This is a genomic window from Pantoea sp. Cr_R13 (genome assembly GCF_029222565.1).
GTDB classification, from domain to species: Bacteria; Pseudomonadota; Gammaproteobacteria; order Enterobacterales; family Enterobacteriaceae; genus Pantoea; species Pantoea eucalypti.
Map to the genome: position 1 here is coordinate 1 of NZ_JARHXL010000003.1, position 115,343 is coordinate 115,343.

A 115,343-nucleotide genomic window follows, 5' to 3' on the forward strand; every position below is an offset into this window, starting at 1 on the left:
ACCATGAATAGTGATGTATTCATAAGTCACTGGAGAAGATCCTTTGAAGAAGTATTTTTCCTACAAACCAATCTTCAGTATTCTCCGCGAGACAGAAGCCGGTGTTTTGGCCCGGGAGCTCTGCCACAGGCTGTATACCGGAAGTCTCATCAGCTGCTAACCGTACTCAGGATTTCGGTCAACACACCATCAATATGTAGCCTGCATAAATTTATAAGGCAGAAGGTATTATAATCAGGGGTTAAAACTATTTTTTAAAATATACGAATATTTTTTAAGGTGATTTTGTTCATTTTTATTCAGGAGCTGGCTGTAAAAATAACATATTCTTTTCATGCTGTATGATTTTCAATTCTTTGTTGCTGGTCATTTTTCTCTGTGTAATCTGATTATACATGCTCGAAAGCTGTTCTTCAGTGAGTGATGCGCCAACCTTTATTTAACATTAATTTAAAGTTGGTTCATTTTTGATTGTGTCTTTGTTTAAGGTTCTTGAAATTAAAGGTGGTGCCAGGAAAAAAATTTAGTTACATTAGTTTCGCATTAACGAGATGATGAATAAAATTACATAATATGGATCCGGCTGGTAATAATGATTTTTTTTGGGTGGATGGCTGGTTTTTTATTAGGGCGTTTAAAGGAAGGTAATAAGCAGGTGATTTCTTTAATCATTCCTTTTATTCTTGCTCGCAGTGTGAGATTGCTTCGCTTAATACGATAGGTGAAGATTTGGACGTTAACATGCTTTTTCAGGGCGAAGTGAGCTATTAAAGTTATCTGTTTAATTTTATCCTCTGGCTTGCAGGCATAATAAATGTCAGAGAACTAATACATGCTGGGACACCCACTGCAGTGGAACCAAATGTCCTCTTCAGGAATCTGATCATGTTAATAAACCAGAGCAAAGTGACAGCGAGGATTATGAACGTCAACACTGAGTATGGGTAAAATTCAAAAACGAGGTTAATACGCCGAATTCAACTTGTTTGAGACGTCACCAAATTTCATTGTCTTTTCTATGGGGGCGGTTTTTAGCTTGCTACCGATTTTGCTGATGAACTGAGCGGATTTTTTAAATATTAAAAAATCTAATTTTCTCTTGAGATCTTAATGTCTGTGAGTTTAATTCATGTCAGAAACCCAAAGTAAACTGGGCAAGGCCCGGCCGCCACGCGTGCATATTACCTATGACGTTGAGATTGGTGGCGCGGAAACCCAGAAAGAGTTGCCCCTGGTTATTGGTGTGATGGGCGAATTTTCGGATGAAAAAAAGCCCCTTCGTGAGCGACGCTTTGTTCAGATTGATAAAGACAATTTTAATGAAGTGATGCAGGGCATGAAGCCTGAAATCGAAATGCTGGTTGATAATGAATTGAATAATGACGATGGAAAGCTGGCGGTCGCACTGCGTTTCAATTCTATTGAAGATTTCGCTCCTGAAAATATAGCTCTACAGGTAGAGCCTCTGAAAAAACTGCTTGAGCTGCGGGAGCAACTGAGTGATTTACGCAACCGTACAGCCAGTAATGATCGCCTGAAAGAACAACTGGCGGAACTGCTGGCCAATCAGCCTTCAGAAACGAAAGTTGATAATGTGGGAGAAAAGGCAGAATGAGTACTGAGGAAATGCAGGCTGCAGTCGCAGAGGCGGTCAGTGCCGATTACCTTGATCAGATAATTGACAATACCCAGGCTATCAGGCGTGAGTCTGATCGCAGCAAGCTAAGGTCTCAGCTTGACAGTTTCCTCAGTGAGGTGGCAACAGGCGCTGTCGTTGTAAGTAATGACCTGGTGGGTAGCATTGAGGAACGCATCACAGTCATTGATGCCCTTCTTTCGGCGCAGGTCAGCAAAATCATGCAGGCGCCAGCGTTTCAGAAAATGGAATCTTCGTGGCGGGGTTTGCAGAAGCTGGTTCAGAGCAGCGTTACAGAAAACACGAAGGTCCGGGTGTTGAATTGTACCAAAAAAGAGCTGATCCGCGATTTTAAATCCGCCTCTGATTTTGACCAGTCAGTCCTGTTCAAAAGCGTCTATGAGAGCGAATACGGCACTTTTGGTGGAGAGCCGTACTCCGCATTTGTGGGCGATTTTGAATTCGACGCCATGCCGGAAGATTTATATCTGCTGGAGCAGATTTCTCATGTGGCGGCGGCGGCTCACGCCCCTTTCCTCACGGCAGCAGATGCCGGCATGTTTGGTATGAATAACTTTCAGGAGATGCCGCGTCCCCGGGATCTCAGCAAGCTTTTTGACACGTCAGACTATATCCGCTGGCGTTCTTTCCGACAGAGCGACGACGCCCGTTACGTTGGACTCACACTTCCCCGGGTTATAGGTCGCCTGCCTTATGGTGCCAAAACAACACCAGTAGAGATGTTCAATTTCGAAGAGAAAATCGACGAGAGCCGTGAGGGAGCCAGCTATCTGTGGATCAATGCCGCTTATGAACTGGCCGGCCGGATGGTTTCTGCTTTTGAAGATCACGGATGGTGTGCGGCTATTCGCGGTGTTGAAGGTGGTGGTCTGGTGAAGTCGATGCCGGTGTATAACTACATTTCGCATACCGGCGAGAAGGTATTGCAGTGTCCAACGGAAGTGGCTATCTCCGACCGCCGTGAAAAAGAGTTAGCAGACCTCGGGTTCATTCCTCTGGTGTACTGCAAAGGAACGGATTACGCCGCCTTTTTCGCTGTACAGTCGGCAAACAAACCGCGGAAATATGACTCCAACCTTGCAAACGCGAATGCGCGGTTATCAAACCAGCTGCAGTACATTATGACCACATCAAGGTTTGCTCATTATCTTAAATCGATTGTGCGGGATAAAGTCGGCAGTTTTATGTCCAGAACAGAATGTCAGAACTTCCTGCAAAACTGGATTAACCAATATGTAGTGGGCTCTGACAATGTCGGCCTGCATATTAAGGCCAGCCATCCGCTGCGCGAAGCCCGGATTGAGGTAGTGGATGTCCCGGGATGTCCCGGAAGCTATCGCGCCGTGGCCTATCTGAGGCCTCACTTCCAGCTTGAGGGACTTACGATGTCGCTTCGGCTTGTAGCTGAATTACCTGCATCGGCAGGCTGATAAAAAACGTATTATAACCAGGAGAAGATATGTCCAGTGCAAGTAATCTATTTATGCAGATCGACGGTGTAAAAGGAATTGTAACTGATAAACAGTATAAACAGTGGATTGCTATCGGTCATGCATCAATGGGCGTGCATAGCCAGGCCAGTATTGATAATGGCAGTGGGCAGCTGAATAGCAGCGGCGTGCATTTTGAAGATATTTCTATTGCGAAGGCGCTGGATGCCACATCAACCCAACTGGTTGATATGGTTGCGCAGGGAACCAACGTTAAAAAAGTGATTATTGCGCTGAACGTCAAAACTGACAATAAAGATAATGAAATTTGCCGCTGGGAATTTGAGAATTGCATTTTTACCAGCCATAACATCAGCCTGCACAACTCAAACGGTATACCGGATGAGCAGCTTGCCATGGTATTTGGCTCGGTTAAGTTCCAGACCAGTATGATTACGTCTGAAGGTTCAACCAGTAAACAGGGGCCTGTTGGCTGGAATCAAGTCACTAATACCAAACTTTAAGTTAAGCGGCAGCGCGCTTTATAGCGTGCTGCTTATGGGAACATTATGCTTTTACAGCTGCTGTCTGATGATAATCCTGTCGCGCAGGATGAAATCCCGGGAATTATTTCGGATGACGGGGTGCTCGCAGCGGAGCTATTGATGCTGCTCTCATCCAGGCCTCGGCACTATCACGTTTCAGACATGCCTGAAATATGTCAGTCGGTCATTAACTACGGTATCAGCGATGTGTTTCCGGGAGGGATATCCAGAAGTGATAGAAATATTATTCTTGAATCCCGCATTTTACGGGCGCTTCAGCTTTTCGAACCGCGTTTAAAAGACGTCACGGTGTCCGCCGGAAACGAAAGTTATGGATGCAGTTCCTTTATTATTGAGGCTGAAAAAAATAATGCTCCCATCCGTTTTCATCTGGAATGGGATGACGTCCTCAGCCATTTCTCATTACGTTAACAGTGGTTTCTGACATGCTGTCAAAGAAGTTGCTTTCTTATTATCAGAATGAGTTGAGCTATCTCAGAAAATACGGAAAACGGTTTGCCCGTCATTTTCCGAAGGTTGCCCGACGTCTTGGCATGTCAGATGGACTGTCCGAGGATCCGCACGTTGAGCGGATCATCGAGTCTTTTGCACTTGTTACTGCGCAAATTCAGCAGCGTCTGGATGAGGATATGCCTGAAGTAACCGAAGCTCTGCTGACCGTTCTGGCTCCTCAGTTTCTCCGACCGTACCCGTCGGTATGTATTGTACAGATGCAGCCTGACAAAAGAATCAGCGGACTGACCACTGGCTGTGAGGTGGAGGCCGGGACAATGCTCTATACCCGACAATCAGAGGAGCATGCCTGCCATTTCAGGACGCTCTACCCGGTCATTATGGAGCCCATGACGCTTGAAGAAACAAGTCTCAGGTTTGATAACAGCACTTTGCGCTGGCAACTGGAATTACGGCTTCAGGTCTGGCCGGGAGCAATCCTTAATTCACCCTCACTGCGCTTTTATCTTAATGGCAGCAGTCTGGCAGTGAATATACTTTACACACTGATAAATGATGAGATTGAAGCCTTTTCACTGGTTTGCGGAGAAAAGCATTATTTACTTTCTGGATCTGATATTCAGGTCGTGGGATTTAACCGTGCCGAGAGTATTCTCGAATGCGATCCCCGTATATCACCGGTCTATGCTCTGCTTCAGGATTATTTTTATTTCCCTCAGAAGTTCCATTTTATTGATTTCAGCCTGCCCGCAGGACTCACTGTGACATCGAATGAGGTCATGCTGTTCAGGCTGCGTTTTCGCCAGTGCGCGATGGTTGCAATGCTGGATAAAATTGCTTGCTCGGTTGACCGACATTTTTTCCGGCTGCACTGTACGCCGGCAGTAAACCTTTTTCCAATGCGAGCTGAACCTCTGGTACCGCACGATGATACTGCGGAATATCCTGTGAGACCCGATATCCGTCATGGTGATGCTATAGGAATATGGTCAGTGAACCGCGTTTGTGCCACGCACAAAACGGGTAATGAAATCAGCACAAGGGATATCGCGCCGCTGTTTGGTCTGTCGCATTCCGTTACTGGGGGAGAGCAGGGGACATACTGGCAGTGTATGCAGCGTGAAACCGTTGTTGAAAGTGGCCCTGCAAACCGCCTGTTTATTGCTTTTTCCGACCGCGGTGAAAAGCCTCTGACGCCGAAGAATGACTTGATTAATATAGAACTGACCTGCTACGACCGGGATATACCCTCCAGCATACGTAATGGTAATCCTGAAGGGGATTTCGAGTCGGATCTGGCGGTAGCGGGAGTGACCATTACGGCACTCACGCGGCCCACGCGAACCGTCTCTCAGCCGGTAAAACAGGCTTCACGCTGGCGGCTCATCTCGCATTTATCCCTCAATCATATGCTCATCAGCGGCGATAACGGGGTTCAGGTCCTCAAAGAAACACTTGCGCTATATAACATTAATGATAATCCCGCTATTCAGCAGCTGATCGGACTCATCAAACATGTCGTTGTAACACCTGTGACCGCTCGTCTGGTGAGCAACGATCCCCTGTCAATGGCGCGTGGGGTTGAGATCTGTGTGACTTTCCAAAGTTCCGCCGCAGAAGAACCTGAGTATTTTCTATTTTGTCGTTTTATTGAGCACTTTCTTTCGCTTTATGCGCCAGTAAACAGCTTTTCACAGGTCGTAACCTGCATCGAATTTCATCAGGAAAGCTGGCGAGTGTGGCCTGTGCGGAGCGGGAGGCTGTCGTGGATTTAAGTACGATTTTCAGCCGATATAACTTTTTCCAGCAGGTTCGCCTGATGTTGCGGCGCCTGAAGGAACGACCTGAAAGTAACGGAACAAAATCGCTGACCAGTGATATCAGTTTTGTATCACCTCTTTCACTTGACGCTCCAGCAGGCGAAGTGGGTCAAATTATCAGAACGGAAGAGGGAGTATGGCAGGTTGAGGTTCTGATGTATGGAATGACGGGTGCTCTGGGAGCACTACCCACGACGTATACAGAATGGATGCTGGAGCGCTATTACCGATACGGTGATAAAACGGCGAAAGCATTTATCGATATCTTTAATAACAGATTGCATGCCCTGCGTTATCTGGCCTGGCTGAAATATCACTATTACGCCTCGTATGAGTTGAACAGTCAACGCCCTCTCAGCGAGGCGTTGCTGGGGCTGGCTGGCGTCATGCAGTCTGCTCCTGTGCTTCAGAATGAAGCCTTCGCAGGTCTTTTTATGCACCCTGTGCGGTCAGCCCTGAACCTTGAAACATGGCTGGAAAACCTTTTTTCCGTTCCCGCCCGAGTGCGTTCTTTCACCGGAGGATGGCTGAAGGTTCCTTCTGAGCAGTGTTGTCATCTTGGTCATGCCAGGCTGACTCTGGGACAGGCCCCTATGCTGGGTCAGATGCGCAGAGACAGGGCTTCCGGCTTTACAGTGGAATTGGGCCCGTTGCCATTGAGTCATGCGCCACAGTATCTGCCTGGCGGAAAATTCTATGCCGACCTGTTAACACGCATTCGCGAATATGTTGGTCCCGGACTGGCATTCTCGGTCGAAATAATTACAAAACATGATCGCCACGGCATCCCGGGGGGATGTCTCGGTGTGGATCTTTGTCTCGGGCAGCCCGGACCGGGTTTTCATCGTGTTTATTTACCCGTGTGCCGTGAACAGGAATAAATGAATGTTATCAGGTCAGGAAAATCGCTTTATCCGTTTTGTCGGGCAGTCTGCATCGTCTCTGGTTCTGTTGTCCCTGGAAGGTAAAGAACAGTTGTCTGCGCCATACGACTTCACAATCCGCTTTCGTTCAACACTGACATCGTCAGAAACGGCGAGTTTACTGGGTGAGGAACTTGCCTGCCATGTTGGTTCAGGACAGCGCTCGCGTTATGTGCAGGGGGTCGTAACAGAAATGGAAGAAGAAAGCGATGACAGGGGGATCTGTACCTGGCACGCACGGTTACAGCCTCGCCTGGCTCTGCTGAAAATGGGCCGTAATCTGTCCGTATACCAGAATATAACGGTACCCGACCTGGTGTGTCGTTTGTTACGCGGGAATAACATCACCGATATTGACCTGAGGTTGCATGGCAGTTATGCACCGCATGAATACTGTATTCAATACCGTGAATCGGACTTTGATTTTATCAGCCGACTTCTTGAACAGGAAGGAATTTACTATTTCTTCTGCCAGACCAAAGATCGACATACGCTTGTCCTGGCCGATCATCCATCCGGTCACTACCGAGCAATAACACCTGAGCTGCCCTATCAGCCTGAAGCGGGAAAGGGTGAGGGCGGTGGCATTTCAAGCTGGTCATCCCGTGTAAGTCTGGCAGTGTCTTCTGTTCATTATAAAGCGTTCAGTTTCGAACAGGCTGCTACCGCAGAGGGCGAATGTCGGTGTAACAACCTGGAATACAGTGCTCAGGGGATCAGTTTCGTTGATGCGTATGACCTGAGTGACCGGGAGACGTTGCAGAGCGCTGCCCGGCTGAAAATGGAGCAGCTTGAAGCGCAGACCCGCTATGCGCATGCCCGCATTCAGGCATGGTGGCTAAGTTGCGGCGAGACGTTCTGTCTCACGTCGCTGCCTGATCAGGCAGGCGAATATATTATTCATTCCCTGACATTTCAGGCTGTCAGTAACCTGGATAATGGTTTACCCGATTATCAGTGTAACGCGTCAGTTTTTGATACCGCCAGAGTGTGGCGGCCTGAGTGTGTCACGCCCGTACCTGACATACCCGGAGTACTTACGGCGACTGTGGTCGGTCCTGCCTCTGAAGATGTGCATACGGATGAGTACGGCCGCATAAAAATACAGTTCCCCTGGGACAGCGAAAATAAGAATGATGACAGCAGTTCCTGCTGGGTCAGGGTATCTCAGCCCTGGAGCGGCGCGCGCTTCGGTGCCATGTTCATCCCCCGAATCGGCAGTGAGGTGTTGGTTAGTTTCCTGCTCGGCAATCCTGACAATCCGCTTGTTACCGGCACCGTCTCCAACGGCAGGAACCTTCCTTTGCTTAACCTGCCCGGTGAGAAAGAACAGGCGGGATTTGTATCAAGAAGTTCTCTCAATGGTTCAGTGGAAGAGGGGCATCAGCTCCGTTTTGACGACAAAAAAGGAGAAGAAAAGCTAACTCTCGTCGCCCAAAAAGATATGGATGTGGTGGTCAAAAATAATCTGACGACGGCCGTTACCTCTGCGGTTAAAGAGACCATCGGCTCTGATCGCTCCACGGAAATCACCAAAGGAAACGATGCGCTCATTCTGCATCAGGGAAATTGTAACCTGACTCTGGAACAGGGAGATCTTAATACCCTCCTTCAACAGGGAAACATGGCGCTGGGTCTGCAGCAGGGGAATTACAGCCTGAAAATTAATGGTCACCTGCAGCAAAATCTGAAAGACGGAAGCCATTCACTCAGCATATCCGGGGGCGGCAGCACAATAAAGGCAGATAAGCGCTGTGTTATCGAGTCGACCCAGGCGGTTGAGCTGAAAGTGGGCAGCAGCAAAATCTCCATTACCCCGGCCGGAATAACGCTGAGCGGCACCACCATCAAAATTGAAGGGACAGCCACGGCAGAACTGGGTGGTGCAATGGTCACGATCAAAGGAAGCGGCATGACCCAGGTCAAAGGTGGCGTGGTCATGATTGGCTGAGGATGACAAAAATGACTGTGTCTAAGATTTTATCCCCGGAAGGGGTTGCGAAGATTCGGGATTCGGCGTCCTGGCATGAAAACATGCATAGCCTGCTGACCGCTTTGCACTGGGAAGACGCGCTGGGGTACTGGGTAAACGCGTGTACGGCTGAGAAATTGATTGCCTGGCTGCTACCGCATTCAGTCAGCATGCTGCCGCCGGGTGAATCCACCCATGCATTTGAAGCCGATATCAGTAACTGGCTTAAAACCTACGAGGATAACTGCCGCTGGCGTATTTTTCATCAGGCTGAATCGCTGGGTTTTTCCACACCTGCAGGTGCTCTTGGCCTGGCAATTTTCTGGACGGGAAGCCTGACGCAGCCGGAATATGAAGCTGTATATGCTGACGAACATCTTACACCCCTGATGCTTTGTACCGTGTTGCGACTCCTGAGCATCAGGCTTGCCGGACCCCATACTCCGGATTTTGGCGCACGGCAGCTCTATTCTCTTTGGCTTCCGGTGCAGGAGAACGAATGATGGGACAGCCAGCAGCACGAGTCGGCGATATGCATATCTGCCCGATGGTCACTCCGGGAGTGCCGCCAATTCCTCATGTGGGAGGGGCGGTATCAACGCCCGGTACACCCACGGTGCTGATAGGCGGCGTGCCTGCAGCAACAGTGGGTTCGCTTGCCATCTGTGTGGGGCCACCAGACAGTTTAGTGGCGGGAAGTACCTGCGTATTCATTGGTGGTAAGCCAGCGGCGCGTATGGGGGACATCTGTGCCCATGGTGGAACGGTTGTCGCAGGTTGCGTCACAGTGCTGATTTCATGAAAGGGCATAGGGATGAAAATTGATTTAGACGAGCTTCTCTTGCCCCTGCCCGGAGGGCAGCCAGCGGGCAGATGCATGGAATATGAATCTGTATATGAAGAGATCCGTCAGGCGCGTGAGAGCGATCCGGATTTCCTGCCACAGGACGAATGGCGGACACCCCTGCGTAAAGCCGACTGGCCAAAAGTAATACGTCTCAGCGCGTTGATACTGCGTGAAACCAGTAAAGACTTGCAGGTCGCCTGCTGGCTGGTTGAAGGGACCAGCCAGCAATACGGGATTGTCGGTATCATGGAAGGCCTTACTTTTCTGCATCGTTTTGTTGCCCGTTACTGGGACAGTGGCTGGCCTAAGAAAGACGATGACGATGGCCTGTTGATTAGTCATGCCATCGTCAGCCGGCTTGATCGGCAACTGTCTGATCTGATTATTCAGCTTCCTTTACTCAGTCAGCCTGAAAGCACGCTCGAATACTGGCGGAAGGTACTGGCTTATGAACATCAGGCGTCAATGGCACCGGGTGAACGCGGCAGCGAGGATTTTTCAGCCGAAACGTTTCACCTTTGGGCCTCCCGGCAGTCAGCGGAAAAGTTAGCACGACTGTCTGATGAATTATTACTGCTTTCAGTATGTCTTGCAGATTTTGAAGCCACATATCAGACGCTGAATCCGCAAAAAGAAGGACCAGCACTAGGGCAGACAGCTCAGGGAATTAATGACCTACAGGCATTTTCACAACGACTGGCCGGGTTAGTGACACCAGCCAGCGAAGATGTCATGTCGCTTAATGTTCTCGCACGGAATGACGAACAGCCTGTGTTAAAAACCAATGAGCTGGCTTCAGGATCAGGCAATCAGCAAATGTCTCGCGATCTGGCGATCACCCAGATGTTAACGATTGCTCATTTTTTTCGTCAGTCTGAGCCCTCGAGTCCGGTTCCATTTTTAATGGAGCGAGCTGCCCGCTGGGCTGACATGACGCTGACGGAATGGCTGGAAGAGATGCTGAGTGATAACAACACTCTTCAGGATATTAATAACGTGCTAACGGGGCCAGGGAAGGAATGATTATAAAAGGGAAAAATCTGTGCTGTTTCAGCCTGATATGGATGTTGTCAGGTTGTGCGGGACATCAGAGCAGTTTGCAAAACTCAGCGAAACCAGATCTGTCAGCGCCGTTTTCAGCTGGAGCCATTAGCGTAACGCTAAATGCCAGGCCTGACCTGAATCTGGTCAACGGCATGGCCAACAGTTGCACTATTTTAGTGCTTCAGGCTGCAAAAGCCGAAACGCTTGAACAGATACTCATCAATCCTGTGAAAGTAAAGAGCCTGTTTGCGGGGGCAGGAGTCGGGACGGATGCGGCAAACGGCCACGCAGTTTTACAGATTGATCGTTACACCATGATGCCGGGACAGATAACCACGTTGCATGTCGACAGGGCAATGCACACGCGATACATGGCGCTGATTGCAGGGTACTACCCATTCCCGGGTAAACAGCACCAGATCCAGGAAGATATTCCTCTAAGGGAATACAAGACAGGATGGCTGAATCCCGTCTGGCATCGCGAACTTTCACCATTATCTCTGGCAATCACGCTGGGAAGTGAGGGAATTATCAGCACACAGAAAAACGTTCAGAAAAGCCAGGCTCCGGATGTCAGCCTGCCTGACGTTGATCTGACTGAGACAAAAAATAGCGGAGCAGATAAACAATGAACGCTGAAGAACAACAGATCTATTGGCATTCTGGACTTTATCTGCAACCTCAACATTTACAGTCGCTCGATCTCCATTATGCATGGTTGCATGCCCGTCATCGGCAGCAGGCGCAACCTTATAACTACGGGATTAGTGAGATGTCTGTGAACAGGGCTGCTCTGAACGATTATGTCATGAGTGTTGATAGCATTAGTTTCTTTCTTCCGGGTGGAGATTATCTGACGTACCCCGGAAACTGTCGCATTCAAAAAAGAAACTTTCGTGATGCCTGGAAACTTCGCGATCATCCTTTAACGTTATGGCTGGCATTACCGCGGTTTGACGCTGCCCACTGTAATGTGACGTTGCCAGAAAAGGAAAACAGCCATGTGGTAACTCGCTGGCTGAGTATGGCAAACGCTCCTCTGATGAAAGACGTTCACGGCAGCGGTCCTGAAACTGAAGTAAACCGTATCTTATATAATGTTTTGTTGCTGACGAGCGAGGAAAAAGAGGCCGCAACCAACTGTGAATGCATCCCATTGGTAAGGTTGTGTCATGAGGGTGAGCAAGTGGTCTTTGATTCAATGTTTTCACCTCCTGCCGTTACGCTCTGTGGCAGTCCCTCACTGCATAAGCTCATTGAGAGCCTTGTGTTTGAAATCGGAGCCAGAACCCGGAAACTCGAAGAATATAAGCGTCCGGAACAGCTGGTCAGCCGTCAGGAACGGAACGATCAGCTAATTCAACTGATGACTATGCGCTCTCTTAATCGCGCATTGCCCGTGCTGAAAAATTATATGGCGGCTGCTCAGGTACATCCCTGGAGTATTTATAATATACTGAGTCAGCTTGTCGGCGAACTTTCCTCATTCAGTGATTGTTGTAATTGTCTGGGAGAATGGAAAGGGGAGGAAAATATCGCCCTGTATTATGATCATGAAAAACTATTTGACTCATTTTATCGTCTGAGAACGACGTTAACTATGCTTATGAACAGCCTGGTGCTTGAAGACAGCACGTATATAAAGCTGAAAAATGAGAATGGCATATTTTGTGGAGAGATAACGAAAAATCAGGAACTGAAGAAAGGCGATGTTTTATTGTTGTTACGTACTTCGGAAAACATCCTGAGCCAGAGTGGTCAGTTCAGAGCGGCAGGCTTTAAGCTTGCCTCGGGTAATACGATTGATGGATTGATTCGACATGCTTTGCCAGGGGTAGCGCTCACCGCCTGCGAAAATCCACCTCAGGGAGTGCCTGTTCGCAACGATTATTATTATTTTCACATAAAACACAATTCTGACCAGTGGCGTTCTGTTGCTGAAAATGGGGCGGTTGCGTTTTATTTTCCTGAAATGCCGGATGACCTGGAAGTGCAGCTGGTTTTTACGGGGGCAGAATGAATTGTCTGTTAAATCATTATCTATCTGTGTTCAGTATGGGAATAAAATTCAGTCTGGCGCCAGAGGATTATCCTGACTGTGATCATTTCAGAAATGAGTGCATTACATTGCTGGATAAGGCTCTGCTGAACTCAGAATTATTATACAGCCTGCAGGACTGTGAGGATTCACATTTTGCGGTGATTGTATGGCTTGATGAAATGGTATTAAAAACGTCACCGGGATGGGTAAATGAATGGCGCACCAGCATGCTGCAAAGTCAAAGGTTCCGGACGGCGATCGGGGGCGAGGAATTTTACACCCGTCTTGATACAATTGATGTAGTGAATAAGGACCTGAGGCAGGTTTACCTTTTTTGTTTGCTCATGGGTTTCCAGGGGAAGTATGCTAATAAGAGAAGTGATGAATTACAGTTGCGTATCAGTGATGAAAGGAAATGTCTTCCAGATGAATGGCAGTCCTGGCCCGGTGATGCGAGAATTATAGCAACGGACGTCGAATTAAATTCGCGTCAGTCTATTCAGAGGTTGCGTTTTTTTTATAACAAAACATCGTTGTTTTTATTTGGTGTTATTTTTTATCTGACAACTCTTTCAGGACTGCATCTGTTAATCCGGAACTAATATGTTAAAAAAGATAATTCCCGTTATAATCTGGGCGGTTTTGCTGTGCATTCTTTTCATCTTTTGCCTTTTCCTGTCAGCATGGATGGAAATATCTCTTGTTTACGCCATTGTTTTATGGGTTTTTTTTATTTTTTCTGTTTGTCTGGTTAGTCTGTTTCGGAAATCGTTATCCGCCTTGCAAAAACGGGGTTATTTTCAGAAGCTTTTTTCCCGCCATGTATTTTCCCGTACAGAAAGGATCCTGTATACACACTGGAGATCGGGCGTACGTAGATTAAAAAAAGCCAAAAGAATAAATAAGGTCTATCCCTGGTTTTTTATTACCGCAGCAGGCAAAAGTCATTCAACCCTGCTGTCGGGGTCAGAGATGATGCTAGCTTCGGGATGTCGGGAAAATCGGGAGATCACGCCAGCCCGAACCCTGCGGTGGTGGTTTTTCCAGCCACTGTCATTTCTGGAACTGCCCGGAATATTTTCTGAGTCCGGATGTGTGAAAAAAGTCTGGAAACGAACTGCGCGCTGGTTTCATGCGGCTCCACCGCCGGCCGGCGTTGTCGTCTGCATTTCTGTTACCGAATTACTGAATCTTAGCGATGAGCCGCCTGTTATCAGGGGAAGGCGTATACGTGCTCGCCTGGAGCCGTTGCTGAATAAAACCAGAAGACGCTTGCCGGTTTATGTCCTGGTGACAGAGTGTGAAAATATCCCGGGATTCAGCCGCTGGATAAGTGCGCTATCACCCGAACAGCAGCAGCAGCCTCTGGGATATTACTGGCTCACGCCTCCCGCGATTGATAACCGTGATCTCTCATTCCTCAGTCCCCTTTTCGATGCCATGAGAGAGGGGCTAAATAACGTGCGTATCAGCATGTTCTCCGGAGCAAAGCCTGATGCTGATACACTTTTTCTGCTGGACATACCTGAGCAGATGCAGTCGCTTCAGCCTGTGTTGCATCAATATGTTGCGTCCATCTGTGGAGATGATGTTAGTTCAGATTCTACGGCCCCGGCATTAGGCGGGATCTGGTTTACGGCAACAGAACCTGTTAGCAACACATCAAATGAGAGAAAGAGTTATTTTACAGGAGAGCTGTTTTCCAGAACGCTGCCATTTATCAGTAGCAACAGCAAAATATTATACACATGTCCTATCCGCGGCTTTTTGAGCCGCTGGGGAACGCTTTTTATCGCGAGCATAGTTACATTTCTGCTGTTGTTTAGCGCGACAATGAACTTTCATGTTGTTGATACCGATAAAAGCAGCGATGTAATTAGCTCTCTTTCTCAGCTGGAATCGATTGATACTGCCCTTCAGCATCCGGTCCGTTATTTACCTTTTATAAGTGTGCTTTATTCCCGCCAGGCTGAGATTGAGGGTAGGATATTATCCTATTCTGTCATTAATTCTCAGGATGATCGCGAGGTTATCAGCCGTTACCACCAGGATTTCAGCCTGGCCGTTCCGGAAAAACAACGTGAACTCATCCTGGAACTTGCTCGTGCTGTTGTGGCAAAAGAAAGCCTTTTGAACGGCAACTCACTGGATTTGTCATCAGGAAGGTCACCGATATCGTCTGCCCTGACAATGATGACTAGCGATATTTCCCTGACTCCACGCCAGAGTCTGCTGCTCCAGCGTGCACTTTTGTTGCGTAATGGAGGAGAACAACAGATATCCCGTTTAAGACGTTTACTGGGTGAACTTGTCAGTGACGATCCACAGTGGCGATGGCTGCTGGCATCAACTCAGCAGATTTCGCCTGTACGTTCGGAAAGCTTCTTTCCAGGAAGTGGTGACAAAGTCAGCATTGATGGCATCTGGACAGCGGAGGGGACGCAACAAATTTACCGCTGGCTGAAAGAGATTCACTACGCAACAGGTAAAAAAATAGACTTACCCGCTTTGGCACGGTTTGAACAACGCCTGCCTGCACTACGTCAGTCGGCCTGGATTAAATTTATTATACAGCTGAACAGACTGCCTGTTTCGGACCTGAGTGAGCAACAGTGGTCTGATATCTTGCTCAATATTGCCCAGGGAAACAGTCCTGCAACAGGCCTTGCGCGTATGGTAAATCAGCAGCTTGCAGACATCAGTCATGCTGACGCTTCGCCCTGGCTGTTACAGCTGCGAAAGCTGGTTGAATTGCAGACGAACAGTGTTTCAGGAACGCTGGTTCGACAGTTCAGTCAGCGCAAGCAGGAGCTGGATTTTGTCTTCGGGGAGTGGCTTAAAAAGGGCAAGGGCGCTCAGGTTATTACTGACGTGGGCTTACAGGCACAGTCGTGGACGGATTGGCAGAGCAGTTTACATTCTGCCGTATCAGATGCACTTAATTCGCCATCAGATACTCCCTTGCTGACGTCAGGTCTGTTTGCCCCTGTTCAGGGAAACGAAAACAATCCACTTCCTGCACTGAGTAAGCGTTTCACTGCATTGCGTAAAAACCTGATCTCTGTGACGCCAGATGCCGGTGTTGACGCGGTCTGGACACTGTATGGGCAGGATAAAAAATTGATAATCGCTCATGCCATGCAACAGAGTGGATGCTGGTTACAGCATCAATGGCAAAGCACGGTGCTATGGCCACTGGAGCAGAACGCCAGGCGAATAGACTATCCGGCACAACAGGCTCTCGCACACCAATATATTTCCTCCTTTATGCGTGATTCAGCAAAACATGTTCTCGCTATCGGTAAGAACGGTGCTGAAGCAGGCAAATTTGAAGGCCAGCATATAAAGCTGAGCCAATCGTTTATCTCCCTGATAAACGCGGAACTCAATCCCGATGATTTGCTGCCCATGCCTGAGCGGGATAAAACCCGTAAGGATGACAAATTAGCCCTGCTCAGAGCCCAGCAGAAAAGTCTCGAAGATAAGCAGAAACAGCTGGAGAGCACGCCCAGAGAATTGAGCCTGCATAGCCTGCCAGCCACAGTACCTGGTGGTGCCGGGCTAATGCCTGTCGGCACAAAACTTACTCTTTTTTGTGACGATCAACGCTGGGTACTGAAGAGTATGAACTTCGATGAACAGGCGCTTTTCAGGTGGCGGCCGGGTCATTGCGGCCGGGTGGCACAGCTTATTCAGTTTCCCGGCTTCAGCCTTGAATATAACTATACAGGAGAGAGTGCCTGGCCAGATTTCCTCAACGATATAGCAGAAGGGCAGCACACTTATCAGGCGGAGGATTTTTCCGACCAGGCTGCATTATTGCGTGCGCAGGGTATTAAACAAATCATGGTTCGCTATCAGCCAGCCAGCCAGGCTGATGTTCAGGAGACCTGGCGGCAATGGCAGGCGCTTGAACACGCACTTGATGAGAATAATAGCGCGCAGCAAGCGTCTCTCATTCAATCCGGCGATGGACGCTTTTCTGAACCGCAAAAACACCTGCTTTCCCGCCTTCCTGCAAAAATTGCAAGTTGCCCCTGACCAGCTGTCGGATGAACTGTTCATTTAGTATAAAAATCAGGAAAAAAACATGAGTCAGTATTTGAAAAAAATTACGGAAGTCTTTTCTGCCGATGCGCGTTACTGCCTGAATGCGGCGGTGAGTCAGGCCGTTAGCCGGACTCACCATGAGGTGAGTGTTGAGCATTTACTGCTGGCGCTAATCACTACTCAGACGGTATTGCTTGAACAGCTGTGTCTGGGGGCGGGGCTCAGAGGGGACCAGCTGGCAGACGCGCTGACGCATAGTCTGAACCAGCAGCGCAGCGGCAATACCTGTGGACCCGTACTGTCTGAGTCCCTTGTCCGGCATCTTGAGAAAGCATGGCTGCATGCCAGCATTTGCTGGCATCAGCGGCATCTTCCTGCCACGGCGTTTATTGGTTGTCTGCTTGCTGACCCGGACGATGTTACGTTGCCTCTTCCGACAGAGGTTCGTCAGGCACTGCATTGTGACGTGCTGAAGGCTGACGCACTCATGGCTGAATACTCAGGTACGGGCCAGAAAAAAGATAACACGGAAGAAGGTGTGCCATCTGGTGGACCTGCATTGCTGAAATACACCCATAATCTGACTCAGAAAGCGCGCCGGGGAGAGCTGGATCCCGCTACAGGGCGTGAGAATGAAATCCGCCAGATGATAGATGTATTACTTCGTCGGCGTCAGAACAATCCAATCCTGACGGGTGAACCTGGCGTCGGTAAAACAGCACTGGTTGAGGGATTAGCGCAGCGCATCGTCAGCGGTACCGTACCAGACTCACTGAAAAAAATGGATATCATGTCACTTGATCTCAGCCTGTTACAGGCTGGAGCCAGCGTAAAAGGTGAATTTGAAAATCGGCTGCAAAGCCTGCTCTGTGACATTAAGTCTCACCCCGTGCCGGTCATTCTTTTTATTGATGAGGCACATATGCTGGCTGGAGCAGGAGGGACAGCGGGCCAGAACGATGCAGCCAACCTGCTAAAACCCGCCCTGGCAAGGGGAGAGTTACGCATGATCGGTGCTACCACGTGGTCTGAGTACAAAAAATATTTTGAAAAGGATGCTGCGCTTGCCCGCCGCTTTCAGATAGTCAGGGTGACGGAACCCGACCGGGACACGGCAATTAATATGCTGCGGTCGATTGTACCCGCCATCAGCAGTCATCATGGTATTCCAGTCCCTGATTCGGCAATCGTGGCTGCTGTTGAATTCTCTGCCCGTTATCTTCCGGGCCGGCAGTTGCCTGATAAGTCAGTCACGCTGCTGGATACGGCCTGTGCCAGGGTGGCTTTGTCCCAGAGCGACGAGCCACGAGAGATTGAAGATCTGAATGTCATGCTGAGGAATATCTCACTTGAGCGCCGTAGCCTCTCTCTGGACAGTGGATGTGCAACACGTATTGCCTGGCTGGATCAACGTAAAGCTGAAATCAAACAAGATCTGACCATTCTGACTCCGGTATGGAAAGAACAGCAGAGCCTGGTTGCCCGGATTGCTCAATGCCAAAATTCTGAGCAGCAAGCAAGCCTGCGGCAGAAACTGTCTGTAATGCACAAACAGCAACCTATGGTCTTCGAGCGTGTTGATGCGGCATGCGTTGCAGAAATTATTGCCGGGTGGACGGGGATTCCGGTGGAACAAATCCTGGAGCAACAACAGGGGCCGCTGAATACTCTGTATGAACGTTTGTGCGAACGGGTTACCGGACAACCCCATGCGCTTGGAGCAATTGTCCGTCAGATTCGAACCAGCCGGGCGGGTCTTGCCGATCCGTTAAAGCCAATGGGCGTCTTTATGCTGGCCGGACCTTCCGGAACAGGTAAAACAGAAACAGCACTGGCCCTGGCAGAAATGTTGTACGGCGGAAGTAAAGGTCTGATAACGCTGAATATGTCTGAGTATCAGGAGGCACACTCTGTCGCCGGCCTGAAAGGCTCTCCGCCTGGCTATGTCGGCTACGGACAGGGTGGTGTACTGACTGAGGCTGTGCGCCGACAACCCTACAGCGTTGTTCTGATTGATGAAGTTGAAAAAGCACACAGAGATGTGATCGAACTTTTCTATCAGGTATTTGATAAAGGGGTCATGGAGGACAGTGAAGGGCAAACTATCGATTTTCGCAACACCTTCATCATTCTGACCAGTAATCTGGCTGATGATGTAATTATGGCGGCAGGAGAAAAGGAATCTCCTGATATCAATGCATTAGTCCGCCAGATACGACCTGAATTCAACTGCGTATTTCCAGCGGCGTTTATGGGGCGTCTGACCCTGCTCCCTTACTTACCGCTCAGTGCCCAGGCGCTTAATAATATTATCAACGCTAAGCTCAGAAAAATCAGCCTGCGCTTTTCTGGCAGAGACGGTGAGAAAAGATCTCTCAGTTACAGTCCTGCAGTAGTGAGGTATATCGCTGACCGCTGTCATGTCAGGCAAAGTGGCGCGCGTGATGTTGATACTGTAATCAATCAGAGCCTGTTGCCTTTGGTGACCGACTATTTGCTCGAAGCTGACGGCAGCGGAAACCTGCATATCCGGGTGCAGGTTAAGGGAAAAGATCTTGCCATCGTTACAGATCGACAGAGTAAAAGAAAATGAACTCAGGCACTGGTTTTCAGGCGCTAAAAGTTAATAAAAAAGATCCGAGACAGAGCCCGGAGTTTCTTGAAATCAACTGGTCCATGCAGAATGCAGATATTCGCAGGATGAGTGAAAGTGAATGGAAAACGCTGGATAGCCAGTGCCGGGCATACTGGCGTAAGTATGGGTATGATTTGCAGAGTGGGTGTTGGTTCTGTCTGATGAGCTTAAAGCTGGACGGCTGGAGAGGTCTGGCGCAGGGACTCAATATCCTGGTTAAAGTATGGCGCGGCAAGGCATCCGAATATTGCTGGCCTCCAGTCGTCGATTCGGATCGACGACGATATCTGCTTGAATGGCTGAATACACACGTAGTGACCAGTATTTACCAGCTTGACTGTGATGATAATTTTACGGCCGTGGCCAGTAGTATTGCTGAAAATATTGCACTGCTTTATGACGAAGCGGTGAAAACGGATGCGCGTTGCAGAAACTCTTTAAAAAATATGCATTATTTTCTTCAGGTTCGCAGTAAAGCATCTTCTTCTTTGATTTTAAGCCTTGCACATTTAAAAATTGATAAAGATATACGGCCAGAATTATCTCCGATCAATATTAAAACCAATTCCTCTGTCCAGGGGAGCAGCATAAAAAGAAAGCATCTTATTCAGGCTGGATGTGCAGGTATTATTGGCGGTATGTTGGCGACCATGCTGCTAATGTCCGGCATCAGATACATGGAAAAACCAGGAGTTACCCAACAGCTTGCTGGAGTACTTCAGGATTTTCCGGGTGACGATGCACTGACAGCATTAGCATGGGAGGGGATAGATAAGGAAGAACTGGAAAGTCATCGTGATGAAATCTTGCATAAGTCGGCGTTATTATTGACATGGATTGCGGATCGTCCAAACAATGAATTACTTCGCAAGGGCGATATTCTTGCTCATCGTCTTGAAAATGCATGGCCTGATAATTCGGTCAGTCAGAAATGGAAATATGAACTGCAGGCTAAGGCTAACATTTTACCCTCAACGTGGAACTACAAAGAGGTTACTGCCGATCTGGACGAATTTGATTTAAAACTGGCCAATGCAGAACAAAAAAAAGGAGGATATTTAACGATTTCTGAACTGAAAAGTTTTTCCTGGAAAATACGCAGAAAACTGGAAAGTTCAGGCGTACCACCAGAAGAACTGCTTAGATATTCAGCAGAGAATAAAGAAGGTGGTCGTAAAGAAATTCTGGAGTCTGTTGCAAAAACCTTGTCTGCTTTAAATGCTTTGTATGTATTGTCAGTGAACCAAAATGATAAGCCAGCACAAGAAAATCATTAAGTCACAAAAGGATTATGCTCTTTAATGAACGTAATGTTTTTTCTGAAAAAATAAAGCTGATTTGATTTTGTTATTTTGAGGTGGCTGGCAACGCTAAGCTAGCATCACCCGTGTAAAATTATACTAAATACGAGATTTAAAATGATAAACTTTGATAGAAGTATTTCAAAGAAATGTTTGAAAAAATTCAGTGAGAGAACTCAGGTTAGAAATGAAAGAGAAAAGATTAATAGCGATATATTACGGGCGTGGGATTATGAATTAAATAAAAAAACAAGGCCAGATTTAATGATCGCACACTGTATCTCTTTCCGAGGAAGCGTTTCTGCCATTGGAAAAAAGAACACAAACTCACCTTTTTTAACAAAGTCTGTAGAAGCGGTTCTATCATCATGGGATGTTATATCTGCCTGTTGTACAGGTGCAGTGTCGAATTCTAACGGTATTATGGAAGGTCGGGTGCCTCTGGATATTCAACTCAATCTTCGTGTTCCGGTACAAAATATTTTGGGTACTCATCATAGTGATGTGAGATTCAATAATTTTTCAGGGCTTGAAGGTAATGTTCCGCATGGACGTGTTCTGGATAAAGCGGCACTGACCGAAAGTATCTTTAAAGGGATAGAAAGACCTAATGATCATGGTTTCAAAATGTCTGGTCCTTATAATATTTTACGTCATCCAAATGAATTCTTGAGGAAAATTGTTGCCAGGGTGGGTAATTATAACGAAATACTTCTTGTGGGGAAGACAGGCGTACGGATGTATATGGACTTCCCATGTACTGAAATGATAAAGCTAAGAGGAGTTTCATTCAGACCAAATTATCTTATAAAGCTTTTGATTAAAAGGGAATATGACGAAGAAACACTGTCAAAATTTGAAGAGGACATGGAGTTTATAAAAAAAATCCTCAGGATTAATGCTAGTAACAGACTTCTATTTCCGATGGGAAGATATCCTGGATTAAGGAGGCTTAAGTTTTCATATCACATTGAAAAAGCAGGGTTTATAACAGTTGATGGTAGCTCTTATGTGCTTAGATGAAAGCTAAATTTTTAACATTTTACTGATTATTCGCAAGGTGCCGGGAGAATGTTCCTGCCAGCCCTGTTATCCGTTAATTAGTAAGGAGATACGTATGGATAAAAAAAGTGTGTGGCCGGCAATCCATTGCAGGTAAACAAGGCATTGGAACTACAGGCATTGATTATGTGTTATTTCCCAAAATATACTAACTGCGAAGTTGAGTTTGAAGAAGACAACTGGGATTTCTGGGCTAGTGATAAGGTTATTCAGTCAAAAATAAGAAGTATGGCTATATCAAAAGGGTATTGTAAAAAGGATTTTATAGTGCGAAACCGGATGGTTGTAAAAAAAGCAAAAGCAATCAGCCCCATAAAAACCCTTCACAGGGCATTGGTAGCAACCTATGTTACTTCAGGTAATTACTATAATACGCCCTTGAGACGACGTCTCAATCCAGTTCAGCGGCTTGTGTCTGAACCACTTACCATGAGTATGGAGGATGTCATTGAAAAGTTCAGGCGTGAAAGCGAAGAAGCTGCCAGAAGTTATGGGTCTAGCCTTGAATTTACTGTAAGAAGCATGAGATTACAGGGCAGGTTGTCTGCGGGCTTTTCAACATTACTGCTTAAAAATCTGCTATTGGAAAGAAAAAGAAAAGGGACAACGTTTCGTGGCGTTCTGGCGTCATCACAGTTTGTGACTTTGCTCGATTATTACAGTCAGCATTCTACCGTTGTAACCACAGATCAATTTCTTTCCACTACCACATATCAGCTTGTTGCCAGAGAATTCTCCGCAGGAAAATATGATTCCCGATCTGTTTCTGAAGGAGATAAAAAAGTTGTCTTTATCGTTGAGGGATACTCTGGTGCAGAAATATCAGCCTGGATTGATGAAGGTGAAGTGTTATATCCGCCAGAAGTTTATTTTCAGGTCTGTCCAGTAAGTACTTATGAAAAAATACGTTATCTGGGTGCTACGTACGGCGCGTTTATCTATAAATTAAAAGAGGTTCCTGCGCCAGCTACCGATAAGAAAATACCCTTTTTAACAGATATTCATAAAATGCAACGTTAAGGCATAATTTTAAAAACATGTTTGATAGCACACCTGAAAATGCTGAGGTTCAAACATACACTCCATAAATATCTTCTTTTGGTTTTTTAGCTTTTAAGAAAAATATGGTGGAGTTTTCAGGGTGAGGTTTCTCTTATGTTTTTTCTGGTGGATGTTTTTATTTTTCTATAATATAAAAGGTAATATTTATGTTAACAAGCACTCAACGTGATAAGTTAAAAAATATATTTAATCATCGTGCTAAAATGAAGGCAATTAATTCATTTTTATCCTTACAAGAACCTGCGGGCCCAGAGCAAATCCTTGAGCTAAGGAGGTTGTCTGACAATGATTATTTTTTTGTCCCTGTGATGCCTGAAAGGAAAATTGATATCCCGAAACCTCATGGGCGGTTTTTATTTGTTATCCCCTCTTTCTCGCCAGGAAAGGTCTTCTGTGGCGTACCTAAGGGTTACAGGACGTTTGCTTCTGATATTATCAAACCAATACAGGGCCATACTTCAATTTGCCTTGATAAAGATGTGTTTTTTGCGGGTGAAGTGGATTTTATTAATGGCGTATTGAAAAGCTGGTCGAATAGCAGTGGTCATTATATGCCAAAAGCAGAACTCATTGATGTTAATTTTATTCCGGCAGTAAAATTACTCTTGCCTAAAAGTAAGTTTAATGAGATTTTTTGAAGTCATTTTTTGTTAATGATAGACATGTAAATTTTTTAGACTACTGTTTTTTTGAAAAGCAGGATATCCAGGCGTGCCAGAAAGATTCATTCACTACAGAATCTGGCAAATGCCTGCAAATACCTCAGAACTGGTAAAGGAAATAGATCGTTCATTACGGTCTGGAAGAATGCGTTAGCAAAGATACCTGTACCCTAAAATTTTATGAAAAAGGAGCACCCCATCATGGAAAGTCAGAGTCTTGTTGATATCGCTGAGGCCTTTCCTCAGTTAGCCATCGATCTCAAATATGCCACAGCTGACAATCTAACCGGTCAGCCCATCTATCGCGACGCGCGCTGTCTGCTGCACGTTGATGCGGCGAGAGCGCTGGCAAAATGTATCAATATCGCCGGTGTGGCGGGCTATAAGCTGTTGATCCTCGATGCGTATCGGCCACCTGCTGCGCAGGCTATTTTATGGCAGGCCTGTCCTAATCCTGACTACGTTGTGCCGCTTTCGCGTGGATCAAACCACAGTCGCGGAACGGCGGTAGACGTGACGCTGATCGATGAGCGCGGTGAGATCGTGGATATGGGCACCGGCTTCGATGAGATGAGTGAGCACTCTCATCCTTATCATCCTGCGGTGCCTGTTTCGGCACAGCGCAACCGACTGATGCTTAATGCCATCATGCTGGGCGGTGGCTTCAGCGGTATTGCAACCGAATGGTGGCATTTTGAATTGCCCGGTTCAGAGAATTATCCTCTGATTGACGGCGCGTTTCACTGTTATTCCTCGCCTCATGCGGAAAATATCAACATCTGAAGCGTTATAAACAGGTGGGGTATAATGAGTGCAGGGAAATTAGTATCGCGCTGTTTAATATAAGCAGAGTGATTAATTAAAGGAATTCGGGCAGGGCGGAATGACATTGTCATTTACAGCGGTTTTCTGGAGTAATAAAAAATAAGCCGTGGCAGACGCCACGGCTAACGATTTATGCAGACTGCCACTCGCTTTCAACATCCGCTTTGGCTTTAGAGAGAATGACTTTATTGTCATCAACTTCTTTAACCCAGCTGAATGGAATAATGTGGTGCTTGCCGCCTGCTTCAGGGTCGCTTTTCGCCAGTTTAATTTTGTCGTCGCCTTCAAAATGGTCGACAATACCGACATGTTCGCCGTTTACATCAACAACCTGTGCGTGATCCAGAATCTCTGATTTATCTACCATGGTGGCTTAATCCTTATATTTGATGAGTTAAGTTGCCCTCAGACAAAACAAGCCTGGTAGTTAAATACGTTTTTAGCCAGGCGATTAACAAAATGAAATAGTTAAGTGCGCTGGTCCTGGTCGATATTATTTCCCCTTATAAGTGTGTGTGAAAGAAAAATAAGCGAAACCGCAGATAAGGCGGATTTGTCTGTTGCATCAGGCATTCTGACCTGTTCATCTGCTACATCAATTTAATCAGATTAGCAGCGTGAGTCTGCCGCGTGTTTAACAACAAGGCTATGATAATCAGACCCATCGCCATGCAGTAGAGCAACCTGATCGCGGGCGGTTTAACGTACAGAAAGGAGTCCCTATGACAGCAGTCAGTTCATTGACCACCGAAGGCGGCGTCTGGATTAATCAGCCGCCGGTACACAGTCTGGATGGCAATACGCTGCAGTTCGAAACCGCGTTAAACAGTGATTTCTGGCAGCGCACCTGGTACGGCTTCGAACGGCACAGCGGTCACGCCTTTGGCTTCTGGGTAGAAAACGACTTCACCGTTCAGGTGCAGGTGAGGGCAGACTTCAGTCAGCTCTATGATCAGGCCGGTCTGTTCATTCAGGAGAGTGAAACGCATTGGGTTAAAGCGGGTATTGAGTTCAACGATGACCAGCCCGCCATTGGCAGCGTGGTCACGCGTGAGTTTTCTGACTGGTCTACCGGCGTCTTTCCCGGCGATGCGCGTCAGTTCTGGATGCGAGCCACGCTGGAAAATGCCGCGCTGAGGATCCAGTACTCCACTGATGGAGAGATATGGCCGCTGTTGCGGCTCTGCCCGTGGCCGGGTCAGGGGCGGCGTTTTGTCGGTGTGATGGGCTGCTCGCCCGAACGCGAAGGGCTGGCGGTTAGCTTTATGGATTTCGCGCTGACTCCGCCGCTCGGTAAAGCACTGCACGACCTGTCATAACCCTGGGCAGATTGCTTATCATCGCAGAATCGGCTTAATTGTCAGGTCCGAATTTGCGGTGACGCGTCGTCCATGCAGGACAACGCTTTTACAGGGAAAGCCATGCGTTGTTCCAACTTGTTGACCAGACTGCTGGTCATCTTCTGCTGTGCCGGATGGGCAGAGCAGGCCGCAGCCGATACCGTCTGGCTGAATAATGGCGACCGGCTGACGGGCACGATTCGTTATCTCAGCGACGGCAAGCTGGGCATAGAGACACAGTATGCCGGGACCGTCACGCTGGACTGGAATGCGGTCAGCACGCTCGCCAGCGAGAATCCGGTCAATGTCGAAAACAAACAGACCGGTGAGCATTATCAGGTGCGGCTCAGCTCGTCCGATCCCGGCTATGTCTGGGTTGAACGCAACGAGCAGGAGCAGCAGGTCTCCCTCAGGCGTATTGACGAGTTTATGAAAGCCAAAGTACGCACCGATCAGCTCGCGTGGACCGGCAACATTGATGCGGGCGTCAAAGTTAAAAAAGCCTCGACCAAAACGGATGACTACAGTTTTGCGCTTAACACCAAACTCAACCAGGGAAAATGGCGGCATGACATCGGCGCGACCTTCAATCGCGAGCAGGAAAACGACAGCATCAACACCAGTAACTACAGCCTGCGCTATGCCTTTGATTACCTGGTCAGGGAGCAGTATTTCTGGCAGACCCGCGCGACCTACAAGCGCGACTGGGTTGAGAATCTCTCCCGGCAGGCGCTGATCGGTACCGGGCCAGGCTATCAGCTGTGGGACACTGAACTCAGCGCGTTCTCACTCTCGCTGCTGGGCGGTGCCTTTGAGTATGGCTACAGCGACGACAGGGAAGAGCGACATTTTGGCGGCTCAGTACGCTGGAACTATCAGCGCTATTTGCTGGGCAAGTCGGTCACGCTTTACAGCAATGGCGACATCGGCCATTCGCTGGACGATGACGGGGTATTTATGCTGGATGCGGAAGTCGGAATGCGCTATAGCCTGACCTCCTGGTCAACCCTGCATATTGGCTATCATCGCAACCTGGTCAGCGGCATACCGGATACCCTGAATGAAGGCATCTTCTCCACCGGGCTTGGGCTAAAGTGGTAATCCGCAGATTGCGCAACGTCGCAGCAAATCCTTACGGTTTTTATCCGATTACAGGCCCGGCATTAGCTAAGCTCCATGTACTGTCACAACAGGAATGCAGAAGATGATCGTAAGTAGCATGGTGTATCGTCCGGGCTGCGCGGGCGAAGAGGTCCAGGTCGATGATATCAGTGAAGTGATTAAAGAGCCGGAGGCGTTTATCTGGCTTGGGCTGTGGCAGCCAGACGCTGAGTTTATGGCGAAGATTAAAGAGGAGTTTGGACTCCACGAACTGGCGGTTGAGGATGCGCTTAATGCCCATCAACGCCCTAAAATCGAACATTATGGCGACTCACTGTTTATTGTCGTGAAAACGGTGTGCGCTAAGGATGACACCTGCGAGCTGGGTGAGTCCCATTTCTTTGTTGGGAAAAAATTCCTGATCAGCATCCGTCACGGCGCATCGGAAAGCTACACCCCGGTGCGACAGCGGGCGTCTGAAAACCCGGCGCTGCTAAAATTTGGTCCGGCCTATCCGCTTTACTGCCTGCTCGATTTTGTCGTGGATCGGTATGCTCAACTCTCCACCTCTTTGAATGAGCGGGTCGGGCAGATGGAGAACGATCTCTTTACCAGCGAATTTGACCGCAAGTCGGTGCAATCGGTTTACACCATGCGTCGTCATCTGCTGTCGCTGCGCAATGCGGCGCTACCCGTTGAAGAGATCTGCAATCAGCTGATTCACCTGCATGAAGATTTGATACCCCGTCCGCTGCGTGCCTATATCCGTGACGTACAGGACCATGCCCGCCATGTGGTAACCGACGCGGAAGATATGCGCGAGATGCTGACCAGCGCCATGCAGGTCAATCTGGCGCTGGTCACGGTGCAGCAGAATGAAGTGGTGAAAAAACTGGCCGGCTGGGGGGCGATTCTGGTCATCCCGACAGTTGTATTCAGCATGTATGGCATGAACTTCGAGCACATGCCGGAGCTGAAGTCGCTGTATGGTTATCCGCTGGCTGTCGGGCTGACGCTGGTGGCCTGCGGCGGGCTGTGGGCCAGGCTGCGCCGCTCTGGCTGGTTGTGATCGTGACGGGTCAGGAGAGGATGCACAGGCGGTCATCCTGGTCCTGACCCGCGTTATTTCGCTCTACCTGACGCAGCTGCCCGTTTTTGCCGCGGGTCCACATGAAGATGCGCGGGATCGGTCCGGCAGAACAGGCAACGGATACCGCCACAACGCGAACCCTTTGACGCTGGGCTTATTCTGCCGCTGCCCTTGTAATCCTGTCGATTTAGTTCAGACTCACTACTCCACTCATGTTTTATCATCAGAGCTGGCCTGACTATCAATCAGCGTTATGCTTTTACAGTCAGGATTAATGTGAATGAATTTACACGTTTTACCTTCTACCCGATCACCGGCTGGCATATCGGTCCTCTGAGCTCGCATCAGGCACTCGTCCTCAAATTCGGTTATATCGATCCCGACGCCCCGCGTGAACAGGGCCCGCAGGAGACGCTGTTCCTGGGGCTGACCATTGAAATGGCCAAAAAACTGGTTGCCAATCTTTCCGAACATATCGACCACGCCGAAAAAATGGGCAACCAGCACTAGTTTCCATCCGGGAAGACGCCTGGCACCAGGCATTCAGTCATCCATCGTCGGGTGCGCACATCGTTATGCTGCCGCCGCATTTAACCTGGCGGCACCACCGCCGACAATAACGCTATCCACGCCACTCTATGCGACTGGCCTACGCTGCGATTCACTGGCTATCGCTGCGGGGTTCGTTTTCGTCTGATTGCTGCAGAATGAATCCCGTTTGAGTCAGCAGCGTCTGCGCCCGACGGGCCTCCCCGCGTCTTTTGGACTATTGATGATTAATCAGCAATAGACCTGTTCTTTCATGATGAGGCACACTTTGTTGTCATCCTGATGTCAAAACAGCGACAACAAGCGAGCAGGAACAGCATCCGACTGACCGGTCAACAACGTTGCCTGCGCGAGGTTACGTAACCCGTTGAGTGCCATAAGTCACCATAAAGATCGTCTACACTGCTTAGGGTCTGTTCCACATTGAGGTGTTGCCATGACCGAACATGAATTCAGAAAATTGTTAGCCGAACAGGGATTTGATGAGCCGCTGCTGGTTGAACGTGCAGCGTCAGCCCAGCTTGATAATCACGTCCATCCCTTTGAGGCGCTGGCACTGATTCTCAGTGGTGACATCACTATCAGTACTGAACAGGGCGACACGACTTATCATCCCGGTGAGACATTTCACCTGCAGCCGAATGAGCTGCATCGCGAGGCGTTTGGTCTGCAGGGCGTCAGTTATCTGGCGGGACGTAAATATGAGTAACGAGTATTAGCATGAAGGTTTCAGACGATCTCTTTATCCGACTGGCGCGCTCACCGTTCCGCCAGCGTTTTCGCCTTGGACGCGCTGAATATGATTACGCCAACAGCAAAGGCGAGCCGGTGGTGAGGCAGCACGCCGCAGAGTTTGTGGAACAGCGCCTTGCGCCTGCCCAGCCTGACAATGATGGCAAACAGACACCCATGCGCGGCCATCCGGTGTTTATCGCCCAGCACGCCACCGCGACATGCTGTCGTGGCTGTCTGAGTAAATGGCACAATATCGGACAGCATCAGCCGCTGAGTGCTGAGCAGCAGGCGTATGTGGTAACAGTGTTACTGGCGTGGATTACGCGACAGCTGGAACAGCCTGCGCCGCCTGCTCGCGTGACCCGAAATCAGCCTAAAAAAGACGACGATCCGCAGCTCGCGCTTTGGTAGTGGGCGAAAAATCTACAATCAATCACTTTTTCTGGTGAAAACTGGCCCTTTTTCATTCCTGGTTTATTCTTAAATCTTTCCTGGGAAGGCTATGCCAGGATTAAAACCTACACGGCAACGATGAATACAGAGGGAATTATGAAGAAATCAATTATTGCACTGTCTGCTATTTTGCTGGCCTCGCCAGTATTTGCTGCTACTACTACAGACAACACCGTTGCAGAAGCGCATAAAGGCGCTGATACCGCCAAAGAAAAACTGCATCAGACCCAGAACGAAGGCAAAGAGCTGAAGCTGAAGTCTGAGCACGCCGCTGAAGGCAAGAGCCACACCACCGGTAGCAAAATCACCGAAGGTGCACAGAAGGGCTGGCACGAAACCAAAGAAGGCACTGAGAAAGGCTGGGATAAAACCAAGCAGGGTGCCGAAGATCTGAAAAACAAAGCGACCAACTAATTCGCTGCTGTTTCAGGGTTAAAAAAAACCCACCGAAAGGTGGGTTTTTTTATGGCCTGACGCTGTCAGGGCTTATTTAAGGCCGCTTTCTCTCTCTGCGAGGCGACTAACGCTGAGACTCTGCTTTCCGTTTCTGCAGCCGCTTCCGCTGATGCCGCAGCCGCTTCTGCCGCGGCTTCTGCTGCTGCCTCGGCGGCGTCATCGGACTGTTTCTTGCCTTCTTCGATAAACTCTTCGTCGATGGCTTCGATATTCTCACGGTTGTCGCGGCCGGAGAGGAGATTCCAGCAGGCGATAAACAGAGCAGCAATCACCGGACCGATAACAAAACCGTTAATGCCGTAGATTTCCATACCGCCCAGCGTGGCGATCAGGATCATATAGTCAGGCATTTTAGTATCTTTGCCGACCAGCAGCGGACGCAGGATGTTATCCACCAGACCGACAATCACCACGAAGAAACCAACCAGGAACAGCCCTTTCCACAGTGCGCCAGTGGCGAAGAAGAAGATCGCCGCAGGCACCCAGATAATGGCGGAACCGACTGCCGGAATCAGGGAGAGGAAGGCCATCAGCGCACCCCACAGCAGGCTGCCGTCGATGCCGGTAAACCAGAAGGCCAGCCCGCCGAGAATACCCTGAACGATACCGACTACCACCGTGCCTTTCACCGTCGCGCGCGCCACGGCGGCAAACTTCACCATCAGGTGATGCTTCACGTAGGTTGAAAGCGGCAGCGCTTCCAGAATCAGATGTACCAGATAGGAGCCATCTTTCAGCAGGAAGAACAGCAGATAAAGCATGATGCCAAAGCCGACGGTGAAGCTGAACGTCCCTTTACCGATGATAAAGGCGCTGCCCGCGACATACTGACCGCCCTTAAGGGCAAACGAGGAGAGCTTCTGCTGAATCTGCCCGGCGTTATCCAGATTGTTTTCAGCCAGAAAATGCTTCGCCCAGCGCGGCAGATGCTGCAACAGATCGGCGAAGACCACCGGGAACTGCGACGAGTTGGTCTGCAGCTTGTGATAGACCGCGTTGGTTTCAACCACCAGTGAGGAGGCGATGATCGCCAGCGGCGTGAACACAATCAGGCAAATACAAAGCAGAGTAATTAACGCGGCTATGCCATTACGATCACCCAGTCGATTACGAAGCCAGGTTTTCAGCGGATGGAAAATGACCGCCAGAATCGCTGCCCATAAAATCGACGAGAAATAGGGCGAAAGGACGTCAAAAAAAGCGACGGTGGCGATAGCCAGAATCAAAATGAAAAACCCGATGTTCAATCCTTTAAAACGCATGGAAAAACCTCATCTGGAACAAACGCTGATAAACCCGACGCGCAAATTTTCTGTGCCTGTCTTCGCTTATGCGAGGGCCTGGGACGCATTAACGGTCTGGCTTTGTTCTTAACACGCTGCTGGTGACAGCATCATGCTGGCTAACTATCTGAAAGGTCTGGCAGAAGTGATGAACGGATAATGTTCGTTCGCTGCGTGACTTCCGGTCGGTAGCAGGCTGCTTCTGACTGCAGCGCGCTGAATCCTACATTAGCGTAGCGGTTTCGACCATTATTGGTAGGTCAGAGACTCATGTTCTCTGTGTATGCTGCCGATAATAGCGTTGACTGAGCAAAAAACAGGCAATAAGAAATGGGTAAATCGAGCGTTTTAACGGTGCTGCTGGCGCTGGCATTAACTGGCTGTGCCACCAAACAGTATCCTCAGGCGGCGGCCGTAACGCCGGAAGAGACGGCGACACTTAACTGCAGTGCACTGGATCAGGAACTCGTGAAAGCGCACAGCGTGCAGAGTGACATTGAGCAAACCGGCCAGTTTGATGCACTGACCGTACTGGGATTTGTCGGCGATTTCGGGCTGGGTAATGGCATTGCGAAATACAATGCCAGCCAGAAGGCAGAACGGCGACTGAATCAGTTACAGTCGCTGAAAGCCGCTAAGTGCAGCCAGCGACTGTCGTAGCGGGCGGCTTAAAATCAGCCAACGGTTCCTGCGCGGACATGCTGCAGCCGGACATTTTCGGCTGCACGTTTACCTGCCAGAAACGCGTGATCCGAATTGTAATATTCCCACTCGCTGTAGCGACCCGACAGATGAATATCCTGAGTCAGCAGCCACTGACGGATCAGCGCCACGTTATCGCTTCGAGCATGGTCATAGACCACGTAGGCATAGGGCATATCAACCTCGGAAGCACAAAGCAGCGGATCGTCCGCAGTGATCATGCCGACCCTGATGCAATCCTGACGGCAGCGCTCAATCAGCGCATCGCCCTCCAGCGGCAGTGGGTTGGCCGCATTGTAGGTGATTTCGCAGGTTAAGCCGAACCCGCCCGGCGGATTGCAGTGTGGGCTGGCATTACCCTGCACAAAGATGCGGTGGAACAGCGTATCGCCAGGATAGTAAATCCAGTGCTTTTCGGTCAGATCAGCGCGACCAATGCCCAGATTCACACAGCGCACCGAAACAAACTGCAGCTGCTGCGCCGCCTGTTGCACACTTTCTGGCACCTCATCGCCCATCAGTTTAATCAGCTCCGGTAGCGGCATAGTGCTGATTAACTGGTCGTAACGGTAGTGGCGCCCATCCGCCAGCAGCGCGACATGCGCATGTGGATAGATACGGGTCAGGGTCGTGTTGGCCTCAAGCGTACATTTCAGGTGCGGCAAAAAGCCGGACATCAGAGCCTGAAAACCGCCCCGCAGCGGATAGCCGAAACGGGCATTGGGGCCAACCGGTTTCGCCAGCGGTTGTAATGCGCCATCAATGATTTGCGACAGATCGGGCAACGGGACGCGCCCGCCCAGCCAGGAGGTCTCCATATCTGTCAGCGGCACTTTCCACAGCTTCTGGTTGTAGGGCAGGGCAAAGTGACGCGCAATGCCTTTGCCCCAGGTGCGCATAATAAAGTGGTGGAAATCTTCTGCACCGTCGACTTCACCGCTGCTGCTGCCCTCATCCGGAATCGCGCCATCAGCACAGCAGTCCCGTCGTGCCCGCGCCCTGTCCAGCGGCACAGCGGCGGCGGCTGTGTCGTCGTAACGCGCCTCAATAGCCCCCAGCACGCACTCTTTTACCACCTCGACGGGTAAGCCGTGCAGCGCTGACTGGAACGGATAGCGGGTATACACGCCGTCACTGTAAACCCAGGCTTCACGTGCCTGCCAGTGCAGGTTGTTGCCAAGCAACATCTCATAGAGCTGCAACACATACGGGTCCTGGGAGAACATAATGTGACCGGCATAATCAAAGGTGAAACCCTGATCATCAATGGATCGACACCAGCCACCAGGCGTGGCATTTTTTTCCAGCAGGACTGCGCCTTCGCCATAGTGATAACCGGCGCTCAGCCCGGTGGGTCCGGCGCCGATAATCAGGCAGGGCACCGCTTCGCTCTCCAGCATCGCTGGGGTGAGTGGTGTCACGTTAGTCTGTGCGCTGGCCTGACTGGCTGACTTCAGGGCAGGCTGACGTTGCGCGAGCGCCTGCTGGATCAGTCCATGTATCTGCTCAGCGGTGCGATCCCATGAGGTGGCATCCACTTTTGCCTGCATCCGTCCCATCAGCGCCAGCCGCTCAGCGGCACCCATCGCCATTGCCTGTTCACAGGCGGCAATAAACGCCGGATGAGTCTCTGCTACCGCCACCTCCTCTGCGTAATGGCGCGCCACATCGACAATCGCGGTACTGACAATCGGCAGTTGCGCCGCCATATATTCCAGCACCTTGGTAGGCGAGATGAAGCGGGTGGAGGCATTAATGGCGAACGGCATCAGACAGACATTCCAGCCTGCCAGAAATTGCGGCAGTGACTGGTAGGGCTGCTGGCCGAGCCAGTGAAGATTGTCGCGCTGTGGCAGGCTGGCGGGATCAATTTTTACCACCGGCCCAACCATAATGATCTGCCATTCGGGGTGGGTGTCTGCCAGCGTCGCAATCAGCGGCAGGTCGATGCGCTCATCAAGCACGCCGTAGTATCCCAGACGCCGCGGTGGAATCGTATCCTGCAACGGATGACGATTCGTGCGATCGCGTGCCTGCTCAAAATGAACAGCATCGACACTGCTGGGAAAGCAGTAGACCTGAGAATGTTTGTCACGCTTCGCTTCATAGAGACTGGTGCCGCCGGTAAAGACCAGATCCGCGCGGGTCATCAGTGCCGATTCGCGCTGTTGCAACTGGCGCGGCGCATTCTGGAAGGCGGAAAGCTCATCCATACAGTCGTAAATTACCAGCGAGGGATCAAACGGCGTCAGCAGCGGCAGCGCCATCGGCGTATAGAACCAGATCAGCGGCTGTTCATTTTCCTCAAGAAGTGGCGCCAGCAGCAGCAACAGTGGCGCGATCTGGCTGTCATGAAAACCGGGCGCGTCGCTGTCGGTATGTGGCTGAATGACCGTGATGTTAGCGGTAGGTGAACTCTGATGCAGACCCGGAGGCCCCGACTGCCGGACCGGCTCCTCGACAAACAGCACGCGATAGTGCTGCGCCAGGCGTGTCAGAAGCTGCTGCGGACGCTGGAAAACAAATCCCCAGCGTAAATGGCTGAAAACAATGAGAACAGGTGGTTTCATGGTGTGCTCCTGACGTTGTAGTGGGGACTGAATGTGCTGCAAAAAGCGCTGCGCCTGCCGTAAAGCGTCGGCATAAGGCTGCTGTAACTGTCGGGCGTAAGGATCCGGCCCCAGCAGATCGAGATCCCATAAACCGCTGCGGGTCCAGAAGGTGGTCTCCTCCCACAAGGGACGATCGAGGATCGGATAGAGGCAGATGCCGATCAGATCAACGCCTGCCAGCTGTGCCTGCGCTACCTGGGCGGTGATTTCGCTGATCCAGGCTCCACGTCCGCTGCCAACATGACTCGTTTCCGCCAGCAGAATGGGCCGCTGGTAACGCTGCCAGACTTGCTGGAGCATCTGATGCAGTGGCTGGCGGCGGTTGTCGCCCAGATGCCAGTAAAGGCGGAGGTTTGAGCCCTGTTCCCACTGGTTATCGTGGTAGTAATTCACGCCAATCAGATCGAGATAGCGGGGTGCGCCACCCAGCTCCGGGTTACGCCTGCCGCTAAGCATGTCCCACGCCTGATACTGGGTATCGCACATCTCACGCGCCAGCATGTCGCTGGTGGGATCGGCAGGATCGGGCACGATATGGATCAGCGGATCGCAGTGCAGCAGACGGGCGCGCGGATCGGCCAGCCAGATCGCATCACAGGCGGCCAGAGTGGCGCGCACCAGTTGCTGCTTGGCAGCATCCGCCCGATCCGGCGCCGGAATTGCCTCACAGGCGAACAGTCCGACCGAGATGCCCCAACTGACAAAGGAGATTTCATTCATTGGGGAGTAAACCGGCCGCTGCTGATACCAGGGCGCCAGAAAGCGGGCCAGCGCACCGCAGAACGCAGCAAAGCGACTGATAAAGTCGTGATCAAACAGGCTGACGCCAGCGGGCCAGCCGTAATGGCAGATTGTCCAGCTCAGCTGGATGCCCTGCTGCTCTGCGGCCCGCATCCGCGCAGCGACCGTCGAAAAGTCATAATGCCCATCGCGTTCACATAAGCGCCAGCCGACGCTTTCGCGTACCGTGCGAATAGAAAAGGGGGACAGCACGGCATAATCCTCTGCTACACGTGCCTGATGCTGGTTAAGATCGTTCATCGACAGCGCAATCCCGGCAGGATTGATATGGTCGGCACCTTCATAGCCGGCCTGCCAGAAACTGGTAAAAGGCGTCATGGCATCTCCCGAAAAAAAGCAACACGTTTTCCTCTGACGAGCCGTCGCGAAACGGGTCAGGGCGTAACAGGTATGCATTGCAGACTGGTCGTTATAACCACTCTGAACAGATGGGCGATCCTTGCCATAAGGCACAACCACTGAAGGACAGGCATCAGGTCCTGTGGCGGTCTTGACGAGAGATAGCAGGTATCTATGTGCGGCGCTATCGGCAGGAAAAAGGCTGACTTCTCTGAATGTTATCGGGTTTATGGAAGCCTTACTGGAAAGTATAGATGCGAGAGTGTGGTAATCAACTTATTGAAGTAAAAAGAAAAAAGCGTAGCGGTAAAAGAATTCCAGTCAGAAACAGGATGTTTTTTGGTTAGGTTTCATAATCTGTTTGATAAGCGCAGCGTGAACAGCGTCAGCGCTATTTTCAGCTTTATTAACCTTTTCCTTCACATGCAGAGAGGTCAGACTCACCCGCTTTTACGTTACAGCTTCGCTTGCCTTTTGGCGGGCTGGCGACAAGATTTACTTATCACTGGCCTGAATCTGCGGGTCATCAACGGAGGGCTGCGATAATGCGCGTTCCCTTAAAACAGGATGTTTAGCAGACTATGTTCTCATTCGACTGGCACCGTTTCTTACTCAACGATCAACCGGCCACCTTTTTATTTGAGGTGGTGGCGCGGGTCCTGATCGCATATCTGGTGGTATTCACCTTTTTGAAAGTGTCTGGACGACGCGGCGTGCGTCAGCTGTCCCTGTTCGAACTGGTGGTCATCCTGACGCTGGGCTCGGCATCGGGTGACGTCACGTTTTACGATGATGTGCCGGTGTTGCCGGTCATTATGGTGTTTGTGGTGCTTCTGGCCCTCTACCGCCTGACGACCTGGCTGACGGCACACAGCCCGCGCTTTTCACGATTTATTCAGGGCGACGTCATTACGCTGATTAAAGATGGGTTGTATGTGCTGGAAAGTCTGGATCGGCTGAATATTTCCGAAGATGAGTTTTTTATGGAGTTGCGGCAGAGCGGCGTGGAGCATCTGGGACAGGTTCGGCTGGCGCTGGTGGAGGTAGATGGTCAGCTCAGCCTCTATTTCTATGATGATAATGAGATGCGCGCCGGGCTAAGTATACTGCCGCCGGAGCATCGGCAGGATTACAGTACGGTGCCGATCAGCGCCCTTTACGCCTGCACGCATTGCGGGCAAACACAGAGGATAGAAGCCGGGCAGCCGGCCGTCTGTCCGCGCTGTCAGCGACAGCGCTGGTCGGCGGCACTGAGCGTGCGTCGGCTGCATTAGCGGCCCGTGCCTGCTTAACCTTTCCGGCTTGTCGCGTCAGCATCGCCCCGATGAGCACTGGCGAAACAGGCGCTGAGCGGGCGCTTTTGCTCTCCTTCATCGGTGAAATTATCCGCGCTTAGCCAGGCGTTCAGGGCGCGCTGAACGTCTGGCCATTCCCGGTCAATCATCGACAGCCAGTCGGTATCCCGATTACGCTGTTTTCGCATCATGACCTGACGAAAACGGCCCTCAAATCGAAACCCCAGCCGTTCTGCTGCGCGTCGTGACGCGACATTGGTTGAATCGCAGCGCCACGCGACTCGCCGATACCCCAGCGAGAAAGCCTGTTGCAGCAGCAGAAAAATCGCCTCGCTGCCGATCACACTACGCTGCATCAGCGGCGACCAGGTGACGTGACCGATTTCAAGGGTGCCATGTTCGGGTTCAATGCTGGCGAAGCAGACCACACCGCAGGGCTGCTGATTCGGCGTGCAGACAGTGAAGGGTACCAGGGCTTTATCGGCAACTTTATCCGCAATCCAGCGCTGCATCTGCACCAGCGAAGCGGGCCGCTCCGCGCTCAGCCAGGTCCAGTCGCGATCATCCGGTGCCAGCATAAAGGCCTGTAACAGCGACGCCGCATGATCCACGCTAAGCGGTAAAAGAAGGCAGTGCTGTCCCTGGAGAGGAACGCCGTGCGGTCTGGCGACCGGCTGCCAGTCGGGCAACGCTTCACCGACCGGCTGATCAAACTGATTGATATTCACTGGCATCCTCCTGAAGGGAATAGGGACGGGAAGCGGGAAAACTTTCGAGCTGTACTGACGGGCTATCCTGAACCGCGAGTAAACCCGTTGCAGCTTGTTCCCGCTACCCACATAACTTTGCCTGTTACTGACAGAAAATGAAAACCCTTCAGGCAGCATAGCGACACCGAATTCATTGAGGTGTGCGTATGAAAGTGAGGCTGGCCAGTGCATTACTGTTTTTGCTGTTATCGTTTGGCGCGTTTTCACAACAGGTGATCAGTGAAAGTCATCCCCATTCACGCAGTGCGCGACTGCTCGAGCAGGGGAGTCAGGTGGACACGGCGGATTCGCCGGATGAACATCTGCTGGAGCGGCGGGAGTGGCGAAGCAGTCTGGAGCGTAAGCCGTTTTGAAATGAATTCCCCGGCAGAGTGATCCGCCGGGGAGCAGGGAATGTGGCCCTGCTGGTTCATGTGACTAAATGGTGGCCTGGGAGGCTGCCATGCCAGGCACCAGAATCACCTTGCGACACTCCTCTTCGCGTTTTGCGAAAATATCGTAGCCGCGTGCGGCATCTTCCAGCGGGAGATGGTGAGTTATAATCTCTTCCGGCGTCAGATGGCCCTGCTCAATCAGCTTCAGCAGGTCAGGCAGATAAGCATGGACATGCGTCTGTCCCATCTTAAAGGTCAGCCCTTTGTCGAAGGCATCGCCAAACAGAAAGCCGTGAATAAATCCTGCGTAGACGCCTGGCACGCTGACGATACCGCCACGTCGCACTGCAGCAATACACTGACGCAATGCTTTGCCGCTGCTGCCTTCCAGCTTGAGATTGGTGAGCACGGTCTCAGTCATGCTGCCTTTTGCCTCAAACCCGACGGCATCAATTACGGCATCTACACCGCGATTGCCGGAACTGTGTTCGATAATCCAGCCAGCCGGATCATCAATTTCATCGAAATTAATCGGGATTACGCCGTAACGTTCGCGGGCAAAGTTTAAGCGGTAATTATTATGGTCAATCATGTAGATCTGTTCGGCACCCTGCTGGCGGGCGCAGGCAGCACTGAGCAGGCCAACCGGTCCGGCACCGAAAATTGCCAGGCTGGAGCCCGGCTTGACCTCAGCGTTTTTCACCGCCTGCCACGCAGTGGGCAGAATGTCCGACAGGAACAGCACTTTTTCATCCGACAGCACCGACGGCACTTTGAACGGGCCTGTGTTGGCTTTGGGCACACGGACATATTCCGCCTGGCCGCCAGGCACACCGCCATAAAGCTTGCTGAACCCAAACAGCGCTGCAGGTGGCGTGATGTTTTTGCGGTTCAGGATGGCGCCTCGTCCGCTATTGGTATTTTCACAGGCGGCATACTGACTCATGAGGCAGAAAAAGCAGTCGCCACAGGCGATAACAAAAGGGATGACAACCCGATCGCCTTTGGCCACGGCGGTCACTGCGCTTCCGGTCTCAACCACTTCACCCATAAACTCATGACCAAAGATATCGCCATGCCCGGTGCCCGGGATTTTGCCGCGATAAAGGTGCAGGTCTGAACCGCAAATAGCGGTAGCGGTCACACGCAGGATAATATCATCGGCGGCTTCCAGCCCAGGATCGGGCACGTTATCCACACTGACTTTATGGGGACCATGATAAGTTAATGCTTTCATCTCTTCATCTCCTGCTGACAAGGGAATGGTGGTCAGGCCAGAAGGCGTGACTACCCGCGGGAAAGACTCAGGGAACCTGAAATCGCAACCTGCCTGAAGTGTAGTAACCCTTTGAGGAGTAAGCAGAGCGGTGCATATGACTGACCTGTATCAGCCGGGCTGACAGGGCGGAAGCAGCTGGATCGTAGCGACCGGGGCGGAGGCCGAATCGGGCTGCCAGCGGGCCAGATCGGCAAAGGCACGACGATAAACCGTATCGATCTGCGCCGGAACCTGTTCGATATAGTGAAACGCATGCTCGCGTGTTTCACCGGTGAGATTCTGCAAATAGTGCCGTGCGTCATCCAGCGTGGGGATCTGGCCTTCCATTCCCGCCATGCGGGCGGGCAGACCGGTCCAGATTAATCCTTCAATGCCTTTCGTCTGTGCCCACTCCGCCAGCGGTCCGGTTGCGTTCTCTGTCACCGTAATCATGCCGATGCCATCGACGCGGCTGTCCGGAATCGCCTCTCGAAGGCGCAATGCACGGCAGGCGCTCTCCAGTGACGCCGTGTTTAACCAGGCCCAGAGTACCTGCACCGGTTTTGCGTTCAGACAGATCGCGGTCGAGAGTTCACCGCCGTCAGCGATGCGCACAAATTCAATCGGTACCGCAGGGCCATCATGATGCCACGGACTGGCCACTGGCAGGTCGCCGGTTTTCCAGATTAACGATCCCCATCCCAGGCAGGCAATCTTCATTTTCATCTCCTTTGCATCTGTCGGCATGATCGCGACAGCGTGAGGTAAAGCGTAGTCCGTTATGCTGAATCGTTGCAGGGATCACCTTTTTAAGGGGGTAAAACCGCCCCAGAAATGGCATGATCGCCGTGCAGTCGCCTTGCACGATGTGACGGATTTTTGCGCAATATATGCGAGTTTATCTGCGTTACTTGAAGTTTTATCGTCATGTAGTGTAAAAAGTGGCGCACGCAATCGATTACCTATGCGCGGACGGATCAGCGGCACCCTTCACTGATCCGCTTGCAGCAGAGGCGGAGAGCGGGAGAGACCTTTTCCTGCCTGTTGGCTCAAATTAATGGCGGCTTTTAACACGGAAAATCTGATGAAAACCACGCAAACGGGCACGCTGGGTGCGCTTGAGAGTGACGTCGATACGGGATGGCGTAAAACCGATACCATGTGGATGCTGGGTTTATACGGCACGGCAATTGGCGCGGGTGTACTGTTCCTGCCAATTAATGCGGGCGTCGGCGGTCTGATCCCGCTGATCATTATGGCGGTGCTGGCATTCCCGCTGACCTTCTTTGCGCACCGCGCTCTGACGCGCTTTGTGCTCTCCGGTAAAAATCCGGCCGGTGATATCACTGAAGTGGTCGAGGAGCATTTTGGCGTCGGCGCGGGCAAGCTGATTACGCTGCTCTATTTCTTCGCTATCTACCCGATACTGCTGATGTACAGCGTGGCGATTACCAACACGGTAGAGAGCCTGATGGTGCATCAGCTTGGCCTGGTGCCACCGCCGCGTGTGCTGCTGTCGCTGCTGCTGATTGTCGGACTGATGACCATTGTTCGTTTCGGCGAGAAGATGATCGTGAAAGCGATGAGCGTACTGGTTTACCCGTTTGTGGCGGTACTGATGCTGATGGCCTGCTACCTGATTCCACACTGGCACGGCGCGGCGCTGTCGACTCTGAACGTTCAGCCTGCGGGCAGCAGCCTGTGGATGACGCTGTGGCTGGCAATTCCGGTGATGGTCTTCTCGTTTAACCATTCACCCATCATCTCTTCCTTTGCGCTGGCGAAGCGCGAAGAGTATGGCGATGCCGCTGAGAAAAAGTGTTCACGCATTCTGGCCTGTTCGCACCTGATGATGGTGGTGACGGTGATGTTCTTTGTGTTCAGCTGCGTGCTGAGCCTGTCGCCCGAAGATTTACACGCTGCCAAGGCGCAAAACATCACCATCCTTTCTTATCTGGCTAACCATTTTCAGGTGCCGATGATTGCGTGGATGGGGCCGCTGATTGCCATTGTGGCGATCACTAAATCATTTCTGGGTCACTATCTGGGTGCGCGCGAAGGATTTAACGGTATGGTCAATAAGGCGTTGCGCAGCCGTGGTAAGACCATCGCGCCAGCCAGACTGAATCGTCTGACGGCACTCTTTATGCTGCTGACCACGTGGCTGGTGGCGACGCTGGACCCGAATATTCTCGGCATGATTGAGACACTGGGCGGACCGATTATTGCCATGATCCTGTTCCTGATGCCGATGTATGCCATCCAGAAGGTGCCCGCGATGCGTAAATACAGTGGTCACATCAGCAACCTGTTTGTTGTGCTGATCGGACTAATTGCTATCTCTGCAATCTTCTATTCGCTGGTGAAGTAACACGCAACAGGCGCATCTCAGTCACGCTGAGACGCGCCTGCTTTCCTGCCCGCCACTCGCCGTTCTTACTCTCCTCATCCGCAATTCTGCGCCATCGCTTCGTGATTTCAGCCAGCAGTCGCTTTCCTGCTCTTCTCTGCCAGTAGCATCCGGTCAGCAATTTTTACATTTGTTACGTATTCGCATGGTAAAGTAAACGCGAATAATTATTATTCCTTTATGGGACAGGAGAAAAATGAAAATCGGGATTGCTGCAGCTACCACACTTTTACTGTCAACGGCCTGTGCGGCTACCACCTATCCGGTCACCGTGACCGACATGGATGGCCAGAAAATTACGCTGCAAAAAGAGCCGCAACATGTAATTTTGCAGGATGGGCGCGACGTGATGTCGCTGGCACTTCTGGATCGACAGAATCCGTTTCAGCGGGTTGTCGCCTGGAACAACCTGCCGAAAAAGCAGGACACTCAGACCTGGGAGCTGCTGAAGCAGCGCTGGCCGCAGGCCGCATCCATTGTGGACATGGGCTTTAACGATCAGGGACAGGTCAATCTGGAGAGCGTGCTGGCTAAGCAGCCCGATATGATGATTGCCCAGCTGCGTGCCAAACCGGCCCTGATGCAGTCAGGCGTGCTGGCGACCCTGAAAAATCTGCATATCCCGGTGCTGTTCCTGGATGATGAACTCCATCCAAAAGAGAATACCCTGAAGAGTGTGAAAGTGCTGGGCACCGTTCTTAACCGCGAAGCCGAGGCGAAAGCCTACGCAGATTTTTACCAGCAGCGCTGGGAGATGCTTCAGCAGAAGATTGCGCAGGTGCAGCACAAGCCGACAGTGTTTATTGAGCCGATTGCCGGTAACAGCGATAACTGCTGCTTCACCCATGGTCATAACGGCTGGGGTGCACTGGTAGAAGCGGTCGGCGGAAAAAATATTGGCTCAGCGTTACTGCCTGGCAGTTCAGGGTTTGTGTCGCTGGAGAAGATTATCGCGATGAAGCCGGACGTCTACATCATGACCGGCTCTAAACGGCCGAACAGCAACGTACTGCCGTTTGGCTACGGTGCCAGCCAGGCCGACGTGATCGCCACCTTTAACCGCCTGCAGAGCCGTACCGGTCTGGAGCAGATCGAACCGGTAAAACAGAAGCGGGTGTATGGCGTTTATCACCATTTCTATAATCACCCTTACAACATTATCGGGATGGAAATTCTGGCAAAAGATCTCTATCCGGAGTTGTTCAGGGATCTGGATCCGACGGCTGATTATCACCACATTGTGACGCACTTTACCGGGTTACCGGACGCCCCAGTGATCCTCAGTACGCCATAACCGGATAAAGCGTCAGAGAGCGATTCAGCATCCTGACGCATCTCAACGCTTCAACAGTCAGCCTGATGCGTGATTATCAGGCTGACTCTTTGATATCTGGATTACGTCAGGAAAGCTGTCCGGATATGACGCGTGTTAAGAAAGCGCTAAGCAAGCGTAATAGTGTGTAAGTTACCGGATTTTAAGACTTTTGAAGATGTCTCCCGCCACAATTATTGCCATCATGCCGATCAACGGTGCCTGAACAGCCGTTATTTTCGGAGGCAGTATCATGAAAAAAACAACACTCACGCTTATCGCTTCACTTTTGACATGCAGCACACTCTTTTCTCAGGCCTCACGGGCAGATGATCACGGAGACGCACAGCGTATTCCGGTGCCACATCAGAATGATGATCATCGTCCTGACAATCGCGGTCCTGACCAGAATCGCGGCCGCGACAATCGCGATCATGATATGGGCAATCATCGCCCGGATCAGGATAACAAACGCCATGGCAGAGAAGGCCGCAATGAACGGGACCATTTCGCCTGGCAGGGGCACGACTTTCGTCGCGGCCATCCTGTTCCGCCAGAATATCGCGGTGACCATTATCGTGTAGCCGACTGGCATGAACGCGGTCTGCGTGAACCGCCACGTGGTTATCACTGGGCAAACATTGATGGCAACTATGTGCTGATTGCTGCCGCGACCGGGGTGATTACCGCGCTGGTGCTGAATAGCGCCCTGAACTGATTCTCAAGGGATGGCTCAGGCCATCCCTCTTTCTTTCCGTTTTGCTGCGCCAGCGGCTATCCTGAGACTCCACTCTGAAATTTCCTGTGTAAGGAGTCATGATGACGACGGTTAAGATGGTTGCGGTAGATATGGATGGCACGTTTCTGGACGATAACAAGCAGTACAATCGATCCCGTTTTCTCGACTGCTATCAGCAACTCACCGCCCGTGACATCAAATTTGTGGTGGCCAGCGGCAATCAGTATTACCAGCTCAAATCCTTCTTCCCGGAGATCGCCAGCGATATCGCTTTTGTGGCAGAGAACGGCGCATGGATTATTGATCGTGATGAGGAGCTGTTTTGCGGTGCCTTTGAACAACGTGATGTGGAAGCGGTAATCGACACCCTGCAAAACGGCAACTATCCCGGCCTGCGTTACCTGCTGTGTGGACGTGACAGCGCGTATTACTTCGAGGGCATGGAAGAGATCTGGCTTAAGAAGATGCGCCACTACTGTCATCGGCTGAAGCCGATTCATCATCTGAATGAGGTGCAGGATGACAGGCTGTTTAAGTTCGCACTGAATCTGTCTGACGATCACATCGAATCACTGATGGCGGATATTGAGCGTTTGCATCAGGGCCGCGTGGCGGCGACCTCCAGCGGTCACGGTTCGGTAGATTTGATCGTGCCGGGAAATCATAAAGCGCACGGTCTGGATCTGCTGGCTCAACGCTGGGGGATTTCGCACGATCAGGTGCTGGCTTTCGGCGATGGCGGTAACGATCTGGAGATGCTTAAACAGTCCGGCTTCAGTTTTGCCATGGGTAACGCGCCTGAGCGGGTGAAGCAGGCGGCGCGCTTTGAAGCGCCCTCTAACAACGAGCAGGGCGTGCTGCAGGTGATTGAGCAGATGCTGGCAGGTGAGGAGCCTTTTAGCGCCAGAGTGGCTTAGCCTCGCATCTCTGAGCGCGGGTGCAACAGGATTGCGCTGAGCGGATGCCTGACCTGCCAGGGCTGGCAGGTCAGAATTGCCGGAACAGGGAAGACGGGATTCGCGTTGATCACGCCGTGATTTGCCAGGCCTGCGTAATCATGGTCTGCATCTGTTCTTGGCTGTAATTTACCAGCGAGTTTTTGCTGTTGGCACGCGCCAGGATCCACTCGACCTCGGTGCGGCTCAGTGTGGGGCCATCCTGCCAGAACGGGGTGATCGACTGCGCCTGCAGCCACTGCTTCAGAAACTGTGCCGGTGAATCCGTGGTTTCGCTGAAAAGTTGTGGGTGTAGCTCCGCCATCAGCTTTCGCTGAAGCGGCTGCTCGCTATCAGACAACAGATCCAGGAACGGAAACAGAAGCCGTCCGCATACTTCTCCGTGATGGAACGGTTTTATCGCCCCCAGTTCTCCCGCAATACCGTGGATCACGCCGAGACCCGCACTGCTGAGACTGACACCTCCCAGCCACGACGCCATCATCATCGCTTCTCGTGCCTCATCACCAACCGCATTCTCGCGATTGAGTGCAGGCCAGGCCTGAATAAACTGACGCAGACCGGTCAGCGCCAGCTGTCGGGTGAAGAGATTGCCTTTGCTGGAGAGATACGCTTCAAAAAGGTGGGTAAAAGCATCGATTCCGCAGGTCGCCAGCACAGAGTCAGGTGCACCTTTCAGCAGATCCGGGTCAAGAATCGCCACCTCTGGCACAAAGACCGGGTGGCGCAATGACGCTTTGATTTGAATGTCCTGCTGATCGGTTACCACCGCATTTTGCGTCACTTCACTGCCGGTCCCGGCAGTAGTCGGAACAGCAATCAGCGGCAACGTGATGGACTGAACGGCGGTGTCACCCACTTTTTCCAGATAACGGGCGACAGGTAACGGATGCTTTACCATCGCACTGAACGCTTTCGCCGCATCCAGCACACTCCCTCCGCCAATCGCGACTACCCGATCAACATGCCCGCGCCAGCGCGCAACCCAGCCATCAATTTCAGTGGGTGAGGCTTCATGGCTGACAATTTCGTAGCCAATAATGTGATCGTTGAGGCCAGCTTTCAGCCGGGCGTAGGCCGGGCCCTGCAGGAAAGATTGTCCGCAAAACAGCAGGGTAGGCTGTGAACGGGCTGCCAGCAGCGGCACCAGCTTATCCAGACTGCCGCGGCCAAAGAGGGTTCGTTGATTACTGTACAGCTCACTCAGGTTCTCACTCACCAGTGCATCCTTTTTACATTTCACTAAAATCTGAGTGTAACGAAAAGCGCGGCGTCGACACTGGCAAACTTTCTGATAACGCATCGGCAAAAAGTTGATCACCTTCGCAAAACAGAAATTCACCGTCGGCGGGGTGATGCTTTCCTGCCGATGTTACTCTTAACATGTTATCGGTAACAGCGTTTGTCGGGATGTGTAAACATCTTACAAAGGCACTGTTTTGTCGCCCTACGGGGATCATGATAATAAATCGACACCGTATTCCGTTCGGTGCACAAGGTGGAGAAAAGCTATGCCATTACTCTATGTGGCGATCGGCGTCGCGCTACTGTTGCTGCTGATGATTCGCTTTAAGCTCAATGGATTTATCGCGCTGATCCTGGTGGCGCTGGCCGTCGGCGTGATGCAGGGCATGCCGGTGAATAAAGTTATTACCTCAATCAAAGCGGGTGTAGGTGGCACGCTGGGCAGCCTGGCATTGATCATGGGCTTTGGTGCCATGCTCGGTAAACTGCTGGCCGACTGCGGCGGTGCGCAACGTATCGCCACCACTCTGATTGAGAAATTCGGCACTAAACACATTCAGTGGGCGCTAGTGCTGACCGGTTTTATTGTTGGATTTGCGCTGTTCTATGAAGTCGGCTTTGTACTGATGCTGCCGCTGGTATTCAGCGTGGCGGCGTCGGCGCGTGTGCCGCTGCTCTATGTCGGGGTGCCGATGGCCGCTGCTCTGTCCGTGACGCACGGTTTCCTTCCGCCCCATCCGGGTCCAACCGCCATTGCCACATTGTTTAACGCTGACATGGGTAAAACGCTGCTGTTTGGCACGCTGCTGGGTATCCCTACGGTCATTCTGGCGGGGCCGGTTTATGCCCGTTTCCTGAAAAATATCGACAAACCGATACCACAGGGGCTCTATAACCCGAAAACGTTCACCGAAGCGGAAATGCCCAGCTTTGGCGTGAGTGTCTGGACGGCACTGGTACCAGTGGTGCTGATGGCGCTGCGTGCCGTGGCGGAAATGCTGCTGCCAAAAGGCCACGTACTGCTGCCCTATGCGGAGTTCTTTGGCGACCCGGTCATGGCGACCCTGATTGCGGTGCTGATTGCCATCTTCACCTTTGGACTGAATCGTGGCCGCACGATGGAACAGGTGATGGATACCCTGACCGACTCGATCAAAATCATTGCCATGATGTTGTTGATCATCGGTGGTGGCGGTGCCTTTAAACAGGTGCTGGTGGACAGTGGCGTAGATAAATATATCGCCAGCATGATGCACTCAACGCAGCTGTCACCCATCTTTATGGCGTGGTCGATTGCCGCAGTGCTGCGTATTGCGCTGGGCTCTGCCACGGTAGCAGCGATTACTGCCGGCGGTATTGTTGCACCGCTGATTGTTACCAGTGGCGCCAGCCCGGAACTGATGGTGATCGCCGTGGGGTCTGGCAGCGTGATCTTCTCTCACGTTAACGACCCTGGATTCTGGCTGTTCAAAGAGTATTTCAACCTGACGATTGGCGAAACCATTCGCTCCTGGTCTGCGCTGGAAACCATTATTTCGGTTTGTGGCCTGGTGGGTTGCCTGTTGCTCTCCTGGGTGATTTAACCTGTCGCCGCTGGCAAATCTGTCAGCGGCTCTCCGTTCTGACCGGGTGCACGCCGTTAAAACTAAAAAGGGCCGCAAGTGCGGCCCAGGCTGTCACTTAATTCTGACGCATTAGTGAGGCGGTTCAAAACCGGCTTTCACCATCTCTTCCCGCAGCGCACGTGCAATTTCACGGTTGCCGCCAGTGACCGGGTAGATCACGTTATTCACCACATCATCAAGATAGTGCTCGTCAAACTCCTGCATAGAGAGCTGCGTGCCGCCTTCATCGTTGATGGCGAAAGAACCTCTGATATGGTTACCGCTGTTTTTGGCCTTGAGGCTGTAGCGGCCCATGCTGGTATTAATCGTACTCATAAGATCTCCTCGCGACTCATTTCAGTCTCATCACTATTGAGGCCTGCCTTGCCGCATAAATTTTAGCCAGGAGTATTCTTTAAAACGAAAAAAGAGTGCCGGTAAAAACTGGTGTTGCGATCGCTATCCCAGAAAGCAAATAAAGAGCAGAATTGGTGAACTTTTGACCAATTGAAGCCTGAGTGAAGCGGCGCGATAAATATTCCTGTCTATACTGCCTACAGGAAACGTGTCTAATCAGTGAGGGAAAAGGAAATGAAAATTATTCTGTGGATTATCGCGATTATCTTTATCGTCGGCCTGCTGACCCTGACAGGGGTGTTCAAACTGATTTTCTGATTTCTGTTTAAGCTTCAGCGACAACGGGCACCTAATCAGGTGCCCGAACTGTTTTCTGGCTGGCCAGCAGACACTGTGTAATGGGATCCATCGGCGTCGTGGGCAGCAAATCCTGGGAATCCAGGCATTTTTTACAGTTCGCACAGCGGGCACCATGAACGTTGTGCTCTTCCTCGTGATATTCCGTAAAAACGAATCGGGTGCTTCCGCACTGACTGCAGCGTATCTTCATCACCATCCTGTGCCTCACTCTCCTTTTCATTTACCCGGAAGGAAGCTATCCCCTTACCGGTTAAGCGGACGTAATCTATTGCCGGGTAATATTATTCCGGCTCGCGATAAGAAAAGTAGTTGCTCATAACGTTAATTGTTTGTTGCCAGATGCGAATCCGGACACTAAAAAGCACTTCATTGATCTTTCTCAAGGTTTGCCTGCTTTTGGCGAAAATATCAGCAGATGGCCTGCTCTCACTGGGGGGCAATGGCATAGCAGTCTCAGTGTCGTCTGAGAAAAAGTCGTTTCGGCGGAGAGGAATTTGCGATCAACTGCACATTAAATAACCAGACGCGTTACGGCGGCCTCCGGAAGCAGGGAAATCGGATTCTATGCTGAGGTTTACTACCCGCATGACGATAAAAAATAACGCTTTTGAGACGGTAGTTATCAGTAATAACAGGAATACGTCTTAATAAGATTTTCCTTTTTAACCTCAAAACGTCACGGTGTTAAAGATCAAAAAGGTTCGCCTTTCCAGCAGGTTAGCGGAAGGCACAGGCCATACGTCTGATCCCTGCTGATGAGTGTTTCGCAAGTCGAAAAGCAGGAAAGTGTGATGCATGTACGGAAAGTCGATATTTATCACTTTTTCATCAAATCATGCTGGACAAATCCCTCAGCAATTGCTGTACTAGACCCCGACACAGTTTAGTGTCCATTTTTCATGTAAAGGTAATATAGATGTCTAAGATCAAAGGTAACGTTAAGTGGTTTAATGAATCTAAAGGATTCGGTTTCATTACTCCTGAAGATGGCAGCAAAGATGTATTCGTACATTTCTCTGCAATCCAGAGCAACGGCTTCAAAACTCTGGCTGAAGGTCAGCGCGTAGAGTTTGAAATCACCGACGGCGCTAAAGGCCCATCTGCTGCTAACGTTATCAGTCTGTAAGTTAACAGTCAGAATTCTAAAAACCCGCCTTATGGCGGGTTTTTTTATGGCTGTAATCTGCGCTTCATGCCTCACATCGTAACCTTCTGAATTGTCCCCAGGGGCGCACAAACTGCGCGGCGGTTCACAATAAATCCTCGTAACATATTTATAACAACCAGCTGTGCAGCTTTTTAGCCTGCGACGCTATATAACAGTGCTACAGAACCCGATGAGTGAGGAGACAGGATGAACATACGGCATGCGGAGTTGAGAGACAGTTTTGCGTTGAGTGCCTTGCTGAGTGAGTTAGGCTATGGCGGCACTGAACGTTTCATTGAGCAGCGTCTGGCGCAGTTATGCAGCGATCCCAGCGAAGCGCTGTTAGTGGCTGAACTGGGCAGTCAGGTTCTGGGTTTCCTTTCACTTCACTTTATTCCTCAGCTGGCCCTGGCCGGTGACTTCGCCCGCATCAGTTACTTCTGTATTGCGGAAGGTGAGCGCAGCAAAGGCGTCGGCCAGCAGCTGCTCCAATATGCCGAAACGCTGGCTGCCCGCCGTGGCTGCGATCGTATGGAAGTCCATTGCCATCAGTCACGGCTCAAGGCGAATCAGTTTTACGCGCGCGAGGGTTATGCTGAATCACCCTGCTATCTCATTAAAAATCTGCAAGCGGGTTAAATTCCCGTCCTGAGGCGATGACCAGTGCCTCGGCAATCATCTCCCGCTGTTCATCCCTGAGGCTGGCGATACTGACGCGGATAAACTGTGCAGGGCCAAGTCTGCAGCGCTCGCCTGGCACGACCGCAATGCCGCGGGCTGCCAGCGTGATCATGGCAAACTGCTCGGATGCTACCGGAATATAAAGGCTCAACCCATCGCGAAGCGGCAGAGAAAGGCCGTGCCGCGCCAGCGATGCCAGCATCGCTTCGCGCCTTTGCCGGTAGATTACACGCGCAGTCTCAATCTGCTGTTGCGTCTCCTCATCTTCCAGTAACCATGCGACCGCATCCTGCAGAATGCGGCTGGTCCAGCTGACACCAAAGTTTCGCCATGACTGAATGCGTTTGACCATCTCCGAAGTCGCAGAGAGCACTGCCAGCCGGAGATCCGGACCATAGGCTTTGGAAAACGAACGGATGTGCAGCGTTCGCTCAGGAAAGGTCGACCCCATACTCCAGCACGGCTCTGCGGAGAGATCGCCAATACCATCATCTTCAACGATCAGTGTGTTGGTCTGTTGCAGAACCTGCGCCAGCGCCTGACGTCGCGTCGGGCTGATGTTGTTTCCTGTCGCCGAGTGGGTGCGGGGCTGATAGATCAGCATTACCGGTGCCTGTTCCAGCAGAGCCGACAAGACCTCTGGCAGCGGACCCTGCTCGTCACACGCCAGCGGCAGAATCTCTGCCCCGACGTTATCCAGCATATCAAGCAATCGCGTCGCGGTCGGATCTTCAATAATCACCCGATCACCCGGCGAGATAAGGGTTTGCACCAGCAGGTTCATCGCATCAAAACCGCCATCTGTTGCCAGAAACGATTCTGCCGGATAGGGCCAGCGCGGCTTGATCGCCTCAAGCAGTGGCGCTGAAATCGCTTCACGGACATAGCTGTTAAGCTGCGGTGAGTGCAGAGCCGCCTGCAGCGCACGCTGCAGATCAGGCAGCAGTGCGGGGTCTGGCGACGCCAGAGTCAGGTCAGCCCGAATGTTTTCACCGTAGTTTCCTATCTTCTCAAAGCGAATCGGACGTGGCATGACCGTATTCCCACTCACCCAGACACCACTGCGACCTTTGCCCGCCAGCACTTTCTGCTTTCTGAGTTGCGCCCAGGCAGCAGAAACGGTTGCCGGACTGATGCCCAGCTGCTCCGCAATATCCCGCACTGCAGGCATCTGCATACCTGTCGCAATCTGTCCGTCACGAATCAGCGCAGAGGCAACCTGCGCGATACCTTTCACCGAAGGTGATGTTATCTGGCTGCAAAACCAGTTGATGTCGACGCTCTCTGTCATAAGAAAATACTTTGTTCAGTAACAAAATTATGATTGTTCAGATAAGTATTCCGGATCTAGTATCAAATTCAAGCACAATTTATGACCGTCCTGACGGCGCAGCGTAAATGGAGAGATCATGGCAAGGCTACTCATCAGACTGGCGGTTCGTGACTGGGACTACTTCACCCCACTGGCGCTGGGTGATATCAGACCAGAAGGCTTTGAGTTACAGATCGACCGCGTTGGCACGCTGGTGAATGACCTGGCCACCAGCCCCGATTACGATGCGGGCGAAGTCTCCTTCAGCCGTTACGCACAAAGTCGTGCCAGAGGCGACGAAACCCTGCTCGGCCTGCCACACTTCCTGATGCGCGGCTTTCGCCAGCGCTGCATCATTACGACCGCCAGCAGCCCCATCACCACGCCAGCACAGCTGAAAGGCAAAAGAATCGGTGTCACCGGCTGGCAGGATTCGGGCAATACCTGGACACGCACGGTGCTGCGTGAAGCGGGCGTCGAAATTGATGATGTCTTCTGGTATGCCGGGCGTCTTAACGCCGATCATCCGATAGCCGATCGGCTGGCGGGATTTGGCCGGCCGGGCCGCATTGAACCCGCTCCCGGTGAGCGACCGCTGATTGAAATGCTTCACGCGGGTGAGCTGGATGCCATCTTCACACCGTTTATGCCAGAGGGTTTTTTCCTGCCTGATTCGGGCTTGCGGCAGCTGCAGGCCGATTTTTATCAGGCGGAGCGGGACTATTTTAACCGCGTCGGTTATGTGCCAGGCATTCACATTCTGGCGCTTAAACCGGCGCTGGCGATGGAGCATCCCTGGCTGCCTGCGGCGTTGAGTGACGTCATCGATCGCTCTTACCAGCTGTGGATGCAGAAAAGAGAGAAGTATGCCGACACCACACCGTGGCTGCTGGACGATTTGCGACGCACCGCGCAGGAATTACCCGCGAACTGGAATCAGAATGGTTTTAGCGCTAACAAAAAGATGATTATGGACTTTGGCCGCGAACTCTATCAGCAGGGGCTGACACACAAATTACTGACGCCGGAAGCGATGTTTCCGGCTGCTGCGGGAGAAGAGAAATGATGAAAGTGGCACTGGGACAATTTGCGGTGAGTCGCGAATGGCAGGACAACGCCAGCATTTGTCTGGACTTAATGCAGCGGGCGTCAGAAGGGGGGGCTGACCTGCTGGTCCTGCCGGAGGGTGTGCTGGCGCGCGATATAGCCGATCCCGATTTAGTGCTGAAGGCAGCGCAGCCGCTGGATGGCCCATTTCTGAGCCAGCTACTGACCGCCAGTAAAGACACTGCGCTGACCACCATGATGAGCGTTCACGTTCCCACCGAGCAGCAAAAAGCGCTCAACGTGCTGGTGGCGATTCGCAACGGTGAAATTATCGCCGCCTATGAAAAGTTGCACCTCTACGATGCATTCGCCATGCAGGAGTCGCAGCGGGTTAATCCGGGCCACGTCATTCCGCCACTGATTGAAATTGCGGGTATGAAAGTGGGATTAATGACCTGTTATGACGTCCGCTTCCCGGAACTGGCGCGTCGGCTGGTGCTGGATGGTGCAGAGGTGCTGGTGCTGCCCGCTGCCTGGGTTAAAGGGCCGCTGAAAGAGATGCACTGGGAACTGCTGACCCGGGCCCGTGCGCTGGAGAACACCTGCTACATGGTGGCGGTGGGTGAGTGTGGCCCACGCAATATCGGTAACAGTCTGGTGGTCGATCCGCTGGGCGTCGCGGTGGCGAATGCGGCGGAGTCGCCAGCACTGTTGTTTGCCGATCTCGATCCTGATCGCGTCGCCTATGCCCGCCAGGTATTGCCGGTACTGGAGAACCGACGCTTCGCCCGTCCCGAACTCAACTGATCCGCTGAACCAGGAATCCATTATGACGAAGAGAGCAACCGCCTTAATCGTGGCGCTGGGGCTGACTGCATCCCTGGCGCAGGCTGCCGACGCTATTCCGGTGCAAAAAGTTGACCAGGCTCTGCATGATCGGCTGCCGGATGAGATCAAAAAAGCGGGCAAAATGATTTCAGTAAACAACGGTTCATTTCCGCCGTATGAAATCGTTAATGGTCCGCACTCAATGGAGGGGGCTTCTACCGAGTTAACCACCGCGCTGGCGCAACTGCTGGGTGTGAAGATCGAACATGCGACGGTGAGTGGTCTGTCGGGCGTACTCACCGGCATTAATGCTGGCCGTTACCAGCTGGCGATTGGTCCGATTGGGGATTACCCGGACCGCCAGCAGAAAGTGGACTTCATCGATTTTGTGCAGGAGTTCGTGGTGTTCGGCGTGCAGAAGGGTAATCCGGCGAAAATCAATCAGCTGGACGACACCTGCGGCAAGCGTATTGCCGTGATGGCCGCGGGATCTGCAGAACAGGTCATCCGTAAGCAGTCAGCGCAGTGTGTGGCCGACGGAAAACCGGCAGTGACGGTGCAGGCCTTCACCGATCAGCCGTCGTCTATTCTGGCGGTGCGTTCTAAACGTTCCGATGCATTTTTCTCCTCTCAGGCTCCGCTGACTTACTTTGTTAATCAGGCGAAAGGGCAACTTGAGCTGGCGGGTAAAGGGCAGAAAAACGGTTTTGGCGATATCTTCCAGGGGACTGTGGTGCCAAAAGGCTCGCCGCTGGGTCAGGTAGTACTGGATGCCTATAAAGCGTTGTATCAGAACGGCACTTATGCGGCGATCATGAAAAAGTGGCAGCTTGAAGGCAATATGACTAAAGCACCCGGACTGAATCTGGCGAAAGAGGCCAGCAAATGAGCCGGCCTCGCCATCTGCACCGCGATGAGAGTGGCGAGGCGGAGCTACGTGACGTGGCATTCGCCCGCAGCGCGCCCACTTACGGACGCTGGATCAGCTGGATTGTGGTGCTGGTAATCGGCTCGAATTTGTTGTGGCTGGTGGCGACCAACCCTAATTTTGAATGGCAGGTGGTGCTGAAGTGGTTTACCGAAGAGTCCGTGCTGAAAGGGTTGCAGGTTACTCTGGGGCTGACGGTCGTGTCGATGATACTGGGCACGCTGCTGGGTCTGCTGCTGGGCGTGTGGCGGCTCTCTGAGAACCGGCTGCTGCGCGGCGTTGCCGGACTCTATATCTGGTTTTTCCGGGGGACGCCACTGCTGGTGCAGCTGATCTTCTGGTACAACCTCTCCACGCTGTTTCCCGCACTGTCGCTGACGCTGCCGTGGACCGACGTCACGCTGGCCAGCTGGAACACCAACGATCTGATTACTCCGCTGACGGCGGCTATAGCTGGGCTGGCACTGAATGAAGCCGCTTACATGGCGGAAATTATTCGCGCCGGTCTGTTATCGGTGGATAACGGTCAGGTGGAGACCACACAAGCTTTTGGCATGAGCCGGTGGCGGGCGCTGAGACGCATTATTATTCCGCAGGCGATGCGTTCTATTATTCCGCCAACCGGCAACCAGTTGATCAGTATGATCAAGGCGACATCGCTGGTCAGCGTGATCGCGATGGGCGATCTGCTTTACTCGGTACAGGCGATCTACAACCGTACCTTTGAGATCATCCCAATGCTCATGGTGGCGGTGATCTGGTATCTGCTGATCACCTCGATTCTCAATATGGGCCAGTCCGCCATTGAGCGCTATTACGCGCGCGGCACCCGCCGGGTGGCCAGCGTCCCCAGACGCGCTGCCGCAGAAGGTAACGCGCAACCTCAGCAGGAGGAGCGATGAGTCAGAGTGAACCCCTGGTCTGCGCCCGAAACGTGCAGAAGAATTATGGCGACAATCAGGTTCTGAAAGGGATAGATCTGGATGTCTTCCCTGGTGAAGTGGTCGTGATTCTCGGGCCATCCGGTTCTGGTAAATCCACATTTCTGCGCTGTATTAATCACCTTGAAGAGATGAATGCCGGTTCGATTCGGGTCGGCGATGAGCAGATTGGTTATGTGCTCAAAGGACATGTGCTGCACCGACTTTCGTCCCGCCAGATTGCCCGTCAACGTCAGAAAATCGGTATGGTGTTTCAGCAGTTCAATCTTTATCCGCATATGACGGTGCTGCAGAACATCATTGAGGCGCCTATCGGCGTGCATAAATTTCCGCGTCAGGAGGCAATGGCCCATGCCCGAGCGCTGCTGGCGACGGTAGGATTAAGTGATAAAGCGGACGCCTGGCCGCGTCATTTGTCGGGCGGACAGCAGCAGCGTGTGGCGATTGCGCGTGCGCTGGCGATCAAACCGCAATTGATGCTGTTTGATGAACCGACTTCTGCACTCGATCCGGAACTGGTGGGCGAGGTACTGGCGACCATGCGTACCCTGGCTGATCAGGGATTAACGATGATCGTAGTGACCCATGAAATCAGTTTTGCGCGGGAAGCCGCCGATCGCGTCGTCTTTATGGATGGGGGAGTGGTGGTGGAGCAGGGCACGCCGGAAGAGGTGATCGCGAATCCACAGCATCCACGCACCCAGGCTTTTCTCAGTCGCTTTATATGAGTTCTTACTCACTCTGTTACAGATTCCAGTTGTCGCCGCAGGCAAACTGCGCGTAAATAACAGTCACCGTGATTTGAATAAGTTGAAAGGTTAAATATGGAAGGTATCAGTATTGCCAAGCTGCTGATTATCGGTGCGCTTATCGTACTGCTTTTTGGTACCAACAAGTTGCGCTCACTGGGCGGCGATCTGGGCTCCGCGATTAAGGGCTTCAAAAAAGCCATGAAAGACGAAGATACCAGCGCAACCCGAACAGCCGCTGAAGACGTACCGGCAGAACGCGTCGTTCATAAAGATTAATCGGTTATTTGCTGAAAATAACTGTTACTTTTTATTTCAGGCAACGTCAGGCACGCATAAAAAAACCAGGCTGTTTCCAGTCTGGTTTTTTGTTTTTTCAGGCTTCTGATAGCGGAGGCCGGCTTATTTCACTTCTTCGCCTTTGGCCTGCATATCCGCATGATAGGAAGAGCGGACAAACGGACCGCATGCGGCATGGGTGAAGCCCATCGCCATCGCTTCTTCTTTCATCTCATCAAATTCAGCCGGGCTGACGTAGCGCTGAACCGGCAGGTGGTGACGGCTCGGCTGCAGATACTGGCCCAGAGTCAGCATGGTGACACCGTGGCGACGCAGATCGCGCATCACTTCCACGATTTCGGCGTTGGTCTCACCCAGGCCAACCATCAGACCCGATTTGGTCGGGATATCCGGATGCGCTTCTTTGAACCGCTCCAGCAATTTCAGTGACCATTCGTAGTTAGCGCCCGGCCGCACCTGGCGGTAGACGCGTGGTACGTTTTCCAGATTGTGGTTAAACACATCCGGTGGCGTCGCGGTGAGAATCTCCAGCGCCCGGTCCATGCGGCCACGGAAGTCCGGAACCAGTGTTTCAATTTTAATCGTGGGATTTTTTTCGCGAATCGCGCGGATACAGTCTGCAAAATGTTGTGCACCGCCATCACGCAAATCATCGCGGTCAACAGAGGTTATCACGACGTAGCGCAGGCCCATATCGGCAATCGTCTGCGCCAGTTTTGCCGGTTCGTTAGCATCAGGCGCATTAGGACGGCCATGTGCCACATCGCAGAACGGACAACGACGGGTACAGATAGCACCAAGGATCATAAAGGTGGCAGTACCGTGGTTGAAGCATTCAGCAAGGTTAGGGCAGGAGGCCTCTTCGCAGACTGAGTGCAGCCCGTTTTTACGCATCGCGGCTTTAATGCCCTGAATACGACTGGAGTCAGCTGGCAGCTTGATTTTCATCCATTCCGGCTTACGCAACATCTCCTGCCGTTCAACAGCCACGGTTTTCACCGGGATCAGCGCCATTTTGTCTGCGTCACGATATTTGACGCCGCGTTCCATCTGAATTGGTTTACTCATAAATCAGCAGGTTCCGGTCGGATTGCGATTTGAAAGCGTTCCCACTCAAACCGGGAAGGGGGCTTTCAACTTTATTTGAAAAAAGTGCAAAAATTATATCATTACATCGCCTGCGAAGCAGCCACAGTCAGCACGGATACGTTACATATTTGTAAATTCGCATTCTGCGTTAAGGCTTAACAGGGAGATCGCCTGATATCCATTCAACATTTTCATAACCTGACAGCCGCGCAAAGGCGCTGACCAGCGGAGAACGTACCTGCTCCGTTGTCACCTCTGGCTCGAAATTTTTCAACTGGGTCATGCTCATCCCGGCGTAACCACAGGGATTGATGCGCAGGAAAGGTGATAAATCCATGGCCACATTCAGCGCCAGGCCGTGAAATGAACAGCCTTTGCGGATGCGTAATCCCAGTGAACAGATTTTCTCTTCCCCGACATAAACGCCAGGGGCATCCGCGCGGGCGCGGGCGCTGACGCCGAACTCTACCAGCGTCGCGATCACCGTCTCTTCCAGAATGGTCACCAGCTGGCGCACGCCGAGCTTACGGCGTTTCACATCAATCAGGACGTACATCACCTGCTGTCCCGGCCCGTGATAGGTCACCTGACCGCCACGATCGCTCTGCACCACCGGAATATCGCCTGGCATCAGCAGATGCTCCGCTTTTCCCGCCTGACCCTGCGTAAAGACCGGAGGATGCTCGACCAGCCAGATCTCGTCACGACTCTGGTCATCGCGCTGGTCGGTGTAGTGATGCATGGCGTCGGAGACAGATTGCCAGTCGCACAGACCGGACTGACGGACAAAGAGGGTTTCAACTGACAAAACGATAGCCCGCTAAAGGAAATAACGTTAAGAATAACGTCGGCAAACCGTCAGGCAGAGGCGCCTTGCCGACCCGTAAATTACAGGACCATTCGCACGATTTCGATGTTGCCCAGCTCTTCATACAGGCGTTCAACCTGCTCGATGTGGGTGGCGGTGATAGTGATGTTTACGGAGTGATAGTTGCCTTTGCTGCTCGGCTTAACTTCAGGGCTGTAGTCGCCGGGCGCATGACGTTGCACCACTTCAACCACTTGATCAACCAGCTCCGGTTGCGCCAGACCCATTACTTTGTAGGTAAAAGGGGTAGGAAATTCGAGCAGCTCATTCAGTTTGGTTTTCATATTAACTCCGGTGCATAAAAAACAGGCTCCCGCCTGAGCGGGAGCATCATAATATCCTGTAATGGGGGCAGAGGGGTGATTTTTCAATCACCCCTTACGCTTAACCGAACCAGTGATGGAACATCAGTTTGATGTAATCAACGATACGGCCGAAGAAACCACCCTCAGAGACTTCGTTCAGCACCACCAGCGGACGCTGTTCGATAGTTTTGCCATCCAGCTGGAAGTTGATGCTGCCGACAACCTGGTTTTTCTTCAGTGGCGCGTGCAGTTCTGTATTGGTTAGCACATAGCTGGCTTTCAGATCTTTCATACGGCCACGTGGAATGGTCAGGTAAGCATCTTTTTCCACGCCCAGTTGTACACGGTCATTATCACCGAACCAGACTGGCTCAGAAGCGAACTCTTTGCCTGCTTTCAGTGGCGCAACAGTTTCAAAGAAACGGAAGCCCCAGGTGAGCAGTTTCTTGCTCTCAGTTTCACGGCCTTTATAGGTATGACCGCCCATCACAGCGGAGATCAGGCGCATCTGGCCTTCGGTCGCTGACGCCACCAGGTTGTAACCGGCTGAGTTAGTATGACCAGTTTTGATCCCATCCACGTTCAGGTTGGTATCCCACAGCAGACCATTACGGTTCATCTGACGGATATTGTTGAAGGTGAACTCTTTCTCTTTATAAACAGCATACTCTTCCGGCACGTCGCGGATCAGCGCCTGGCCGATCAACGCCATATCGCGCGCGGAGCTGTACTGACCTTCCGCGTCCAGGCCATGGACGGTCCCGAAGTGGGTATTCTGCAGGCCAAGCGCTTTGACGTAGTTGTTCATCAGGTTAACAAAGGCATCCTGACTGCCAGCGACATAGTCAGCCATCGCAACGCAGGCGTCGTTACCAGACTGCAGGACAATGCCACGGGTCAGCTGTGAAACCGGCACGCGATCGCCTGGTTTCAGGAACATCAGCGAAGAGCCTTTAAACACCGGGTTGCCGGTCGCCCAGGCATCCGGGCCGACGGTCACCAGATCATCCTGATGAATTTTGCCCGCTTTCACGGCCTGACCAATGACATAGCTGGTCATCATCTTGGTCAGACTGGCAGGATCGCGGCGTGCATCGGCGTTTTTCTCTGCCAGCACTTTGCCTGAGTTGTAGTCGATGAGGACATACGCTTCGGCATCAATGTCCGGCACGCCCGGAATCATGGTCTTGAGATTGACGTCATCAGCAATAGCAGCATGGCTGAGAGAGATAGCGATCAGTGATCCCACTGTCAGGCGTTTCAGTAAACGAGATGATTTCAGCGTGTTCATGTGTAGGACTACAACATCCGTGAGTTTGAGGTTAAAAATGTCACTCATCATAACCAATGCCAGATTTTCTGGCACCGGGCATGATGATTGGGTTGTTAGCAGACGTAACCTGCAGTGCTCTGAACCACGGTTCAGCGACGTGTGTTCGTAATAAATGACGCGGCCTGGCCTTCACTGCTCAGGCGCTGTTGCAGCGCAGCCGCTTCGGCGCGGGAGGCATAACCACCAAGCTGTACGCGATAGACATTGTTGCCCGCGTTTTCAACCTTGCCGGGCACACCATAACGCTGGCTCAGGCTTTTCATCATCTGCTGCGCACGCGCCGGATCGTTCAGCGCACCGACCTGCACCACATAGCCATCGGCGGAACCACTGCTGGCTGCTGGCGCAGCGCTGGCGACTGAGGGAGCCGCACTGCTGACGGCTGGCGCGGAACTGGCAGGCGCGGCAGCGGGCGGCTCGTTACCTTCCAGTACACCGTTCGCTAATGGCTGCGGAGCGCCAAGAAAGCCGCTGCTCTGCACCGGTGCGCCCATGTTGTCATTGCTCTGCAGCGTGCTGTTGCTGATGGCTTCAACATTCTGCGCAGGCGGTTCAGCAGGGGCTGCGCTGCCGCCGTTCATCACCGCGCCGCCACTCAGATCCGGGCGGGCAGGCAGAGAGTAGCTCTGTTTGGCTACCACGGTTCCGATGGTGCCGGGACCTGAGAGCGTGCCGTCGGGTGCGACCTTGATGTAGTCGACGCGTACCCGCGAATTGTTAGAGATATTCAGGCGATCACCGGCAGCTCGCGACAGGTCGATAATGCGTCCCGGCGTGTAAGGGCCGCGATCGTTAACGCGCACCACAATCTGACGGCCATTCGCGATATTGGTCACGCGCACATAGCTCGGCAGCGGCAGAGTAGGGTGAGCCGCAGTCAGCGCATCGGGATCGTAAGTTTCACCGGTGGCGGTGCGGTTGCCCTGTGCCTCTTCGCCGTACCAGGTTGCCAGACCGACTTCGCTGTAGTTCGACGGATCTTTGATAATGCGGTAATTTTTGCCGTTAACGCTGTAATCCTGGCTGGTGCCCGGATTGATTGGCTCATAACGTGGCTCAACGCCTGGAATCTCTACCACCGGTCCGTTGTAAGCCGGTTGCGGCGGCGCCGTATTTTGGGGTTCGGGCGTGGTACAGGCCGCCAGAACCAATGATGCCAGTGCAACGCCAAGCCATTCCTTACGCATCTTCAGCCTCTTAGACACTTTTAGATAACATTTTTCGGTGAGTGTGGATCGACATCACAATGCCAAATCCCGCCATAAGCACGATAAGCGCGGAGCCGCCATAACTGACCAGCGGCAGCGGCACGCCAACTACCGGTAAGATACCACTAACCATGCCAATGTTAACGAAAACATAAACGAATAAAATCAGCATTAAACCGCCCGCCATAACACGGCCAAAGGTGGTCTGCGCCCGGGCTGCTACCACCAGTCCCCGCATGATCAGCAGCAGATAGAGGGCCAGCAGCAGCAGTACGCCGACCAGCCCTAACTCTTCGGCCAGAACGGCGAAGATAAAGTCAGTATGACGTTCCGGCAAAAACTCCAGCTGAGACTGGGTCCCCTGCAGCCAGCCTTTTCCGCGCAGTCCGCCCGAGCCAATGGCGATTTTCGACTGGATGATGTGATAACCGGCACCCAGCGGGTCCGTTTCCGGATCGAGCAGCATCATGACGCGGTCGCGCTGATAGTCGTGCATCAGGAAGAACCACAGAATCGGGATAAAGGCGGCGACCAGCAGTACCGCCACGCTAATCAGTTTCCAGCTCATTCCCGAAAGGAAAAGCACAAACAGGCCCGAGGCGGCAATCAGAATCGAGGTGCCGAGATCGGGCTGTGCGGCCACCAGCAGAGTAGGCAGGAAGATCAGAATCAGCGCGATACCGGTATTTTTCAGCGTCGGCGGACAGACATCGCGGTTGATAAAGCGCGCCACCATTAGCGGCACCGCGATCTTGGCAATCTCCGAAGGCTGGAAACGCACAAAGCCGAGATCGAGCCAGCGCTGGGCCCCTTTACTGATCTGTCCAAAAGCATCCACTGCCACCAGCAGGATGACGCAGACAATATAGAGATAGGGCGCCCAGCCTTCATAAACGCGCGGCGGCACCTGCGCCAGCACAATCATGATCACCAGACCCATCGCGATCTGCCCGAGTTTACGCTCCATCATGCCAGGATCCTGTCCGCTGGCACTCCAGATCACCACGGCGCTGTAGGTCAGCAGCGCGAGAATGATCAGCATAAACATCGGATCGATGTGGATGCGCATCCAGATCGATCGTTTCTGCGGACTATCTTGCATCGACATGTTTATTCACCTTCATAACCGGGCGGCACAGGGGCGGCGTCCGGCAGAACTGTATTGTTATCACCCAACATAATGTGATCCAGAATCTGGCGCATGACGGTGCCGACAGCCGGACCGGCGCCACCGTTTTCCAGGATGATGGTCACAGCGACCCGAGGTTTGTCATAAGGGGCAAACGCGGTCATTAATTTATGATCGCGTAATCGTTCAGCAATTCTATGGGCGTTATACGTTTCGTTCTCTTTCAGGCCGAAGACCTGTGCGGTACCGGACTTGGCTGCGATTTTATAGGGCGCATCAGCAAAACTCTTGTGCGCGGTACCGTTAGGGCGATTCGCCACGCCGTACATGCCATCTTTGGCGATTTCCCAGAAGCCGGAATGGATATCACCAATCGGGGCCTCAGGCGGCTGACGATAGGGCACCAGGGTACGACCTTCGCGGGTAGCACGCAGCATATGCGGCACCTTGACGACACCGTCATTGATTAAAATCATCATCGCTTTGTTCATCTGCAGCGGGGTTGCCGTCCAGTAACCCTGACCGATCCCCACCGGAATGGTATCACCCTGATACCACGGCTTTTTAAACCGTTTCATTTTCCAGTCGCGGGTAGGCATATTACCGGCGCTCTCCTGCGGTAAATCGATGCCGGTACGGCTGCCATAACCAAATTTGTTCATCCACTCCGACAGGCGGTCAATACCCATGTCGTAGGCGACCTGATAGAAGAAGGTATCGGCAGACTCTTCCAGTGCTTTGGTGACGTTCAGACGGCCGTGGCCCCACTTTTTCCAGTCACGAAAACGCTTTTCTGAACCCGGAAGCTGCCACCAGCCGGGATCAAACAGACTGGTGTTACGGTTGATCACGCCCGCACTCATGGCAGAAACCGCGACATAAGGTTTGACTGTGGAAGCCGGTGGATAAGCCGCCTGAATGGCGCGGTTGTAGAGCGGGCGGTTTTCATCTTCCAGCAGTCCACGGTAATCCTTACTGGAAATACCGTCGACAAATAAGTTGGCATCGTAGCTCGGCGTGGAGACCATGGCGAGAATTTCGCCGGTGCGCGGGTCGCTGACCACTACTGCCGCGCGACTTCCCGCCAGCAGAGTCTCGACATATTGCTGCAGTTTGAGATCGATCGTCAGATAGATATCACGCCCAGCCTGAGGTGACTCCTCATGCAACTGGCGAATAACGCGGCCACGGTTGTTGACCTCAACCTCTTCAAAGCCGGTTTTGCCGTGCAGCAAACTCTCGTAATACGCTTCAATCCCCAGCTTACCGATATCGTGTGTTGCGGCATAGTTCGGCCATATGCCCTCTTTATCGAGGCGGGCAACGTCACGGTCGTTGATTTTTGACACGTAGCCAACGACATGCGTCAGCGTGGCACCGTAAGGATAGTAGCGGCGCTGATAACCTTTCACTTCCACGCCGGGGAAACGGTACTGATTAACCGCAAAGCGCGCCACCTGCACTTCATTCAGACCGGTTTTAACCGGGATAGAGGTGAAACGACGTGAGCGTTTACGCTCTTTCTGGAAATTCTCGAGGTCTTCATCCGTCAGCTCAAGAACCGGACGTAAGTTTTCCAGTGTCTGTTGCAGGTTATCGACTTTTTCCGGGACAAGTTCTGCCTGATAGATGGTGCGGTTCAGTGCCAGCGGGGTGCCGGTACGATCGTAAATTATGCCGCGACTGGGCGCGACAGGCACCAGTTTGATGCGGTTCTGGTTAGAGCGGGTGCTGTAATCATCAAAGCGAAGAATCTGCAGGTGGTAGAGGTTAACCACCAGGATTGACGAGAGCAGTAAGATACCGACGAAGGCGATAAACGCCCGACGGACAAAGAGTTTCTGTTCGGCGCTGTAATCGCGAAAGGCGTTGCTTTGTAATTTCATCCGCTACTTGTCATGTCTGATGTGGGCTGATCGGTCATTCACGATGATAAGGATGATTTGTCGTTATACTCCAGGCACGATACAGACTTTCGGCTACCAGCACGCGCACCAGCGGATGGGGCAACGTCAATGCTGACAGTGACCAGCTCTGTTCTGCCGCCGCTTTACAGGCGGGGGCCAGGCCTTCGGGCCCGCCAATCAGCAGGCTGACATCGCGACCATCAAGCTTCCAGCGTTCAAGCTGCTGTGCCAGCTGCGGGGTTTCCCACGGTTGGCCCGGAATATCCAGCGTGACGATGCGATTACCTTTGCCGACCGCCGCCAGCATCGCTTCACCTTCTTTTTCAAGAATGCGTTTGATATCAGCATTTTTACCGCGCTTTCCTGCGGTAACTTCGATCAGCTCAAACGGCATATCTTTCGGGAAGCGGCGCAGGTATTCCATAAAACCGGTCTGCACCCAGTCAGGCATTTTGGTGCCGACGGCAACAAGTTGCAGTTTCACCGATTAGCCCCAGAGTTTTTCCAGCTCATACAGCTGGCGACTCTCTTCCTGCATCACATGCACGATGACATCGCCCAGATCAACCACGACCCAGTCTGCCGCGCTTTTACCTTCAATGCCTAATGGCATCAGGCCAGCTAAACGGGATTCCTGCTCAACGTGTTCTGCGATCGAAGTCACATGACGCGTGGAGGTGCCGGTGCAGATGATCATGTAATCGGTGATGCTGGATTTGCCCTGAACGTCGATGGTAACAATGTCCTGGCCTTTAAGATCATCAATCTTATCAATAACGAACTCTTGGAGTGCTTTACCTTGCAAAAGGTTCCCCTTGGAATCTGGTAGTAATGAGCCGGCTGTAAGCCCGGAGAGTGCAGCCAAAAAATTAAGCGGCGCAGTATAGCATGCCCGGATCAGTCGCGATATAAGCCTTCGCGGTCGATATAGTCGATAACCGCAGCGGGTAACAGGTCATCGCAGGGCTGATTTTGATGGCGACGGCGGCGAATTTCGGTCGCCGAAATGTCATAGAGTGGGGTTTCCGCCAGCCAGATATGCCCTGCGGGCTGCTGATGCAGCTGCCGGATATCCTGAGCGACGTGTTGCTCAAGCCACGCCTGCATCTCTGGCGAGTCGAACCGGGTCGGATAGCCGGGACGCTGGCAGACCAGCAGATGGCAGAGTGACAGCAGATCCTGCCAGCGATGCCATTTGGACAGGCTCAGCAGGGAATCCTGACCAATGATAAAGGCCAGCGGCTGCTCAGCACCGCGTTCTGCGCGCCAGGCTTCCAGGGTGGTCACGGTCCAGGAAGGTGTGTCACGTTCCAGCTCCCGGGTATCTATCTCAAACAGCGGTAAGCCGCGGATAGCACAGCGCAGCATAGCAACCCGTTGGGTCGCGCTCGCTTCCGGTTGCGGACGGTGCGGGGGCACATTGTTGGGCAGCAGCGTCACCCGTTTCAAGCCAGTCTGTTGTGCCAGCGCTTCCACCGGGCGCAGATGGCCAAAATGGATCGGATCGAAGGTGCCACCAAACAGTGCGTGTAACTCAGACATGGGCAAAGCTCGTCGGAAAAGCGCGACTGCTGAGCAGCAGCGTCAGGGTTTGCAACTGCGGCCACACTGACTGACCATAATCCTGCTTCAGGGCGATCTCAATCTGACTCAGCAGATGGATGGCGCGTTGCAGACGCGTCGCATCCAGTCGCTGGAGTGCGTCGGTGAACAGCGCGCGGCGGTTTTGCCAGATACGCTGCTGATCCATCAGCGTGCGCAGTGGTTGCTGCGCCTGATGGCGTTGCAGATGCAACAGCGTCAGCAGATCGCGCTGCAGCGTACGCAGCAGAATCACGACTTCGCTCTCTTCTTTCTCCAGCTGGTGCAGGATATGCAAGGCGCGACGGCTTTTACCCGCCAGCAGGGCATCTACCCAGTGGAAGGGCGTGAAGTGCGCGGCATCACTGACTGCTTCTTCGACCCGGGGCAGTGTTAGCTTGCCGTCCGGCCACTGCAGTGAGAGCCGCTCCAGAGCCTGCGCCAGCGCCAGCAGATTACCTTCATAGCAGTAACACAGCAGCTGTACTGCCGCGTCATCCACGGATAATTTCAGCGCTTTCGCGCGATTGACCACCCAGCGTGGCAATTGTGCCTGCTCAGGTGTCTGGCAGGGCACTACAACCGCAGAGGCAGCCAGTGCCTTAAACCAGGCGCTGTTTTCCTGCGCTTTGGTCAGCTTTGGCATCCGGCAGATCAGCAGAATATCGGCGTGCAGCAGCTGAGAGAACTTAACCAGCTGCTCGGCCATGGCGGCGTTGGGGCCATTCTCGGGGAATTGCAGTGTCATCGTCTGACGCTGGGCAAACAGACTCAGTGACTGGCAGCTGACGAACAGACTCTCCCAGTCGGTCTGGGCATCCAGCGTAAAACTAAAATGTTCGTCGAATCCCTGTGTGGTTGCGGCGGCACGGATGGCATCCGCGCTTTCCTGCAACAGCAGCGGTTCGTTACCGGCTAACAAATAACAGGCGCGCAGCCCCTCACGGAGCTGCGCGCTGAGTTGCTCAGGATAAATCCTGATCATTGCAGGCTGGTAGCAGAGGAAGAGGGCGCTTCCTGTGAACCCTGACCTGGCACCGAAATGACAGACGCCGGTAAGGTCTCTTTGTTGTTGATCTGTGCGGCATGCACTGTCAGCAGTTTACGAACCAGCTGTTCGGCAGCACGCTGACGCATCTCCTGCGTAATCAGATCCTGTTCGGCATCTTTCGCCAGCGCCGCATTCGGGTTATCGAAGAACGAACGATAAACCGTGGTGCTGATAGGATAGATACCTTTGCCCGGTAGCAGAACCTGCGCCGTAAGCGTCATGACCAGCTGATACTCAGCAGAGGTGCCGCTGATAAAGACCGACGCTGTGTTACGGCCCGACAGTTCCGGACCCAGACGCAGGGTTGGAATATCGGTGCGGGTCTGTTTCGTGTCTTCAACAATGGTGACATCGTTGATGCGCAGTTGCTGGCGCACAGTACGCGCCAGCGGTCCATAAGGATCGCCGGTTGAAACAATCAGGGTTTTCAGTTCGCTGGGCACCTGCGTGGTGCCGCGCGGATGAAAACCACAGCCAGCGGTGACAACCACCGCCAGCATGACAAACAGCCTGATAATCGGATGTCGCACAGTTCCTCCTGAACTTAACCTACGACCAGGTTAAGCAGTTTGCCCGGTACATAAATGACTTTACGGATAGTCACGCCGTCCAGATACTTCGCCACCAGATGCTCCTGTGCAGCGCGTGCCTGAACCTGTTCCTGTGTTGCATCGGCAGGCACGGTGATTTTGCCGCGCACTTTACCGTTAACCTGCACCACCACCAGCAGCGAATCTTCAACCATAGCGGCTTCATCAGCAACCGGCCAGCTCGCTTCATCGATGGTGCCTTCGCCACCCAGCGTCTGCCACAGAACATAGCAGGCGTGCGGGGTAAACGGATAGAGCAGACGGACGATGGCCAGCAGCGCTTCCTGCATCAGGGCGCGATCCTGCTCGCTCTCCTGCGGAGCGCGGGTCAGCTTGTTCATCAGCTCCATGATCGCTGCAATAGCGGTGTTGAAGGTCTGACGACGGCCAATATCATCCGCCACTTTGGCGATGGTTTTGTGCAGGTCACGACGCAGCGATTTCTGCTCGTCATTCAGGCTATCCACATCCAGTGCCACGGTCGCACCCTGTGAGGTGTGCTCGTAGACCAGCTTCCAGACACGTTTCAGGAAGCGGTTAGCCCCTTCAACGCCCGATTCCTGCCACTCCAGCGTCATATCTGCTGGCGAAGCAAACATCATAAACAGACGTACGGTATCGGCGCCGTAACGCTCAACCATCAGCTGTGGATCGATGCCGTTGTTTTTCGACTTCGACATTTTGCTCATGCCCGCGTAGATCACGTCGCGGCCCTGCGTGTCGGTCGCTTTAATAATGCGGCCTTTCTCGTCACGCTCAACTTCAACGTCAACCGGGGAAACCCAGTTACGTTCGCCGTTGTTGCCCAGGTAGTAGAAGGCATCAGCCAGTACCATGCCCTGGCACAGCAGACGTTTTGCTGGCTCATTAGAGTTCACCAGGCCCGCGTCACGCAGCAGCTTGTGGAAGAAGCGGAAATACATCAGGTGCATGATGGCGTGTTCAATCCCGCCTACATACTGATCGACCGGCAGCCAGTAGTTTGCTGCGGCCGGGTCCAGCATGCCTTCCTTGTAGCTGGCGCAGGTATAACGCGCATAGTACCAGGAGGACTCCATAAAGGTGTCAAAGGTGTCCGTTTCACGCAGCGCTGGCTGACCGTTTACTGTGGTTTTCGCCCACTCCGGATCGGCTTTGATCGGGCTGGTAATGCCATCCATCACCACATCTTCCGGCAGGATAACCGGCAGCTGGTCTTCAGGTGTCGGCATCACAGTGCCATCTTCCAGCGTCACCATCGGGATAGGTGCACCCCAGTAGCGCTGACGGGAAACACCCCAGTCGCGCAGACGGTAGTTCACTTTACGTACGCCCACGCCTTTTGCCGCCAGTGAATCCGCGATAGCGTTAAAGCCAGTTGCGTGATCCATGCCGTTGAACTCACCCGAGTTGAACAGGGCGCCTTTATCCGTCATCGCCGCAGCGCTAACGTCAGGAATGGAGCCATCCAGGTTGAGGATGACCGGCTTGATCGACAGATCGTATTTAGTGGCAAACTCCCAGTCACGCTGGTCGTGTGCCGGAACCGCCATAACGGCACCGGTGCCGTATTCCATCAGGACGAAGTTGGCGACCCAGACCGGAAGCAGCTCACCGGTCAGCGGATGAATAACAGACAGGCCGGTCGCCATGCCTTTCTTCTCCATGGTCGCCATATCGGCTTCGGCCACTTTGGTATTACGGCATTCCGCAATAAAGTCAGCCAGTGCCGGATTATTGACTGATGCCTGAGTGGCCAGAGGATGACCTGCTGCGACAGCCACATAGGTTGCGCCGATAAAGGTATCCGGGCGGGTGGTGTAGACAGTAACTTTCTCTTCGCTCTCTGCCACGTCGAAAGTGATTTCGACGCCTTCAGAACGACCAATCCAGTTACGCTGCATGGTTTTGACCTGTTCAGGCCACTCTTCCAGCGTATCCAGATCGTTCAGCAACTCTTCCGCATAATCGGTGATTTTGATAAACCACTGCGGGATCTCTTTACGCTCAACTTTGGTGTCGCAGCGCCAGCAACAGCCATCGATCACCTGCTCGTTCGCCAGCACCGTCTGATCGTTCGGGCACCAGTTCACTGCGGAGGTTTTTTTATAGACCAGGCCTTTTTCATACAGTTTGGTAAAGAACCACTGTTCCCAGCGGTAGTACTCAGGCTGGCAGGTGGCCAGTTCACGACTCCAGTCATAGCCAAAGCCCAGCAGTTTGAGCTGGTTTTTCATGTAGGCGATGTTGTCGTAAGTCCAAGGGGCAGGTGCAGTATTGTTTTTAACCGCAGCGCCTTCCGCAGGCAGGCCGAAAGCATCCCAGCCAATCGGCTGTAGCACGTTTTTGCCGAGCATACGCTGATAGCGCGCGATTACGTCGCCGATGGTGTAGTTACGAACGTGACCCATGTGCAGGCGGCCAGAAGGATAGGGCAACATGGAGAGGCAATAGTATTTCTCTTTACCTTCCTGCTCAGTCACTTTAAACGTTTCGTTTTCATCCCAGTGCTGCTGCACACGGGATTCAATTTCTTCCGGGCGGTATTGCTCTTGCATGGCTGCCTGTGGTCCTTTATGAAAAACATTTTTCTGGCTCTAAGATCCGCATAGCATACCCATAAGGCCGCGTATCAACAACACTTCCCACTTTTGCTGGCACGATTTCTGCCGAAAGCGTCAGCCTCTTCACCCTTTTGTAATTCACTGTACAGACGACACGGCAAAAGCAACATTACGACTAAACTTAAGTCAGCGAGGGTCTGCATAAAGGAGAACAAAATGAATAAAGTGGCTCAGGAGTATCGCGAGTCGTTAGCCGTATTGACTGAACGTCTTCGTCAGGGTGATCGTAACCTTGATGAGCTGATTGCCGGGCGGCGAAGTCAGTTGCTGGTGCGCGATGATATGTCAGAAAGTGAGATTGACCAGGCGCTGCGTTCGGTGCGCCGTGATTTAGGCGAGTTTGCCCGAAGTTACAGCGATGCTGAAGAACCGCTGGCGGATTCACTGTTTATGCGCATTATCCGCGAGAGCGTCTGGAAAGAGCTGGCGGATATTACGGATAAAAGTCAGCTGGAGTGGCGTGAGGTCTTTCAGGATCTGCATCACCATGGTGTCTATCAGAGCGGTGAAGTGGTAGGTCTTGGCAATCTGGTGTGTGAAAAGTGCCAGTTTACCCGGGCAATCTATACGCCTGAGACCTTATCCCGTTGTCCGGAATGCGGCCACGATCAGTTCCAGCGTCAGCCTTTTGAACCCTGATAACTAACATTATGCGGGCCACGTTGAGTGACCCGCATACGTTGTTTAGTGCAAAATTTTAGCGAGGAAATCTTTAGCGCGGTCAGACTGCGGATTATTAAAGAAGTCATCTTTGTTGGTGTCTTCGATAATTTTCCCTTCATCCATAAAGATCACGCGATTGGCGACTTTACGGGCAAAGCCCATCTCGTGTGTCACCACCATCATCGTCATCCCTTCCTGCGCCAGTTCAACCATCACATCCAGCACTTCATTGATCATTTCCGGATCCAGCGCGGAGGTCGGTTCATCAAACAGCATCGCAATAGGATCCATGCAGAGCGCACGCGCAATTGCCACGCGCTGCTGCTGACCGCCGGAGAGCTGGCCAGGAAACTTCTCCGCATGGGCTGACAGTCCCACACGCTTCAGCAGCTTCAACCCTTTATCGCGGGCCGCCGCTTTGTCTCGCTTCAGCACTTTTACCTGCGCCAGCACCAGATTGTTAATAATGCTCAAATGCGGGAACAGCTCGAAGTGCTGGAACACCATTCCGACCTGACTGCGAAGCTGCGCCAGATTGGTTTTTTTGTTGTTCACTTCGGTGCCGTTGACGGAAATCACACCCTGCTGAACGGGCTCAAGTCCGTTTACGGTTTTGATGAGCGTCGATTTACCGGAGCCGGACGGGCCGCACACTACCACCACTTCACCGGTTTTGACTTCGGTTGAGCAGTCGGTCAGCACCTGAAAGTGACCATACCACTTAGAAACATTTTTCAGGCTAATCATTTAAACCGTCCTTTTTCTTTTTAGATAGCTGACCAACAGCGATGCGCTCAGGCTGATAACGAAGTAGACCAGACCTGCAAACAGAACCATTTCAACCTGGGTGCCGTCGCGCTCACCGATAGTGGACGCGGTACGGAAGAAGTCCGCCAGGCTTAAGACATAGACCAGAGAGGTATCCTGGAACAGCACGATACCCTGCGTCAGTAACAGCGGAACCATGGCCCGGAATGCCTGCGGCAGAATAATCAGTTTCATGGCCTGCCACTGCGTCATACCCAGCGCCAGCGCGGCATTACCCTGGCCGCGTGAGATACTGATGATGCCGGCACGAATGATTTCTGAGTAGTACGCCGCTTCGAACAGTGAAAAGGCGACCATGGCTGAAATCAGGCGGATATCGGTTTTAGGCGACAGGCCCAGCACCTGTTGCAGGAAACTCGGCACCACCAGATAGAACCACAGCAGCACCATCACCAGCGGTACTGAGCGGAACAGGTTGACATAAATTTTGGCGAACCAGCTGATGGGCTTAAAGGTCGACAGACGCATTACCGCCAGCAGGGTGCCCCAAAGAATGCCGAAGACCACGGCGGTGATCGTGATCTTAAAGGTAATCACTAAGCCGTTAAGCAGATAGGGCAGGCTGGGCGCAATCGAACTCCAGTCAAAGTCGTACATTACTTGCCTCCCGCATTGCCTGGCAGCCGGACTTTGCGCTCGACCAGACTCATTAACAACATAATCACCAGGTTAATCGCGACGTAGGCCAGCGTAATGGCGGTGAAGGATTCATAGGCGTGAGCAGAATAGTCGAGCAACTTGCCCGCCTGTGCTGCCATATCCACCAGACCAATGGTGGAGGCGATAGCGGAGTTCTTGACCAGGTTCAGCATTTCCGAGGTCATCGGCGGAACAATCACGCGATACGCATTCGGCAGCAGTACATAGCGGTAAGTCTGCGGCAGGGTTAATCCCATCGCCAGGCCAGCATTCTTCTGTCCACTCGGCAGTGACTGAATCGCCGCGCGCACCTGCTCGCAAACGCGGGCGGCGGTAAACAGGCCGAGACAGATCATGGAGGAGAGGAAGAACTGAATGTTGGGGTCCAGCTCAGACTTAAACCACATGCCGAGATTTTCGCCCACCAGCTCGGGCGCCACCAGATACCAGAAGAAGAACTGGACGATCAGCGGGATGTTACGAAACAGTTCGACATAGCAGGTGCCAATGGTCGACAGCAGGCGATTCGGCACGGTGCGCAGAATGCCAAAAAATGAACCCACGCAGAAAGCGATAATCCAGGCGCAGCAGGAGACGGCTATCGTCACCTGAAAACCGGACCACAGCCAGCCGAGGTAGGTCGTATTACCGAACGGGGCCTGTTCGAGGAATATGCCCCAGTTCCAATCGATACCCATAACGAGCTCCGGAAAAAAAGGGTAGCTAAGCTACCCTGAAGATTGATGAACGGCGTTTTATGTCCTGACGCAGGGGAACGACCCGTGTCAGTCTGTCTGTCCATGCCGCGGTTTCAGCAATCGAGAGGGCAGCCAGGCCGCCCTTGTTATACCCGCCGTCTTTCAGGCTGCATTTTGTTGGCAATGTATGTCCACGCATCCGAATCATCTACCTGAGTAAGTTCCCCGTGATGCATGCTCTCCTGCCGACTCAATGTGACCTGGAATCCATTGGGTATTTTTTTGTTAATTGAGTGCTTTGTCGTTTGGCGTTTTGAACAGCGCTTTCATGTCATCAGACAGCTCAAAGTTCATGTTCAGGTTCTTAGGCGGAATAGGCTTTTTGAACCAGGTATCGAACCATTTTTCTGCCTGACCCGACGTCTGGGCTTTGGCGATGGTTTCATCAACCAGCGCTTTGAACTGCGGATCATCTTTACGCAGCATGCAGCCATAGGCCTCTTTAGACTGTGGCGTGCCTAAAATTTCCCAGTTGTCCGGCTTTTTGGCTTTAGCGCGTTCGCCAGCCAGCAGGGCATCATCCATCATAAAGGCCACGGCACGGCCGGTTTCCAGTGTACGGAACGAGTCGCCATGATCTTTGGCGCTGATGATGCGCATATCCAGTTTCTGTTCGTCGTTGAGTTTGTGCAGCAGCACTTCAGACGTGGTCCCTGAGGTTACCACCACGGTTTTGCCTTTCAGGTCGGCGAAATCTTTGATCGGGCCATCTTTCTTAACCAGCAAGCGGGTGCCAATAACAAAAATGGTGTCAGAGAAGGCCGCCTGTTTCTGGCGCTCAAGGTTATTGGTGGTGGAGCCACACTCATAATCGTAGGTGCCGTTTTGCAGCAGTGGAATACGGTTTTGTGAGGTGATTGGAATCATTTTGACCTGCAGGTCAGGCTTATTGAGCTTCGCTTTGATGGCTTCCACAATGGCGTTTGAGTAATCCTGTGAATAGCCGACGACTTTTTGCTGGTTGTCATAATAAGAAAAGGGAACTGATGATTCGCGATGCCCGACCACAATGACGCCATTGTCATTAATCTTCTTCAGGGTGCCGCTGAGATCTTCCGCCTGGGCCGCTCCCGCCGCTGCACCGATCAGCAGAAGAGATAATGCCACTTTGCGTAGTTGCATGTTCCAACTCCTTCGTATGAAAAAGGCACAGGATATAACCTGCGCTGATTATGATGTTGTGTCTGTTTTGTGCTGCGTTTCTGCTCATTCTGCGGATTAAATGGGCGCAGAAGAGTCACTAACATAGCGGATTGTTAACGCAATGAAACAAAAAAGTTTCTTTTTTGCGAGGTGATCCGCACCAAAAAAAGGCAAATTTCTCACACTGCGCGTTTACGGTGCAGGAGGTGCGACAGTTTTGGTGCAATCCGCCTCGCGGCAGCGCCTGCAATCAGGCCGTTAGCGAAAAACAGTGAAACATTTTGCAATCATCGTGCCAGAAAGCGGTGCAGGGTGAGAAAGGCAGCAGAGTATGCGGTCAGGGAGTGGGAGTATCAGAGAATAAGAAGGAGAAAAGGCGAAACGTGCACCTCGCATCGACGGCAGATAAACGTCAAGCCAGGGGAGCTTACACCTTTAGCAGCGCATCGCGGACCATGGATGGCCCGCGATGCGCAAGGCAGGGATGGCGGTGTTTGCGTCTCTGCGTAAGGCGTTTACTCCCTGAGCACCGCGCGTTTTCAACAACCTCAGGCGAAGCATTCGCTTCGCCATGACGTCTTTGCGCTGTTATCGGCGTCGGCGCAGCAGGGCTATCAACGCCGCCAGCAGCGTCAGTGACCAGACAGGCCAGATACCAGCCCGCGCATATGGGGTTTCTCCCTGCGTAGGCGTAACTTTGCTGGTCAGGACATCGCGCGTAAATTGCGGCAGCATGGCTTCCACATCACCACTGGCATTCACCACTGCAGTTACGCCATTGTTGGTACTGCGCAACAGCGGACGACCCAGTTCCAGCGCCCGCATCCTCGCCATCTGGAAGTGCTGCCACGGGCCGATAGAGTGGCCAAACCAGGCATCGTTCGAAACGGTCAGCAGGAAATTGGTGTCGGGATGGAAGTTGGCCCGCACCTGTTCACCCAGCACGATCTCATAACAAATAGCGCTGGTCAGGTTATAGCCCGCCACGCTGAGCTGTGGCTGGAGATAGTTGCCACGGCTGAACGCCGACATCGGCAGATCAAAGAACGGAGCCAGCGGACGCAGCAGATCGGCCAGTGGCACAAATTCGCCAAATGGCACCAGGTGATTTTTCTGGTAACGATTGCCGCTAAAGTAGTTGTAGGGCGTCTTGCCACCCAGCACGATCACGGTGTTGTAATCGTGGTAGCGGTTCTGCTCCAGTCGGGAGTCTACGATACCCGTGACCAGCGAACTGCCGCGTTCACGCAGTTCATCATCCAGTGAATGCAGGAACGGCTGCTGATTACTTTCCAGATCGGTAATCGCCGATTCAGGCCAGATAATAATCGGCGCTTTGCCCATGAGCGGCTGGCTCAGACCGTGATAAATGCGCAGGGTGTTGAGCAGTTGCTGCGGGTCCCACTTCATCGACTGCGGGATGTTTCCCTGCACCAGCGCCACTTCGACGGCACGCTCGGGCATCGGCTGAACCCACTGGATATAGCGCAAGGGCCACGGCAGGGCCAGCAGCAGCAGTGCAGCGACCAGACTTCTGACGTTGCGCTGCTGCAGGGCATATGCCAGCAGGCCAGCCACCACCATCAGCAGGAAGGTCAGCGTCTCGACCCCCGCCAGCGGGGCCAGACCTTTTAACGGGCCGTCAATCTGGCTGTAGCCAAACTGCAGCCATGGAAAGCCGGTCAGCACCCAGCCGCGCAGGAACTCCGTGATCTGCCACAAGGCGGGTGCAGCCAGCGCCAGTCGCCACAGCGTTGTGCGCGGCCAGATGCGATTCAGTACGCCGGCAAACAGCGCCGGGTAGATCGCCAGATACGCCGCCAGCAATGCCACGATAAAGACATTCACCGGCCCAGGCATGCCACCAAAGGTGGCGACACTGACGTAAACCCAGTTGATGCCGCTGCCGAATAAGCCCACTCCCCAGACAAAGCCGATTGCCGTAGCCTGCGGGCTTGAGCGGTTCAGGGTCAGGAGCTGTAAGCCGCACAGCGACAGCAGTGCGGCGGGCCAGAAATCGTAAGGAGAGAAGGCGAGGGTGCCCAACGCACCCGTAATTAAAGCCAGCAGCAGGCGAACCCGCTGGCGCGGGTAGAGTGAGGCTAAAGCCATAGACTTATTCGTCTTCCAGTTGAGGTTGTGGCGAGTTTTCCGGAATGGTCACGTGAACCTGGATGATGCGGCGGCTGTCAGCCATTGCTACCTTGAACTGGTAACCCTCAATCTCAATGCTTTCACCGCGCGCGGGCAGATGGCCGAAGCCCTGCATTACCAGACCACCAATGGTATCGACTTCATCGTCACTGAACTGCGTGCCAAACACCTCATTGAAATCTTCAATGGCGGTCAGAGCGCGCACCGTAAAGGTGTGACGGTTAAGCTGACGAATATCACGATCTTCTTCATCGTCATACTCATCTTCAATCTCACCGACAATCAGCTCCAGAATATCTTCAATGGTCACCAGACCAGAGACACCACCAAACTCATCAATAACGATCGCCATGTGGTAGCGCTGGGAGCGGAACTCTTTCAGCATCCGGTCAACGCGCTTACTTTCAGGCACAACCACCGCAGGACGCAGGACTTTCTCAATGCTGAAAGGCTCAGATTCGCTGCTCATAAACGGCAGCAGATCTTTCGCCATCAGAATCCCTTCCACATGATCTTTATCTTCGCTGATCACCGGGAAGCGGGAATGGGCGGATTCGATAATGACATCCAGACACTCTTCGAGGCTCTGATTACGTTTCAGGGTGATCATTTGCGAGCGCGGGATCATGATGTCACGCACGCGCTGCTCCGCAATATCCAGAACCCCTTCGAGCATGTCGCGGGTGTCCTGGTCAATCAGCTCTTTGTTATTCGAGTCGCGGATCAGCTCCAGTAGCTCATCACGGCTTTTCGGTTCACCGTGAAAAAGTTGGTTGATCAACAGGGAGAAAAATCCCTTTTTACTACTGGGTGCATCGCTGTTTTGAGAATGGTCGTCGCTCATGGCGGTTTTTATAGATCTCTCTGGTGAGGAATAGGTGCTGTCAGCAAACCGTGCTGACAGCCGGATAGCCAGAATTCGGGATTCAGGCGTCTTCTTTCTCCGAAATGTACGGATCAGGATACCCAAGAGCAAGCATTATCTCGGTCTCCAGTCCTTCCATCTCGTCCGCTTCGTCGTCTTCAATATGGTCGTAACCCAGCAGATGCAGCGTGCCGTGTACCACCATATGCGCCCAGTGGGCTTCAACGCTTTTGCCCTGTTCTGCGGCTTCCTGCTCAACCACCTGGCGGCAGATGATCAGATCGCCCAGCAGAGGTAACTCGATGCCCGGTGGCGCTTCAAACGGGAAGGAGAGAACATTTGTCGGCTTGTCTTTGCCGCGATAAGTCAGATTTAACTCATGACTCTCCGCTTCATCGACCAGACGGACGGTGACTTCGCTTTCGGGCTGAAAAGGGGTAACAGCCGCGGAAAGCCAGCGATGAAACAGGCTTTCATCCGGCAGATCCGACGTGTTCTCACAGGCGACCTGCAGGTCGAGAATGACCTCACTCATTTGCTCTCCTGCGTGGCGCTCTGTGCAGCCAGTGCTTCACGTTTACGCTCTTCAGCCTGCTGATCGCGACGGGTCTGATCGGCCGCTTCCCAGGCTTCATAGGCGGTAACAATGCGGGCAACCACCGGATGGCGCACCACATCTTCACTGTGGAAGAAGTTAAAGCTAATCTCTTCAACGTCTGCCAGCACTTCAATGGCATGCCGCAGGCCCGACTTAACGTGACGTGGCAGGTCAATCTGGGTGACGTCGCCGGTAATTACCGCTTTGGAATTAAAGCCGATACGCGTCAGGAACATCTTCATCTGCTCGATGGTGGTGTTCTGGCTCTCATCAAGAATGATAAACGCATCGTTCAGGGTACGACCACGCATGTAAGCCAGCGGAGCCACCTCAATGACGTTGCGCTCCATCAGCTTTTCTACCCGCTCAAAACCGAGCATTTCAAATAGGGCATCGTAGAGCGGACGCAGATATGGGTCGACTTTCTGGCTGAGATCGCCAGGCAGGAAGCCGAGTTTTTCACCCGCTTCGACGGCAGGGCGTGTCAGCATGATGCGGCGAATCTCCTGACGCTCCAGGGCATCCACTGCGGCTGCCACCGCCAGATAGGTTTTACCGGTACCCGCCGGGCCGACGCCAAAGGTGATGTCATGGTCGAGCACATTCGCGATGTACTGCGCCTGGTTTGGCGTGCGTGGCTTAATCACACCACGCTTGGTCTTGATATTGACCGCTTTACCGTACTCCGGCACGCTTTCGGCGGTTTGTTCCAGTACCCGGCTCTCTTTGATGGCCAGGTGAATCTGGTCAGGCTCAATATCCGGGATCTCACCACGCATCGGCGCGGTGTCGACATAGAGGGTTTTCAGAATATCTGCGGCGGCATTGACGCACAGTGGACGTCCAACCAGCTTAAAGACATTGTCGCGACGATTGATCTCAATGCCCAGACGACGCTCAAGCTGTTTCACATTATCGTCGAAAGGCCCGCACAGGCTCATCAGTCGACGGTTATCAGCCGGTTCAAGGGCGATTTCACGAGTTTCGATATTCAAACGAATCCTTTGGGTCACTCAGGGCCAGTTATGGGATGTGTCTGACGCACCGTTGGGCTTAAACGTGTGCACCATAACGAAATTATTTATGCCGTAACGCCTGGGCGCAAGCTTAAGGAGAGATATTTGGGCGACACTTTCAGAAACCAAGTGTCGCGGCGTGAAATTGGCGGCAACGCGCTGCGCGCTGCCGCCCGGTAGTGCAGGGATCACGGCTGGAACAGGCTCACGCCGATTTCGTTTTCTTTGCGGGTACGGGCAATCACAGAGGCCGGGCTTTCCGCCATACGCAGGCCCATCTCTTCTTCGGTACGCACCAGTTTGCCGCGAAGCGAGTTGGTGTAGACATCGACAATTTCAACATCCACAAAACGGCCAATCATCTCAGGTGAGCCTTCGAAATTAACCACACGGTTATTTTCGGTGCGGCCGGAAACTTCCATGACGTTCTTGCGGGAGATGCCTTCTACCAGAATACGCTGCACTGTGCCCACCATGCGGCGACTGATCGCCTGCGCCTGCTGGTTAATGCGGTCCTGGAGGATCCACAGACGCTGCTTTTTCTCCTCTTCGCTGACATCATCCGGCAGGTCAGCGGCTGGCGTGCCAGGACGGGCAGAGTAGACAAAGCTGAAGCTGACATCGAAATTGATCTCGGCAATAAGCTTCATGGTCTGCTCGAAATCCTGCTGCGTTTCACCCGGGAAGCCGATGATGAAGTCAGAACTGATCTCAATATCTGGCCGCGCTGCGCGCAGCTTGCGGATAATCGCCTTATATTCCAGCGCGGTGTGCGCACGCTTCATCAGCGTCAGAATACGGTCCGATCCACTCTGAACGGGCAGATGCAGGAAACTCACCAGCTCCGGGGTATCGCGGTAAACCTCGATAATGTCGTCAGTAAACTCAATCGGGTGGCTGGTGGTGAAACGAATACGGTCGATACCGTCGATAGCAGCGACCAGGCGCAGCAGCTCGGCGAAGGTACAGATCTCACCGTCAAAGGTGGCGCCACGATACGCGTTGACGTTCTGGCCAAGCAGGTTAACTTCACGCACACCCTGCGCCGCCAGCTGTGCGATTTCCAGCAAAATGTCATCGCTGGGACGGCTCACTTCCTCGCCGCGTGTGTAAGGGACCACGCAGAAAGTACAATATTTGTTGCAGCCTTCCATGATAGAAACAAAGGCTGTGGGACCCTCTGCGCGCGGATCCGGCAGGCGGTCAAATTTCTCAATTTCCGGGAAGCTGATGTCGACCACCGGACTTTTGGTGCCGCGCACGGTGTTAATCATTTCCGGCAGACGATGCAGTGTCTGCGGACCAAAAACGATATCGACGCAGGGTGCACGCTGGCGAATATGATCCCCTTCCTGCGACGCGACGCAGCCGCCAACGCCGATAATGACATCCGGATTGCGCTCTTTGAGTTTTCTCCAGCGTCCCAGCAGGTGGAACACTTTCTCCTGCGCTTTTTCACGAATAGAACAGGTGTTAAGCAGCAGGATATCCGCCTCTTCAGGGACCTCGGTCAGCGTGTAGCCGTGCGTACTGTTCAGCAGATCAGACATCTTGGATGAATCATACTCATTCATCTGACATCCCCAGGTTTTGATATGCAGTTTTTTTGTCATCGCGCTAGCCATTGATTCAGTGCAGTGAAGTGAGGGGCGCGTATTGTAATGCTTTGATGCTGTTGTGACCAGCCTGAGGGCTTTTCTGCCAGCCTTCGGGTTTTCCGGTACACTTTGCTCTATTCAGACCCGTGTTGCGCAGGCTGGCGGGAATAAGAGAGGGATATAAGCAATGCAGGATAATCAGTTTGATGTCGTGATTGTCGGCGGTGGCATGGTCGGTGCTGCGCTGGCCTGTGGACTGACACAGCAACATTTTCGCGTGGCGGTCATTGAGCGCGCCGAACCCGCTCCATTTGAGGCCGACAGCGATCCCGATTTGCGAATTTCAGCGATCGGATCTTCCTCGGTGGCGTTACTGAAGCAACTTAACGTCTGGCCGCGGGTAGACGCGATGCGCAGCGCGCCCTATCGGCGACTGGAAACCTGGGAGTGGCAAGCGGCGCAGGTAAGTTTTGATGCTGCCTCGCTGGGCTTACCTGAACTGGGTTTTATGGTTGAGAACAGCGTGCTTCAGCGGGCGTTGTGGGAGGAGATGCAGTCGCTGGGCGTGACCTGCTATTGTCCGGCCACGCTGGAAAATCTGCAGCCAGAAAATGGCGGCTGGCGCGTTGATCTTAACGACGGCGTGGCCTTACACACCCGGCTGGTGGTTGGCGCAGATGGTGCGAACTCACAGGTGCGGCAGATGGCCGGAATCGGGATTCATGGCTGGAGCTATGCGCAGTCCTGTTTACTGATCAGCGTGACCTGCGAACATCCGGCAGGGGACGCCACCTGGCAGCACTTTACGCCGCAGGGGCCGCGCGCCTTCCTCCCGCTGTATGGCAATCGCGCCTCGCTGGTCTGGTACGACGCGCCTGCAAGAGTGCGCCAGCTACAGGCGATGCCGATGGCCCAGCTGGAAAAAGAGATTGCCAGCCACTTCCCGGCGCGGCTGGGACGTTTTAAAGCCCATGCGGCAGGGGGGTTTCCGCTGGTGCGTCGCCATGCTTCACGCTATGTCCTGCCGGGACTGGCGCTGGTTGGCGATGCCGCCCATACCATCAACCCGCTGGCCGGGCAGGGCGTGAATCTGGGCTATCGCGATATTGATGCGTTGATTGAGGTGCTGGTCAGCGCACGCGGTGCGGCGGAAGACTGGGCGTCAGAGCGGATACTGCAGCGCTATCACCGGCAGCGTCGTAAAGACAATATGCTGATGCAGGGCGGAATGGATCTCTTTTACTTTGCTTTCAGCAATCAGCTGGCACCACTGCGCTTCGCGCGTAATCTCGGACTGATTGCTGCCGAGCATTCCGGTGTCCTGAAGCGACAGGTATTGCGATACGCACTGGGTTTATAGCCCATTGCGCATTAAGGCTCGCCGCAGGGCGGGCCGGCAATCAGGAAAAGTGGAACGTTTCAGAAGGGACAAAAACAACAAAGCCCGCAAAAGCGGGCCTGGTTGTGCAATTTGGCTGGGGTGCAGGGATTCGAACCCCGGAATGCTGGTATCAGAAACCAGTGCCTTACCGCTTGGCGACACCCCAATAATGGTCTTTTTCAAATTGTCTTTGTATGGCTGGGGTGCAGGGATTCGAACCCCGGAATGCTGGTATCAGAAACCAGTGCCTTACCGCTTGGCGACACCCCAATTATATGGTGGCTACGACGGGAATCGAACCTGTGACCCCAGCATTATGAGTGCTGTGCTCTAACCAGCTGAGCTACGTAGCCTAATTGTACTGCATTTTTCAATGATGGCTGGGATACCTGGATTCGAACCAGGGAATGCCGGTATCAAAAACCGGTGCCTTACCGCTTGGCGATATCCCATTCGTCCGTTCTCAGCATACAAGAATCATCGAAATTGGCTGGGATACCTGGATTCGAACCAGGGAATGCCGGTATCAAAAACCGGTGCCTTACCGCTTGGCGATATCCCATCCACGCTGCCGAATAATGAAATGGTGCGGGAGGCGAGACTTGAACTCGCACACCTTGCGGCGCCAGAACCTAAATCTGGTGCGTCTACCAATTTCGCCACTCCCGCAAAAAAAGATGGTGGCTACGACGGGAATCGAACCTGTGACCCCAGCATTATGAGTGCTGTGCTCTAACCAGCTGAGCTACGTAGCCATCTTTTTTTCGCGTTACCTTCATCGGCGTTGCGGGGCGCATTATGCGGAGTTGACCAGACAGCGTCAACAAGTTTTTTACCGTTTTTTGCCAGATAATTGCTGTTTGACTGGCTTATAACCAGCCTGGCGGTTTATTCGGCAATTTTTCAGTGAATACAACGCTAATCGTAAAAAAAATGGGCCGCAGCGGGCCCATTCTGACGGCTCTCTGTCTGCTTATTTGTAAGCTGACTGATGCACACCGACGGCACGTCCGGATGGATCGTCCATATTTTTAAACGCTTCATCCCACTCAATTGCTTTGGCAGAAGAACAGGCGACCGATGGACCACCAGGCACACATTCTGCCGCGCTCGCTAATGGGAACAGCTCTTCGAAGATCTCACGATAAAGATACGCTTCTTTCGAACCTGGCGTGTTGAACGGGAAGCGGAAATGCGCGGTTGCCAGCTGCTGATCGCTGATTTGCTTCGCCGCGACTTCTTTCAGTGAGTCGATCCAGCTGTAACCCACGCCATCCGAGAACTGCTCTTTCTGACGCCACGCCACGCTCTCTGGCAGGTAAGAGGAGAAACATTCGCGCAGAATGTGCTTCTCCATTTTACCGTTGCTGCCACACATTTTGTCGGCCGGGTTAATGCGCATCGCCACATCCAGGAATTTTTTATCCAGGAAGGGTACACGTGCCTCAACGCCCCAGGCTGACATCGCTTTGTTAGCACGGGCGCAGTCGAACATATGCAGCGCCTGCAGTTTACGCACGTTTTCTTCGTGGAACTCTTTGGCGTTTGGCGCCTTATGGAAATAGAGATAGCCGCCGAAGACTTCATCTGCGCCTTCGCCAGACAGCACCATCTTAATGCCCATCGCTTTGATTTTACGCGACATTAAGTACATCGGCGTAGAGGCGCGAATAGTGGTGACGTCATAAGTTTCAATGTGATAAATCACATCGCGAATCGCATCCAGTCCTTCCTGAACGGTGAAATGAATTTCGTGGTGCACGGTGCCCAGATGTTCCGCTACGGTTTTCGCCGCTTTTAAATCGGGTGAACCTTCCAGTCCGACTGCGAAGGAGTGCAGTTGCGGCCACCAGGCATCACTTTTGTCCTGATCCTCAACCCGCTTCGCTGCAAAACGCTTGGTCACAGCTGAAATAATGGAGGAGTCCAGACCGCCTGACAGCAGCACACCGTAAGGTACATCTGACATCAGGTGGCTTTTCACGGACTCTTCCAGCGCATGCTTCAGGCCAGCGGCGTCAGTGGTGTTGTGCTCAACGTTTTTGTATTCCATCCAGTCACGCTGCCAGTAACGACGGATTTCACCATCGGTGCTGGAGAGATAGCTTCCCGGCGGGAACTCTTTGATGGAACGGCAGACTGGCACCAGCGCTTTCATTTCTGAAGCAACAAACAGGTTGCCGTGCTCATCGTTACCCATATAGAGCGGGATGATACCAATGTGGTCGCGACCAATCAGCCAGGTTTTTTTAACGGTGTCATAGAGGATAAAGGCGAACATGCCTTCCAGCTCGTCGAGGAAATCGACACCTTTCTCCTGATAGAGCGCCAGAATGACTTCACAGTCAGAGCCGGTCTGAAATTCGTAACGATCGCTGAGTTCAGCGCGCAGTGCCTGATGGTTGTAAATTTCGCCGTTAACCGCCAGTACGTGGGTGTGATCGGCGTTGTACAGCGGCTGTGCGCCATTGTTAACGTCAACAATTGAGAGGCGTTCATGCGCCAGAATAGCATGATCATCGGCGAAGACGCCTGACCAGTCCGGGCCGCGATGACGCATTAAGCGTGAACATTCCAGCGCTTTTTTGCGCAGCTCAACAGGATCGGTTTTCAGATCCAGCACACCAAAAATTGAACACATAACTGACTCCTGAGCTCACCTTACGGCGATGTTATCTTTTACGTTTGTCCGGCAGCCTGTCGCTGCGTGATACATAAGAAAATGCGCTATTTAGTGCATTCAATGCAAGAGGAATCGTGATTTACTGATAAAAATATTGTTCACATGGCAATAATATTGAATAAACGATAATTTAAACGTTGTTTTGTTGATGGATCAGCAATGAAATAGCTTTTGTGAACAAAAAGCAGGCAGTGAAACCAGCCGGAACAGGGGAAAAAAGGGGGACGCATCACAGATTAGCCGGATGCGTCATAAGAGAAATGAATCAGAACAGGTCAATATCGGCAACAGAAGGGTAGATCCAGTCCGGGCGGAATGGCATAGCATCAATATCCGTCAGCGTGGAGACGCCAGAGAGAACCAGCACCGTCTCCAGACCCGCCTGAAAACCGGCCAGAATATCGGTTCGCAGATTGTCGCCAACAATGACCGTCTCTTCAGAGTGAGCCTGCATTTTGTTCAGCGCGGCGCGCATGATATAGGGGCTGGGTTTGCCAACAACAAACGGGCGACGACCAGAGATTTTCTCGATACCCGCACAAAGCGCGCCACAGGCAGGAATAAAACCGCGCGCATGCGTATCCGGGTTAGTGGCAATGAAGCGAGCGCCGTTAGCCACGAAAAAGGCCGCTTTATGCATCATGTCCCAGTTAAACGAGCGTGTCTCACCGACAATCACGAAGTCGGGATTTACATCAGTAATCGTAAAGCCCGCTTTGTAGAGTTCGTGAATCAGCGCGCCCTCACCAATGACATAGGCCTTTTTGCCTTCCTGACGGCGCAGGAAATCGGCTGTGGCCATTGCCGAGGTATAGAAAACGGATTCGGGAACCTCAACACCGGCCGAGGCAAAACGGTTAGCCAGATCCTGTTCGGTTTGCGAGGGATAGTTTGTCAGCACCACCAGCGGCATCTCTTTGGCCAGAATGCGCTGTAAAAACTCCTGCGCGCCGGGAACGGCCGTGTTGTCGTGCATCAGCACGCCATCGATATCACAAATTACGCTTTTAATGGTCATAGTCAGATCCGATGTGGCCCGCCACAGCAGCGGGTTAGCTTAGTCTTCAAGAAGATGTTGCAGCAGAATGCCGTTAAGCATGGCACGTTTGGCGAGCGCAAACGCGCCAATGGCAGAACGATGATCCAGGGTGGAGCGCACAACCGGCAGATTTTTGCGAAAGGCGGCTAGGGCCTGGGTATTGATGCAGCCTTCGATAGCGGGCAGCAGCACTTTTTCGGCCTCTGTGATCTCACCCGCCAGCACCACTTTTTGTGGATTAAACAGGTTGATTGCGATTGCGATAGCTTTGCCAAGATAACGGCCAACATGCTCGATCACTTCACACGCCAGCGCATCACCCTGATTGGCCGCTTTGCAGATATGAGACATCTGGCTCGCCTCCAGCGTCAGCGTGCTGGGATGGCCCTGACTCAACAGATGCCGCACCCGATTTTCAATGGCGCCGTTGGCAGCAATGGTTTCAAGGCAGCCAAAGTTGCCGCAGTGGCAGCGTTCACCAAGGGGATCGACCTGAATATGGCCAATCTCGCCGACGTTGCCGTTGCTGCCAAGAAAGATATGGCCGTTAGCAATAATGCCGGCACCGGTGCCACGGTGTAAGCGCACCAGAATTGAGTCTGCACAGTCGCGGCTTGCACCGAAGTAGTGCTCGGCCAGGGCCAGACTGCGGATATCGTGACCGACAAAGCTCGTGACGTTGAAACGTTTTTTCAGGCTGGCGACCAGCGGCCAGTGGCTGACGGAAATATGCGGCATATAGCGGATGACGCCGTTAATCGGATCGACCAGCCCTGGCAGGATAACGGAAATCGCGATCAGCTCGCGTATTTTGCGCTGGTGCTGCTCAATGAAGCTGCTGATGGCGTTAAACAGCGCATGTTCCAGCGTCTCCTGAGTGCGTTCCGGCAGGGCGTAATCTTCCTGTGCCAGTGATTTACCACTGAGGTCGAACAGGGTCAGGGTGGCATCATTGCGTCCGAGACGGACGCCGATGGTATGGAAATGGCGGGTTTCAGTAATAATCGAAATGGCGCGGCGACCACCGGTAGAGGCCTGCTGGTCTACCTCTTTGATCAGGCCGCGCTCAATCAACTGGCGGGTAATTTTGGTGACACTGGCGGGGGCAAGCTGACTGAGTTCAGCAATCTGAATGCGCGATATCGGCCCCTGTTGATCAATCAGCCGGTAAACCGCTGCGCTATTGAGTTGCTTAACAAGATCGACATTTCCTATTTGTGACTGGCCGCCAGTGGTCATTCAGTGCTTACTCGCTCAGGACGTCGTCTCCGTTGACAAACGTCTTAATGATTTTAAAGTCGCGCGTAAACACAGTCAGGTTCGCGATTTTTCCTGCTTCGATCGAGCCCAACTGCCTTTCCACGCCCATCGCCCGTGCCGGGTAAAGTGATGCCATGCGTAACGCTTCATCCAGTGCGATACCCACATGCTCGACGCTGTTTTGTACCGCTTCGATCATCGTCAGGGCAGAACCACTTAATGTGCCGTTTTCGTCGACACAAAGTCCATCACGATAATAGATTGTTTTTCCTGCAAAAATAAACTCGCTGATGTCAGCACCAGCGGGGGCAGTGGCATCCGTTACTAGCACCAGTTTGTCGCCTTTAATGCGCTTTGCATTCCGTACGTTAGCGTAATGTACATGTAAACCATCCGCAATAATGCCGCAGTATACATCAGGTGAATCAAACAGCGCACCGATAAGCCCGGGTTCACGACCGGCAAATGCCGGCATGGCGTTGTAGAGGTGCGTTGCGAAACGCACGCCAGCAGAAAAACCCGCTTTCGCCTCTTCGTAAGTCGCATTCGAGTGACCCGCTGAAACGATGATCCCGGCGTCTGTCAGCTGACGAATCACCTCGCTGCCGGCGTTTTCCGGTGCCAGCGTGACTTTGGTGATGACGTCTGCGTTGTCACATAGATACTGCACCATTGCAGCATCCGGCAGGCGAATCAGCGCCGGATCGTGGGTGCCTTTTTTCGCCTTACTCAGCCAGGGCCCTTCCAGATGCAGACCCAGGGCCTGATGCTGATGTTTCAGCAGATAGGCGCGCATGGTTTCAATCGCACGCTTCATCAGGGCATCGCTGCTGGTAATCAGCGTCGGTAAAAAGCTGGTGCAGCCAGACTTCTCATTGGCGCGCTGCATCGTTTCCAGGGTTTCGATACTCAGCGCATCCAGGCTGTCATTGAACTGCACACCGCCGCAGCCGTTGAGCTGAAGATCGATAAAACCTGGCGCAATCATCGCGCCCGCCATATCCCGCTGCTCAATATTGGCCGGGAGCGATTCACGCGGGCAGACGCGCGCAATAAGCCCGTCAGCCACCACGACGGCATGATTGTCCAGAACCTCATGGCCACTGTAAATTCGACCGTTTACTAATGCGTACATCTCTTTTCTCCCGTCCTGGCCTGCTGTCACTCAGCGTAACAGCAGGGCACGACAATGTTCTGTTACACGCCTTTCATATTTTCCGCTTCCATTTCGCGGAAATATTTCACGGTTTTCACTTTCAGTTCCATGGTGGCGGGTTCATCACAGACCACCACCGATTTGGCATGCAGCTGCAGACAGCTGATTGTCCACATATGATTCACATTGCCTTCGACCGCCGCCTGCAGTGCCTGCGCTTTAACATGGCCGGTAACCAGAATCATCACTTCTTCTGCATCCAGCAGCGTACCGACGCCCACGGTAAGGGCATATTTAGGCACCTGATCAACATCGCCGTTAAAGAAGCGAGAGTTTGCCACGCGGGTGTCATGCGTCAGGGTTTTAATGCGGGTACGGGAGGCCAGTGAAGAAGCCGGCTCGTTAAAGGCGATATGACCGTCGTTACCGACACCGCCCATAAACAGGTGAATTTTACCCAGGGTGCGAATTTTCTCTTCGTACTGACGACATTCTGCGTCAATATCCGGCGCATTACCATTCAGCAGGTTGATATTTTCCGGTTGAATATCAACGTGATCAAAGAAATTGCGATACATGAAGCTGTAATAGCTTTCCGGATGCTCTTTCGGCAGGCCAACATATTCGTCCATATTGAAGGTGACGACATGCTTAAAACTGACCTGGCCCGCTTTGTGCATATCAATCAGGTGCTTGTACGCCTCCAGGGGTGTACCGCCGGTCGGCAGACCCAGAACAAAAGGTTTATCCGCCGTCGGATTAAATGCATTGATGCGGTTAACAATATGTCGGGCGGCCCATTTGCCTACCTGGGTTGGCGTCGCTAAAGGAATCAGTCTCATGTTTCACCTCATTAGAAAATGGAAAGGGGATCGCTAAACCGTTGCGTTACTCATCAGCCTGAGCAGATTTTCTATTCTCGCCACGGGCGGAGCGCAATTCAATATTTCGGATCATAAAATAAGTTTGCAGTCATTGCCAGATGTTGCCGTATGACACGATGTTTTTTAGTGATAAAAATCACATCTGGCAGGGTTTTAATTTGCGAAGCGAATTAATTTATTATTACACTTCGCTGCGTGATATGAAGTGTATTAACGATCTTTGCAGCTGACACAACAACATTAAGCAGCGCAAAGCGACAAGTCAGGCTCATAGGGGGAAGGGTTATGTTAGGTTACTTACAAAAGGTGGGGCGTGCACTGATGGTGCCGGTCGCTACCCTGCCAGCAGCAGCAATACTAATGGGGGTTGGCTACTGGATTGATCCAGACAGCTGGGGTGCAGGCAATGCGCTGGCTGCCTTACTGATCAAATCAGGTTCTGCCATCATTGAGCACATGTCAGTCCTGTTTGCGATTGGTATCGCCTATGGCATGTCAAAAGATAAAGATGGTGCGGCAGCCCTGACCGGCTTTGTCGGATTCCTGGTGGTCACCACGCTTTGCTCACCGGCCGCGGTGGCAATGATTCAGAAAATTCCTTTAGCTCAGGTACCTGCAGCGTTTGGCAAAATTGAGAATCAGTTTGTCGGTATTCTGGTCGGTATCCTGTCAGCAGAAGTCTATAACCGCTTCAGCCATGTTGAGCTGCCTAAAGCGCTCTCCTTCTTCAGCGGACGGCGGCTGGTGCCGATTCTGGTTTCGTTCCTGATGATCTTCGTCGCTTTTATCCTGATGTACATCTGGCCAGTTGTGTTTAACGGCCTGGTCAGCTTTGGTGAACACATCCAGAAGCTGGGCTCTGTCGGTGGCGGCATCTATGCCTTCTTCAACCGCCTGCTGATTCCGGTCGGTCTGCATCACGCGCTGAACTCCGTGTTCTGGTTTGACGTTGCAGGTATTAATGACATTCCTAAATTCCTTGGCGGTGCGCAGTCACTGGCTGACGGAACCGCAACCGTAGGTATTACCGGTCGTTATCAGGCGGGCTTCTTCCCGATTATGATGTTTGGTCTGCCGGGTGCAGCACTGGCTATCTACCACTGTGCGCGTCCAGAGAACCGCGTCAAAGTGGGGAGTATTATGCTGGCTGCTGCGTTTGCTGCCTTCTTTACCGGTATCACCGAACCGCTGGAATTCTCCTTTATGTTCGTGGCGCCGGTGCTCTATCTGATCCACGCCGTTCTGACCGGTCTCTCTGTCTTTATCGCTGCCAGTATGCACTGGATTGCCGGATTTGGTTTCAGCGCCGGGCTGGTGGATATGGTGCTGTCGACCCGTAATCCGCTCGCGACACACTGGTACATGTTGATTCCGCAGGGGCTGGTCTTCTTCGCTATCTACTATGTCGTGTTCCGCTTCACGATTAAAAAATTCAACCTGATGACGCCAGGCCGTGAGCTGGCGGTTGACGGTGATGAAAGTGATGGTTACGACGTCAACGTGGATAAAACCGACAATGGTGAAACGGCGACTGAATCACTGGCGCGCCGTTACATCGGTGCTGTAGGGGGTTCTGCGAACTTAACCAGCATCGATGCCTGCATTACCCGCCTGCGTCTTAACGTGAATGACTCTGCTCAGGTCAATGAAGGTGTGGCGAAGCGCCTTGGCGCATCAGGCGTGATCCGTCTGAACAAACAGAGTGTGCAGATCATCGTGGGCACTCAGGCAGAAAGTATCGCCTCTGCTATGAAAAAAGTACTGACCAAAGGTCCGGTCGCGGCAGCATCAGCGGCCGCCAGCAGTGCGCCCGCCGAGCCAGCCGTGACGCCGCAGGCAGTACTGAACAGTGAGAAGCGTGTTATCGCAACCCTGTTGGCACCGGTAACGGGCGAAGTGGTGGCACTGGATGAGGTGCCGGATGAAGCCTTTGCCAGCAAAGCGGTGGGTGACGGTCTGGCAATCAAACCCAGCGACAAATGGGTAGTGGCACCGATAGCGGGTACGCTGGTTAAAATCTTCAACACCAATCACGCCTTTTGTCTGGAAACGGAGAATGGTGTAGAGATTGTGGTGCATATGGGGCTGGATACCGTAGCGCTGGAGGGCAAAGGCTTTACCCGTCTGGCTGAAGAGGGGGCCAGCGTGGTCGCCGGTCAGCCGGTGCTGGAAATGGATCTGGCGTTTCTGAATGCGAATGCCCGCTCTATGGTGAGTCCGGTAGTGGTCAGCAACAGCGATGATTTCGCCGGGCTGACGTTACTGGCTCGCGGTCAGGTAGTGGCAGGTGAAACCCCACTGTATGAGGTGAAAGGCTAATCCCCGCAACAGAACCCCAAAGGCAGGAAGCGATTCCTGCCTTTTTTGTTTTAAAGGCTTAACAAACGGTTGTTTCCCTCAGACGCTTTGTGGATCATACTCCGTTACTTCGTGGTACAAATCACCCGTTATTCGTATTGAGGATTTTTGAGATGAGTGAGGCTGAAGCCCGCCCAACTAACTTTATTCGTCAGATCATTGACGAAGATTTGGCGAGCGGTAAGCACAGCAGCGTGCATACCCGTTTCCCGCCAGAGCCCAATGGCTATCTGCATATTGGTCATGCGAAATCGATCTGTCTGAATTTTGGCATCGCCCAGGATTATCAGGGGCAATGCAACCTGCGTTTCGACGATACCAATCCGGTTAAAGAGGATATGGAATTTGTTGAATCCATTAAGCGTGACGTCCAGTGGCTGGGTTTTGAGTGGAGCGGTGAGGTCTGTTACTCATCAAACTATTTTGATCAGCTCTACAATTATGCCATCGAGCTGATTTCTAAAGGTCTGGCTTACGTTGATGAACTCAGTCCGGATGAGATTCGCGAATATCGCGGCACCCTGAAAGAGCCTGGCAAGAACAGCCCTTATCGCGATCGCAGCGTGGAAGAGAACCTGGCGCTGTTTGAGAAAATGCGCAACGGTGAGTTTGCCGAAGGCAGCGCCTGTCTGCGTGCCAAAATCGACATGGCCTGTAGTTTCATCGTGATGCGTGATCCGGTGCTGTACCGCATCAAGTTCGCAGAACACCACCAGACGGGTAACAAGTGGTGCATCTATCCGATGTATGACTTTACCCACTGCATCTCCGATGCGCTGGAAGGCATCACGCACTCACTGTGTACGCTGGAGTTCCAGGACAACCGCCGTCTTTATGACTGGGTGCTGGATAACATCACTATCCCGGTTCATCCGCGCCAGTACGAGTTCTCGCGTCTGAATCTGGAGTATGCGGTGATGTCGAAACGCAAACTCACTCAGCTGGTGACCGAGAAACACGTAGAAGGCTGGGACGATCCGCGCATGCTGACCGTTTCAGGTCTGCGTCGTCGTGGTTACACCGCAGCCTCTATCCGTGAGTTCTGCCGTCGTATTGGCGTGACCAAACAGGATAACATCGTGGAGATGGCCTCGCTGGAATCCTGTATTCGCGATGATCTTAACGAGAATGCACCACGTGCCATGGCGGTGCTCGATCCGCTAAAAGTGGTGATCGAAAACCTGCCAGCGGGTCACAGCGAAACCCTCACCATGCCCAATCATCCGGGTAAGCCGGAGATGGGCACGCGTGAAGTGCCGTTCAGCCGCGAGATCTGGATCGACCGTGCAGATTTCCGTGAAGAGGCGAACAAGCAATATAAACGTCTGGTGCTGGGCAAAGAAGTTCGCCTGCGTAACGCCTATGTGATTCGTGCTGAGCGGGTTGCTAAAGATGAAGCGGGCAACATCACCTGCATCTATTGCACCAGCGATGTTGATACGCTGAGCAAAGATCCTGCTGATGGCCGTAAGGTCAAAGGCGTGATTCACTGGGTCTCTGCCGATCACGCGCAGCCTGCTGAATTCCGTCTGTATGACCGCCTGTTCAGCGTGCCAAACCCGGGTGCGGCTGAGGACTTCCTGGCGGTAATCAACCCTGAGTCACTGGCGATTAAACAGGGCTTTGTTGAGCCGAGCCTGCGCGATGTAGAACCGACCACACCGTTCCAGTTTGAGCGTGAAGGTTATTTCTGCGCCGACAGCGTTTACTCTACGCCATCGCAGTTGGTATTCAACCGTACCGTTGGTCTTCGTGATACCTGGACGAAAGCCGGCGAATAACGTGTTGAGGCTGACCTCATAAAATGACAAAAGGGCGATTTATCGCCCTTTTTTATTGTCCCTATTTCGACCATTACCGACGTTTGTTCTGAACTAACTGCAATCCATTAAATGCCATACTGTGAGAGAAATCTGAGTTTAAAAAAATTAATCAATTTCAGGATGTGAATTAGCAGCTTTCAGGTAGGCTATGCGCTCTCAGAGGTTGCACAGCGGGTTACAGAAGGAAAAAATATGACCGTTCTCGCCCAGGAAGCCAAACACAGTGTCGTCGTTTTACATCAGCTCATTGAACGTATTTTTAATAAGCCCGCCGGATCAGACGACAGTTTTGAGCTGCTGATGTCCTATTTTCATCCTGAATTCCGCATGGTGACCCCGAAAGGCAAAGAGTACAATCTGAACGAGGTTGAGGACCTTTTCCGGCAGTTGCAGGGGCAGCGGGAAGGGATGCGCATTGCCACCTGCGAACATGTGATCCTCTCTCATCATGATAAAGAGATCATCGTGCAGTATCGCGAAATGCAGATGATGAATGGCAATAACAATAGCCGCATCTCGCTGGCCATTCTCGATTGCAGTAGCTCTATTCCGCGCTGGCGTTATCTGCAGGAGACGCTTGTCGCCTGACTGACAGCAGACATCAGACGAAAAAAAACCGGTGAATTCACCGGTTTTTTTATTTCAGCTCGCGTTACTGGTCGTGCAGGGTTTCATTTTCCCGGCAATCGCCCAGTGTGCAGTGTCCGTAAAGATAGAGGCTGTGGTTAGTCAGTTTGATGCCGTGGCGGGTTGCGATTTCACGCTGACGCGTTTCGATAGACTCGTCGCTGAACTCAATAACCTTGCCGCAATCCAGGCAGATCAGGTGATCGTGATGATGCTGCTGCGTCAGTTCGAAGACCGATTTGCCGCCTTCAAAATTGTGGCGCGTCACAATACCCGCGTCATCGAACTGGTTAAGCACACGGTAAACGGTAGCCAGTCCAATCTCTTCGCCGATATCAATCAGGCGTTTATACAAATCTTCCGCACTGACGTGATGGCACTCAGGTTCCTGAAGCACTTCCAGAATTTTCAGTCTGGGCAGTGTCACTTTCAGGCCAGCCTTCTTTAATGCGGTGTTGTTGTCAGTCATGCGGATTTTGTCCTGTTACTAATATTCACTTTTGTGGCTTGTCGCCTTGAATGTCGATCTACACTCATTCTCATTTGCGTCTCATTATAGAACTGAAGCGATGAAATGAAAACCAGAGGGCGTGCCTGAATCATCATGGGCTGCTGGGGAGGCGTCACCGGGCCGGGGAGAATTCTGGCAGATGTCTGTTTGTACATCGCTTAGTCTTGCCGCGTGAGAAATAAGCGGAAGATCGATGCGGGTATTCTACAGATTAAACGGAGAAAGTTAAAAAAATGTGGCTATTATTTCTATAGGAATTTCCATTACCTCAATGTGAGCTGGCGCTCACATTGAGTCAAACACCATCACGCTTCGATGATCTCTTTCAGTTGCAGTTCATCAAAAATCTGCTTAACCCACTGTTCAACACGCTGGTTAGTCAGTTCAGGCTGACGATCTTCGTCGATAGCCAGACCCAGGAAGTGGGTATCATCCGCCAGACCTTTTGAGGCTTCGAAATGGTAGCCCTCAGTTGGCCAGTGTCCGACAATCACGGCACCGTGTGGCTCAATAATGTCGCGGATGGTGCCCATCGCATCACAGAAGTACTCTGCGTAATCTTCCTGATCGCCGCAGCCAAACAACGCCACCAGCTTGCCATTAAAGTCGATCTCTTCCAGCGTCGGGAAGAAGTCATCCCAGTCGCACTGTGCTTCACCGTAGTACCAGGTTGGAATACCCAGCAGCAGGATATCAAATGCTTCCAGATCTTCTTTTGTGCTTTTCGCGATGTCATGCACTTCTGCAACGTCTGAACCCAGCTGTTTCTGGATCATTTTTGCAATGTTTTCGGTATTACCGGTATCGCTGCCAAAGAAGATGCCTACGAGTGCCATGAGTAAAATAACCTCTTAAATCCTGATGATGAGATGTGTGCCGCAGCACATTTCAGCGAATAATAGCAGACGAGAGAAAACCGGTGAACGGTTAAAGCCCCGACATTTGCTCCTGCGTGCGATTTGCCCGCATCAATCCAGTTTGAGCTGCGCCAGCAGCATCTGTTCAATCAGTTCGCTGCGGCTGAGATTACGCTGTTCTGCCAGCGTATTAAGTGCATCGACGGCTTCACTGTTCATTTTCAGTTCGACACGACGAAGTCCGCGTCCTTTGTCACGTTTAAGCTGGTTGCGCTTGTTGATGCGCAGCTGTTCATCACGCGAAAGCGGACTGGTTTTGGGTCGACCGGGGCGGCGCTCATCAGCAAAGAGATCGAGCGTCGTGCGGTCAGTCTGTTCTTTTGCCATGGCTTAGTAAAACTGAATGGGGGCGGGCGCCAGACACTCACCGCGCAGATTATAAATTATTGGCCATTGCCGCAGCAAAACTGACCAGCGGCAAAATTTTAGCGCGCCATCATACTTCACGCGTACTGCCGACGCCAATCCTAAACTTTTACCGCCATCTATTTGCTTTTAAAGCGCAAAAAAACGACGAATGCTGCGCAAAACGGCATCAGGTTTCTCTGCATGAACCCAGTGCCCGGCGCCGCCAATGACATGTGCCTGAGCCGCCGGAAACTGTTGAAGTAACACGTCGCGGTAGCGGTTATCCAGATAGCTTGAGTCGCCGCCACGAATAAACAACGCGGGATGATCCCAGGCAGGAACCGGCTGCCAGCCAGAAATCGTGGTGTAGTTATCCCACAGTACCGGCACATTGAAGCGCCACTCACCCTCCTGAAATGACTTCAGCAGAAACTGGATAACCCCTTCTTCATCAATCACCGTGCGCATAATGCGGGCTGCCTCGCTACGGGATGAAACGCCCGCATCGGTGACGGCACGAATACCGGCAAAAATCTCATCGTGGCGGCGGGTCTGGTAGTCCACCGGTGCGATATCGATCATCACCAGTCGCTCAATGCGATCCGGCACCAGCGCGCTCATGGTCATCGCGATTTTACCGCCCATCGAGTGACCGATAACCGCGACGCGTTCGATGCCCTGTGCATCCAGCGTGTCGACCATATCCTGCGCCATTACAGCGTAGTTCATCTCGTCGGATCGTGGCGAAAGACCGTGGTTACGGACATCAACCTGCAGCAGGGGACCGGCATCTTTCAGCCCGCGCGCCAGCACACCAAGGTTGTCCAGGCTGCCAAACAGACCATGGATAAGGAGGATGGGCAGGGAATCAGGAGGGGATTGTTCAGTTTGCAGACGGGCGTTCAAAATCATAGCAAAGTTCTTAAGTTTGAGACCTGAGCTTAGGTTATCATGGTTTCACCTTTTCAGGTGCGCCGGTTCCGGTGGCATTAGGACATATTCTGACTTTTGCCCGTAAACCGTTTGATTGCTAACAACCCGCCTGAATTTAACTTTATAATCCTGATGTTAGAACCCACACACCTTTTGAATTGCCTGACTATACTCAGTGCTTTTCAGGAAACAGGTGGTTCTGTCATGAGAAAGAACCGTACGGAATAAGATGAAAACGATTGAAGTTGACGAAGAGCTCTACCGTTATATTGCCAGCCATACGCAACACATTGGTGAAAGCGCATCCGACATTCTGCGTCGTATGCTGAAATTCACGGCCGGTCAGACTGCACCTGCTTCGCCTGCTCAGCCAGCGTCAAAAGAGGCAGCGAAAGAGTCCCAGGCCTCTGTGGGTTCCCGCCCGCAGGATCGTGTTCGCGCGGTGCGTGAGCTGCTGCTTTCCGATGAATATGCGGAGCAGAAGCGGGCGGTGAATCGCTTTATGCTTATTTTGTCAACGCTCTATCGTCTTGATACCGCAGCCTTTGCTGAGGCTACTGCATCGCTGCAGGGGCGTACCCGCGTCTATTTTGCAGGCGATGAGCATACGCTGTTGCAGAATGGCACCCATACTAAGCCGAAGCATGTGCCCGGCACGCCGTACTGGGTGATCACCAACACCAATACTGGTCGTAAATGCAGCATGGTTGAACACATCATGCTCTCGATGCAGTTCCCTGCGGAACTGACCGAGAAAGTTTGCGGCACCATTTAAAAACTTAAGCGTCAGGGAGCAGCGCCAATGGCCAATCACCCACGTGCCGGGCAACCCGCCCAGCAGAGCGATTTGATTAACGTTGCACAATTAACGTCACAATATTATGTCCTGCAGCCCGATGTGGCGAACCCGGAACATGCGGTGAAATTTGGCACCTCTGGCCATCGCGGCAGTGCAGGGCGCCAGAGCTTCAACGAGATGCACATTCTGGCCATCGCTCAGGCAATTGCCGAAGAGCGTAAAAAGAACGGCATCACCGGACCTTGCTACGTCGGTAAAGATACTCATGCGCTGTCAGAACCGGCGATTCTGTCTGTTCTGGAAGTCCTGGCGGCGAACGGCGTTGATGTGATTGTTCAGCAGGATAATGGCTATACGCCAACCCCTGCGATTTCCAACGCCATTCTTGAGCATAATAAAGCGGGTGGCCCGCTGGCAGATGGTATCGTCATCACACCTTCGCACAACCCACCGGAAGATGGCGGCATTAAGTACAATCCACCTAACGGTGGACCGGCTGATACCAACGTCACTAAAGTGGTGGAAGATCGCGCTAATCAGCTGATCAAAGATGGACTGAAAGAGGTGAAACGTCTGCCACTTGAACAGGCTATGGCGAGCGGTCATGTGGTCGAGAAAGATCTGATCCAGCCTTACGTTGAAGGTCTGGCAGAGATTATCGATTTCCCGGCAATTCAGAAAGCTGGCCTGAAGCTGGGTGTTGATCCACTGGGCGGTTCAGGTATTGCTTACTGGCAGCGTATTGCTGAGCATTACAAGCTGGATCTGACGCTGGTAAACGATGCAGTCGATCAGACCTTCCGCTTTATGCATCTGGATAAAGATGGCGTCGTGCGCATGGACTGTTCGTCCGAAAGCGCAATGGCAGGCCTGCTGGCTTACCGCGACAAGTTCGATCTGGCGTTCGGCAACGATCCCGATTATGACCGTCACGGCATCGTGACCCCAGCGGGTCTGATGAATCCAAACCACTATCTGGCGGTTGCGATCAACTATCTGTTCCAGCACCGTCCACAGTGGGGCCAGGATGTTGCCGTGGGTAAAACCCTGGTGTCCAGCGCCATGATTGACCGTGTGGTCAACGACATTGGTCGCAAGCTGGTGGAAGTGCCGGTTGGTTTCAAATGGTTTGTTGATGGTCTGTATGACGGCAGCTTCGGTTTCGGCGGTGAAGAGAGCGCGGGCGCTTCATTCCTGCGTTTCGACGGCACGCCGTGGTCAACGGACAAAGATGGCATCATCATGTGTCTGCTGGCGGCTGAAATTACAGCGGTGACCGGTAAAAATCCGCAGCAGCATTATGATGAACTGGCTGCGCGTTTTGGCGCACCAAGCTACAACCGTCTGCAGGCATCCGCCACTTCAGCGCAGAAAGCTGCACTCTCGAAGCTGTCACCAGAGATGGTGAGCGCGGATACGCTGGCGGGTGATCCTATCACTGCGCGTCTGACGGCGGCACCAGGTAACGGTGCCTCAATCGGCGGTCTGAAAGTGATGACGGAGAATGGCTGGTTTGCTGCCCGTCCTTCAGGCACCGAAGATGCCTACAAAATCTACTGTGAAAGCTTCCTGGGCGCAGAACATCGCGAGCAGATTGAGAAAGAAGCCGTAGAGATTGTCAGCGAAGTGCTGAAAAACGCCTGATAAGTCAGGATGAGAAAAGGCGCCTCTGGTGCCTTTTAGATTGCTGACAAATTCTACCCCGGTTAGTTGCGGGATCGTGCCAGCACAGGAAACAGGGTCAGATCGGAAAGACGCAAAAGCCGTCATCCATGACACGCTCGGCCCACGCCATCCATGGCGTGGGACGCTTTCCTCATCTGACCCTGTTCCCTGTGCCTCGGGTTTATCCGTTGCGGTCAGATTCAGTATGATTTGAGTTTGTTTGCAGTCATGAAAGGCGCCTATGGCGCCTTTTTTTATGGCATAAAACGGTAGCCGATCCCGGTTTCGGTCAGCAGATGGGCAGGTTGTGTCGGATTCGCTTCCAGCTTCTGACGCAGATGGCCCATATAGATGCGCAGATAATGACTGTGCTCCACGGCATTGGGTCCCCACACCTGGCTCAGCAGCTGTCGCTGTGTCAGCACCTTTCCTGCGTTATTCAGCAGAATACTCAACAGACGAAATTCTATTGGAGTGAGGTGAATCTCATTGCCGCCGCGCTGCACCCGCCGTGCGGCGAAATCGACACTGACGTCGGCAAAGTGAATTCTGGCATCAGGTTGCTGGCCACTATGACGACGCAGCGCAACCCGGACGCGCGCCAGCAGTTCACCAATACCAAAAGGTTTGGTCAGATAGTCATCCGCGCCTGCATCCAGTGCGGCGATTTTATCCTGCTCATCGCTGCGCGCTGACAATACAATTACCGGGATCGCGCTCCACTGGCGCAGGTCACGGATAAAATCGGTGCCATCCCCATCTGGCAGGCCAAGATCGAGGATCACTAAATCGGGCTTACGGGTTGCCGCTTCAATCAGTCCACGCTGCAGCGTATCGGCATCAAACACCTTAAGATCTTCATTTTCCAGCGCCAGCCGGACAAAGCGACGGATCTCTTTTTCATCTTCAACGATCAAAACCGTGGTCACGCAATACCTGCCTTGGATAGGGGCCGAACTACCATTTTATCAATATTACAGGCTGCCGTCCGTGAGCTTCACCTTCCGGGCGTTTAAACCCTCACGTAACCAGACGATAACTTATCTGTAACTTAATTACAGGCTGATTCTTAAACCGTGTAAATAGCGGCAAATAAGTGGTCAGATGAGTAGTAAAATTACACAACCTGGCGTAAAGTCAGACACAGATCACATTCAAACACTTTTGCTTACCGGGAGGAGAACCATGTATCAGGCTTATCCACGTTACAAAATTATCGCGCGTCGTACGCTGGTGGTTTTCCTCGGCGTGCTGGCGCTTCCTGTCATGCTGTTTCGACAGGACCGGGCACGTTTCTACAGTTACCTGCACCGTGTCTGGTGCAAGACCAGCGCAAAGCCGGTCTGGCTGGCGCAGTCTGAAGCCGGTGGCGGCGCGTTCTGGTAAGTCGTACTGCCACAAAACAGGCCTGGTCAATTGACCGGGCTTTTTTTTGCGTTTTTTCTGAGTATAAGCAGATCTGAACCGCGTTTTCCTCCTTTATTCCTGACCATTTTGCGCTACACTTAAACCTCTACAAGATTTCTGAGGTTGTACAAGTATGAGCAAAAAAATCCCCGTTGGAATCAGTGCATGCCTGCTCGGCGACCGCGTCAGATTTGATGGTGGGCACAAGCGTCTTACTTTTGCGACCGACGATCTTACCCCGTTCGTTCATTTTGAACCGATCTGTCCGGAAATGGCGATCGGTTTGCCAACGCCACGCCCGGCATTACGCCTGGTAAAGCAGGGCGATGATGAGCTGCATCTCTGCTTCAGCAAAGATGGTGGAGAAGAGGTCACCACGCAGATGCGTGACTGGTCTGCCGGGCGCGTAAAATCGCTGCATCATCTCTGCGGCTATATTCTGTGCGCCAAGTCCCCGAGCTGCGGCATGGAACGTGTGCGGGTCTATGAGCCTGACAACAATAACAACCGCAAAGTGGGCACCGGTATTTTTGCTGAATTCCTGCAGCGCGAAATGCCCTGGCTGCCGCTGGAAGAAGATGGTCGTCTGCACGATCCCGCTCTGCGTGAAAACTTTATTGGTCGTATCTGCGCGCTGCACGAGTTTAATCAGATGTGGGAAAATGGCCTGACCCGTCAGGCTTTAATCGCTTTCCACAGCCGCTACAAACTGATGATGCTGGCACATTCGCAGGAGAAGTACCGCGAACTGGGGCCGTTTGTCGCCTCAATGAGCCAGTGGGAGTCGCTCGACGCCTTTGCCTTCGAGTACCGCAATCGTATGATGGAACTGATGTCACGCCCCGCCTCACGTCGCAATCACACCAATGTGCTGATGCATGTGCAGGGCTACTTCCGCACCCATCTGAGCTCACCGCAGCGCCAGGAGCTGGCAACCCTGATTGACCGCTATCGTCAGGGCACACAACCCTTGCTGGTGCCGATCACCATTCTTAAGCACTACATGGCCGAATACCCGCATCCGTGGCTGGCCCAGCAACGCTATTTTGATCCCTATCCCGAAGCCTTGTGCTTACGCTACGGACAGTAATTCAGGAGGAGTATGACCACCCATCTGGTCTGGTTGCGTAACGATTTACGCATCAACGACAACCTGGCGCTGCACGCCGCCTGCCGCGACAGAGATGCAAAAGTGATTGCGCTCTACCTCTCCACGCCAGAACAGTGGCAGCAGCATGACATGTCCCCAAAACAGGCGGCGTTTATTCACGCCAGTCTGCTGGAAGTCCAGAGCGCCCTGGCTGAGCGGGGCATTCCACTTCACTATCAGGCCTGTCATGCCTTCAGCGACAGTATTGATGCGCTGGCGGAATTCTGCGAAAAGAAAAAGGTCGATCAGCTTTTCTACAACTATCAGTATGAGGTCAACGAGCGCCAGCGCGATGCCCGGGCTGAAAAGCGTCTTGATGATGCGGGCGTCATTTGCCAGGGTTTTGATGACAGCCTGTTGCTGCCGCCCGGTAGCGTGCAGAGCGGCGACCGCTCGATGTATAAGGTCTTTACGCCATTTAGCAAAGCGTTTGTCCGCCGTTTGCAACAGAGTCTGCCGGAGTGCGTGCCAGCGCCGAAACCGCGTGAAGGTTCGCCGCTGAAAGTCACCCCGATTCCTGCTTTTGACTATCCAACCGAGGCTTTTGATGAGGACTTGCTCCCGGCAGGCGAAGCAGCTGCGCTGAAACGTTTACGTCATTTCGCCACCAAACCTGTTATCGATTATCCTGCGAAGCGTGACCTGCCGGCGCTGGATGCCACCAGCCGTCTGTCGGTTTATCTGGCGACCGGCGTGCTGTCACCCCGCCAATGCCTGCATCGTGTGTTGCATGAGCATCCCGATGCACTGGACAACAGCCGCGCATTTACCTGGCTGAACGAGCTGATCTGGCGTGAGTTCTACCGCCATCTGCTGGTTGCCTACCCGGCGCTGTGTCGGCATCAGCCATTTATCGAATGGACACGTAACGTTGAATGGCAGCGTAACGACGCACACTTTGACGCCTGGAAAGCGGGTAGAACGGGCTACCCGATTGTCGATGCGGCGATGCGTCAGATGAAGGCGCTGGGCTGGATGCACAATCGCTTAAGAATGATCACAGCCAGTTTCCTGGTCAAAGATCTGCTGATCGACTGGCGTGAGGGCGAACGCTATTTTATGCAGCAACTGATCGATGGTGATCTGGCCGCGAACAACGGCGGCTGGCAGTGGGCAGCATCGACGGGCACTGACGCGGCTCCCTATTTTCGCATCTTTAATCCGACGACACAGGGCGAGCGCTTCGACGAGAAGGGGGACTTTATCCGCCACTATTTGCCGGAACTGGCCGACGTCCCTGACAGCGACATTCACCAGCCCCACGTCTGGGCGGAGAAGCATCACAAGAAACTCGATTATCCGGCACCGATCGTGGATCATAAGGCCGCCCGTAAAAAGACATTAGATGCCTTTGAGCGCGCCAAAAGCGCCGCCTGAGGCCTCGAAGGAGCCTGAATGAACCATTACGAATTAGAGACGCTGATCAATCAGCACCTCGACAGCCACAGCTTCAGTGACTACGCCCCCAACGGTTTGCAGGTTGAGGGACGCAGCGAGGTCAAAACGATTATCACCGGCGTGACGGCCTGTCAGGCACTGCTGGACGAGGCGGTGGCACGTCAGGCCGATGCAATTATTGTCCATCATGGCTATTTCTGGAAAAGTGAACCGGCCGCGATTAAAGGTATGAAGCGCCGTCGTCTGCGGACGCTGCTGGCTAATGATATTAATCTCTATGGCTGGCACCTGCCGCTCGACGCGCATCCTGAACTGGGCAACAACGCCCAGCTGGCAAACTTGCTGGATATTGAAATAAAGGGTGAAGTGATGCCGCTGGTGTTCTGGGGGGAGCTGGCTGAGCCGATCTCCGGTGAGCAGCTGGCGCGTCGAATCGGTGACCGACTGGGACGTGAACCGCTGCATTGCGGCGACAACGCGCCCGCGCTGATTCGTCGTATCGCCTGGTGCAGCGGCGGTGGCCAGGGCTTTATCGACCAGGCCGCTGCCGCAGGCGTCGATGCTTATATCACCGGAGAAGTCTCTGAACAGACCATTCACAGCGCACGCGAGCAGGGGCTGCACTTCTTTGCTGCAGGCCATCACGCCACCGAGCGCGGCGGCGTAAAAGCGCTGGGCGAGTGGCTGGCGCAGCACCACGAGCTTGATGTGACTTTCATTGATATTCCCAATCCTGCCTGATCTCCTTCCCGGGTCCTGTGCGCCTGCGCAGGACCTAAATCTATTGACACATCCCTGTCACTTTCGCATAACTATTTGCTTTATGTAGATAAGCCATCGGCTGATTCGGGCATCCGGCACGGTCAGCCGGTCGCGATCTCAACTGAGCGGGAGGTAGCTGTTGCAACGAGCACGGTGTTATTTATTGGGTGAACGCGCTGTCGTGCTGGAGCTGGAACCCCCGGTCTCACTGGAGAGTCAGCAACGTATCTGGGGACTTAACCAGCGATTGCAGTCCTCTGCGAGCGTGCTGGAGGTCATTCCCGGCATGAACAACATCACCTTGATTTTGCGTGATCCCCAGCAGAGTGCGCTGGATGCGATTGAGCGGCTTCAGCGATGGTGGGAAGAGAGTGAAGCGCAATTACCTGAGTCGCGTCTGGTAGAGATCCCGGTGATCTACGGCGGTGAATCCGGTCCCGACCTGACGGCGGTGGCTGAACATGCCGCGCTGACGCCTCATCAGGTGGTTGAGCTGCACAGCAGCAGCGAATACGTCGTGTTTTTCATTGGCTTTCAGCCGGGTTTCCCATATCTGGGCGGACTGGATCCGCGCCTGCACATTCCGCGTCGTAGTGAGCCCAGGGTGGCCGTGCCCGCCGGATCCGTGGGGATCGGTGGCAGCCAGACCGGCGTCTACCCTCTGGCGTCGCCCGGCGGCTGGCAGTTGATCGGCCAGACACGCACCGCGCTGTTTGACCCTCTACAGCAACCGCCCACGCTGCTCCGTCCGGGTGACAGAGTGCGCTTTGTGCCGCAACAGGAGGGCGTATGTTAAACATTCTGCGGGCCGGGCTGGCGGCCACTATTCAGGATGCGGGTCGATACGGCTGGCGTCAGTTCGGTATCAGCCCCGGCGGTGTGCTGGATTATCCCGCCATGTTCACCGCCAACGTACTGGTAGGCAATGCGCCCGACAACGCGGTGCTGGAGATGGTGCTCGGCCAGTTCAAAGCAGAGTTTACCCGCGACGGCTGGTTTGCGCTGACGGGTGCAGGCTGTCATGCGGAGCTTGACGGTCAGCCGGTCTGGACGGGCTGGCGCACGCCAGTGAAACGCGGACAGGTCCTGTCGCTGGCGATGCCGCAGCGTGGTATGCGCAGCTTTCTGGCGGTGCAGGGTGGTTTTGACATCCCCGCGGTGCTTGGCTCTGCCAGTACCGACCTGAAAGCAAAATTTGGCGGATTTCATGGGCGCGCCTTGCAGGATGGCGATCAGGTCCCGCTGGGGAAACCGACGCGTCGGTTCGACCGCAAAGTCGGGGTACGACAACTGCTGTGGGGCAACCGCATTCGCGCCTTGCCTGGTCCGGAGTATCACGAATTCAGTCCCGAAGCGCAGCAGGCGTTCTGGCGCACCGCATGGAAACTCAGCCCGCAAAGTAACCGGATGGGATACCGGCTGGAAGGACGTGAGCTTAAACGTGAGCGCCCGCGCGAGCTGCTGTCACACGGCGTGATGCCAGGTGTGATTCAGGTGCCGCCGAACGGACAGCCCATCGTGCTGATGGCGGATGCCCAGACTACCGGTGGTTATCCACGCATCGCGTCCGTTATCGAAGCCGATCTTTATCACCTGGCGCAAATCCGTCTGGGTGAGCCGATTCACTTTATTCACTGCACCCTGCCGGAAGCGATGCTGGCCCGTCAGCATCAGCAACGCGCTCTGGACCAGATGAAATGGGGACTCAATGAAAATTGATTTAAACGCCGACCTGGGTGAGGGCTGCGCCAGCGATGAAGCGCTGCTGCAACTGGTGAGCTCTGCCAACATCGCCTGTGGCTTTCACGCCGGTGATGCACAGACCATGCTGCAGTCGGTGCGCTGGGCAAAGGCATCCGGCGTCGCCATCGGGGCGCATCCCGCCTTTCCCGATCGCGACAACTTTGGCCGCAGCGCCATGCAGCTGCCGCCGGAAACGGTCTATGCCCAGATGATCTATCAGATTGGTGCGCTCAAAAGTCTGGCGGAGAGCGAGGGCGCGCGCCTGGTGCATGTTAAGCCACACGGCATGCTTTATAACCAGGCCGCGTCAGACCCGGCGCTGGCTGATGCCATTGCCCGCGCCATCAGGGCGGTGGACAGTCAGCTGATTGTGGTCGGGCTGGCGAATAGCGAATCGATCCGTGCTGCGGCGCATTACGGTTTACACACGCGGGAAGAGGTGTTTGCTGACCGTGGCTATCTCAGCAGCGGTGCGCTGGTGCCGCGCAACCAGCCGGGCGCGCTGATTGAGGATGAACAGCAGGCTATCGATCAGACACTGACAATGGTACGGCAGGGCAAAGTGAAAAGTATCACTGGAGAGTGGGTGGCGGTGAACGCGCAGACTGTCTGCTTACATGGCGACGGCGCACATGCCCTGCAGTTTGCACAGCGGTTACGTGATGCGTTTGCCGACCAGCAGATTCGTGTCACCAGCGCCTGAATAATCACACTTAGCCCGGCTTATGCCGGGTTTTTTAACTCGGGGAAAATCCATGGAAACTGCAGTGAATCTCTGGCCACTACTGGGCATTGCCGCGATCATCGTCGGCTTCATATTACGTTTTAATCCGGTGCTGGTGGTGATTGTCGCCGGATTTGTCACCGGTCTGGCCGCCATGATGCCGCTGGCGGACATTCTGGAAAAACTCGGCGCAGGGTTTCTTAACACCCGGAACCTGCCGCTGATTCTGCTGCTGCCACTGGCGGTCATTGGCCTGCTGGAACGTCACGGGCTAAAAGAAAGGGCGCAGGCGTGGATTGCTCAGATTAAAACCGCCACCGCCGGACGGCTGCTGATCGTCTACCTGTTTGTGCGTGAAATTACTGCGGCGCTGGGGTTAACCAGTCTCGGCGGACATCCGCAGATGGTGCGTCCGTTACTGGCCCCGATGGCGGAAGGCGCTACGAAAAATCGCTATGGCGAGATCTCGCCTGAACTGCGCCATAAGCTGCGCGCCATGTCAGCGGCGACCGATAACGTCGGCCTGTTCTTTGGTGAAGATATCTTCGTGGCATTTGGCGCGATTATCTTTATGCACAACTTTATGCAGGCGTCGGCCGGGATTCAGACCGAGCCGCTGCACATCGCCTTATGGGGCATTCCGACTGCCGTTGCTGCGTTCCTGATCCATTCAGCGCGTCTGGTGCGTCTGGATCGTCAGCTGGCACGTGAGCTGCAGCAGCTCAACAGCCATGCGCTGAAAGCCAAAGGAGGCCAGTAATGTTCCAGCAACAATATCTGATGTGGCTGGCGGGCATTATCCTGCTGGTGGTGGCTATCCTCTCATGGCGTGACCGCGCTAATCCGCGTCGCTTTACCACCGGACTCTTCTGGGCCTTATATGGGCTGGTTTTTCTGGTCGGTGACTGGACGACGAAGCTGATGAGCAGCCTGATGGGCTCGGACACTGCGGGCACCCGAATGTTGCACATCACCATCGGTGTCATTGTGGTGGTCATGGCGCTGATCGCGGGTTTGGGAGGTGTCCGACTGGGTCGTTATCATCAGCGCACTAATGAAGAGAAACAGGCAAGCGCACAGCGCCTGCGGAATAAGCTGTTTCTGCCTGCACTGGCGATTCCGGTTGTGACCGTGGTCGGTGTGCTGGCGTTCAACAATATTCCTGGGTTGCAGGATGCGGTGTTCGGTCCCGGTAATCACGCCACGCTGGTGACATTGTTTTCAATGATGGCCGGCTGTGTGATTGGCTGGCTGGTGGCGTTAAAACTGACCCATGAAAAACCGGTACAGTCGATGCAGGAGACGCGTCGCCTGCTGGATTCAATTGGCTGGGCGTTTATCCTGCCGCAGATTCTCGCCACTCTGGGACTGCTGTTTACCGCCGCGGGCGTAGGCAGTGCTATTTCGCATCTGACTGAAACCTGGCTGGCGGTGGATAACCGCTTTATCGCGGTCACCGTCTATGCCGTCGGGATGGCCCTGTTAACCATGGTCATGGGTAACGCGTTTGCGGCGTTTCCGATAATTACCGCAGGCGTTGGCATCCCGATTCTGGTGCTGCAGCACGGCGGAAATCCGGCGGTAATGGCGGCGATTGGTATGTTCTCCGGTTACTGCGGCACGCTGATGACGCCGATGGCGGCCAACTTCAATATTGTTCCGGCGGCGCTGCTGGAGCTGCCCGATCGTAACGCGGTCATTAAGGCTCAGATTCCAACCGGTGTGCTACTGTTAATCGTTAACATTTTCCTGCTCTATTTCCTGATGTTTCTGTGAGGCTGCATGAAAACTGTCCTGATGACCGCTTTTGAGCCCTTTGGCGGTGAAACGATTAATCCCTCCTGGGAAGCGGTGCGCGCGCTGGAAGGCAAAAAGATTGGCGGAGCGACGATCGTTATCCGACAGCTGCCGGTGGTATTCAGTGAGGTACTTAATGTGCTGAATCAGGCACTGGAAGAGGTTAAACCGGACGCGGTAGTGTCAGTCGGGCAGGCGGGCGGTCGCAGCGACATTACCGTGGAACGTATCGGTATCAATGTCGATGACGCCCGCATCCCGGACAACGCAGGTCAACAGCCTGTAGACGAACCGATTGTGGCAGGCGGCCCGGCAGCCTATTTTTCCCGTCTGCCTATCAAAGCGATTGTGGCGGCAGTGCGCGAAGCCGGGATCCCCGCGTCGGTCTCACAGACCGCCGGGACCTTTACCTGTAACCGGGTGATGTATGGCCTGCTGCACTGGCTTGAGCAGCAGGGGAGTCCGGTGCGGGGTGGCTTTATTCATATTCCTTACCTGCCTGAACAGGCCGCGCAACATCCTGGTGCGCCGAGTATGGCGGTCGCGACCATTATTCAGGCGCTGGAGATTGCGGTGAAGGTGACGCTGGAGACTGGCGAAGATATTAAACAGGCTGGCGGTGCCACCCATTAAGAGGAAGAACGATGCCAGAAGGACCGGAAATTCGCCGCGTGGCGGATAAGCTTGAAGCCGCCATTGTGGGTCAGCCCTTAACGGAAGCGTGGTTTGCGTTTCCTCAGCTCAAGACCTATGAACCCTCACTGATTGGTGAGCAGGTGCAGGCGATTGAGACGCGGGGAAAAGCGCTGCTGACACATTTCAGCAATGGACTGACGCTTTACAGTCATAACCAGCTTTATGGTGTCTGGCGTATTGTAAAACCTGATACCGAACTCAATACCACGCGTCAGTTGCGGGTGCGGCTGGCGACGGCGGGCAAAGCGATTCTGCTTTATAGCGCCTCAGATATTGAACTGCTCAATGCAGATACGCTGGCGGCGCATCCGTTTCTGACCCGTATCGGACCGGATGTGCTGAACAGCGCGCTGACGGTTGAAGAGGTGCGAGAGCGGCTGCTGTCACCCCGTTTCCGGCGGCGACAGTTCAGTGGTCTGCTGCTGGATCAGGCTTTTCTGGCCGGGTTGGGAAACTACCTGCGTGCCGAGATTCTCTGGCTGGCGCAGCTGCTGCCAAATCATCGGGCGCAGGATCTCAGTGACGATCAGCTGACTGCTTTCAGCGAGGCGCTGCTGTCAGTGCCGCGTCATGCTTATCGGATGCGTGGAACCATGAAGAAATATCATGAGGAAGCGGCGTTTCAGTTTGAGGTGTTTCATCGGCAGGGCAAAGAATGCCGGCGCTGTGGCACGGTGATTGAGAAGGGCACACTTTCATCACGGCCGTTTTACTGGTGTCCGGGGTGTCAGAGATAGACAGTAAAGTCAAAAGGGTAAAATGCTCTTACGGCTGACAGAGCCAAGCCAGTGTGAATCTTATAGCAATAAAATAGCTTAACGCGCATGAAACACGGTCAGAGGAGGAAAGCGTCCCGCGCCATGGACAAAAACGCCGGGAGCGTTTTTGAACAACGCAAAGCGTTGGCCCGGAAACGGGCGCACCTCTCGGATGAGGTGCGTAATCGCGCGGGACGAGCGGCCAGGGAGGGTTTAAGCGACTTTCCGATCTGACCGTGTTTCATGCGCAGGCGCGGTATCAAAACCAACTGCCCTGTCTTTAAAACAGCATAAGGCGGAGAGATCTCCGCCCTCCGAATCTTACTTCTTCAGCTGTGAACTGAATTCGCGCTCGGTATAACCGGTGTAGAGCTGACGCGGACGGGCAATCTTCATGCCTTCGTCGTGCATCTCTTTCCAGTGTGCAATCCAGCCAACAGTACGCGCCATCGCAAAGATCACCGTAAACATGGAGGATGGAATGCCCATCGCTTTCAGAATGATACCGGAGTAGAAATCCACGTTTGGATAGAGTTTACGCTCGATGAAGTACGGGTCGTTCAGCGCAATGTGTTCCAGCTCCATCGCGACTTCCAGCAGGTCATCCTTCATACCCAGCTCATTCAGCACTTCATGGCAGGTATCGCGCATTACGGTCGCACGTGGATCGTAGTTTTTATACACGCGGTGACCAAAGCCCATCAGACGGAATGAATCATTCTTGTCTTTGGCGCGTTTAACAAATTCCGGGATGTGCTCAACGGTGCTGATCTCTTCCAGCATACGCAGGGTCGCTTCGTTGGCACCACCGTGCGCCGGTCCCCACAGGGAGGCGATCCCGGCGGCGATACAGGCAAACGGGTTCGCGCCGCTTGAACCGGCGGTACGTACGGTAGACGTCGAGGCGTTCTGCTCATGGTCAGCATGCAGGATCAGAATGCGGTCCATCGCGCGTTCCAGGACCGGATTCACTTTGTACTCTTCGCACGGGGTAGCAAACATCATGTGCAGGAAGTTACCGGCATAGGAGAGATCGTTGCGAGGATAAACAAATGGCTGGCCGATAGAATATTTGTAACACATTGCTGCCATGGTCGGCATTTTGGAAAGCAGACGGAATGCCGCGATTTCGCGGTGGCGCTCAATGTTTACATCCAGCGAATCGTGGTAAAACGCAGCCAGAGCACCCGTTACACCGCACATTACCGCCATCGGATGTGAGTCACGACGGAAGCCGTGGAACAGGCGGGTAATCTGCTCATGAATCATGGTGTGGCGGGTAACAGTGGTGCGGAACTCATCAAACTGTTTCTGGTTAGGTGCTTCGCCATTCAGCAGAATGTAGCAGACTTCCAGATAGTTAGAGTGGGTCGCCAGCTCAGAAATAGGGAAACCACGGTGCAGCAGGATACCTTCATCACCATCAATAAAGGTGATGGCAGATTCGCAGGACGCGGTAGACGTAAAGCCGGGATCGAAGGTGAACAGGCCACTTGAACCCAGAGCGCGGACATCAACCACATCCTGGCCCAGCGTACCTTTCAGCACGTCCAGTTCAATAGATGTTCCATCTTGCAGGGTTAGCGTTACTTTTTTATCTGTCATTTTCGTCTCCATAGCGCCTTATGTAGGTAAGGATCTTTAGACACCTGAAACGCGTTCATGTTGCGGTTGGCAAAACTACACAGTATCACTCTGCGGGGATAAAGCGGGTGCAGGGTACAGAGTGAGCGGCGCGTTCCCAGCGGGAACCGGTGAGCCATGGACATGCTGCATATCGCGGTTGTTAAAGATCCGGTCAGGACATAACTTCTTGGTAACCAATAACCTGATGCTTTTTAAAGCTCATTATCGCAATGTTACATAACTTGCGCTTAGGGGAAAGTGTATCCCCATAACTTTTGTGCATCATAGGAATTTATAGGCTTAGTTTGTAACTGAATTGTTGAACTATTGTCAAATCAGATAATTAAAATTGTATCAATTGTGAAAATCGTGAGTATGATCACTGTTCTACCTAAAATATACCAAAGAGTTTGTAGGGGAATTGTAATCAGAATGTGATCCTCCTATACTCCAGGCAGGTCTCCGGAACACCCTGACACCAGGAGCCACCCAGCGTTTACTACCGCGTCAATTAACACTGGATGTTGCTTTATTGGTGACGGTTAAAGTCTGCCACGCGTTGTGATTAGACTCCGCCTCAGGTCCGGAGGAAGCAAAATAAAAAAGAGCTGTGTGGGCAAAACCGTGAAAAAACAAAGACCTGTCAACTTGGATCTCTCGACGATCCGGTTTCCCGTTACTGCAATAACGTCCATTCTTCACCGCGTCTCCGGCGTAATCACATTGGTTGCTATTGGCATCCTGCTGTGGCTACTCGGTCTCTCTCTCTCTTCTCCTGAAGGTTTCCAGCACGCTGCATCCATCATGGACGGCTTCTTCGCGAAGTTCATCATGTGGGGCATTTTAACGGCGCTGGCCTATCACGCGGTGAGCGGGATTCGTCATATGTTGATGGATTTTGGTTATCTGGCCGAAACGCTGGAATCAGGTAAGCGTTCCGCTCATATGACTTTTGTGATCACTGTCGTGCTGGCAATTCTGGCGGGAGTCCTCGTATGGTAAGCAATGCATCCGCGTTGGGTCGCAACGGCATTCAGGACTGGCTGCTGCTGCGGGCAACGGCAATCCTCATTACGCTCTACATCGTCTACATCCTCGGTTTCGTTGTGATGACAGACACGCTGACCTATGACCTGTGGCGTGGCTTCTTCGCGTCCGCATTCACCAAAGTATTCACGCTGCTGACGCTGTTCTCCATTCTGGTCCACGGCTGGATCGGGATGTGGCAGGTGTTAACAGACTACGTCAAATCGCTGCCGGTTCGCTTGCTGTTGCAGTTTGTGATTGTCGTGGCGCTGTTGTGGTATGCGATTTATGGCTTTGTTGTGGTATGGGGTGTGTAAATGAGTTTGCCAATCAGAGAGTTCGATGCCGTGGTAATCGGCGCAGGTGGCGCAGGAATGCGGGCCGCACTGCAAATCTCCCAGGGCGGCCAGACCTGCGCTCTGTTATCTAAAGTTTTTCCGACCCGTTCCCACACGGTATCTGCGCAGGGCGGTATTACCGTTGCGCTGGGTAATACCCATGAAGATAACTGGGAATGGCATATGTACGACACCGTTAAAGGTTCCGACTACATCGGTGACCAGGACGCGATTGAATATATGTGCAAAACCGGCCCGGAAGCGATTCTGGAACTGGAGCACATGGGGCTGCCTTTCTCGCGTCTGGAAGATGGTCGTGTTTATCAGCGTCCGTTTGGTGGTCAGTCGAAGAATTTCGGTGGCGAGCAGGCGGCACGTACCGCGGCCGCAGCTGACCGTACTGGTCACGCGTTGCTGCACACGCTTTATCAGCAGAACCTGAAAAACAAAACCACCATCTTCTCTGAGTGGTATGCACTGGATCTGGTGAAAAATGCCGATGGCGCAGTCGTCGGATGTACCGCAATCTGCATCGAAACCGGCGAAACCGTTTATTTCAAAGCGAAAGCGACCATTCTGGCAACCGGCGGCGCAGGCCGTATTTACCAGTCCACCACCAATGCGCATATCAACACCGGTGACGGCGTCGGTATGGCACTGCGTGCGGGCGTGCCGGTGCAGGATATGGAGATGTGGCAGTTCCACCCAACCGGTATCGCCGGTGCGGGCGTGCTGGTCACTGAAGGCTGTCGTGGTGAAGGCGGCTATCTGCTGAACAAACATGGCGAACGCTTTATGGAGCGTTATGCGCCGAATGCCAAAGATCTGGCGGGCCGCGACGTGGTTGCGCGCTCAATGATGATTGAAATTCGTGAAGGTCGCGGCTGTGACGGTCCGTGGGGCCCGCACATCAAACTGAAACTTGATCACCTGGGTAAAGAGGTGCTTGAGTCGCGTCTGCCCGGCATCCTTGAGCTGTCCCGCACCTTTGCCCATGCCGATCCGATTAAAGAGCCGATTCCGGTTATTCCAACCTGTCACTACATGATGGGCGGTATTCCGACCAAAGTGACCGGTCAGGCACTGCGCGTGAATGAGCAGGGCGAAGATGTGGTGATTCCAGGCCTGTTCGCCGTCGGTGAAATTGCCTGCGTATCGGTCCATGGTGCCAACCGTCTGGGCGGTAACTCACTGCTCGACCTGGTGGTCTTTGGTCGTGCGGCGGGTATGCATCTGCTGGAAAGTATCCAGGAGCAGGGTGACCTGCGTGACGCCACAGAAGATGAGATCGCCGTGGCGATGGCGCGCTTCAATCGCTGGGAAAACAACACCACCGGCGAAGATCCGGTTGAGATTCGTAAAGCGCTGCAACGCTGTATGCAGAACAACTTCTCTGTATTCCGCGAAGGCGACGCAATGGCGCAGGGTCTGGAAGAGCTGAAAGAGATTCGCGAGCGTCTGAAGTCAGCGCGTCTGGATGACCGCTCACCAGATTTCAATACGCAGCGTATTGAGTGCCTTGAGCTGGATAACCTGATGGAGACGGCTTTTGCCACCGCGGTAGCGGCTAACTATCGCACCGAGAGCCGCGGTGCACACAGTCGCTTCGACTTCCCGGATCGTGATGATGAAAACTGGCTGTGCCACAGTCTTTATGTCCCGGAAACCGAAAGCATGACGCGCCGTGAGGTGAACATGCAGCCGAAACTGCGCGCGGCGTTCCCGCCGAAAGTGCGTACCTACTAATTTCGGAGACGATCATGAGACTTGAGTTTTCAATTTATCGCTACAATCCGGACGTCGATGACAAGCCGCGCATGCAGGATTACACCCTGGAGTCGGAAGACGGTCGCGACATGATGCTGCTGGATGCGCTGATTCGCCTGAAAGAGAAAGATCCAACGCTGGCGTTTCGTCGCTCCTGCCGCGAAGGTGTCTGCGGCTCTGATGGCCTCAACATGAACGGTAAAAACGGACTGGCCTGTATTACGCCAGTCTCGGCACTGGGTAACGGCAAACAGAAAATTGTTATCCGTCCGCTGCCAGGTTTACCGGTAGTGCGTGACCTGGTCGTAGACATGAGCCAGTTTTATGCACAGTATGAGAAAATTAAGCCTTTCCTGCTGAATGATGGAGAGAACCCGCCAGCACGTGAGCATCTGCAGTCACCGGATGAGCGCGAACACCTGGATGGTTTGTATGAATGTATTCTCTGTGCCTGCTGCTCAACCTCATGCCCATCTTTCTGGTGGAACCCTGAGAAGTTCATTGGTCCTGCTGGCCTGCTGGCAGCATACCGCTTCCTGATTGACAGCCGCGACACGGAAACCGATGCGCGTCTCGACAATCTGAATGATGCTTTCAGCGTATTCCGCTGCCACAGCATCATGAACTGTGTGAGTGTCTGTCCGAAAGGGCTTAACCCGACGCGCGCCATCGGCCATATCAAGTCGATGCTGCTGCAGCGCGGCGCATAAGTTATCTCCGCCGGGAACCTCAGGTTCCCGGTGTTTTACGGAAGCCTCTGTAAGCGCGGTGACTACCACGTTTACAAAGGTTCCCTTACGGGCCACGCGCGCTGCGCAAAGTGCTCGTATCGCTGAACTCACTACGGCAAACCGCGAAAGCGGCAACAAATGAAACCTCAAAAAAGCATAGCAATGCTTAAGGGATCACAATGCAGAACAGCGCGATGAAGCCCTGGCTGGACTCTTCCTGGCTGGCCGGCGCGAATCAGTCTTACATAGAGCAGCTCTATGAGGATTTCCTGACCGATCCTGACTCTGTCGATGCAGTGTGGCGCTCGATGTTCCAGCAGTTACCGGGCACCGGAATGAAACCTGAGCAGTTTCACTCCACCACACGTGAGTACTTCCGTCGCCTGGCGAAAGATGCATCTCGTTACACCTCATCTGTCTCCGATCCGGAAACCAACTCCAAGCAAGTGAAAGTGCTGCAGCTGATTAACGCATTTCGTTTCCGCGGCCATCAGCATGCCAATCTTGATCCGCTCGGCCTGTGGAAACAGGACCGTGTCGCCGATCTCGATCCCGCTTTTCACGACCTGACCGAGGCCGATTTTCAGGAAAGCTTTAACGTAGGTTCATTTGCCATTGGCAAAGACACCATGAAGCTGGCCGATCTCTTCCAGGCGCTGACGCAGACTTACTGCGGCTCGATTGGT

General features: G+C 53.0%; 108 protein-coding genes and 7 tRNA genes (1 of these 115 running past the window's edge). 66 read left to right on the plus strand and 49 right to left on the minus strand.

Going from position 1 to position 115,343, the window contains the following annotated elements; genetic code table 11:
* Positions 1–1,129 precede the first annotated feature (1,129 nt).
* The 20 genes from tssB to ddpX all read left to right on the plus strand — a co-directional run bounded on the left by tssB (position 1,130) and on the right by ddpX (position 24,308).
* Positions 1,130–1,615 (plus strand): type VI secretion system contractile sheath small subunit, encoded by a 486-nt coding sequence (gene tssB, locus P2R09_RS01090; protein ID WP_275766298.1) that lies wholly within the window; start codon positions 1,130–1,132, stop codon positions 1,613–1,615.
* Positions 1,612–3,087 (plus strand): type VI secretion system contractile sheath large subunit, encoded by a 1,476-nt coding sequence (gene tssC / locus P2R09_RS01095; protein WP_275766300.1) that lies wholly within the window; start codon positions 1,612–1,614, stop codon positions 3,085–3,087. The genes tssB and tssC overlap by 4 nt, the downstream gene beginning before the upstream one ends.
* A 29-nt stretch (positions 3,088–3,116) precedes the next feature.
* On the plus strand, positions 3,117–3,611 hold the full coding sequence (locus P2R09_RS01100; RefSeq protein ID WP_008924967.1) for a type VI secretion system tube protein Hcp: 495 nt from the start codon (positions 3,117–3,119) through the stop codon (positions 3,609–3,611).
* 45 nt (positions 3,612–3,656) lie between these two features.
* On the plus strand, positions 3,657–4,064 hold the full coding sequence (locus P2R09_RS01105; protein ID WP_275766305.1) for a GPW/gp25 family protein: 408 nt from the start codon (positions 3,657–3,659) through the stop codon (positions 4,062–4,064).
* Between the two features lie 14 nt (positions 4,065–4,078).
* On the plus strand, positions 4,079–5,881 hold the full coding sequence (gene tssF / locus P2R09_RS01110) for a type VI secretion system baseplate subunit TssF (RefSeq protein ID WP_275766307.1): 1,803 nt from the start codon (positions 4,079–4,081) through the stop codon (positions 5,879–5,881).
* A complete protein-coding gene (gene tssG / locus P2R09_RS01115) occupies positions 5,872–6,807 on the plus strand; it encodes a type VI secretion system baseplate subunit TssG (protein ID WP_275766310.1) in 936 nt (311 codons plus the stop codon). Before tssF ends, tssG begins: the two co-directional genes overlap by 10 nt.
* A gap of 4 nt (positions 6,808–6,811) precedes the next feature.
* The gene (gene tssI, locus P2R09_RS01120; protein WP_275766312.1) at positions 6,812–8,800 is read left to right on the plus strand and encodes a type VI secretion system tip protein TssI/VgrG; all 1,989 of its coding nucleotides are present in this window, start codon (positions 6,812–6,814) and stop codon (positions 8,798–8,800) included.
* Between the two features lie 11 nt (positions 8,801–8,811).
* A complete protein-coding gene (locus tag P2R09_RS01125) occupies positions 8,812–9,324 on the plus strand; it encodes a hypothetical protein (RefSeq protein WP_275766314.1) in 513 nt (170 codons plus the stop codon).
* Positions 9,324–9,623: a PAAR domain-containing protein gene (locus P2R09_RS01130; protein ID WP_181162220.1), complete on the plus strand. Its 300-nt coding sequence runs from the start codon at positions 9,324–9,326 to the stop codon at positions 9,621–9,623. The genes P2R09_RS01125 and P2R09_RS01130 overlap by 1 nt, the downstream gene beginning before the upstream one ends.
* 12 nt (positions 9,624–9,635) lie before the next feature.
* Entirely contained in the window at positions 9,636–10,691 is a 1,056-nt protein-coding gene (gene tssA / locus P2R09_RS01135) for a type VI secretion system protein TssA (protein WP_275766316.1), read from the plus strand.
* A complete protein-coding gene (locus tag P2R09_RS01140; protein WP_275766319.1) occupies positions 10,688–11,344 on the plus strand; it encodes a type VI secretion lipoprotein TssJ in 657 nt (218 codons plus the stop codon). The genes tssA and P2R09_RS01140 overlap by 4 nt, the downstream gene beginning before the upstream one ends.
* Positions 11,341–12,732 carry a type VI secretion system baseplate subunit TssK gene (tssK, locus tag P2R09_RS01145; RefSeq protein WP_275766321.1) on the plus strand — a complete coding sequence of 464 codons (1,392 nt, stop codon included), beginning with the start codon at positions 11,341–11,343 and terminating at the stop codon, positions 12,730–12,732. Before P2R09_RS01140 ends, tssK begins: the two co-directional genes overlap by 4 nt.
* Positions 12,729–13,355 carry a DotU family type IV/VI secretion system protein gene (locus P2R09_RS01150; RefSeq protein WP_275766323.1) on the plus strand — a complete coding sequence of 209 codons (627 nt, stop codon included), beginning with the start codon at positions 12,729–12,731 and terminating at the stop codon, positions 13,353–13,355. Before tssK ends, P2R09_RS01150 begins: the two co-directional genes overlap by 4 nt.
* 1 nt (position 13,356) lies before the next feature.
* A complete protein-coding gene (locus P2R09_RS01155) occupies positions 13,357–16,794 on the plus strand; it encodes a type VI secretion system protein (protein ID WP_275766325.1) in 3,438 nt (1,145 codons plus the stop codon).
* Positions 16,795–16,843: 49 nt separating this feature from the next.
* Positions 16,844–19,396 carry a type VI secretion system ATPase TssH gene (gene tssH / locus P2R09_RS01160; RefSeq protein ID WP_275766327.1) on the plus strand — a complete coding sequence of 851 codons (2,553 nt, stop codon included), beginning with the start codon at positions 16,844–16,846 and terminating at the stop codon, positions 19,394–19,396.
* Positions 19,393–20,715 (plus strand): VasL domain-containing protein, encoded by a 1,323-nt coding sequence (locus P2R09_RS01165; protein WP_275766330.1) that lies wholly within the window; start codon positions 19,393–19,395, stop codon positions 20,713–20,715. Before tssH ends, P2R09_RS01165 begins: the two co-directional genes overlap by 4 nt.
* 141 nt (positions 20,716–20,856) lie before the next feature.
* Positions 20,857–21,762, plus strand: a complete 906-nt coding sequence (locus P2R09_RS01170; protein ID WP_275766332.1) for a hypothetical protein — start codon at positions 20,857–20,859, stop codon at positions 21,760–21,762.
* Between the two features lie 111 nt (positions 21,763–21,873).
* Positions 21,874–22,821, plus strand: coding sequence for a hypothetical protein (locus P2R09_RS01175; RefSeq protein WP_275766334.1), 948 nt, complete (start codon positions 21,874–21,876; stop codon positions 22,819–22,821).
* Between the two features lie 188 nt (positions 22,822–23,009).
* Entirely contained in the window at positions 23,010–23,501 is a 492-nt protein-coding gene (locus P2R09_RS01180; RefSeq protein ID WP_275766336.1) for a hypothetical protein, read from the plus strand.
* A gap of 225 nt (positions 23,502–23,726) precedes the next feature.
* Entirely contained in the window at positions 23,727–24,308 is a 582-nt protein-coding gene (gene ddpX / locus P2R09_RS01185) for a D-alanyl-D-alanine dipeptidase (RefSeq protein ID WP_275766338.1), read from the plus strand.
* Positions 24,309–24,480: 172 nt separating this feature from the next.
* Here the strand turns inward: ddpX and P2R09_RS01190 are convergent, their stop codons facing one another.
* Positions 24,481–24,717, minus strand: a complete 237-nt coding sequence (locus tag P2R09_RS01190) for a DUF2171 domain-containing protein (RefSeq protein ID WP_003854080.1) — start codon at positions 24,715–24,717, stop codon at positions 24,481–24,483.
* Positions 24,718–25,072: 355 nt separating this feature from the next.
* Here P2R09_RS01190 and P2R09_RS01195 point away from each other — a divergent pair, with 355 nt between their 5' ends.
* The 7 genes from P2R09_RS01195 to P2R09_RS01225 all read left to right on the plus strand — a co-directional run bounded on the left by P2R09_RS01195 (position 25,073) and on the right by P2R09_RS01225 (position 30,032).
* Positions 25,073–25,669 (plus strand): DUF1349 domain-containing protein, encoded by a 597-nt coding sequence (locus P2R09_RS01195; RefSeq protein ID WP_275766342.1) that lies wholly within the window; start codon positions 25,073–25,075, stop codon positions 25,667–25,669.
* A gap of 102 nt (positions 25,670–25,771) precedes the next feature.
* Positions 25,772–26,791, plus strand: coding sequence for a DUF481 domain-containing protein (locus P2R09_RS01200; RefSeq protein ID WP_008924985.1), 1,020 nt, complete (start codon positions 25,772–25,774; stop codon positions 26,789–26,791).
* 103 nt (positions 26,792–26,894) lie between these two features.
* Positions 26,895–27,860, plus strand: coding sequence for a magnesium/cobalt transporter CorA (gene corA, locus P2R09_RS01205; protein ID WP_003854075.1), 966 nt, complete (start codon positions 26,895–26,897; stop codon positions 27,858–27,860).
* A gap of 297 nt (positions 27,861–28,157) precedes the next feature.
* Positions 28,158–28,391: a hypothetical protein gene (locus P2R09_RS01210; RefSeq protein ID WP_275766345.1), complete on the plus strand. Its 234-nt coding sequence runs from the start codon at positions 28,158–28,160 to the stop codon at positions 28,389–28,391.
* 475 nt (positions 28,392–28,866) lie between these two features.
* Complete coding sequence (locus P2R09_RS01215; protein WP_003854069.1) at positions 28,867–29,139, plus strand: hypothetical protein; 273 nt, start codon at positions 28,867–28,869, stop codon at positions 29,137–29,139.
* Between the two features lie 11 nt (positions 29,140–29,150).
* Complete coding sequence (locus tag P2R09_RS01220) at positions 29,151–29,576, plus strand: DUF4186 domain-containing protein (RefSeq protein ID WP_275766347.1); 426 nt, start codon at positions 29,151–29,153, stop codon at positions 29,574–29,576.
* Positions 29,577–29,714: 138 nt separating this feature from the next.
* Complete coding sequence (locus P2R09_RS01225) at positions 29,715–30,032, plus strand: hypothetical protein (protein ID WP_275766349.1); 318 nt, start codon at positions 29,715–29,717, stop codon at positions 30,030–30,032.
* Between the two features lie 65 nt (positions 30,033–30,097).
* Here the strand turns inward: P2R09_RS01225 and P2R09_RS01230 are convergent, their stop codons facing one another.
* A complete protein-coding gene (locus P2R09_RS01230) occupies positions 30,098–31,336 on the minus strand; it encodes an AI-2E family transporter (protein WP_275766351.1) in 1,239 nt (412 codons plus the stop codon).
* Positions 31,337–31,687: 351 nt separating this feature from the next.
* Between P2R09_RS01230 and P2R09_RS01235 the strand changes: the two genes are divergently transcribed.
* A complete protein-coding gene (locus P2R09_RS01235) occupies positions 31,688–32,017 on the plus strand; it encodes a hypothetical protein (RefSeq protein WP_275766353.1) in 330 nt (109 codons plus the stop codon).
* 14 nt (positions 32,018–32,031) lie between these two features.
* Here the strand turns inward: P2R09_RS01235 and P2R09_RS01240 are convergent, their stop codons facing one another.
* Entirely contained in the window at positions 32,032–35,790 is a 3,759-nt protein-coding gene (locus P2R09_RS01240; protein WP_275766355.1) for an FAD-dependent oxidoreductase, read from the minus strand.
* A gap of 602 nt (positions 35,791–36,392) precedes the next feature.
* Between P2R09_RS01240 and P2R09_RS01245 the strand changes: the two genes are divergently transcribed.
* Positions 36,393–37,085 (plus strand): YetF domain-containing protein, encoded by a 693-nt coding sequence (locus P2R09_RS01245; RefSeq protein ID WP_003854056.1) that lies wholly within the window; start codon positions 36,393–36,395, stop codon positions 37,083–37,085.
* A 14-nt stretch (positions 37,086–37,099) separates the two neighbouring features.
* Here P2R09_RS01245 and P2R09_RS01250 read toward each other — a convergent pair whose 3' ends face one another.
* A complete protein-coding gene (locus P2R09_RS01250) occupies positions 37,100–37,834 on the minus strand; it encodes a GNAT family protein (protein ID WP_275766358.1) in 735 nt (244 codons plus the stop codon).
* 188 nt (positions 37,835–38,022) lie between these two features.
* On the opposite strand from P2R09_RS01250, the gene P2R09_RS01255 reads away from it, so the two are divergent.
* A complete protein-coding gene (locus P2R09_RS01255; RefSeq protein WP_039659145.1) occupies positions 38,023–38,229 on the plus strand; it encodes a hypothetical protein in 207 nt (68 codons plus the stop codon).
* A gap of 64 nt (positions 38,230–38,293) precedes the next feature.
* On the opposite strand, the gene P2R09_RS01260 is transcribed toward P2R09_RS01255, so the two are convergent.
* Complete coding sequence (locus P2R09_RS01260; protein WP_275766362.1) at positions 38,294–39,487, minus strand: zinc-dependent alcohol dehydrogenase; 1,194 nt, start codon at positions 39,485–39,487, stop codon at positions 38,294–38,296.
* A gap of 150 nt (positions 39,488–39,637) precedes the next feature.
* Positions 39,638–40,228 (minus strand): hypothetical protein, encoded by a 591-nt coding sequence (locus P2R09_RS01265; protein WP_275766364.1) that lies wholly within the window; start codon positions 40,226–40,228, stop codon positions 39,638–39,640.
* Positions 40,229–40,592: 364 nt separating this feature from the next.
* On the opposite strand from P2R09_RS01265, the gene P2R09_RS01270 reads away from it, so the two are divergent.
* From P2R09_RS01270 to P2R09_RS01285, 4 genes are all read left to right on the plus strand, one after another.
* Positions 40,593–41,879, plus strand: a complete 1,287-nt coding sequence (locus tag P2R09_RS01270) for an HAAAP family serine/threonine permease (RefSeq protein ID WP_008924991.1) — start codon at positions 40,593–40,595, stop codon at positions 41,877–41,879.
* Between the two features lie 235 nt (positions 41,880–42,114).
* Entirely contained in the window at positions 42,115–43,212 is a 1,098-nt protein-coding gene (locus P2R09_RS01275) for an ABC transporter substrate-binding protein (protein ID WP_275766367.1), read from the plus strand.
* A gap of 271 nt (positions 43,213–43,483) precedes the next feature.
* On the plus strand, positions 43,484–43,948 hold the full coding sequence (locus tag P2R09_RS01280) for an RcnB family protein (protein ID WP_275766368.1): 465 nt from the start codon (positions 43,484–43,486) through the stop codon (positions 43,946–43,948).
* Between the two features lie 101 nt (positions 43,949–44,049).
* Positions 44,050–44,886, plus strand: coding sequence for a Cof-type HAD-IIB family hydrolase (locus P2R09_RS01285; RefSeq protein ID WP_275767251.1), 837 nt, complete (start codon positions 44,050–44,052; stop codon positions 44,884–44,886).
* Between the two features lie 109 nt (positions 44,887–44,995).
* On the opposite strand, the gene P2R09_RS01290 is transcribed toward P2R09_RS01285, so the two are convergent.
* Positions 44,996–46,144: an iron-containing alcohol dehydrogenase gene (locus P2R09_RS01290; protein WP_275766370.1), complete on the minus strand. Its 1,149-nt coding sequence runs from the start codon at positions 46,142–46,144 to the stop codon at positions 44,996–44,998.
* A gap of 292 nt (positions 46,145–46,436) precedes the next feature.
* Here P2R09_RS01290 and gntT point away from each other — a divergent pair, with 292 nt between their 5' ends.
* On the plus strand, positions 46,437–47,753 hold the full coding sequence (gene gntT, locus P2R09_RS01295) for a gluconate transporter (RefSeq protein ID WP_003854041.1): 1,317 nt from the start codon (positions 46,437–46,439) through the stop codon (positions 47,751–47,753).
* Positions 47,754–47,864: 111 nt separating this feature from the next.
* Here the strand turns inward: gntT and P2R09_RS01300 are convergent, their stop codons facing one another.
* Positions 47,865–48,110 (minus strand): hypothetical protein, encoded by a 246-nt coding sequence (locus tag P2R09_RS01300; RefSeq protein WP_003854040.1) that lies wholly within the window; start codon positions 48,108–48,110, stop codon positions 47,865–47,867.
* A gap of 1,297 nt (positions 48,111–49,407) precedes the next feature.
* Between P2R09_RS01300 and cspE the strand changes: the two genes are divergently transcribed.
* Complete coding sequence (gene cspE, locus P2R09_RS01305) at positions 49,408–49,617, plus strand: transcription antiterminator/RNA stability regulator CspE (RefSeq protein WP_006118399.1); 210 nt, start codon at positions 49,408–49,410, stop codon at positions 49,615–49,617.
* Positions 49,618–49,845: 228 nt separating this feature from the next.
* Positions 49,846–50,277: a GNAT family N-acetyltransferase gene (locus P2R09_RS01310; protein ID WP_275766374.1), complete on the plus strand. Its 432-nt coding sequence runs from the start codon at positions 49,846–49,848 to the stop codon at positions 50,275–50,277.
* Here the strand turns inward: P2R09_RS01310 and P2R09_RS01315 are convergent.
* Entirely contained in the window at positions 50,255–51,610 is a 1,356-nt protein-coding gene (locus P2R09_RS01315; protein ID WP_275766376.1) for an aminotransferase class I/II-fold pyridoxal phosphate-dependent enzyme, read from the minus strand. The genes P2R09_RS01310 and P2R09_RS01315 overlap by 23 nt on opposite strands.
* Positions 51,611–51,728: 118 nt before the next feature.
* Here P2R09_RS01315 and P2R09_RS01320 point away from each other — a divergent pair, with 118 nt between their 5' ends.
* The 6 genes from P2R09_RS01320 to tatE all read left to right on the plus strand — a co-directional run bounded on the left by P2R09_RS01320 (position 51,729) and on the right by tatE (position 56,403).
* Positions 51,729–52,697, plus strand: coding sequence for an ABC transporter substrate-binding protein (locus P2R09_RS01320; protein WP_275766379.1), 969 nt, complete (start codon positions 51,729–51,731; stop codon positions 52,695–52,697).
* The gene (locus P2R09_RS01325; protein ID WP_275767253.1) at positions 52,697–53,485 is read left to right on the plus strand and encodes a deaminated glutathione amidase; all 789 of its coding nucleotides are present in this window, start codon (positions 52,697–52,699) and stop codon (positions 53,483–53,485) included. Before P2R09_RS01320 ends, P2R09_RS01325 begins: the two co-directional genes overlap by 1 nt.
* A gap of 22 nt (positions 53,486–53,507) precedes the next feature.
* On the plus strand, positions 53,508–54,395 hold the full coding sequence (locus P2R09_RS01330; RefSeq protein WP_275766381.1) for an ABC transporter substrate-binding protein: 888 nt from the start codon (positions 53,508–53,510) through the stop codon (positions 54,393–54,395).
* The gene (locus P2R09_RS01335; protein ID WP_275766384.1) at positions 54,392–55,336 is read left to right on the plus strand and encodes an amino acid ABC transporter permease; all 945 of its coding nucleotides are present in this window, start codon (positions 54,392–54,394) and stop codon (positions 55,334–55,336) included. Before P2R09_RS01330 ends, P2R09_RS01335 begins: the two co-directional genes overlap by 4 nt.
* Positions 55,333–56,103, plus strand: coding sequence for an amino acid ABC transporter ATP-binding protein (locus tag P2R09_RS01340; protein ID WP_275766386.1), 771 nt, complete (start codon positions 55,333–55,335; stop codon positions 56,101–56,103). Before P2R09_RS01335 ends, P2R09_RS01340 begins: the two co-directional genes overlap by 4 nt.
* A gap of 96 nt (positions 56,104–56,199) precedes the next feature.
* Positions 56,200–56,403 carry a twin-arginine translocase subunit TatE gene (tatE, locus tag P2R09_RS01345; protein WP_010671272.1) on the plus strand — a complete coding sequence of 68 codons (204 nt, stop codon included), beginning with the start codon at positions 56,200–56,202 and terminating at the stop codon, positions 56,401–56,403.
* Positions 56,404–56,526: 123 nt separating this feature from the next.
* On the opposite strand, the gene lipA is transcribed toward tatE, so the two are convergent.
* From lipA to leuS, 13 genes are all read right to left on the minus strand, one after another.
* A complete protein-coding gene (gene lipA / locus P2R09_RS01350; RefSeq protein WP_003854032.1) occupies positions 56,527–57,492 on the minus strand; it encodes a lipoyl synthase in 966 nt (321 codons plus the stop codon).
* Between the two features lie 169 nt (positions 57,493–57,661).
* Complete coding sequence (lipB, locus tag P2R09_RS01355) at positions 57,662–58,321, minus strand: lipoyl(octanoyl) transferase LipB (RefSeq protein WP_275766391.1); 660 nt, start codon at positions 58,319–58,321, stop codon at positions 57,662–57,664.
* Positions 58,322–58,401: 80 nt separating this feature from the next.
* On the minus strand, positions 58,402–58,665 hold the full coding sequence (ybeD, locus tag P2R09_RS01360; protein WP_003854030.1) for a DUF493 family protein YbeD: 264 nt from the start codon (positions 58,663–58,665) through the stop codon (positions 58,402–58,404).
* 100 nt (positions 58,666–58,765) lie between these two features.
* The gene (gene dacA, locus P2R09_RS01365) at positions 58,766–59,977 is read right to left on the minus strand and encodes a D-alanyl-D-alanine carboxypeptidase DacA (protein WP_003854029.1); all 1,212 of its coding nucleotides are present in this window, start codon (positions 59,975–59,977) and stop codon (positions 58,766–58,768) included.
* A 131-nt stretch (positions 59,978–60,108) separates the two neighbouring features.
* On the minus strand, positions 60,109–61,206 hold the full coding sequence (rlpA, locus tag P2R09_RS01370; RefSeq protein ID WP_275766396.1) for an endolytic peptidoglycan transglycosylase RlpA: 1,098 nt from the start codon (positions 61,204–61,206) through the stop codon (positions 60,109–60,111).
* A 10-nt stretch (positions 61,207–61,216) separates the two neighbouring features.
* Positions 61,217–62,329 carry a peptidoglycan glycosyltransferase MrdB gene (mrdB, locus tag P2R09_RS01375; protein WP_033743010.1) on the minus strand — a complete coding sequence of 371 codons (1,113 nt, stop codon included), beginning with the start codon at positions 62,327–62,329 and terminating at the stop codon, positions 61,217–61,219.
* A gap of 8 nt (positions 62,330–62,337) precedes the next feature.
* The gene (gene mrdA, locus P2R09_RS01380) at positions 62,338–64,242 is read right to left on the minus strand and encodes a peptidoglycan DD-transpeptidase MrdA (protein ID WP_275766399.1); all 1,905 of its coding nucleotides are present in this window, start codon (positions 64,240–64,242) and stop codon (positions 62,338–62,340) included.
* 34 nt (positions 64,243–64,276) lie between these two features.
* Entirely contained in the window at positions 64,277–64,747 is a 471-nt protein-coding gene (gene rlmH / locus P2R09_RS01385) for a 23S rRNA (pseudouridine(1915)-N(3))-methyltransferase RlmH (protein ID WP_008103678.1), read from the minus strand.
* Between the two features lie 3 nt (positions 64,748–64,750).
* Complete coding sequence (rsfS, locus tag P2R09_RS01390) at positions 64,751–65,068, minus strand: ribosome silencing factor (protein ID WP_275766406.1); 318 nt, start codon at positions 65,066–65,068, stop codon at positions 64,751–64,753.
* Between the two features lie 92 nt (positions 65,069–65,160).
* Positions 65,161–65,805: a nicotinate-nucleotide adenylyltransferase gene (gene nadD / locus P2R09_RS01395; protein ID WP_275766409.1), complete on the minus strand. Its 645-nt coding sequence runs from the start codon at positions 65,803–65,805 to the stop codon at positions 65,161–65,163.
* On the minus strand, positions 65,798–66,829 hold the full coding sequence (gene holA, locus P2R09_RS01400; RefSeq protein ID WP_275766411.1) for a DNA polymerase III subunit delta: 1,032 nt from the start codon (positions 66,827–66,829) through the stop codon (positions 65,798–65,800). Before holA ends, nadD begins: the two co-directional genes overlap by 8 nt.
* On the minus strand, positions 66,826–67,425 hold the full coding sequence (gene lptE / locus P2R09_RS01405) for an LPS assembly lipoprotein LptE (RefSeq protein ID WP_275766414.1): 600 nt from the start codon (positions 67,423–67,425) through the stop codon (positions 66,826–66,828). The genes holA and lptE overlap by 4 nt, the downstream gene beginning before the upstream one ends.
* 14 nt (positions 67,426–67,439) lie before the next feature.
* Positions 67,440–70,022 (minus strand): leucine--tRNA ligase, encoded by a 2,583-nt coding sequence (gene leuS / locus P2R09_RS01410; protein WP_275766416.1) that lies wholly within the window; start codon positions 70,020–70,022, stop codon positions 67,440–67,442.
* Between the two features lie 222 nt (positions 70,023–70,244).
* On the opposite strand from leuS, the gene P2R09_RS01415 reads away from it, so the two are divergent.
* The gene (locus P2R09_RS01415; protein ID WP_003854013.1) at positions 70,245–70,727 is read left to right on the plus strand and encodes a zinc ribbon-containing protein; all 483 of its coding nucleotides are present in this window, start codon (positions 70,245–70,247) and stop codon (positions 70,725–70,727) included.
* Between the two features lie 45 nt (positions 70,728–70,772).
* Here the strand turns inward: P2R09_RS01415 and P2R09_RS01420 are convergent, their stop codons facing one another.
* From P2R09_RS01420 to miaB, 9 genes are all read right to left on the minus strand, one after another.
* The gene (locus P2R09_RS01420) at positions 70,773–71,498 is read right to left on the minus strand and encodes an amino acid ABC transporter ATP-binding protein (RefSeq protein ID WP_003854011.1); all 726 of its coding nucleotides are present in this window, start codon (positions 71,496–71,498) and stop codon (positions 70,773–70,775) included.
* Complete coding sequence (gltK, locus tag P2R09_RS01425; protein ID WP_003854008.1) at positions 71,499–72,176, minus strand: glutamate/aspartate ABC transporter permease GltK; 678 nt, start codon at positions 72,174–72,176, stop codon at positions 71,499–71,501.
* Positions 72,176–72,916, minus strand: a complete 741-nt coding sequence (locus P2R09_RS01430) for an amino acid ABC transporter permease (RefSeq protein ID WP_003854005.1) — start codon at positions 72,914–72,916, stop codon at positions 72,176–72,178. The genes gltK and P2R09_RS01430 overlap by 1 nt, the downstream gene beginning before the upstream one ends.
* A 285-nt stretch (positions 72,917–73,201) precedes the next feature.
* Entirely contained in the window at positions 73,202–74,098 is an 897-nt protein-coding gene (locus tag P2R09_RS01435; RefSeq protein WP_003854004.1) for an amino acid ABC transporter substrate-binding protein, read from the minus strand.
* Between the two features lie 609 nt (positions 74,099–74,707).
* On the minus strand, positions 74,708–76,231 hold the full coding sequence (gene lnt, locus P2R09_RS01440) for an apolipoprotein N-acyltransferase (protein ID WP_275766422.1): 1,524 nt from the start codon (positions 76,229–76,231) through the stop codon (positions 74,708–74,710).
* A gap of 4 nt (positions 76,232–76,235) precedes the next feature.
* Positions 76,236–77,117: a CNNM family magnesium/cobalt transport protein CorC gene (gene corC / locus P2R09_RS01445; protein ID WP_008925004.1), complete on the minus strand. Its 882-nt coding sequence runs from the start codon at positions 77,115–77,117 to the stop codon at positions 76,236–76,238.
* An 82-nt stretch (positions 77,118–77,199) separates the two neighbouring features.
* Positions 77,200–77,673 (minus strand): rRNA maturation RNase YbeY, encoded by a 474-nt coding sequence (ybeY, locus tag P2R09_RS01450; RefSeq protein ID WP_275766426.1) that lies wholly within the window; start codon positions 77,671–77,673, stop codon positions 77,200–77,202.
* Positions 77,670–78,731, minus strand: a complete 1,062-nt coding sequence (locus P2R09_RS01455) for a PhoH family protein (protein ID WP_013357113.1) — start codon at positions 78,729–78,731, stop codon at positions 77,670–77,672. The genes ybeY and P2R09_RS01455 overlap by 4 nt, the downstream gene beginning before the upstream one ends.
* 209 nt (positions 78,732–78,940) lie before the next feature.
* The gene (miaB, locus tag P2R09_RS01460; RefSeq protein ID WP_275766431.1) at positions 78,941–80,365 is read right to left on the minus strand and encodes a tRNA (N6-isopentenyl adenosine(37)-C2)-methylthiotransferase MiaB; all 1,425 of its coding nucleotides are present in this window, start codon (positions 80,363–80,365) and stop codon (positions 78,941–78,943) included.
* 172 nt (positions 80,366–80,537) lie between these two features.
* Here miaB and ubiF point away from each other — a divergent pair, with 172 nt between their 5' ends.
* Positions 80,538–81,710 carry a 3-demethoxyubiquinol 3-hydroxylase gene (gene ubiF, locus P2R09_RS01465; protein ID WP_039659165.1) on the plus strand — a complete coding sequence of 391 codons (1,173 nt, stop codon included), beginning with the start codon at positions 80,538–80,540 and terminating at the stop codon, positions 81,708–81,710.
* A 112-nt stretch (positions 81,711–81,822) separates the two neighbouring features.
* Here ubiF and P2R09_RS01470 read toward each other — a convergent pair.
* From P2R09_RS01470 to nagB, 12 genes are all read right to left on the minus strand, one after another.
* Positions 81,823–81,897, minus strand: a tRNA-Gln gene (locus P2R09_RS01470).
* A gap of 29 nt (positions 81,898–81,926) precedes the next feature.
* Positions 81,927–82,001 (minus strand) — tRNA-Gln (locus P2R09_RS01475).
* A 6-nt stretch (positions 82,002–82,007) separates the two neighbouring features.
* Positions 82,008–82,084 (minus strand) — tRNA-Met (locus P2R09_RS01480).
* 24 nt (positions 82,085–82,108) lie between these two features.
* Positions 82,109–82,183, minus strand: a tRNA-Gln gene (locus tag P2R09_RS01485).
* Between the two features lie 35 nt (positions 82,184–82,218).
* Positions 82,219–82,293, minus strand: a tRNA-Gln gene (locus P2R09_RS01490).
* Positions 82,294–82,315: 22 nt separating this feature from the next.
* Positions 82,316–82,400 (minus strand) — tRNA-Leu (locus P2R09_RS01495).
* Between the two features lie 9 nt (positions 82,401–82,409).
* Positions 82,410–82,486, minus strand: a tRNA-Met gene (locus P2R09_RS01500).
* A gap of 218 nt (positions 82,487–82,704) precedes the next feature.
* Positions 82,705–84,372 carry an asparagine synthase B gene (gene asnB, locus P2R09_RS01505; RefSeq protein ID WP_275766435.1) on the minus strand — a complete coding sequence of 556 codons (1,668 nt, stop codon included), beginning with the start codon at positions 84,370–84,372 and terminating at the stop codon, positions 82,705–82,707.
* 307 nt (positions 84,373–84,679) lie between these two features.
* Entirely contained in the window at positions 84,680–85,432 is a 753-nt protein-coding gene (locus P2R09_RS01510; RefSeq protein ID WP_003852790.1) for an HAD-IIA family hydrolase, read from the minus strand.
* A 39-nt stretch (positions 85,433–85,471) separates the two neighbouring features.
* Positions 85,472–86,692 (minus strand): N-acetylglucosamine repressor, encoded by a 1,221-nt coding sequence (locus tag P2R09_RS01515; protein WP_003852792.1) that lies wholly within the window; start codon positions 86,690–86,692, stop codon positions 85,472–85,474.
* Between the two features lie 7 nt (positions 86,693–86,699).
* The gene (nagA, locus tag P2R09_RS01520; protein ID WP_275766444.1) at positions 86,700–87,848 is read right to left on the minus strand and encodes an N-acetylglucosamine-6-phosphate deacetylase; all 1,149 of its coding nucleotides are present in this window, start codon (positions 87,846–87,848) and stop codon (positions 86,700–86,702) included.
* 62 nt (positions 87,849–87,910) lie between these two features.
* Positions 87,911–88,711 carry a glucosamine-6-phosphate deaminase gene (gene nagB, locus P2R09_RS01525; RefSeq protein WP_275766446.1) on the minus strand — a complete coding sequence of 267 codons (801 nt, stop codon included), beginning with the start codon at positions 88,709–88,711 and terminating at the stop codon, positions 87,911–87,913.
* A gap of 327 nt (positions 88,712–89,038) precedes the next feature.
* Between nagB and nagE the strand changes: the two genes are divergently transcribed.
* From nagE to P2R09_RS01540, 3 genes are all read left to right on the plus strand, one after another.
* Complete coding sequence (gene nagE / locus P2R09_RS01530; protein ID WP_275766448.1) at positions 89,039–91,072, plus strand: N-acetylglucosamine-specific PTS transporter subunit IIBC; 2,034 nt, start codon at positions 89,039–89,041, stop codon at positions 91,070–91,072.
* Between the two features lie 152 nt (positions 91,073–91,224).
* Positions 91,225–92,892, plus strand: coding sequence for a glutamine--tRNA ligase (gene glnS / locus P2R09_RS01535; protein ID WP_275766451.1), 1,668 nt, complete (start codon positions 91,225–91,227; stop codon positions 92,890–92,892).
* Between the two features lie 234 nt (positions 92,893–93,126).
* On the plus strand, positions 93,127–93,522 hold the full coding sequence (locus tag P2R09_RS01540; protein WP_275766454.1) for a hypothetical protein: 396 nt from the start codon (positions 93,127–93,129) through the stop codon (positions 93,520–93,522).
* Positions 93,523–93,586: 64 nt separating this feature from the next.
* Here the strand turns inward: P2R09_RS01540 and fur are convergent, their stop codons facing one another.
* The 4 genes from fur to ybfF all read right to left on the minus strand — a co-directional run bounded on the left by fur (position 93,587) and on the right by ybfF (position 96,249).
* A complete protein-coding gene (gene fur, locus P2R09_RS01545; RefSeq protein ID WP_003852805.1) occupies positions 93,587–94,030 on the minus strand; it encodes a ferric iron uptake transcriptional regulator in 444 nt (147 codons plus the stop codon).
* Between the two features lie 347 nt (positions 94,031–94,377).
* The gene (fldA, locus tag P2R09_RS01550) at positions 94,378–94,908 is read right to left on the minus strand and encodes a flavodoxin FldA (protein WP_275766458.1); all 531 of its coding nucleotides are present in this window, start codon (positions 94,906–94,908) and stop codon (positions 94,378–94,380) included.
* Between the two features lie 132 nt (positions 94,909–95,040).
* Positions 95,041–95,316, minus strand: coding sequence for a LexA regulated protein (gene ybfE, locus P2R09_RS01555; protein ID WP_003852811.1), 276 nt, complete (start codon positions 95,314–95,316; stop codon positions 95,041–95,043).
* 168 nt (positions 95,317–95,484) lie between these two features.
* A complete protein-coding gene (gene ybfF / locus P2R09_RS01560; RefSeq protein WP_275766465.1) occupies positions 95,485–96,249 on the minus strand; it encodes an esterase in 765 nt (254 codons plus the stop codon).
* A gap of 250 nt (positions 96,250–96,499) precedes the next feature.
* Between ybfF and seqA the strand changes: the two genes are divergently transcribed.
* Together seqA and pgm are read left to right on the plus strand one after the other, a co-directional pair.
* Entirely contained in the window at positions 96,500–97,045 is a 546-nt protein-coding gene (seqA, locus tag P2R09_RS01565; RefSeq protein ID WP_008925010.1) for a replication initiation negative regulator SeqA, read from the plus strand.
* A 27-nt stretch (positions 97,046–97,072) separates the two neighbouring features.
* Positions 97,073–98,713 carry a phosphoglucomutase (alpha-D-glucose-1,6-bisphosphate-dependent) gene (pgm, locus tag P2R09_RS01570; RefSeq protein ID WP_008925011.1) on the plus strand — a complete coding sequence of 547 codons (1,641 nt, stop codon included), beginning with the start codon at positions 97,073–97,075 and terminating at the stop codon, positions 98,711–98,713.
* A 275-nt stretch (positions 98,714–98,988) separates the two neighbouring features.
* Here pgm and kdpE read toward each other — a convergent pair whose 3' ends face one another.
* Complete coding sequence (kdpE, locus tag P2R09_RS01575) at positions 98,989–99,663, minus strand: two-component system response regulator KdpE (RefSeq protein ID WP_192378166.1); 675 nt, start codon at positions 99,661–99,663, stop codon at positions 98,989–98,991.
* 256 nt (positions 99,664–99,919) lie between these two features.
* Between kdpE and P2R09_RS01580 the strand changes: the two genes are divergently transcribed.
* The 11 genes from P2R09_RS01580 (at position 99,920) to nei (ending at position 109,148) form a co-directional block, all read left to right on the plus strand.
* Entirely contained in the window at positions 99,920–100,120 is a 201-nt protein-coding gene (locus P2R09_RS01580; RefSeq protein ID WP_003853189.1) for a YbfA family protein, read from the plus strand.
* A gap of 154 nt (positions 100,121–100,274) precedes the next feature.
* Positions 100,275–101,231, plus strand: a complete 957-nt coding sequence (locus tag P2R09_RS01585; RefSeq protein WP_275766475.1) for a 2-thiouracil desulfurase family protein — start codon at positions 100,275–100,277, stop codon at positions 101,229–101,231.
* A gap of 12 nt (positions 101,232–101,243) precedes the next feature.
* Positions 101,244–102,668, plus strand: a complete 1,425-nt coding sequence (gene phrB, locus P2R09_RS01590) for a deoxyribodipyrimidine photo-lyase (protein ID WP_275766478.1) — start codon at positions 101,244–101,246, stop codon at positions 102,666–102,668.
* A gap of 18 nt (positions 102,669–102,686) precedes the next feature.
* Positions 102,687–103,430, plus strand: a complete 744-nt coding sequence (locus P2R09_RS01595) for a type 2 GTP cyclohydrolase I (RefSeq protein WP_003853180.1) — start codon at positions 102,687–102,689, stop codon at positions 103,428–103,430.
* Positions 103,431–103,590: 160 nt separating this feature from the next.
* Entirely contained in the window at positions 103,591–104,247 is a 657-nt protein-coding gene (gene pxpB / locus P2R09_RS01600; RefSeq protein WP_275766481.1) for a 5-oxoprolinase subunit PxpB, read from the plus strand.
* Positions 104,241–105,170 carry a 5-oxoprolinase subunit PxpC gene (gene pxpC, locus P2R09_RS01605; protein ID WP_275766484.1) on the plus strand — a complete coding sequence of 310 codons (930 nt, stop codon included), beginning with the start codon at positions 104,241–104,243 and terminating at the stop codon, positions 105,168–105,170. Before pxpB ends, pxpC begins: the two co-directional genes overlap by 7 nt.
* Positions 105,160–105,897 carry a 5-oxoprolinase subunit PxpA gene (gene pxpA / locus P2R09_RS01610; protein ID WP_275766487.1) on the plus strand — a complete coding sequence of 246 codons (738 nt, stop codon included), beginning with the start codon at positions 105,160–105,162 and terminating at the stop codon, positions 105,895–105,897. Before pxpC ends, pxpA begins: the two co-directional genes overlap by 11 nt.
* A gap of 52 nt (positions 105,898–105,949) precedes the next feature.
* Positions 105,950–106,678 carry a DUF969 domain-containing protein gene (locus tag P2R09_RS01615; protein WP_275766489.1) on the plus strand — a complete coding sequence of 243 codons (729 nt, stop codon included), beginning with the start codon at positions 105,950–105,952 and terminating at the stop codon, positions 106,676–106,678.
* Positions 106,678–107,694, plus strand: a complete 1,017-nt coding sequence (locus P2R09_RS01620) for a DUF979 domain-containing protein (RefSeq protein ID WP_275766492.1) — start codon at positions 106,678–106,680, stop codon at positions 107,692–107,694. Before P2R09_RS01615 ends, P2R09_RS01620 begins: the two co-directional genes overlap by 1 nt.
* 6 nt (positions 107,695–107,700) lie before the next feature.
* A complete protein-coding gene (pcp, locus tag P2R09_RS01625) occupies positions 107,701–108,348 on the plus strand; it encodes a pyroglutamyl-peptidase I (RefSeq protein WP_275766495.1) in 648 nt (215 codons plus the stop codon).
* A gap of 11 nt (positions 108,349–108,359) precedes the next feature.
* The gene (nei, locus tag P2R09_RS01630; protein WP_275766498.1) at positions 108,360–109,148 is read left to right on the plus strand and encodes an endonuclease VIII; all 789 of its coding nucleotides are present in this window, start codon (positions 108,360–108,362) and stop codon (positions 109,146–109,148) included.
* Between the two features lie 342 nt (positions 109,149–109,490).
* Here nei and P2R09_RS01635 read toward each other — a convergent pair whose 3' ends face one another.
* Positions 109,491–110,774: a citrate synthase gene (locus P2R09_RS01635; RefSeq protein ID WP_003853167.1), complete on the minus strand. Its 1,284-nt coding sequence runs from the start codon at positions 110,772–110,774 to the stop codon at positions 109,491–109,493.
* 633 nt (positions 110,775–111,407) lie between these two features.
* Between P2R09_RS01635 and sdhC the strand changes: the two genes are divergently transcribed.
* The 5 genes from sdhC to sucA all read left to right on the plus strand — a co-directional run.
* Positions 111,408–111,797, plus strand: a complete 390-nt coding sequence (gene sdhC, locus P2R09_RS01640; protein ID WP_033742984.1) for a succinate dehydrogenase cytochrome b556 subunit — start codon at positions 111,408–111,410, stop codon at positions 111,795–111,797.
* Positions 111,791–112,138, plus strand: coding sequence for a succinate dehydrogenase membrane anchor subunit (gene sdhD / locus P2R09_RS01645; protein ID WP_008925023.1), 348 nt, complete (start codon positions 111,791–111,793; stop codon positions 112,136–112,138). Before sdhC ends, sdhD begins: the two co-directional genes overlap by 7 nt.
* A complete protein-coding gene (gene sdhA, locus P2R09_RS01650) occupies positions 112,139–113,905 on the plus strand; it encodes a succinate dehydrogenase flavoprotein subunit (protein WP_275766507.1) in 1,767 nt (588 codons plus the stop codon).
* Between the two features lie 14 nt (positions 113,906–113,919).
* Entirely contained in the window at positions 113,920–114,636 is a 717-nt protein-coding gene (locus P2R09_RS01655; protein ID WP_275766509.1) for a succinate dehydrogenase iron-sulfur subunit, read from the plus strand.
* 200 nt (positions 114,637–114,836) lie between these two features.
* Positions 114,837–115,343, plus strand: partial view of a 2-oxoglutarate dehydrogenase E1 component gene (gene sucA / locus P2R09_RS01660; protein ID WP_003853155.1) — the 5' end (the start) only. Its footprint extends 2,301 nt past the window's final position; 507 of the gene's 2,808 nt are visible here — the first part of the coding sequence; its start codon is at positions 114,837–114,839; the stop codon falls past the right edge of the window.

Bases quoted from the DNA above. Each gene is read 5' to 3' on its own strand.
- tssB (WP_275766298.1), top strand. From the start codon at position 1,130: ATGTCAGAAACCCAAAGTAAACTGGGCAAGGCCCGGCCGCCACGCGTG.
- tssC (WP_275766300.1), top strand. From the start codon at position 1,612: ATGAGTACTGAGGAAATGCAGGCTGCAGTCGCAGAGGCGGTCAGTGCC.
- P2R09_RS01100 (WP_008924967.1), top strand. From the start codon at position 3,117: ATGTCCAGTGCAAGTAATCTATTTATGCAGATCGACGGTGTAAAAGGA.
- P2R09_RS01105 (WP_275766305.1), top strand. From the start codon at position 3,657: ATGCTTTTACAGCTGCTGTCTGATGATAATCCTGTCGCGCAGGATGAA.
- tssF (WP_275766307.1), top strand. From the start codon at position 4,079: ATGCTGTCAAAGAAGTTGCTTTCTTATTATCAGAATGAGTTGAGCTAT.
- tssI (WP_275766312.1), top strand. From the start codon at position 6,812: ATGTTATCAGGTCAGGAAAATCGCTTTATCCGTTTTGTCGGGCAGTCT.
- P2R09_RS01125 (WP_275766314.1), top strand. From the start codon at position 8,812: ATGACTGTGTCTAAGATTTTATCCCCGGAAGGGGTTGCGAAGATTCGG.
- P2R09_RS01130 (WP_181162220.1), top strand. From the start codon at position 9,324: ATGGGACAGCCAGCAGCACGAGTCGGCGATATGCATATCTGCCCGATG.
- tssA (WP_275766316.1), top strand. From the start codon at position 9,636: ATGAAAATTGATTTAGACGAGCTTCTCTTGCCCCTGCCCGGAGGGCAG.
- P2R09_RS01140 (WP_275766319.1), top strand. From the start codon at position 10,688: ATGATTATAAAAGGGAAAAATCTGTGCTGTTTCAGCCTGATATGGATG.
- tssK (WP_275766321.1), top strand. From the start codon at position 11,341: ATGAACGCTGAAGAACAACAGATCTATTGGCATTCTGGACTTTATCTG.
- P2R09_RS01150 (WP_275766323.1), top strand. From the start codon at position 12,729: ATGAATTGTCTGTTAAATCATTATCTATCTGTGTTCAGTATGGGAATA.
- P2R09_RS01155 (WP_275766325.1), top strand. From the start codon at position 13,357: ATGTTAAAAAAGATAATTCCCGTTATAATCTGGGCGGTTTTGCTGTGC.
- tssH (WP_275766327.1), top strand. From the start codon at position 16,844: ATGAGTCAGTATTTGAAAAAAATTACGGAAGTCTTTTCTGCCGATGCG.
- P2R09_RS01165 (WP_275766330.1), top strand. From the start codon at position 19,393: ATGAACTCAGGCACTGGTTTTCAGGCGCTAAAAGTTAATAAAAAAGAT.
- P2R09_RS01170 (WP_275766332.1), top strand. From the start codon at position 20,857: ATGATAAACTTTGATAGAAGTATTTCAAAGAAATGTTTGAAAAAATTC.
- P2R09_RS01180 (WP_275766336.1), top strand. From the start codon at position 23,010: ATGTTAACAAGCACTCAACGTGATAAGTTAAAAAATATATTTAATCAT.
- ddpX (WP_275766338.1), top strand. From the start codon at position 23,727: ATGGAAAGTCAGAGTCTTGTTGATATCGCTGAGGCCTTTCCTCAGTTA.
- P2R09_RS01190 (WP_003854080.1), bottom strand. From the start codon at position 24,717: ATGGTAGATAAATCAGAGATTCTGGATCACGCACAGGTTGTTGATGTA.
- P2R09_RS01195 (WP_275766342.1), top strand. From the start codon at position 25,073: ATGACAGCAGTCAGTTCATTGACCACCGAAGGCGGCGTCTGGATTAAT.
- P2R09_RS01200 (WP_008924985.1), top strand. From the start codon at position 25,772: ATGCGTTGTTCCAACTTGTTGACCAGACTGCTGGTCATCTTCTGCTGT.
- corA (WP_003854075.1), top strand. From the start codon at position 26,895: ATGATCGTAAGTAGCATGGTGTATCGTCCGGGCTGCGCGGGCGAAGAG.
- P2R09_RS01215 (WP_003854069.1), top strand. From the start codon at position 28,867: ATGACCGAACATGAATTCAGAAAATTGTTAGCCGAACAGGGATTTGAT.
- P2R09_RS01220 (WP_275766347.1), top strand. From the start codon at position 29,151: ATGAAGGTTTCAGACGATCTCTTTATCCGACTGGCGCGCTCACCGTTC.
- P2R09_RS01225 (WP_275766349.1), top strand. From the start codon at position 29,715: ATGAAGAAATCAATTATTGCACTGTCTGCTATTTTGCTGGCCTCGCCA.
- P2R09_RS01230 (WP_275766351.1), bottom strand. From the start codon at position 31,336: ATGCGTTTTAAAGGATTGAACATCGGGTTTTTCATTTTGATTCTGGCT.
- P2R09_RS01235 (WP_275766353.1), top strand. From the start codon at position 31,688: ATGGGTAAATCGAGCGTTTTAACGGTGCTGCTGGCGCTGGCATTAACT.
- P2R09_RS01240 (WP_275766355.1), bottom strand. From the start codon at position 35,790: ATGACGCCTTTTACCAGTTTCTGGCAGGCCGGCTATGAAGGTGCCGAC.
- P2R09_RS01245 (WP_003854056.1), top strand. From the start codon at position 36,393: ATGTTCTCATTCGACTGGCACCGTTTCTTACTCAACGATCAACCGGCC.
- P2R09_RS01255 (WP_039659145.1), top strand. From the start codon at position 38,023: ATGAAAGTGAGGCTGGCCAGTGCATTACTGTTTTTGCTGTTATCGTTT.
- P2R09_RS01260 (WP_275766362.1), bottom strand. From the start codon at position 39,487: ATGAAAGCATTAACTTATCATGGTCCCCATAAAGTCAGTGTGGATAAC.
- P2R09_RS01265 (WP_275766364.1), bottom strand. From the start codon at position 40,228: ATGAAGATTGCCTGCCTGGGATGGGGATCGTTAATCTGGAAAACCGGC.
- P2R09_RS01270 (WP_008924991.1), top strand. From the start codon at position 40,593: ATGAAAACCACGCAAACGGGCACGCTGGGTGCGCTTGAGAGTGACGTC.
- P2R09_RS01275 (WP_275766367.1), top strand. From the start codon at position 42,115: ATGAAAATCGGGATTGCTGCAGCTACCACACTTTTACTGTCAACGGCC.
- P2R09_RS01280 (WP_275766368.1), top strand. From the start codon at position 43,484: ATGAAAAAAACAACACTCACGCTTATCGCTTCACTTTTGACATGCAGC.
- P2R09_RS01285 (WP_275767251.1), top strand. From the start codon at position 44,050: ATGACGACGGTTAAGATGGTTGCGGTAGATATGGATGGCACGTTTCTG.
- gntT (WP_003854041.1), top strand. From the start codon at position 46,437: ATGCCATTACTCTATGTGGCGATCGGCGTCGCGCTACTGTTGCTGCTG.
- P2R09_RS01300 (WP_003854040.1), bottom strand. From the start codon at position 48,110: ATGAGTACGATTAATACCAGCATGGGCCGCTACAGCCTCAAGGCCAAA.
- cspE (WP_006118399.1), top strand. From the start codon at position 49,408: ATGTCTAAGATCAAAGGTAACGTTAAGTGGTTTAATGAATCTAAAGGA.
- P2R09_RS01310 (WP_275766374.1), top strand. From the start codon at position 49,846: ATGAACATACGGCATGCGGAGTTGAGAGACAGTTTTGCGTTGAGTGCC.
- P2R09_RS01315 (WP_275766376.1), bottom strand. From the start codon at position 51,610: ATGACAGAGAGCGTCGACATCAACTGGTTTTGCAGCCAGATAACATCA.
- P2R09_RS01320 (WP_275766379.1), top strand. From the start codon at position 51,729: ATGGCAAGGCTACTCATCAGACTGGCGGTTCGTGACTGGGACTACTTC.
- P2R09_RS01325 (WP_275767253.1), top strand. From the start codon at position 52,697: ATGAAAGTGGCACTGGGACAATTTGCGGTGAGTCGCGAATGGCAGGAC.
- P2R09_RS01330 (WP_275766381.1), top strand. From the start codon at position 53,508: ATGACGAAGAGAGCAACCGCCTTAATCGTGGCGCTGGGGCTGACTGCA.
- P2R09_RS01335 (WP_275766384.1), top strand. From the start codon at position 54,392: ATGAGCCGGCCTCGCCATCTGCACCGCGATGAGAGTGGCGAGGCGGAG.
- P2R09_RS01340 (WP_275766386.1), top strand. From the start codon at position 55,333: ATGAGTCAGAGTGAACCCCTGGTCTGCGCCCGAAACGTGCAGAAGAAT.
- tatE (WP_010671272.1), top strand. From the start codon at position 56,200: ATGGAAGGTATCAGTATTGCCAAGCTGCTGATTATCGGTGCGCTTATC.
- lipA (WP_003854032.1), bottom strand. From the start codon at position 57,492: ATGAGTAAACCAATTCAGATGGAACGCGGCGTCAAATATCGTGACGCA.
- ybeD (WP_003854030.1), bottom strand. From the start codon at position 58,665: ATGAAAACCAAACTGAATGAGCTGCTCGAATTTCCTACCCCTTTTACC.
- dacA (WP_003854029.1), bottom strand. From the start codon at position 59,977: ATGAACACGCTGAAATCATCTCGTTTACTGAAACGCCTGACAGTGGGA.
- rlpA (WP_275766396.1), bottom strand. From the start codon at position 61,206: ATGCGTAAGGAATGGCTTGGCGTTGCACTGGCATCATTGGTTCTGGCG.
- mrdB (WP_033743010.1), bottom strand. From the start codon at position 62,329: ATGCAAGATAGTCCGCAGAAACGATCGATCTGGATGCGCATCCACATC.
- mrdA (WP_275766399.1), bottom strand. From the start codon at position 64,242: ATGAAATTACAAAGCAACGCCTTTCGCGATTACAGCGCCGAACAGAAA.
- nadD (WP_275766409.1), bottom strand. From the start codon at position 65,805: ATGTCTGAGTTACACGCACTGTTTGGTGGCACCTTCGATCCGATCCAT.
- holA (WP_275766411.1), bottom strand. From the start codon at position 66,829: ATGATCAGGATTTATCCTGAGCAACTCAGCGCGCAGCTCCGTGAGGGG.
- leuS (WP_275766416.1), bottom strand. From the start codon at position 70,022: ATGCAAGAGCAATACCGCCCGGAAGAAATTGAATCCCGTGTGCAGCAG.
- P2R09_RS01415 (WP_003854013.1), top strand. From the start codon at position 70,245: ATGAATAAAGTGGCTCAGGAGTATCGCGAGTCGTTAGCCGTATTGACT.
- P2R09_RS01420 (WP_003854011.1), bottom strand. From the start codon at position 71,498: ATGATTAGCCTGAAAAATGTTTCTAAGTGGTATGGTCACTTTCAGGTG.
- gltK (WP_003854008.1), bottom strand. From the start codon at position 72,176: ATGTACGACTTTGACTGGAGTTCGATTGCGCCCAGCCTGCCCTATCTG.
- P2R09_RS01430 (WP_003854005.1), bottom strand. From the start codon at position 72,916: ATGGGTATCGATTGGAACTGGGGCATATTCCTCGAACAGGCCCCGTTC.
- P2R09_RS01435 (WP_003854004.1), bottom strand. From the start codon at position 74,098: ATGCAACTACGCAAAGTGGCATTATCTCTTCTGCTGATCGGTGCAGCG.
- lnt (WP_275766422.1), bottom strand. From the start codon at position 76,231: ATGGCTTTAGCCTCACTCTACCCGCGCCAGCGGGTTCGCCTGCTGCTG.
- corC (WP_008925004.1), bottom strand. From the start codon at position 77,117: ATGAGCGACGACCATTCTCAAAACAGCGATGCACCCAGTAGTAAAAAG.
- ybeY (WP_275766426.1), bottom strand. From the start codon at position 77,673: ATGAGTGAGGTCATTCTCGACCTGCAGGTCGCCTGTGAGAACACGTCG.
- miaB (WP_275766431.1), bottom strand. From the start codon at position 80,365: ATGACAAAAAAACTGCATATCAAAACCTGGGGATGTCAGATGAATGAG.
- ubiF (WP_039659165.1), top strand. From the start codon at position 80,538: ATGCAGGATAATCAGTTTGATGTCGTGATTGTCGGCGGTGGCATGGTC.
- asnB (WP_275766435.1), bottom strand. From the start codon at position 84,372: ATGTGTTCAATTTTTGGTGTGCTGGATCTGAAAACCGATCCTGTTGAG.
- P2R09_RS01510 (WP_003852790.1), bottom strand. From the start codon at position 85,432: ATGACCATTAAAAGCGTAATTTGTGATATCGATGGCGTGCTGATGCAC.
- P2R09_RS01515 (WP_003852792.1), bottom strand. From the start codon at position 86,692: ATGACCACTGGCGGCCAGTCACAAATAGGAAATGTCGATCTTGTTAAG.
- nagA (WP_275766444.1), bottom strand. From the start codon at position 87,848: ATGTACGCATTAGTAAACGGTCGAATTTACAGTGGCCATGAGGTTCTG.
- nagB (WP_275766446.1), bottom strand. From the start codon at position 88,711: ATGAGACTGATTCCTTTAGCGACGCCAACCCAGGTAGGCAAATGGGCC.
- nagE (WP_275766448.1), top strand. From the start codon at position 89,039: ATGTTAGGTTACTTACAAAAGGTGGGGCGTGCACTGATGGTGCCGGTC.
- glnS (WP_275766451.1), top strand. From the start codon at position 91,225: ATGAGTGAGGCTGAAGCCCGCCCAACTAACTTTATTCGTCAGATCATT.
- P2R09_RS01540 (WP_275766454.1), top strand. From the start codon at position 93,127: ATGACCGTTCTCGCCCAGGAAGCCAAACACAGTGTCGTCGTTTTACAT.
- fur (WP_003852805.1), bottom strand. From the start codon at position 94,030: ATGACTGACAACAACACCGCATTAAAGAAGGCTGGCCTGAAAGTGACA.
- fldA (WP_275766458.1), bottom strand. From the start codon at position 94,908: ATGGCACTCGTAGGCATCTTCTTTGGCAGCGATACCGGTAATACCGAA.
- ybfE (WP_003852811.1), bottom strand. From the start codon at position 95,316: ATGGCAAAAGAACAGACTGACCGCACGACGCTCGATCTCTTTGCTGAT.
- ybfF (WP_275766465.1), bottom strand. From the start codon at position 96,249: ATGATTTTGAACGCCCGTCTGCAAACTGAACAATCCCCTCCTGATTCC.
- seqA (WP_008925010.1), top strand. From the start codon at position 96,500: ATGAAAACGATTGAAGTTGACGAAGAGCTCTACCGTTATATTGCCAGC.
- pgm (WP_008925011.1), top strand. From the start codon at position 97,073: ATGGCCAATCACCCACGTGCCGGGCAACCCGCCCAGCAGAGCGATTTG.
- P2R09_RS01580 (WP_003853189.1), top strand. From the start codon at position 99,920: ATGTATCAGGCTTATCCACGTTACAAAATTATCGCGCGTCGTACGCTG.
- P2R09_RS01585 (WP_275766475.1), top strand. From the start codon at position 100,275: ATGAGCAAAAAAATCCCCGTTGGAATCAGTGCATGCCTGCTCGGCGAC.
- phrB (WP_275766478.1), top strand. From the start codon at position 101,244: ATGACCACCCATCTGGTCTGGTTGCGTAACGATTTACGCATCAACGAC.
- P2R09_RS01595 (WP_003853180.1), top strand. From the start codon at position 102,687: ATGAACCATTACGAATTAGAGACGCTGATCAATCAGCACCTCGACAGC.
- pxpC (WP_275766484.1), top strand. From the start codon at position 104,241: ATGTTAAACATTCTGCGGGCCGGGCTGGCGGCCACTATTCAGGATGCG.
- pxpA (WP_275766487.1), top strand. From the start codon at position 105,160: ATGAAAATTGATTTAAACGCCGACCTGGGTGAGGGCTGCGCCAGCGAT.
- P2R09_RS01615 (WP_275766489.1), top strand. From the start codon at position 105,950: ATGGAAACTGCAGTGAATCTCTGGCCACTACTGGGCATTGCCGCGATC.
- P2R09_RS01620 (WP_275766492.1), top strand. From the start codon at position 106,678: ATGTTCCAGCAACAATATCTGATGTGGCTGGCGGGCATTATCCTGCTG.
- pcp (WP_275766495.1), top strand. From the start codon at position 107,701: ATGAAAACTGTCCTGATGACCGCTTTTGAGCCCTTTGGCGGTGAAACG.
- nei (WP_275766498.1), top strand. From the start codon at position 108,360: ATGCCAGAAGGACCGGAAATTCGCCGCGTGGCGGATAAGCTTGAAGCC.
- P2R09_RS01635 (WP_003853167.1), bottom strand. From the start codon at position 110,774: ATGACAGATAAAAAAGTAACGCTAACCCTGCAAGATGGAACATCTATT.
- sdhD (WP_008925023.1), top strand. From the start codon at position 111,791: ATGGTAAGCAATGCATCCGCGTTGGGTCGCAACGGCATTCAGGACTGG.
- sdhA (WP_275766507.1), top strand. From the start codon at position 112,139: ATGAGTTTGCCAATCAGAGAGTTCGATGCCGTGGTAATCGGCGCAGGT.
- P2R09_RS01655 (WP_275766509.1), top strand. From the start codon at position 113,920: ATGAGACTTGAGTTTTCAATTTATCGCTACAATCCGGACGTCGATGAC.